Source organism: Modestobacter italicus (assembly GCF_019799965.1).
GTDB classification, from domain to species: domain Bacteria; phylum Actinomycetota; class Actinomycetes; order Mycobacteriales; family Geodermatophilaceae; genus Modestobacter; species Modestobacter italicus_A.
On sequence record NZ_JABGCJ010000003.1, the window covers coordinates 112,272 to 227,614 of the forward strand.

At 74.2% G+C, this 115,343-nt stretch carries 94 protein-coding genes (2 of these 94 cut by a window edge); 27 read left to right on the forward strand and 67 right to left on the reverse strand.

Annotated features, from left to right (window positions below):
• Together HLA93_RS08195 and cimA are read right to left on the reverse strand one after the other, a co-directional pair.
• Positions 1–669: the 5' portion of an FAD-dependent monooxygenase gene (locus HLA93_RS08195; protein ID WP_222193906.1), read on the reverse strand. The gene continues 540 nt to the left of window position 1, outside the view; 669 of the gene's 1,209 nt are visible here — the first part of the coding sequence; it begins with the start codon at positions 667–669; the stop codon falls past the left edge of the window.
• Complete coding sequence (gene cimA / locus HLA93_RS08200) at positions 666–2,297, reverse strand: citramalate synthase (protein ID WP_222193907.1); 1,632 nt, start codon at positions 2,295–2,297, stop codon at positions 666–668. The genes HLA93_RS08195 and cimA overlap by 4 nt, the downstream gene beginning before the upstream one ends.
• A gap of 253 nt (positions 2,298–2,550) precedes the next feature.
• Here cimA and HLA93_RS08205 point away from each other — a divergent pair, with 253 nt between their 5' ends.
• A complete protein-coding gene (locus HLA93_RS08205) occupies positions 2,551–2,952 on the forward strand; it encodes a hypothetical protein (RefSeq protein ID WP_222193908.1) in 402 nt (133 codons plus the stop codon).
• A gap of 13 nt (positions 2,953–2,965) precedes the next feature.
• Here HLA93_RS08205 and HLA93_RS08210 read toward each other — a convergent pair whose 3' ends face one another.
• The 4 genes from HLA93_RS08210 to serA all read right to left on the reverse strand — a co-directional run bounded on the left by HLA93_RS08210 (position 2,966) and on the right by serA (position 10,544).
• A complete protein-coding gene (locus tag HLA93_RS08210) occupies positions 2,966–3,940 on the reverse strand; it encodes an NAD(P)-dependent alcohol dehydrogenase (RefSeq protein WP_222193909.1) in 975 nt (324 codons plus the stop codon).
• Between the two features lie 67 nt (positions 3,941–4,007).
• Positions 4,008–5,027 (reverse strand): 3-isopropylmalate dehydrogenase, encoded by a 1,020-nt coding sequence (locus HLA93_RS08215; protein WP_222193910.1) that lies wholly within the window; start codon positions 5,025–5,027, stop codon positions 4,008–4,010.
• 153 nt (positions 5,028–5,180) lie between these two features.
• Positions 5,181–8,579 (reverse strand): S8 family peptidase, encoded by a 3,399-nt coding sequence (locus tag HLA93_RS08220; protein WP_222193911.1) that lies wholly within the window; start codon positions 8,577–8,579, stop codon positions 5,181–5,183.
• Positions 8,580–8,942: 363 nt separating this feature from the next.
• The gene (gene serA, locus HLA93_RS08225; RefSeq protein WP_222193912.1) at positions 8,943–10,544 is read right to left on the reverse strand and encodes a phosphoglycerate dehydrogenase; all 1,602 of its coding nucleotides are present in this window, start codon (positions 10,542–10,544) and stop codon (positions 8,943–8,945) included.
• A 161-nt stretch (positions 10,545–10,705) separates the two neighbouring features.
• On the opposite strand from serA, the gene HLA93_RS08230 reads away from it, so the two are divergent.
• Positions 10,706–11,755 carry a hypothetical protein gene (locus HLA93_RS08230; RefSeq protein WP_222193913.1) on the forward strand — a complete coding sequence of 350 codons (1,050 nt, stop codon included), beginning with the start codon at positions 10,706–10,708 and terminating at the stop codon, positions 11,753–11,755.
• A 95-nt stretch (positions 11,756–11,850) separates the two neighbouring features.
• Here HLA93_RS08230 and ilvC read toward each other — a convergent pair whose 3' ends face one another.
• The 7 genes from ilvC to HLA93_RS08265 all read right to left on the reverse strand — a co-directional run bounded on the left by ilvC (position 11,851) and on the right by HLA93_RS08265 (position 24,075).
• Positions 11,851–12,876 (reverse strand): ketol-acid reductoisomerase, encoded by a 1,026-nt coding sequence (ilvC, locus tag HLA93_RS08235; protein WP_222193914.1) that lies wholly within the window; start codon positions 12,874–12,876, stop codon positions 11,851–11,853.
• Between the two features lie 81 nt (positions 12,877–12,957).
• Positions 12,958–13,482, reverse strand: a complete 525-nt coding sequence (gene ilvN, locus HLA93_RS08240) for an acetolactate synthase small subunit (RefSeq protein WP_222193915.1) — start codon at positions 13,480–13,482, stop codon at positions 12,958–12,960.
• Positions 13,483–13,571: 89 nt separating this feature from the next.
• A complete protein-coding gene (locus HLA93_RS08245) occupies positions 13,572–15,518 on the reverse strand; it encodes an acetolactate synthase large subunit (RefSeq protein WP_246626137.1) in 1,947 nt (648 codons plus the stop codon).
• Between the two features lie 238 nt (positions 15,519–15,756).
• Positions 15,757–18,540, reverse strand: a complete 2,784-nt coding sequence (locus HLA93_RS08250; RefSeq protein WP_222193916.1) for a putative bifunctional diguanylate cyclase/phosphodiesterase — start codon at positions 18,538–18,540, stop codon at positions 15,757–15,759.
• The gene (locus tag HLA93_RS08255) at positions 18,537–21,239 is read right to left on the reverse strand and encodes a putative bifunctional diguanylate cyclase/phosphodiesterase (RefSeq protein ID WP_222193917.1); all 2,703 of its coding nucleotides are present in this window, start codon (positions 21,237–21,239) and stop codon (positions 18,537–18,539) included. The genes HLA93_RS08250 and HLA93_RS08255 overlap by 4 nt, the downstream gene beginning before the upstream one ends.
• Before the next feature lie 78 nt (positions 21,240–21,317).
• Positions 21,318–23,084 carry a dihydroxy-acid dehydratase gene (gene ilvD, locus HLA93_RS08260; RefSeq protein ID WP_246626138.1) on the reverse strand — a complete coding sequence of 589 codons (1,767 nt, stop codon included), beginning with the start codon at positions 23,082–23,084 and terminating at the stop codon, positions 21,318–21,320.
• A 13-nt stretch (positions 23,085–23,097) separates the two neighbouring features.
• A complete protein-coding gene (locus HLA93_RS08265; protein ID WP_222193918.1) occupies positions 23,098–24,075 on the reverse strand; it encodes a bile acid:sodium symporter family protein in 978 nt (325 codons plus the stop codon).
• 111 nt (positions 24,076–24,186) lie between these two features.
• Between HLA93_RS08265 and HLA93_RS08270 the strand changes: the two genes are divergently transcribed.
• Positions 24,187–25,014, forward strand: a complete 828-nt coding sequence (locus tag HLA93_RS08270; RefSeq protein ID WP_308128012.1) for a helix-turn-helix transcriptional regulator — start codon at positions 24,187–24,189, stop codon at positions 25,012–25,014.
• Positions 25,015–25,045: 31 nt separating this feature from the next.
• Positions 25,046–25,426, forward strand: a complete 381-nt coding sequence (locus tag HLA93_RS08275) for a PH domain-containing protein (RefSeq protein WP_308128013.1) — start codon at positions 25,046–25,048, stop codon at positions 25,424–25,426.
• A gap of 72 nt (positions 25,427–25,498) precedes the next feature.
• Here HLA93_RS08275 and HLA93_RS08280 read toward each other — a convergent pair whose 3' ends face one another.
• Complete coding sequence (locus tag HLA93_RS08280; RefSeq protein WP_222193920.1) at positions 25,499–26,461, reverse strand: 2-hydroxyacid dehydrogenase; 963 nt, start codon at positions 26,459–26,461, stop codon at positions 25,499–25,501.
• A gap of 117 nt (positions 26,462–26,578) precedes the next feature.
• Here HLA93_RS08280 and HLA93_RS08285 point away from each other — a divergent pair, with 117 nt between their 5' ends.
• The gene (locus HLA93_RS08285; protein ID WP_222193921.1) at positions 26,579–27,718 is read left to right on the forward strand and encodes a PQQ-dependent sugar dehydrogenase; all 1,140 of its coding nucleotides are present in this window, start codon (positions 26,579–26,581) and stop codon (positions 27,716–27,718) included.
• Between the two features lie 14 nt (positions 27,719–27,732).
• Here HLA93_RS08285 and HLA93_RS08290 read toward each other — a convergent pair whose 3' ends face one another.
• The 5 genes from HLA93_RS08290 to gatC are packed head-to-tail and all read right to left on the reverse strand — an operon-like array spanning position 27,733 to position 31,839.
• Positions 27,733–28,281 carry a GNAT family N-acetyltransferase gene (locus HLA93_RS08290; protein ID WP_222193922.1) on the reverse strand — a complete coding sequence of 183 codons (549 nt, stop codon included), beginning with the start codon at positions 28,279–28,281 and terminating at the stop codon, positions 27,733–27,735.
• Positions 28,282–28,290: 9 nt separating this feature from the next.
• Entirely contained in the window at positions 28,291–29,802 is a 1,512-nt protein-coding gene (gene gatB / locus HLA93_RS08295; RefSeq protein WP_439957967.1) for an Asp-tRNA(Asn)/Glu-tRNA(Gln) amidotransferase subunit GatB, read from the reverse strand.
• Complete coding sequence (locus HLA93_RS08300) at positions 29,799–30,014, reverse strand: hypothetical protein (RefSeq protein WP_222194340.1); 216 nt, start codon at positions 30,012–30,014, stop codon at positions 29,799–29,801. The genes gatB and HLA93_RS08300 overlap by 4 nt, the downstream gene beginning before the upstream one ends.
• Entirely contained in the window at positions 30,011–31,543 is a 1,533-nt protein-coding gene (gene gatA / locus HLA93_RS08305) for an Asp-tRNA(Asn)/Glu-tRNA(Gln) amidotransferase subunit GatA (RefSeq protein WP_222193923.1), read from the reverse strand. The genes HLA93_RS08300 and gatA overlap by 4 nt, the downstream gene beginning before the upstream one ends.
• Positions 31,540–31,839 carry an Asp-tRNA(Asn)/Glu-tRNA(Gln) amidotransferase subunit GatC gene (gene gatC, locus HLA93_RS08310; protein ID WP_222193924.1) on the reverse strand — a complete coding sequence of 100 codons (300 nt, stop codon included), beginning with the start codon at positions 31,837–31,839 and terminating at the stop codon, positions 31,540–31,542. Before gatC ends, gatA begins: the two co-directional genes overlap by 4 nt.
• A gap of 190 nt (positions 31,840–32,029) precedes the next feature.
• On the opposite strand from gatC, the gene HLA93_RS08315 reads away from it, so the two are divergent.
• Entirely contained in the window at positions 32,030–32,692 is a 663-nt protein-coding gene (locus HLA93_RS08315; protein WP_222193925.1) for an ACT domain-containing protein, read from the forward strand.
• Between the two features lie 46 nt (positions 32,693–32,738).
• Here HLA93_RS08315 and ligA read toward each other — a convergent pair whose 3' ends face one another.
• Positions 32,739–34,931, reverse strand: coding sequence for an NAD-dependent DNA ligase LigA (ligA, locus tag HLA93_RS08320; protein ID WP_222193926.1), 2,193 nt, complete (start codon positions 34,929–34,931; stop codon positions 32,739–32,741).
• Between the two features lie 251 nt (positions 34,932–35,182).
• Complete coding sequence (locus tag HLA93_RS08325; protein WP_222193927.1) at positions 35,183–36,385, reverse strand: HNH endonuclease signature motif containing protein; 1,203 nt, start codon at positions 36,383–36,385, stop codon at positions 35,183–35,185.
• A gap of 228 nt (positions 36,386–36,613) precedes the next feature.
• Between HLA93_RS08325 and HLA93_RS08330 the strand changes: the two genes are divergently transcribed.
• Entirely contained in the window at positions 36,614–36,757 is a 144-nt protein-coding gene (locus HLA93_RS08330; RefSeq protein ID WP_222193928.1) for a hypothetical protein, read from the forward strand.
• Between the two features lie 213 nt (positions 36,758–36,970).
• Here the strand turns inward: HLA93_RS08330 and HLA93_RS08335 are convergent, their stop codons facing one another.
• The 10 genes from HLA93_RS08335 to HLA93_RS08380 all read right to left on the reverse strand — a co-directional run bounded on the left by HLA93_RS08335 (position 36,971) and on the right by HLA93_RS08380 (position 48,101).
• Positions 36,971–38,029 carry a methionine synthase gene (locus HLA93_RS08335; protein WP_222193929.1) on the reverse strand — a complete coding sequence of 353 codons (1,059 nt, stop codon included), beginning with the start codon at positions 38,027–38,029 and terminating at the stop codon, positions 36,971–36,973.
• 59 nt (positions 38,030–38,088) lie between these two features.
• A complete protein-coding gene (locus HLA93_RS08340; RefSeq protein WP_222193930.1) occupies positions 38,089–40,374 on the reverse strand; it encodes a bifunctional metallophosphatase/5'-nucleotidase in 2,286 nt (761 codons plus the stop codon).
• 175 nt (positions 40,375–40,549) lie between these two features.
• On the reverse strand, positions 40,550–41,623 hold the full coding sequence (gene mnmA / locus HLA93_RS08345; protein WP_222193931.1) for a tRNA 2-thiouridine(34) synthase MnmA: 1,074 nt from the start codon (positions 41,621–41,623) through the stop codon (positions 40,550–40,552).
• A complete protein-coding gene (locus tag HLA93_RS08350) occupies positions 41,620–42,804 on the reverse strand; it encodes a cysteine desulfurase family protein (RefSeq protein WP_222193932.1) in 1,185 nt (394 codons plus the stop codon). The genes mnmA and HLA93_RS08350 overlap by 4 nt, the downstream gene beginning before the upstream one ends.
• Before the next feature lie 173 nt (positions 42,805–42,977).
• Positions 42,978–43,940, reverse strand: coding sequence for an electron transfer flavoprotein subunit alpha/FixB family protein (locus tag HLA93_RS08355; RefSeq protein WP_222193933.1), 963 nt, complete (start codon positions 43,938–43,940; stop codon positions 42,978–42,980).
• Positions 43,941–43,989: 49 nt separating this feature from the next.
• Positions 43,990–44,769, reverse strand: coding sequence for an electron transfer flavoprotein subunit beta/FixA family protein (locus tag HLA93_RS08360; RefSeq protein ID WP_222193934.1), 780 nt, complete (start codon positions 44,767–44,769; stop codon positions 43,990–43,992).
• Positions 44,770–44,884: 115 nt separating this feature from the next.
• Entirely contained in the window at positions 44,885–45,994 is a 1,110-nt protein-coding gene (locus HLA93_RS08365) for a PLP-dependent cysteine synthase family protein (protein WP_222193935.1), read from the reverse strand.
• A gap of 32 nt (positions 45,995–46,026) precedes the next feature.
• On the reverse strand, positions 46,027–46,440 hold the full coding sequence (locus HLA93_RS08370; protein ID WP_222193936.1) for a VOC family protein: 414 nt from the start codon (positions 46,438–46,440) through the stop codon (positions 46,027–46,029).
• Positions 46,437–47,222 (reverse strand): enoyl-CoA hydratase/isomerase family protein, encoded by a 786-nt coding sequence (locus tag HLA93_RS08375; protein ID WP_222193937.1) that lies wholly within the window; start codon positions 47,220–47,222, stop codon positions 46,437–46,439. The genes HLA93_RS08370 and HLA93_RS08375 overlap by 4 nt, the downstream gene beginning before the upstream one ends.
• A gap of 78 nt (positions 47,223–47,300) precedes the next feature.
• Positions 47,301–48,101 (reverse strand): ABC transporter ATP-binding protein, encoded by an 801-nt coding sequence (locus HLA93_RS08380; protein ID WP_222193938.1) that lies wholly within the window; start codon positions 48,099–48,101, stop codon positions 47,301–47,303.
• A 62-nt stretch (positions 48,102–48,163) separates the two neighbouring features.
• Between HLA93_RS08380 and glgX the strand changes: the two genes are divergently transcribed.
• Positions 48,164–50,317, forward strand: a complete 2,154-nt coding sequence (gene glgX / locus HLA93_RS08385) for a glycogen debranching protein GlgX (protein WP_439957968.1) — start codon at positions 48,164–48,166, stop codon at positions 50,315–50,317.
• 113 nt (positions 50,318–50,430) lie between these two features.
• Here glgX and HLA93_RS08390 read toward each other — a convergent pair whose 3' ends face one another.
• Together HLA93_RS08390 and glgP are read right to left on the reverse strand one after the other, a co-directional pair.
• A complete protein-coding gene (locus tag HLA93_RS08390) occupies positions 50,431–51,396 on the reverse strand; it encodes an FHA domain-containing protein (RefSeq protein ID WP_222193940.1) in 966 nt (321 codons plus the stop codon).
• 210 nt (positions 51,397–51,606) lie between these two features.
• Positions 51,607–54,156, reverse strand: a complete 2,550-nt coding sequence (gene glgP / locus HLA93_RS08395) for an alpha-glucan family phosphorylase (RefSeq protein WP_222193941.1) — start codon at positions 54,154–54,156, stop codon at positions 51,607–51,609.
• A gap of 180 nt (positions 54,157–54,336) precedes the next feature.
• Between glgP and HLA93_RS08400 the strand changes: the two genes are divergently transcribed.
• From HLA93_RS08400 to HLA93_RS08420, 5 genes are all read left to right on the forward strand, one after another.
• The gene (locus HLA93_RS08400) at positions 54,337–56,343 is read left to right on the forward strand and encodes an alpha-1,4-glucan--maltose-1-phosphate maltosyltransferase (RefSeq protein ID WP_222193942.1); all 2,007 of its coding nucleotides are present in this window, start codon (positions 54,337–54,339) and stop codon (positions 56,341–56,343) included.
• Positions 56,344–56,448: 105 nt separating this feature from the next.
• Entirely contained in the window at positions 56,449–58,320 is a 1,872-nt protein-coding gene (treS, locus tag HLA93_RS08405) for a maltose alpha-D-glucosyltransferase (protein WP_222193943.1), read from the forward strand.
• Complete coding sequence (locus HLA93_RS08410) at positions 58,320–59,687, forward strand: maltokinase N-terminal cap-like domain-containing protein (RefSeq protein ID WP_222193944.1); 1,368 nt, start codon at positions 58,320–58,322, stop codon at positions 59,685–59,687. Before treS ends, HLA93_RS08410 begins: the two co-directional genes overlap by 1 nt.
• Positions 59,688–59,783: 96 nt before the next feature.
• On the forward strand, positions 59,784–63,035 hold the full coding sequence (gene glgB / locus HLA93_RS08415; RefSeq protein ID WP_222193945.1) for a 1,4-alpha-glucan branching protein GlgB: 3,252 nt from the start codon (positions 59,784–59,786) through the stop codon (positions 63,033–63,035).
• A 163-nt stretch (positions 63,036–63,198) separates the two neighbouring features.
• Positions 63,199–64,632: a neutral zinc metallopeptidase gene (locus HLA93_RS08420; protein ID WP_222193946.1), complete on the forward strand. Its 1,434-nt coding sequence runs from the start codon at positions 63,199–63,201 to the stop codon at positions 64,630–64,632.
• 43 nt (positions 64,633–64,675) lie between these two features.
• Here HLA93_RS08420 and HLA93_RS08425 read toward each other — a convergent pair whose 3' ends face one another.
• The 3 genes from HLA93_RS08425 to HLA93_RS08435 are packed head-to-tail and all read right to left on the reverse strand — an operon-like array spanning position 64,676 to position 67,943.
• On the reverse strand, positions 64,676–65,647 hold the full coding sequence (locus HLA93_RS08425) for a tetratricopeptide repeat protein (protein WP_222193947.1): 972 nt from the start codon (positions 65,645–65,647) through the stop codon (positions 64,676–64,678).
• Between the two features lie 55 nt (positions 65,648–65,702).
• Positions 65,703–67,394, reverse strand: coding sequence for an acyl-CoA mutase large subunit family protein (locus tag HLA93_RS08430; protein ID WP_222193948.1), 1,692 nt, complete (start codon positions 67,392–67,394; stop codon positions 65,703–65,705).
• Positions 67,395–67,433: 39 nt separating this feature from the next.
• The gene (locus HLA93_RS08435; RefSeq protein WP_222193949.1) at positions 67,434–67,943 is read right to left on the reverse strand and encodes a MarR family winged helix-turn-helix transcriptional regulator; all 510 of its coding nucleotides are present in this window, start codon (positions 67,941–67,943) and stop codon (positions 67,434–67,436) included.
• A 171-nt stretch (positions 67,944–68,114) separates the two neighbouring features.
• Between HLA93_RS08435 and HLA93_RS08440 the strand changes: the two genes are divergently transcribed.
• Entirely contained in the window at positions 68,115–68,990 is an 876-nt protein-coding gene (locus HLA93_RS08440; RefSeq protein WP_308128014.1) for a hypothetical protein, read from the forward strand.
• A 77-nt stretch (positions 68,991–69,067) separates the two neighbouring features.
• Here the strand turns inward: HLA93_RS08440 and HLA93_RS08445 are convergent, their stop codons facing one another.
• From HLA93_RS08445 to HLA93_RS08455, 3 genes are read right to left on the reverse strand one after another with little or no spacing between them, the layout of a single operon-like run.
• Positions 69,068–70,549, reverse strand: a complete 1,482-nt coding sequence (locus HLA93_RS08445) for a phytoene desaturase family protein (protein ID WP_222193951.1) — start codon at positions 70,547–70,549, stop codon at positions 69,068–69,070.
• 15 nt (positions 70,550–70,564) lie between these two features.
• Positions 70,565–71,569, reverse strand: coding sequence for a methylmalonyl Co-A mutase-associated GTPase MeaB (gene meaB / locus HLA93_RS08450; protein WP_222193952.1), 1,005 nt, complete (start codon positions 71,567–71,569; stop codon positions 70,565–70,567).
• Positions 71,566–72,786, reverse strand: a complete 1,221-nt coding sequence (locus HLA93_RS08455) for an acetyl-CoA C-acetyltransferase (protein WP_222193953.1) — start codon at positions 72,784–72,786, stop codon at positions 71,566–71,568. Before HLA93_RS08455 ends, meaB begins: the two co-directional genes overlap by 4 nt.
• Positions 72,787–72,984: 198 nt before the next feature.
• Between HLA93_RS08455 and mce the strand changes: the two genes are divergently transcribed.
• The 6 genes from mce (at position 72,985) to HLA93_RS08485 (ending at position 80,457) form a co-directional block, all read left to right on the forward strand.
• The gene (mce, locus tag HLA93_RS08460) at positions 72,985–73,437 is read left to right on the forward strand and encodes a methylmalonyl-CoA epimerase (protein ID WP_308128015.1); all 453 of its coding nucleotides are present in this window, start codon (positions 72,985–72,987) and stop codon (positions 73,435–73,437) included.
• 101 nt (positions 73,438–73,538) lie between these two features.
• The gene (ccrA, locus tag HLA93_RS08465) at positions 73,539–74,870 is read left to right on the forward strand and encodes a crotonyl-CoA carboxylase/reductase (RefSeq protein WP_222193955.1); all 1,332 of its coding nucleotides are present in this window, start codon (positions 73,539–73,541) and stop codon (positions 74,868–74,870) included.
• Positions 74,871–75,007: 137 nt separating this feature from the next.
• Positions 75,008–76,528 carry a hypothetical protein gene (locus HLA93_RS08470; RefSeq protein ID WP_222193956.1) on the forward strand — a complete coding sequence of 507 codons (1,521 nt, stop codon included), beginning with the start codon at positions 75,008–75,010 and terminating at the stop codon, positions 76,526–76,528.
• Positions 76,529–76,790: 262 nt separating this feature from the next.
• The gene (locus HLA93_RS08475) at positions 76,791–78,821 is read left to right on the forward strand and encodes a hypothetical protein (protein WP_222193957.1); all 2,031 of its coding nucleotides are present in this window, start codon (positions 76,791–76,793) and stop codon (positions 78,819–78,821) included.
• Between the two features lie 60 nt (positions 78,822–78,881).
• Positions 78,882–79,760, forward strand: coding sequence for a DUF4397 domain-containing protein (locus HLA93_RS08480; protein ID WP_222193958.1), 879 nt, complete (start codon positions 78,882–78,884; stop codon positions 79,758–79,760).
• Between the two features lie 37 nt (positions 79,761–79,797).
• On the forward strand, positions 79,798–80,457 hold the full coding sequence (locus tag HLA93_RS08485; protein ID WP_222193959.1) for a class F sortase: 660 nt from the start codon (positions 79,798–79,800) through the stop codon (positions 80,455–80,457).
• 43 nt (positions 80,458–80,500) lie between these two features.
• Here HLA93_RS08485 and HLA93_RS08490 read toward each other — a convergent pair whose 3' ends face one another.
• The 3 genes from HLA93_RS08490 to nucS form a co-directional block, all read right to left on the reverse strand.
• Positions 80,501–80,806, reverse strand: a complete 306-nt coding sequence (locus tag HLA93_RS08490) for a hypothetical protein (RefSeq protein WP_222193960.1) — start codon at positions 80,804–80,806, stop codon at positions 80,501–80,503.
• A gap of 5 nt (positions 80,807–80,811) precedes the next feature.
• Positions 80,812–82,593, reverse strand: coding sequence for a 3-hydroxyacyl-CoA dehydrogenase family protein (locus tag HLA93_RS08495; protein ID WP_222193961.1), 1,782 nt, complete (start codon positions 82,591–82,593; stop codon positions 80,812–80,814).
• A gap of 87 nt (positions 82,594–82,680) precedes the next feature.
• Complete coding sequence (gene nucS, locus HLA93_RS08500; RefSeq protein WP_222193962.1) at positions 82,681–83,352, reverse strand: endonuclease NucS; 672 nt, start codon at positions 83,350–83,352, stop codon at positions 82,681–82,683.
• Positions 83,353–83,446: 94 nt separating this feature from the next.
• On the opposite strand from nucS, the gene HLA93_RS08505 reads away from it, so the two are divergent.
• Positions 83,447–84,316 (forward strand): hypothetical protein, encoded by an 870-nt coding sequence (locus tag HLA93_RS08505; protein WP_222193963.1) that lies wholly within the window; start codon positions 83,447–83,449, stop codon positions 84,314–84,316.
• 43 nt (positions 84,317–84,359) lie between these two features.
• Here HLA93_RS08505 and HLA93_RS08510 read toward each other — a convergent pair whose 3' ends face one another.
• Positions 84,360–85,757 (reverse strand): dicarboxylate/amino acid:cation symporter, encoded by a 1,398-nt coding sequence (locus HLA93_RS08510; protein ID WP_222193964.1) that lies wholly within the window; start codon positions 85,755–85,757, stop codon positions 84,360–84,362.
• A gap of 352 nt (positions 85,758–86,109) precedes the next feature.
• Between HLA93_RS08510 and HLA93_RS08515 the strand changes: the two genes are divergently transcribed.
• From HLA93_RS08515 to HLA93_RS08530, 4 genes are all read left to right on the forward strand, one after another.
• A complete protein-coding gene (locus HLA93_RS08515) occupies positions 86,110–86,763 on the forward strand; it encodes a DedA family protein (protein WP_222193965.1) in 654 nt (217 codons plus the stop codon).
• 4 nt (positions 86,764–86,767) lie between these two features.
• A complete protein-coding gene (locus HLA93_RS08520) occupies positions 86,768–87,499 on the forward strand; it encodes a YqjF family protein (protein ID WP_222193966.1) in 732 nt (243 codons plus the stop codon).
• A gap of 79 nt (positions 87,500–87,578) precedes the next feature.
• Positions 87,579–88,778 carry a sensor domain-containing phosphodiesterase gene (locus tag HLA93_RS08525; protein WP_222193967.1) on the forward strand — a complete coding sequence of 400 codons (1,200 nt, stop codon included), beginning with the start codon at positions 87,579–87,581 and terminating at the stop codon, positions 88,776–88,778.
• 68 nt (positions 88,779–88,846) lie between these two features.
• Positions 88,847–89,881 carry a Gfo/Idh/MocA family protein gene (locus HLA93_RS08530; protein ID WP_308128016.1) on the forward strand — a complete coding sequence of 345 codons (1,035 nt, stop codon included), beginning with the start codon at positions 88,847–88,849 and terminating at the stop codon, positions 89,879–89,881.
• Here HLA93_RS08530 and HLA93_RS08535 read toward each other — a convergent pair.
• The gene (locus HLA93_RS08535) at positions 89,878–91,902 is read right to left on the reverse strand and encodes a methylmalonyl-CoA mutase family protein (RefSeq protein WP_222193968.1); all 2,025 of its coding nucleotides are present in this window, start codon (positions 91,900–91,902) and stop codon (positions 89,878–89,880) included. The genes HLA93_RS08530 and HLA93_RS08535 overlap by 4 nt on opposite strands.
• A 113-nt stretch (positions 91,903–92,015) precedes the next feature.
• Between HLA93_RS08535 and HLA93_RS08540 the strand changes: the two genes are divergently transcribed.
• Positions 92,016–92,333, forward strand: coding sequence for a hypothetical protein (locus HLA93_RS08540; protein ID WP_222193969.1), 318 nt, complete (start codon positions 92,016–92,018; stop codon positions 92,331–92,333).
• Between the two features lie 50 nt (positions 92,334–92,383).
• Here the strand turns inward: HLA93_RS08540 and murA are convergent, their stop codons facing one another.
• Positions 92,384–93,679 carry a UDP-N-acetylglucosamine 1-carboxyvinyltransferase gene (gene murA / locus HLA93_RS08545; RefSeq protein ID WP_222193970.1) on the reverse strand — a complete coding sequence of 432 codons (1,296 nt, stop codon included), beginning with the start codon at positions 93,677–93,679 and terminating at the stop codon, positions 92,384–92,386.
• Between the two features lie 81 nt (positions 93,680–93,760).
• Between murA and HLA93_RS08550 the strand changes: the two genes are divergently transcribed.
• Positions 93,761–94,360 carry a cob(I)yrinic acid a,c-diamide adenosyltransferase gene (locus tag HLA93_RS08550; RefSeq protein WP_222193971.1) on the forward strand — a complete coding sequence of 200 codons (600 nt, stop codon included), beginning with the start codon at positions 93,761–93,763 and terminating at the stop codon, positions 94,358–94,360.
• Between the two features lie 71 nt (positions 94,361–94,431).
• Here HLA93_RS08550 and HLA93_RS08555 read toward each other — a convergent pair whose 3' ends face one another.
• From HLA93_RS08555 to HLA93_RS08660, 22 genes are all read right to left on the reverse strand, one after another.
• Positions 94,432–94,836 carry a DUF2550 domain-containing protein gene (locus HLA93_RS08555; RefSeq protein WP_222193972.1) on the reverse strand — a complete coding sequence of 135 codons (405 nt, stop codon included), beginning with the start codon at positions 94,834–94,836 and terminating at the stop codon, positions 94,432–94,434.
• Between the two features lie 54 nt (positions 94,837–94,890).
• Complete coding sequence (locus HLA93_RS08560; protein WP_222193973.1) at positions 94,891–95,280, reverse strand: F0F1 ATP synthase subunit epsilon; 390 nt, start codon at positions 95,278–95,280, stop codon at positions 94,891–94,893.
• A 277-nt stretch (positions 95,281–95,557) separates the two neighbouring features.
• Positions 95,558–95,806, reverse strand: a complete 249-nt coding sequence (locus tag HLA93_RS08565; protein WP_222193974.1) for a hypothetical protein — start codon at positions 95,804–95,806, stop codon at positions 95,558–95,560.
• A gap of 357 nt (positions 95,807–96,163) precedes the next feature.
• A complete protein-coding gene (gene atpD / locus HLA93_RS08570; protein WP_222193975.1) occupies positions 96,164–97,609 on the reverse strand; it encodes a F0F1 ATP synthase subunit beta in 1,446 nt (481 codons plus the stop codon).
• Positions 97,610–97,700: 91 nt separating this feature from the next.
• The gene (locus HLA93_RS08575) at positions 97,701–98,684 is read right to left on the reverse strand and encodes a F0F1 ATP synthase subunit gamma (RefSeq protein ID WP_222193976.1); all 984 of its coding nucleotides are present in this window, start codon (positions 98,682–98,684) and stop codon (positions 97,701–97,703) included.
• 1 nt (position 98,685) lies between these two features.
• Positions 98,686–100,323, reverse strand: a complete 1,638-nt coding sequence (atpA, locus tag HLA93_RS08580) for a F0F1 ATP synthase subunit alpha (RefSeq protein ID WP_222193977.1) — start codon at positions 100,321–100,323, stop codon at positions 98,686–98,688.
• A 58-nt stretch (positions 100,324–100,381) separates the two neighbouring features.
• Positions 100,382–101,212: a F0F1 ATP synthase subunit delta gene (locus HLA93_RS08585; RefSeq protein ID WP_222193978.1), complete on the reverse strand. Its 831-nt coding sequence runs from the start codon at positions 101,210–101,212 to the stop codon at positions 100,382–100,384.
• A complete protein-coding gene (locus HLA93_RS08590; protein WP_222193979.1) occupies positions 101,212–101,787 on the reverse strand; it encodes a F0F1 ATP synthase subunit B in 576 nt (191 codons plus the stop codon). Before HLA93_RS08590 ends, HLA93_RS08585 begins: the two co-directional genes overlap by 1 nt.
• 52 nt (positions 101,788–101,839) lie before the next feature.
• On the reverse strand, positions 101,840–102,067 hold the full coding sequence (gene atpE / locus HLA93_RS08595) for an ATP synthase F0 subunit C (RefSeq protein WP_439957969.1): 228 nt from the start codon (positions 102,065–102,067) through the stop codon (positions 101,840–101,842).
• Between the two features lie 115 nt (positions 102,068–102,182).
• Positions 102,183–103,010, reverse strand: coding sequence for a F0F1 ATP synthase subunit A (gene atpB, locus HLA93_RS08600; RefSeq protein ID WP_222193981.1), 828 nt, complete (start codon positions 103,008–103,010; stop codon positions 102,183–102,185).
• Complete coding sequence (locus HLA93_RS20875; RefSeq protein WP_246626140.1) at positions 103,007–103,213, reverse strand: AtpZ/AtpI family protein; 207 nt, start codon at positions 103,211–103,213, stop codon at positions 103,007–103,009. The genes atpB and HLA93_RS20875 overlap by 4 nt, the downstream gene beginning before the upstream one ends.
• Positions 103,214–103,347: 134 nt before the next feature.
• Positions 103,348–103,845, reverse strand: a complete 498-nt coding sequence (locus tag HLA93_RS08610) for a hypothetical protein (protein WP_222193983.1) — start codon at positions 103,843–103,845, stop codon at positions 103,348–103,350.
• The gene (locus HLA93_RS08615; protein WP_246626141.1) at positions 103,842–105,107 is read right to left on the reverse strand and encodes a glycosyltransferase family 4 protein; all 1,266 of its coding nucleotides are present in this window, start codon (positions 105,105–105,107) and stop codon (positions 103,842–103,844) included. Before HLA93_RS08615 ends, HLA93_RS08610 begins: the two co-directional genes overlap by 4 nt.
• A 4-nt stretch (positions 105,108–105,111) precedes the next feature.
• Positions 105,112–106,419, reverse strand: coding sequence for a serine hydroxymethyltransferase (glyA, locus tag HLA93_RS08620; RefSeq protein ID WP_222193984.1), 1,308 nt, complete (start codon positions 106,417–106,419; stop codon positions 105,112–105,114).
• Between the two features lie 132 nt (positions 106,420–106,551).
• Positions 106,552–107,193 (reverse strand): L-threonylcarbamoyladenylate synthase, encoded by a 642-nt coding sequence (locus HLA93_RS08625; protein WP_222193985.1) that lies wholly within the window; start codon positions 107,191–107,193, stop codon positions 106,552–106,554.
• Between the two features lie 14 nt (positions 107,194–107,207).
• Positions 107,208–108,074 (reverse strand): peptide chain release factor N(5)-glutamine methyltransferase, encoded by an 867-nt coding sequence (gene prmC / locus HLA93_RS08630; RefSeq protein WP_222194300.1) that lies wholly within the window; start codon positions 108,072–108,074, stop codon positions 107,208–107,210.
• Positions 108,071–109,162 carry a peptide chain release factor 1 gene (prfA, locus tag HLA93_RS08635; RefSeq protein ID WP_222193986.1) on the reverse strand — a complete coding sequence of 364 codons (1,092 nt, stop codon included), beginning with the start codon at positions 109,160–109,162 and terminating at the stop codon, positions 108,071–108,073. The genes prmC and prfA overlap by 4 nt, the downstream gene beginning before the upstream one ends.
• Before the next feature lie 156 nt (positions 109,163–109,318).
• On the reverse strand, positions 109,319–109,543 hold the full coding sequence (rpmE, locus tag HLA93_RS08640; protein ID WP_222193987.1) for a 50S ribosomal protein L31: 225 nt from the start codon (positions 109,541–109,543) through the stop codon (positions 109,319–109,321).
• Positions 109,544–109,710: 167 nt separating this feature from the next.
• Positions 109,711–111,936, reverse strand: coding sequence for a transcription termination factor Rho (rho, locus tag HLA93_RS08645; RefSeq protein ID WP_222193988.1), 2,226 nt, complete (start codon positions 111,934–111,936; stop codon positions 109,711–109,713).
• Between the two features lie 281 nt (positions 111,937–112,217).
• A complete protein-coding gene (thrB, locus tag HLA93_RS08650; protein WP_308128017.1) occupies positions 112,218–113,126 on the reverse strand; it encodes a homoserine kinase in 909 nt (302 codons plus the stop codon).
• A gap of 41 nt (positions 113,127–113,167) precedes the next feature.
• The gene (gene thrC / locus HLA93_RS08655; RefSeq protein WP_222193990.1) at positions 113,168–114,259 is read right to left on the reverse strand and encodes a threonine synthase; all 1,092 of its coding nucleotides are present in this window, start codon (positions 114,257–114,259) and stop codon (positions 113,168–113,170) included.
• Between the two features lie 37 nt (positions 114,260–114,296).
• Positions 114,297–115,343, reverse strand: partial view of a homoserine dehydrogenase gene (locus tag HLA93_RS08660; protein WP_222193991.1) — the 3' portion only. Its footprint extends 249 nt past the window's final position; the window shows 1,047 of its 1,296 coding nt (coding positions 250–1,296); the start codon falls outside the window, past its right edge; the stop codon is at positions 114,297–114,299.

The window sequence follows — 115,343 nt, forward strand, 5'->3', positions numbered from 1 at the left end:
GACCTGCGCGGCGCTGATCCGCACGGCGCCGAACTCCGCGTCCGGCCCCCAGCGGGCGGTGAAGCCCTCGTCGGGGGTGTGGTCGTCGTCCACCACGGCCCGCCAGCTGCTCCGGCCGCTGTACCGCAGCGCCGCGCGGCGGCCGGGGAACAGCCGGCTGCGCACCCCGCTGCGGATGCCGTCGGCGGCCACCACCAGGTCGGCGGGAACGGTGTGCTCGCCCGCGCCGTCCAGCCACGTGACGGCGGCCGGCGCACCGCCGGGCTCCCCCGGCTGCACCGCCACGACGCGGGCACCGGTGGTCAGGTCCGCTGCCCCCGCGGCCCCCAGCAGGGCGCCGTGCAGCCGCTGCCGGTGCACCCCCCAGGCGACGTCCACCGCTTCGGGGTCCCCGGGCCGTCCGGGGAGCCGCAGCAGCCAGCGGCCGTGCAGGTCCCGGACGCCGGCCGCGACGGTCCGGTGCCCGGCGGCGCGGACCCGCTCCCCCACCCCGAGGGCGTCCAGTGCGGCCATGCCGTTCCGGGTCACCGCGAGGCCGGCGCCGACCTCACCGGAGGTGGCGGCGCGCTCGAGCACCCGCACCGACCACCCGGCCTGCAGCAGTGACACCGCCGCGGCCAGGCCCGCGATCCCACCGCCGACCACCGTGGCCGATCGGGGTCCGGTCACCCGGCACCCCGCCCCGCCGAAGGGGCCCGGTGCCGGACGGCGTAGGTGAGCGCGTCGACCAGCGCGTGCCAGGAGGCCTCGACGATGTTGTCGTGCACCCCCACGGTGGTCCACTCCCCTGCCCCGTCGGTGCTGTCGACCAGCACCCGGGTGGTGGCGCTGGTGCCGCCGTTCCAGCCCAGGATGCGCACCTTGTAGTCGGCCAGCGAGACCCCGGCCAGGTGCGGGTGCCGGCTGACCAGGGCCTGGCGCAGCGCGTTGTCCAGCGCGTTGACCGGGCCGTTGCCCTCGCCGGTGCTGATCACGCGCTCCGTCGTCCCGTCGTCGTTGGGCAGGTGCACCTTCACCGTCGCCTCGCTGACCACCACGCCGTTGCCCCAGTGCTCCACCGAGGTGCGGTAGCTCTCCAGCTCGAACAGCGGGCCCGGGGCGCCGGGCAGCTGGCCGCGCAGCAGCAGCTCGAAGGAGGCGTCGGCGGCCTCGAACGACCAGCCGTCGGCCTCCAGCACCTTCACCTGGTCGACGACCCGGCCGATCGCGTCGCCCTGCCCGGCCAGGTCGACCCCCAGCTCGCGGCCCTTGAGCTCGACCGAGGCCCGGCCGGCCATCTCGGTGACCAGGATGCGCATGTCGTTGCCGACGACCGCCGGGTCCAGGTGGTTGTACAGCTCCGGACGGACCTTGATCGCGCTGGCGTGCAGCCCGGCCTTGTGGGCGAAGGCGGAGGCGCCGACGAAGGGCTGGTGGTCGTCGGGGGCGATGTTGGCCAGCTCGGCGATGGCGTGGCTGACCCGCTTCAGCTCCGGCAGGCACTCGGCCGGCACGACCGGCAGCCCCATCTTGGTCACCAGGTTGCCGATCAGCGCGAAGGTGTCGGCGTTGCCGGCCCGCTCGCCGTAGCCGTTGGCGGTGCCCTGCACGTGGGTGACGCCGGCCTCGACCGCGGCCAGGCTGTTGGCGACCGCGCACCCGGTGTCGTCCTGGCAGTGGATGCCCAGCCGGCCGTTGGTGCGGGACCGCACGTCGGCGACCACCCGGCCCACGCCCATCGGCAGCATGCCGCCGTTGGTGTCGCACAGCACCCCGACCTCGGCACCGGCCGCGAACGCGGCCTCGAGCACCTGCACGCCGTACCCGGGGTCGGCGGCGTACCCGTCGAAGAAGTGCTCGCAGTCGACGAACACCCGCCGTCCGTGCGACACCAGGAAGGCCACGGTGTCGGCGACCATGGCCAGGTTCTCCTCCAGCGTGGTGCGCAGCGCCTCGCGCACGTGCCGGACGTCGGACTTCGCGACCAGGCACACGACCGGGGTCTCCGCATCGAGCAGCGCGCGCACCTGGGCGTCGTCCTCGACCCGGACGCCGGCCTTGCGGGTGGCGCCGAAGGCGACCAGCTGGGCGTGCCGGAGCCGGAGCTCGGTGCGGGCGCGGGCGAAGAACTCCGTGTCCTTGGGCAGGGCGCCGGGCCAGCCGCCCTCGATGTAGCCGACCCCGATCTCGTCCAGCAGCCGGGCCACGGCCAGCTTGTCGGCGACGGACCAGCTCACGCCCTCGCGCTGCGCGCCGTCGCGCAGTGTCGTGTCGAAGACGTGGAACTGCGGATCGGTGGTGGCGGCGTCCTCGGCCACGGTGTCTCCCGGGTTGGCTCGGTACTGGGCCCAGACACGAAAAAACCTCCCGGGGTACGGGAGGTCGCGCGCAGTCCGGGGAGGTGACTGCGCGCTAGCCGATGATGATCGTGCGGGTGGCGTCCATCACCGCCAGTACAGCACGCCGGACCACGTTGGTGGAACGACCGTTCCACGCACTGGGACGGCGGGAATCCGCGTGACGGACTCGGGGGCAGCGGGCAGCATCGCAGCCCGACCCCGAGGAGGAACCGTGATCCCCAGCGCGTGGGAGGCCGTGCACCGCCCCGAGGACGGCGAGCTCGTCGGGTACCTGGCGCCGCACGACGACGGCCTCGTCGTGCCCACCACCCTGACCGGGACCCCGGCCGGTGCCCCTGACGAGCCGGAGGCGGCGGCCGGACTGCTGGTCGCCTCCGGGCTGGCCAGGCTGGCCCGCCGGTGGTGGTGCCGGCTGCCGGACACCCTGCCGCCGGGCCTGCTCGACGCCGGCGGACCGACCGCGCACTGGGACTGGCGTCCCGTGGTGCTGGTGGAGGTCTCCCCCGCCGGCTGCCGGGTGCGCCCGGAGGCCCCGACGCCCGAGGAGGGCGGCGCGCAGGCCTCCCTACCGGTGCCGGTGGGCACCCTGCTGCGGGAGCAGCCGCCCGGTTGAGGCGCCGGACGGGTCAGCCGACCTCGATGACCACGCTGCCGGTCTTCTGGCCGCTGTCGACGTACCGGTGGGCCTCCACGATCCGGGACAGCGGCCAGCGGTGCTCGTCGAGGACGGGCCGGAAGGTGCCCGCGGCCAGCATGTCGCGCAGCTGTGCGGGCAGCGACGGGTCCTGGACCGGTACCGGGAAGACGACCCGGGGCCCGGGCAGCAGCGGCGTGACCAGCGCGAGCAGGGGGTTCTGGGCGAGCCGCCCCAGATCGGTGGACACGTAGCGACCGCCCGGCCGCAGGAGCCGCCGGCAGCGGCGGAAGGAGCTCTTCCCCACCGCGTCCACGACGACGTCGTAGCGGTGCGGGTCGGCGTGGAAGTCCTCGGTGGCACGGTCGATGACCCGCTCGGCGCCCAGGCTGCGCACCAGGTCGGCGCGCGCACCGTCGCAGACGGCGGTGACGTGCGCGCCGAGGGCGTGCAGCAGCTGGACCACCGCCGAGCCGATCGCGCCCGTGGCACCGTGGACGAGCACGTCCTCGGCGGCGGCGACCCGCGCCCGGCGCAGCACGGCCACCGCGTAGTGGGCGCCCTCCGTGGCCGCCGCGGCCACGTCGTCCGGCACGCCGTCGGGCACCCGGGCCAGGAAGCCGTCGGCGCGGACCGTCAGGTGCTCCGCGTGCGCACCGAACCGTCCCTCGACGTAGCCGAAGAGCCGATCCCCGACCGCGTGGCCGTCGACAGCGCTGCCGACCGCGACGACCACGCCGGCGAACTCGGTGCCCAGCACGGTCGCGCGCGGCCGGCGCACCCCGGTGAACAACCGGGTGACACGGGGGACGCCCGCCCGGTAGGCGCAGTCGGTGCGGTTGACCGTGGTGCAGCGCACGCGGACCAGCAGCTCGCCGGGGCCCGGGACCGGGGTCGGCACCTCGGTGACCCGGACGACCTCCGGCGGGCCGTACCTCTCCCGCACCGCAGCCAGCACGGCGGTCACGCTAGCGCCGTGGCGTGCCGGGCGGGGCGTCCGCGAGCATCCGGCCGGCGGTCCGCCCGCCCGGGGGTCAGCCGGAGAGCGCAGCGAGCCGGTCGCCGACCTCCGCAGTGCGGATGGTGGCCTTCGGGTCGCGGGTGGAGAGGTCGAAGGCGACCGCGGCGTTGACCTTCTTGGCCAGTTCGGGACGGCCCAGGTGGTCCAGCAGGAGGCCCACGGAGAGCACCGTCGCCGTCGGGTCGGCGATGCCCTGGCCGGCGATGTCCGGCGCCGACCCGTGCACCGGCTCGAACATGCTCGGGTTGGTGCCCGAGACGTCCAGGTTGCCGCTGGCGGCCAGGCCGATGCCGCCGGTCACCGCGGCCGCGACGTCGGTGACGATGTCGCCGAACAGGTTGTCGGTGACGATCACGTCGTAGCGGCCCGGGTCGGTGATGAAGAACATCGCCGCGGCGTCGACGTGCTGGTAGGCCACGGTGACCTCGGGGAACTCCGCCGCGAGCTCCTCGACCGTGCGCGACCACAGCGAGCCGGCGTGGGTGAGCACGTTGGTCTTGTGGATCAGGGTCAGGTGCCGGCGGGGCCGGGCCAGCGCACGCTCGAACGCGTAGCGCACCACCCGCTCCACCCCGAAGGCGGTGTTCAGGCTGACCTCGGTGGCCACCTCGTGCGGGGTGTCCCGCCGGAGCACGCCGCCGTTGCCGACGTAAGGGCCCTCGGTGCCCTCGCGCACGCAGAGCATGTCGATCTCACCGGGGTCGGCCAGCGGGCTGCGGACGCCGTCGAACAGCCGGGCCGGGCGCAGGTTGACGTGGTGGTCGAGCTCGAAGCGCAGCTTGAGCAGCAGCCCGCGCTCCAGGATGCCGCTGGGCACCCCCGGGTCACCGACCGCGCCGAGCAGGATCGCGTCGTGCTGCCGCAGCTCCTCCAGCACCGAGTCCGGGAGCAGCTCGCCGGTGCGCTGCCAGCGCGCCGCCCCCAGGTCGTACTGGGTGCTCTCGACGTCCGGGGCGACCGCGCCCAGGACCTTGAGGCCCTCGGCCACCACCTCGGGACCGATGCCGTCTCCAGGGACCACTGCCAGCCGCATGAGGCCAGAGGTTAGTGGTCGTGGGGTCACCGACCCGCACCCGCACACGCCGACGCCCCCCACGAGGAGTGCTCGTGGGGGGCGTCAGCAGTGCGTGCGGGCGGTCGTGGACCGGGTGGTGGGGCCGGCGTCACCGCCGGCCCCACCCTCGGGTCACGGGAGGGCGGGCGCCCCCGGCTTCACCGAGATCGGCACGGTCAGCGTCCGACCGGTCCCGGTGTCGTTGTGCGACAGCACGACCATCGCGCCCTTGAACCCGCCGACGGAGCTGTCCTCGGCGTAGGACGCCGACTGCTGGACCGCGATCGTCGTGCCGTTCGCGGCCGGGACGAGCACCGCCGGGGCGCCGTCCACGGTGAACGACAGACCCGGGCGCAGCGGGTCGAAGCTCATCCGCTCCGCCGCGAGCTCGGCACCACCGGCCGGGCTGACCACGGTGCCCACGTTGTCGACCGTGCCGTAGGCGCTGGCCGACTGGACGCCGAAGGAGATCCGGCCCTGCACCAGCGGCATCACCGAGGTGGGCACGCCCATGAGCTGGACGTCGGAGTCGAACGCGTTGGTGTCGACCGTGCCGTCGGCCAGGTTCATGAAGCCCACGTACGGGTCCCCGGCCGGCAGCAGCTGGTACTCCCGGTCGGTGACGACGACCAGCGGCACGTCGTAGTCCGCGATCCGGGTGGTGGTCACCTGGTAGTCCCACGCGCCGTCACCGGTCGCGTCGACGTAGACGCCGTAGTTCACGGCCGTCTCCGGCGAGGTGTACTTCCCGTGCGCGGAGACCCCGAAGTACAGCCACGGGTCCTCCGGGGTGGCGGCCACGTCGGAGGCCACCCCGACCGTCGCCAGGTCCACCGAGCGCTCCAGCTCGGACTTGTAGCAGTCCGCGCTGGCCGCGTCGGTGCACTTGGGCATCTGCGGGCTGCGGCCCAGCCCCTCGAGGGCCGTGACCAGCGACGTGTAGGACGTCGGGCCGAACGCCGGGCCGTTGCTGACGCCCCGGCCGACCAGGGTGATCGAGGTGCCGGCCTTGCGGTCCTGGGCGATCAGGTTGGACGAGGGCTTGGCGTTGGCGTGCACCGGCACCCGGAGGGTCGGCGCGTCGCCCTTGCTCGGGGTCAGCACCACCCGGCCGCTGGCCTCACCCAGGAACTGCCGCCCGTCGTCGGTGACGACCGTCGGGTCGGCCACCTTGCGCAGCTGGTCCCGGGTGACGGTGAGGACGACGTTGACGACCGTCTTGGTGTTCGGCGCGACGTTGACCACCGACGGCTCGACCCGGTAGCTGACCCCGGGCTGCTCCGCCAGCGCCTCGTACGCCAGCCGGTAGCCCACCGTCTTGTCGCTCTTGTTCGACACGGTGATCTGCCGGTTCTGCACGGTCTTCGGGTCCTTGGCCTCGATGACCCCGAAGGACGCCGAGACGACGCCGCTGCCCGCGTTGGCGTAGGCCAGGACCTGGTTGTCCAGGGCGGCCTTCGCGTCGATCCGGCCGGCACCCTGCCGGTTCGGGCCGTAGACGACGCCCTCGGCGGTGTGCACGTCGTGGACGGCGGTGTTCATCAGGTCGGCCTTGACCTCCTCCGTCGTCCAGTCCGGGTGCGCCGCGCGGATGAGCGCGGTGACCCCGGAGGTGGTCGGCGCGGCCATCGAGGTGCCGGACTGGCTCACGCCCTCGCTGCCGGTGCCGACCGCGGCGGAGTACAGCGTCACGCCGGGCGCGGAGACGTCCGGCTTGAGGCCGTTGGCCTGCCGGCTGCTGCGCGAGGAGAACGACGCGAGCAGGTCGACCTGCGCCGGGTCGTCGACGATCGCGGCGTCCTTGAGGCTCGGCCCGAAGGTGACGGTGACCGGGCCGGCCTGGACGGCGGCGGCGAGCGCCGCTCCGTCGGTGGCGGTGACCAGGATGCCCGGGATCTGCGGGACGCCGGTGATGCCGGTCTCCAGCAGGTCGTCGTCACCGATGATCATGAAGCCGATCGCGCCGTGGTCGCGGGCGTTGCTGCCCTTGGCCACGGAACCGCAGGCGAAGCCGGCGGCCTCGATGAGCACGATCTCGCCGGTGTAGTCCCCGCTCCAGGGGGCACAGCCGGTCGGGTCGTCCCCGGCCTCGGGGAGCACCACCGGTCCGGTGACGTCGGGCTTGACGTTGCCGGCCTCGTCGAGGTCGCTGTAGGCGATCGACCGCAGCCCGGGGCGGATGCCGGTGGGGCCACCACCGGAGACGACCTGCCAGCCGTCGAAGACGCCGTAGCCGTCGTTGGAGGCGGCGACGCCGATCCCGCGCGGGGCGTTGCCCGGCGAGCCGCCGATGTCGTAGCTGTCGCCGGAGTTGCCGGCCGACATCACCACGAGCATGCCGCGCGCCATCGCCTCGTTGGCGACCATCGCGTCGGCGTCGTCGGCCAGGCCGTACTCCGAGCCCAGCGACAGGTTGACCACGTCGAGGTGGTCGTCGATGGCCCCGTCACCGTTGGGGTCCATGGCCCACTCGATGGCCTCGATGGTGACGTTGGTGGAGCCCTCGCAGCCGAAGACCTTCAGCGCGTAGAGCTCGGCGTCCGGCGCCATGCCGGGGCCGATGCGCAGGGCCGAGGGGTCGAAGGACTCGTCGTAGGCGCCGGTGTAGGTGGCGCCGTCCTCGGTCACGCCGAAGCCGGCCGCGGTGCCGGCGACGTGGGTGCCGTGCCCGTTGCAGTCCAGCGGGTTCTCGTCCGGCATGGCGACCGGCTGGTGGTCCGGGGACGCCGGGTCGGCGTTGTAGCTGTCGCCGACGAAGTCGTGCCCGCCGACGACCTTGGCGTTGGGGTACACGCCGGCCGGTGCGGGCTGCGCCTCGGCGGCCTGGATCGCGTTGAACTGGGCGACGTCGCCGCTGCCGCCGAAGTCGGCGTGGGTGTAGTCGATCCCGGTGTCGATGATGCCGACGGAGACGCCCTCACCGGTGTTGCCCAGCGCCTCCCAGGCCTCCACGGCCCGGACGACGCTGGCGGCGCCGGTGTTGCTGGTCTCCTTGGGGGTGATCGGCAGCACGGCGGTGACGCCGGGCAGCGTGGTGAGCGCCTCGTAGTCGGCGGCGTCGGCGGAGACCGCCACCCCGGAGACGACGGTCGAGGCGGTGTAGAGCACCTCGGCGTCGGCGACGGCACCGGGCAGCTCGGCGACGACCTCCTCGGCCGCGGCCTCCACCCCGGGCTGGGCGGCCCGGGCCGCGTCGGCGGCCTGGGCGGCGCTGCTGGTGGCCAGCGCGTCGGTGTAGACCTCCGAGGTCGCCGGCGTGTCGATCTGCAGGAAGAACGAGGCCGGGCCGCTCTCGGGCAGTCCGGCCGGTCGGCCGGAGTCGGCCCGGGCCGCCAGCTGGGAGCGGACCTGCTCCAGCTGGGCGGCGTCGAGAGCAGCCTGCGCCCGGTCGGTCACCGGAGCGGCGGGGGCGGCCAGCGCGCTGCCTGCCCCGCCGGTGGCGGCGAGGGTGGCCGCAACAGCGACGACCCCCGTCCGGACGAGGACGCGTCGGCGTCCTGCCCGGTGCGAATACGTACTTCTCGGACCCACGTGCACCCCTGTCAGCGAGTTCTGTGAAGGCCGTGTCGTCACCGCGTGTGCGGTGACGAGACGGAACAGTCACACCGTGGTCGTTGCCGTGACTAAGGGCCAATAGGCCGTTCGGAGCAGTGCGGGCCGTTGGGTCGAGCATCTGCCGCGGCTGGAACACGGCCGGGTTTCGGACCCGTGCCGACCGTTTGTCCTGCGGCGCGCCGTACGCCGAACGGGTGAACGTGAACGAGCGGTTGACACGATGCAACAGTCCTCAACCACCTCGGCCAACGGCAGATGCCGCAGCGTTCCGGCCCCGGACGCACGCGAGGCCGCGTCGTCCGGTGGGACGACGCGGCCTCGCGGTGGGGCGCGGGGGGCTCAGCTGGGGGTGAGGTCCGCGGCCTGGGCCTGCCGGGCACCGATCCGTCGCCCGATCTCGGACAGCAGCTCACCGCTGACCGGGCTGTCGACGGTGACCGCCATGAGCGCCTCGCCGCCCTGGGTGGTCCGGCTGACCTGGGCGCCGGCGATGTTGACCCCGGCCTCCCCCAGCGCGGCGCCCACGGCACCGACCACGCCGGGCCGGTCGCCGTAGACGAAGAACAGCAGGTAGCCGTCTGCGGTGAGGTCGAGGTCGAAGCCGCTCACCTCGGTCAGCTTGGGCACCTGGTTCTTTCCGTAGAGGGTGCCCGAGACGGTCACCTCGGTGCCGTCGGCCATCGCGCCGCGGACGCTGATCAGGTTGCGGTAGTCCGGGCTCTCGGTGTTGCTGGACAGGCTGACGTCCAGCCCGCGCTGGTCGGCCAGCAGCGGCGCGTTCACGTAGGTCACCGGCTCCTCGACCACGTCGGAGAAGACCCCGCGCAGCACCGCCAGCTGGACCACCGACACGTCGAACTCGGCGATCTTCCCCTGCACCTCCACGTGCACCGACTGGGCCAGCCCACCGGCCACGGCGGTGAACACCCGGCCCAGCTTCTCCGCCAGCGGCAGCCCCGGCCGCACGTCCTCGGCGACCACGCCGCCGGCCTGCACGTTGACCGCGTCGGGGACGAAGTCGCCCTGCAGCGCCAGCCGGACGCTGCGGGCCACGGCGGTGCCGGCCTTGTCCTGCGCCTCGGTCGTCGACGCGCCCAGGTGCGGGGTGACCACCACGTTGGGCAGCCCGAACAGCGGGCTGTCGGTGCACGGCTCCTTGGCGTAGACGTCGATGCCGGCAGCGCCGACCTGACCGGACTGCAGCGCCTCGGCCAGCGCCGCCTCGTCGACCAGGCCACCGCGGGCCGCGTTCACGATGATCACGCCGCGCTTGGTGGCCGCCAGCTGCTCGGCCCCGATCAGCCCGAGGGTCTCCGGCGTCTTGGGCAGGTGCACCGTGATGAAGTCCGACTCGCGCAGCAGCTCGTCCAGGCTCACCAGCCGCACCCCCAGCTGAGCCGCCCGGCCGGGCTGGATGTAGGGGTCGTAGGCCAGCAGCGTCACCCCGAAGGCGGCCAGCCGCTGCGCCACCAGGACGCCGATCCGGCCCAGGCCGACCACGCCGACGGTCTTCTCGGTCACCTCGACGCCGGTGAACCTCGACCGGGCCCACTTCCCCTCCCGCAGCGAGGCGTCGGCGGCCGGGATGTGCCGGGCCGCGGCCAGCAGCAGGGCGATGGCGTGCTCGGCGGCGCTGACGATGTTCGACGTCGGGGCGTTGACCACCAGCACACCGCGCTCGGTGGCAGCGGCGACGTCGACGTTGTCCAGGCCGATGCCGGCGCGGGCGACCACCTTCAGCTGCGGGGCGGCTGCAAGCGCCTCGGCGTCGATCTGGGTGGCCGACCGGATCAGCACCGCAGAGGCCTCGGCCAGGGCCGGCAGCAGCGCGGCCCGGTCGGCGCCGTCCACGTGACGGATCTCGACGTCACCTCCCAGGACCTCCAGCACACTGGGGGCGAGCTGCTCGGCGATCAGGACGACGGGCGTGGTCGTGGTCACGGGAGCACAGCGTAGGGAGGTCGGCGCGTCCACGGGGCGCCGGTGCCCGGCGGTCCCACTGGATGGACCGCGGCGGGCCGGGGGGCTGCTTGCCCGGCTCCCCCGGCCCGGCCATCCTGACGGCTCAGCGCCGGTGTCACCGGCCTCGTGCGGAGGAGATCATGGACAACCACCGGGACGACGCCCAGGGCCGTCAGGAGACGACCCCGTTCGGCCGGCCGCCTGCCGAGCCGGCCCCCGAACGCCCCGGACAGCCCGACCCCGCGCAGACCACCGGCTCGACCGCCCACGAACAGGCCTCGGACACAGCGGGCTGGGCAGGCGCCCATGTCGGCGAACACGGCCGCGAGACCGGGCCGGCTCCGCAGTACGGGCAGCCCCAGTACGGGCAGCCCCAATACGGGCAGCCCCAGTACGGCCAGGGTCAGTACGGCCAGGGTCAGTACGGCCAGGGTCAGTACGGCCAGGGTCAGTACGGCCAGGGTCAGTACGGCCAGGGTCAGTACGGCCAGGGTCAGTACGGCCAGGGTCAGTACGGCCAGCACGGGCCGGGTCAGCAAGGACAGGGCCAGTACGGGCAGTACGGGCAGGGCCAGTACGGGCAGGCCGCGTACGCGCAGGGCCAGTACGGGCAGCCGCAGTACGGGCAGGGCCAGTACGTGCCCTCGCCCTACGAGCAGCAGCCCGGACAGCTCTCCGGGCACGAGCGGCCGGCCCGCCCCGGCACGGTGATCACCGCGGCGGTGCTCGCGCTGCTGCACGCGGCCCTCGGGCTGCTGGTGACCGTGGGGCTGTTCGCCGGCGGCGCCCTCATCGACGACCTCGCCGACGTGCTGGAGAGCGACCCGAGCCTGGACACCGGGACGACGGCCGAGGTCGACGACGTGCGCGCCGTCCTGGTGGTCATCGCCCTGCTGGCGCTGGCCTGGACGGTGGTGATGGTGTGGGGCGCCGTGCTGGCGCTGCGTGGCCGCAGCCGGGTGCTGCTGCTGGTCGGCTCCTCGATCGCGGTCGCCTGCACCGGGCTCGTCCTGCTCTTCGGCCTCATCGGCATCGCGCTGGAACCCCAGCAGTCCGGTGACGTCGGCAGCGTCGTCCTGCTGGTGGCGCTGTTCGCCGCGGCCGTGGCGATGCTGGTGCTGCTGTGCCTGCGCTCCTCCGGGCAGTTCTTCGCCGCCCACCGCCGCCGGCGGGCGCTCACCCGGCAGTGACACCGTCCACCCGGCAGTGACACAGGGCCCCCGCAGCGATCGCTGCGGGGGCCCTGTGGTGTCCAGCCGGCCCCGCGTGCCCGCGGGGCCCTCGCTCAGCGAGCGGCGGTGCCGGTGTAGTCGTCGCTGGCGCTGACCCAGCTCATCAGGCCGCGCAGCTGGCGGCCGGTGGCCTCGATCGGGTGCGCCTCGGCGGCGGCCCGCTTGGCCGTGAAGTCCGGCGCACCGGCGTCCTGGTCGGCGATGAAGCCCGCGGCCCACGAACCGTCCTGGATCGCGGTGAGGACCTCCTTCATCGACTCCTTGACGCGGGCGTCGACGACCTTGGGCCCGGAGGTGTAGTCGCCGTACTCGGCGGTGTCGGAGACCGACCAGCGCTGCTTGGCGATGCCGCCCTCGTACATCAGGTCGACGATCAGCTTGAGCTCGTGCAGGCACTCGAAGTAGGCGATCTCGGGCTGGTAGCCGGCCTCGGTGAGCGTCTCGAAGCCGGCGGTGACCAGCGCGGACATGCCGCCGCAGAGCACGGCCTGCTCGCCGAACAGGTCGGTCTCGGTCTCCTCGGCGAACGTCGTCTTGATGACGCCGGCCCGGGTGCCACCGATCGCCTTGGCGTATGACAGCGCGAGCGCCTGGGCCGAGCCGGAGGCGTCCTGCTCCACGGCGATCAGGCAGGGCACGCCCTTGCCGTCGCTGAACTCGCGGCGGACCAGGTGACCGGGGCCCTTGGGCGCCACCATGGCGACGTCCACGCCGGCCGGGGGCTTGATGTAGCCGAAGCGGATGTTGAAGCCGTGGCCGAAGAACAGCGCGTCGCCGTCCTGCAGGTTCGGCTCGACCGACTCGGTGTACAGCTTCCGCTGCACGTGGTCCGGCGCCAGGATCATGATCAGGTCGGCTTCGGCGGACGCCTCGGCGGGGGTGACCACGCGCAGGCCCTCGGCCTCGGCCTTGGCCCGGCTCTTGGAGCCCTCGGGCAGGCCGACGCGGACGTCGACGCCGGAGTCACGCAGCGACAGCGCGTGGGCGTGGCCCTGGCTGCCGTAGCCCAGGACGGCGACGGTGCGCCCCTGGATGATCGAGAGGTCGGCGTCGTCGTCGTAGAAGATCTCGGCGGCCATGGGGCGGTTGGTTCCCTTCGGTCGGTGCTTTATCGCGATAAAGCGCGGGGGGGGGTGGGTGGAGCGGATCGGGGGTGGCGCTCAGGCGCTGCGCTCGACCGGGCGCAAGGTACCGGCGCCGCTCATCGACCGCGGACCGCGGCCCAGGGCGACGGTGCCGGACTGCGCCATCTCCTTGATGCCCAGCGGGGCGAGCACGGCGAGCAGTGCCTGCAGCTTGTCCGGCGTGCCGGTGGCCTCGAGGGTGACGGTGTCGGTGTTGACGTCGATGACCCGGGCGCGGAACAGCTCGGCGGTCTGCAGCACCTGGGCGCGGTCGGCCAGCGGCGCACGCACCTTGACCAGGAGCAGCTCGCGCTGCACGGCCACGGTGTCCAGCTCGACGATCTTGATCACCTCGACCAGCTTGTTCAGCTGCTTGGTGATCTGCTCCAGCGGCTGGGCCTCCGCGTCGGCCACGATCGTCATCCGGGACAGGTCGGGGTTCTCGGTGGGGCCGACCGCCAGGGACTCGATGTTGTAGCCGCGGCGGCTGAACAGCGCCGAGACCCGGGCCAGCACACCCGCCTTGTTCTCGACGAGCACCGACAGCGTGTGTCGTGGCATCAGACGGTTCCCTTCAGTGGTGCGTCCGGCCCCGCTTCAGGGGCCCGCCGCGAGCGGAGCGAGTGGTGGGGGGAAGCGGGGTCCTTCGGCTAGACCTGTCCGTCGCCGAAGACCGGGCGGACGTCGCGCGCGGCCAGGATCTCGTCGTTGCTGGCCCCGGCGGCGACCATCGGCCACACCTGGGCGTCGGAGCCGACGATGAAGTCGATCACCACGGGGGCGTCGTTGATCGACATCGCCTTCTCGATCACCGCGTCGACGTCGTCCTTGCTCTCGCAGCGCAGGCCGACGCAGCCCAGGGCCTCGGCGAGGGTGACGAAGTCGGGGATACGCACCTGCCGGGGCGCCCCCGGCTTGCCGCCGTGGGTGTTGAGGTGGGTGTTGGAGTAGCGCCCCTCGTAGAACAGGGTCTGCCACTGCCGGACCATGCCGAGGTTGCCGTTGTTGATGACGGCGACCTTGACCGGGATGCCCTCGATGGCGCAGGTGGCCAGCTCCTGGTTGGTCATCTGGAAGCAGCCGTCGCCGTCGATCGCCCACACGGTGGTGCCGGGCATGCCGAACTTGGCGCCCATCGCCGCGGGGACGGCGTAGCCCATCGTGCCGAGGCCACCGCTGTTGAGCCACGTGCCGGGCTTCTCGTACTTGACGAACTGCGCGGCCCACATCTGGTGCTGACCGACCCCGGAGGCGTAGATCGCGTCCGGCCCGGCGATGGCCCCGAGCCGCTCGATCACGTACTGCGGGGACAGCATGCCGTCCTCGGGCCAGTCGTATCCCAGCGGGTAGCGGGTGCGCCAGTCCTCCAGCTGCGCCCACCAGCCGGTCAGCTGCGGGGTGCGGCCGGCCTCGTGCTCGGCGCGCAGCGCGGTGACCAGCTCGGCGATGGTGGCCTTGGCGTCACCGACGATCGGCACGTCGGCCTTGCGGTTCTTGCCGATCTCGGCCGGGTCGATGTCGGCGTGCACCACCGCCGCGTGCGGCGCGAAGCTGGACAGCTCGCCGGTCACCCGGTCGTCGAAGCGGGCGCCCAGGGCGACGAGCAGGTCGGCCTTCTGCAGCGCGGTGACGGCGGTGACGTTGCCGTGCATGCCGGGCATGCCCAGGTTCTGCGGGTGGCTGTCGGGGAACGCCCCGCGGGCCATCAGCGTGGTGACCACCGGCGCGCCGGTCAGCTCGGCCAGCTCCGCCAGCTCGGCGGTGGCGCCGGCCTTGAGCACCCCTCCCCCGACGTAGAGCACCGGCTGGCTGGCGCCGGCGATCAGCGCGGCGGCCTCGCGGACCTGCTTGCCGTGTGGGCGGGTGGTCGGCTTGTAGCCGGGCAGGTCCATCCGGGGCGGCCAGCTGAAGTCGGTCGTGGCCTGCAGCGCGTCCTTGGAGATGTCGACCAGGACCGGGCCGGGGCGCCCGGTGCCGGCCAGGTGGAAGGCCTCGGCGATCCGCTGCGGGATCTCGTCGGCGTCGGTGACCAGGAAGTTGTGCTTGGTGATCGGCATGGTGATGCCGCGGATGTCCGCCTCCTGGAAGGCGTCGGTCCCGATCGCGGCGCTGGGCACCTGGCCGGTGATGGCGACGATCGGCACCGAGTCCATGTAGGCGTCGGCCAGCGGGGTGACGAGGTTGGTCGCACCCGGCCCCGAGGTGGCCATGCAGACCCCGACCCGCCCGGTGGCCTGGGCGTACCCGGTGGCCGCGTGCCCGGCGCCCTGCTCGTGGCGGACCAGCACGTGCCGCAGCGCGGAGTCGAACAGCGGGTCGTAGGCGGGCAGGATCGCCCCGCCCGGGATGCCGAACACCACCTCGACGCCGACCGCCTCCAGCGACCGCACCAGGCTCTGCGCGCCGGTGATCCCCGAGACCGGCTCGCTCGCGGCCTCGGCGATCGTGCGGGCGGTGGTCTCGACCCCGAGGGTGGCCTGCGCGGCGGCCTCGCTGGGCTGCATCGGCGTGGCCGGCGCGGCGCCGGCCCCCGGGGCGGGGCCGGTGGCGGGACGGGAGGGCGGTGCGGTGCGGCCGGAGCTGCTGGGGGTGCTCATCTGGTCGATCTCCCTGGGCGCGGGGTGGGGTGCTGCGGCGGGTCTCTCGGCGGTCCGGCCGAGCGGTGCCCGGCCAACAAAAAACCCCTCGTGCCGTGGCACGGAGGGGTGGCGCGTCGGTCGGGAGGGACCGGCGCGCTAGTGGATCGCTACGAGCAGACGAGTGCGGGGCACGGGAGACACTGTGCCCCCGCCCCGCGGCCCCGTCAACCAGACCGTCCCATGCAGTGGGACGACGTCACTCACCCAATGGGACGGCGACCGTGGCCGCGGTGCCGGGCCGCGCGTCGAGCAGGGCGGCGTCGAAGCCGTCGATCACCGCCGCGAGCTCCTCGGGCCGGGTGGGCCGGCCGAGCAGGAAGCCCTGCAGGAACCGGCAGCCCAGCTCGCGCAGCGCCGTCAGCTGCCCCGGCGTCTCCACGCCCTCGGCGACCACGTCGATGTCCAGCCGGCGGCCCAGCTCGATGACCGTGTGCACCAGGGCGGCGCTGCGCTCGTCGTCCTCGATGCCGGCCAGGAACTCGCGGTCCATCTTCAGCACGTCCACCGGCAGCCGGGTGAGGTAGGCGAAGGTCGAGTAGCCCCGGCCGAAGTCGTCCAGGGAGATGACGCAGCCCATGTCGTGCAGCGTCTGGAGGTCCCCGTCGGCGCGGTCGGGCTCCCCGATGAACAGCGACTCGGTGACCTCCAGCATCAGCCGGCTCGGCGGCAGCCCGGCCCGGGCCAGCGCGGCGGCCACGTCGGGCACCAGGCTGCCCGACTGCAGGTGCCGCACGCTGATGTTCACGCCCAGCCGCAGGTCCCGGCCCTGGTGCAGCAGCCCGGCCAGCTCCGCGGTCGACTGCTCCAGCACCCACCGCTGCAGCGGCACGATCAGCCCGTCGTCCTCGGCCAGGCCGACGAACTCGTCGGGTGAGATCTCCCCGAGCGCCGGGTGGTCCCAGCGCACCAGCGCCTCCAGGCCCAGCACCCGGCGCTCGACCGTGCCCACCACCGGTTGGTAGACCAGCCGCAGCTCGCCGCGGGAGAGCGCGTCGGGCAGGTCGCGGGCCAGCCGGGTGCGGCGCGCGGTGGCGCTGTCGGCCGTCTCGCCGTGCCGCCGGACCCGGCCCTTGCCGGCGGCCTTCGCCGCGCGCAGCGCCAGGTCCGCGTGGCGCACCGTCGTCGGCACGTCGTCGGCGGGGTCGACCTCGGTGACCCCGATGCTGCAGGAGACGTCGAAGACCAGGTCCGGGTCGGCCCCGGGGGTGGGCACCGACCGGTGCACCCCGGCCAGCTCGCCGATGATCCGCTCGGCCAGCGCGGTGGCCTCGTCCAGACCGGCCCGCACCAGGACGGCGAACTCGTCGCCACCTAGCCGGCCGACCAGGTCCCGGTCGCGCACCGTGGCGCGCAGCCGGTCGGCCACCTCCACCAGCAGGAGGTCACCGGCCTCGTGCCCGGCCACGTCGTTGACCGCCTTGAACCCGTCCAGGTCCAGCAGCAGCACGCAGGAGGTCTCCCCCTCCGCGGCCCGGCTGCGCGCACCGGTGAGCCCGGCCATCAACCGGGCACGGTTGGGCAGCCCGGTGAGGTAGTCGGTGTAGGCCATCCGCTGCAGCTCGAGCTCGCTCTCGCGCCGGTCGTCGACGTCCCGCAGGTGCAGCACGAGCCCGTCACCGGCCCGGCCGGGAGCCCGCCCGGGCAGCTCGGACGGCGCGGCCTGCAGGTCGGCGCTGGCGACCACCCGCACGGTCTCCAGGTGCCGCCACCCGCCGTCCCGGGTGCGCAGCCGGAACGACCGGTCCCGCGTCGCGTCGGGTCCTGGGGCCGGGTGCAGGACGGTGAGCAGCTCGGTCCGGTCCTCCGGGTGGACGAACTCCTCCAGCCGGTGCCCCTCCAGGTCCCGCGCCGGCCAGGCCTCCGGACCCCGCCCGGCGCCGGAGGCCCAGGTGATCCGGCCGTGGCGGTCCAGCACGATGGTGATGTCGGCGGCGCTGTGCACCAGGGTGCGGAAGTAGGACTCGGTCCGGAGCACCTGCCGGGTCAACCGCGCACCGTCGGCCGCCCACACCAGGGTGCGGGCGAAGGTCAGCACCAGCAGCAGCGAGGCCGCCGCCGCCTCGAGCGGGTCGATGGACCGGCCGGCCACCCTGCCGCCCAGCAGCACGAGCACGACACCGAAGGCGGCGCAGTAGCTGACCACCACACCGAGCAACGGCACCCCCGCCGCGACGTCGTCGGGCTCGGTGGCCTGACCGGGGTCGACGGCCATGGCCATCGTGCCGAAGGCCAGCATCGCCAGCCAGGCGGTGCCGGTGAGCAGGTCGGTGGTCGCCGACGGGCTCACCGCGGAGATCGAGCCGCTCACGGTGACCACCGCGACCGAGGCGAAGCAGCCCAGCAACCACCCGGCGGCCGCACGGCGGGGCTCGCTCACCCCGGCGAAGGTGATCAGGCCGACCGTGCAGAGCACCACGCCGACCGCGGGGTAGCCCCACGTCATCAGGCCGTCGACCGCCCCCGCGGTCCGCCCCAGTGCCGTGGTGAGCACCGCCTCCAGCAGCGCCGACAGCGCCACCAGCGCCACGGCGGCGTCCAGCACGACCCGCGCGCCGATGCCGGTGGCGGCCGAGCGCACCAGCCGGGCGCAGCCGAGCAGGGCGAACGGGACGGCGGCCACCAGCGCGACGTCCTGCAGGCCGGCCTCGCTGGCGTTGACCCCCACCCCGCGGGCCGCGGCGATCGCCTGACCGACGCAGAGCAACGCGGCCAGGACCGCGAAGGCCCGCCACGGCCCGGCGGACGTGCGGTCCAGCCGGCGCGCGTGCCGGACCACCAGGACGCCGATGGCCAGCGAGGCGGCGCTGAGCACCGCCGGACCGGCGTGGGCCGACGCCGCCGGCCAGACGAACTCCACGACGCCCAGCCCGACGGCGACGGTGCCCAGCAGCGAGAGCACCGCCGCGCGTGGCCAGTGCACGGGCAGGGGCACGGACGGGACGGCGGGCAGCGCCCGACCCCGCAGCGAGGAGGCCGTCACGCTGCACCCACCTGGTCGGACAGGCCCGGCACGAGCCGCCCGCCGTCGGCCTCCAGCAGCTGCACCAGGCGCGGCAGGCTCACCGGCCGGGAGATCAGGTGCCCCTGCGCGAAGCCGCAGCCCAGGCCGTGCAGCACCGAGAGCTGGCTGGTGGTCTCCACGCCCTCGGCGACCACGTCGACCTGCAGTGCCCGCCCGAGGGCGACCACCGCCTCGCAGACCGCCCGGGAGTGGACGTCGCGGTCCACCCGGGAGAGCAGGGTGCGGTCGAGCTTGATGATGTCCAGCGGCAACCGGCCAAGCGCCGGCAGCGAGGAGCTCGCCCGGCCGAAGTCGTCGAGGGCGAGGTGGACGCCCAGCAGCCGCAGGGCGGTGACGTCGTCGGTGACGTCGGCCCCGGTCAGCGCCGACTCGCTCACCTCCAGGACCAGCTGGTCCGGTGCCATGCCGCTGGCCCGCAGCGCGGCCGTCACGTCGCCGACCAGCGTGCCCCCGGCCAGGTGCTGGGCCGACACGTTGACGCCCAGCTTCAGCGGCACCTCCCGACGGGGCAGCGTGACCGCGGCAGCGGTGGCCTCCTGCAGCACCCAGCGCTGCAGGTGCCCCACCACGCCGCCGCGCTCGGCGACCGGCAGGAACTCCTCGGGCGGCACGTCGCCGAGCACCGGGTGCCGCCACCGCAGCAGTGCCTCGACGCCGGTGACCCGGTGGTCGTCCAGCGCGATGAGCGGCTGCCACGCCAGGGTCAGCTCGCCGCGCTCGCGGGCTCCCACCAGGTCGGCGCGCAGCAGCTCGCGCCGGTCCCGGGCGGCCGTCAGCTCGTCCCGGTGACGGCGGACCGACCCCGCGCCGGCGCTGCGGGCGTCGGCGACGGCCAGCTCGGCGCGGTCGACCACCTCCCGCTCGGTGAGCCCGCCGGCCAGCGGGACCAGCCCGGCGACCGCGGTGAGGTCGACGATGCCCAGCTCGGTCGGGATCGGGGCGTCGATCACCGACAGGCAGCGGGCGGCCAGCCGATCGGCCTCGGCCACCGTCCCGGCCGCGAGCACGCTGAAGAGCTCGGCCCCGATCCGGGCCACCTGGTCCTCGGCGCGCACCACCGCGCGCAACCGGCGGGCCACCTCGGCCAGGGCGACGTCGACGACGTCCCGGCCGGCGTTCTCGTGCGCCTCACGGAGCCCCTGCACCTCGATCAGCAGCAGCGCCGCCGACCCGGCAGCGTCCCCGTCCTCCGGCACCCCGCCCTCCGGCACCCCGCCCTCCGGCACCCCGCCCGGAGCAGCCACGGACGGCGCCCCGGCGGACGGGAGCCGGCCGAGCAGCTCGGTCAGGGCGACCAGCTGGGCGGCGCGGTTGGGCAGCCCGGTGAGCGGGTCGGTGAAGGCCAGCGAGCTGAGCTCGCGTTCGCGGTGGCGCCGGGCGGTCACGTCCCGGCAGTGCAGCACCAGCGCCCGGACGTCGGCGTCGGCGCGCAGGTCGCTGGCGCCGGCCTCCAGGACCCGCCAGCTCCCGGCGCCGTCGGGCAGCCGGAAGCTGCACAGCCCCACCGGGCCCTCGTCGTCGCTGAGCCAGGAGCGCACCTCGGCGGCGTCCTCGGAGTGCACGACCTCCACCAGCGACCGGCCCAGCAGGACCGGGCCGGCGTCCGCCCGTACCGGCGTCAGCGAGGGCGCCGCCCAGGTGACCCGCAGGTCGCTGCCGAGGATGACCACGGCGTCACTGCTGGACCGGACCAGTGAGCGGAAGTAGGCCTCGCTGCTGCGCAGCCGGGCCGCGACCCGCGCCTCGTCCCGGGCGGTGACCGCCCGGTGCAGCAGGGTCAGGGTCAGGCAGCAGACCAGCGCCACCCCGGCGGCGAGCGGCGGCTCGGCGCCCAGCAGCGGTGCGACCAGGTAGGCCAGCACCGCGGCGACCATGACCAGGTGCGGCACGAGCTGACCGGCCTGGCCCAGCCGCGAGCTGCGCCGGCTGGGCGGGGCGACCACCGCGGCCCCGGGGTCGCGCCACGCCGCCAGGCAGAGCAGCAGCAGGCTGGCCAGCTGAGCCGCCGGCACGCCGGCGGTGAGCACGGCCGGGTGCAGCTCCGGTCCGGCCAGGGTGAGCCCCTGCGCGGTCGCCCAGGTGGCCACGGCCAGCAGCATGAGCGCACCGGTCACCCGGCGCGGTCCGGCGGAGGCCGCGATCAGCACGAGGCCGGCCGAGAGCACCGACGCGGTCGCCAGGCAGGCCAGTTCGAGGACCAGCCGGGAGGAGCCCACCGGCCCTCCGTCCAGCGCGGGGCCGACGACCAGCACCTGCGCCAGGACCATCGACGCACTGAAGAACAACAGGGTCTCGGTGAGCAGCCGGGCACCGCCCTGGCGCAGCTGCCCGGGGGTCAGCAGCCGGAGCACCGCGACCAGCGCGATCAGCACGGCCGGCAGCCCCACCGCCTGACCGGCCCCCGCGAACAACTCGGCACCCCACAGCCCGGCCCCGAGGTCGCCGAGCAGCCCGAGCAGCACGGCGACCGCCAGGAGCCGCCAGCCGCCCAGCCGTGCGCCGCGCCGGGAACCGCTGCGCCACAGCACCGCGGCGGTGCCGAGCGAGGCGGCCAGCAGCAGCAGGTCGGCAGCCAGCGGCACGGCTCCACCCGCCGCCCCGGTCAGCACCGGGACGGCGAGCAGCCACCCCGGGGACGCCCGTCGCCTCTGCTCCACCCGAGGACTGTCGACGGGTGGGCACCGCGACAACAGGTCAGCGGCGGTGAGTTCACCCGTTCGAGCAGTGCCCCGAGGTCAGCTGGTGATGGCGCCCTGCGCGGCCGAGCCGACGAGCTTGGCGTACTTGCCGAGGACGCCCCGGGTGTAGCGGGGAGCCGGCGGCGCCCAGCCCTCCCGGCGGCGGGCCAGCTCCTCGTCGTCCACCAGCAGCTCGAGGGTCCGGGCAGCCAGGTCCAGGCGGATGCGGTCACCGTCGCGGACGAAGGCGATCGGACCACCGTCGGCCGCCTCCGGCGCGATGTGGCCGACGCACAGCCCGGTGGTGCCGCCGGAGAACCGGCCGTCGGTGAGCAGCAGCACGTCCTTGCCCAGCCCGGCGCCCTTGATCGCCCCGGTGACGGCGAGCATCTCGCGCATGCCGGGGCCGCCGCGGGGCCCCTCGTAGCGGATCACCACGACGTCGTCCTTCTTCAGCGTGCCCTCGGTGACGGCGTCCATCGCGCCCTGCTCACCGTCGAAGACGCGGGCGGTGCCGTCGAAGACGTCGGCGTCGAAGCCGGCGGACTTGACCACCGCGCCCTCCGGCGCCAGCGAGCCGCGCAGGACCGTCAGCCCGCCGGTCTTGTGGATGGGGTCGGCCATCGCGCGGATGATCGCGCCGTCGGGGTCCGGCGGGCTGATCTCGGCCAGGTTCTCCGCCAGCGTCCGGCCGGTCACGGTGAGCACGTCGCCGTGCAGCAGACCGGCGTCCAGCAGCGCCCGCATGACCACCGGCACGCCACCGATCCGGTCGACGTCGGTCATCACGTACCGGCCGAAGGGCTTGACGTCGGCCAGGTGCGGCGTCCGGTCACCGATCCGGTTGAAGTCGTCGAGGGTGAGGTCGACGTCGGCCTCGTGGGCGATCGCCATCAGGTGCAGGACGGCGTTGGTCGAGCCACCCAGCGCCATGGCCACGGTGATGGCGTTCTCGAAGGCCTCCTTGGTCATGATCTGCCGCGCGGTGATCCCCTTGCGCAGCAGCTCCACGACGGCCTCGCCGGAGGCGACCGCGATGGCGTCCCGGCGGGCGTCCGGCGCCGGCGGGGCGGCGCTGCCGGGCAGGGCCATGCCCAGCGCCTCCGCGACGCTGGCCATCGTGTTGGCGGTGTACATCCCGCCGCACGAGCCCATCCCGGGGCAGGCGGCCTTCTCGATGGCGGTCAGCTCGTCGCGGGTGATCTTCCCGGCGGCGCAGGCGCCGACGCCCTCGAAGACGTCGATCAGGGTGAGGTCCTTGTCGCCCAGCTTCCCCGGCAGGGTGGAGCCGGAGTAGACGAAGACGCTGGCCAGGTCGAGCCGGGCGGCGGCCATCAGCATGCCGGGCAGCGACTTGTCGCAGCCGGCGAGCAGCACCGTGCCGTCCAGCCGCTCGGCGAACACGACGGTCTCGACCGAGTCGGCGATCACCTCGCGGGAGACCAGCGAGGCGCGCATGCCCTCGTGGCCCATCGAGATGCCGTCGGAGACGGAGATGGTGCCGAACTCCAGCGGGTAGCCACCGGCGGCGTGCACGCCCTCCTTGGCCCGCTTGGCCAGCCGGTCCAGCGACAGGTTGCACGGGGTGATCTCGTTCCAGGACGAGGCCACGCCGACCTGCGGCTTGGCGAAGTCGTCGTCGCCCATGCCGACGGCACGGAGCATGGCGCGGGCCGGGGCCTTGGCGTCCCCGTCGGTCACCTCGCGGCTGCGGGGCTTGACGTCGACGGTGCGGTCGCTGGCGGGGCGGTCTTCGACGGTCGTCACGACCGGCGATGGTAGGCCGGTCGCTGCCGGCCCGGCGGTGGGCTGGGTGGTCGTCATGGCGTGCTCCTGATCAGTTGCGGGAGCCGGGGGCACCGGCGGGGAGGGTGGGGTCGGCGTCGGCCGCGGCGCTGCGACGGGCCCAGTGGCCGGCCAGCAGGGAGCCCGAGACGTTGTGCCAGACGGAGAACAGCGCCGCCGGCAGCGCGGCGGCGGCGGAGAAGTGCGCGGTGGCCAGTGCGGCGGCCAGGCCGGAGTTCTGCATGCCAACCTCGATGCTGACCGCCCGCCTGCCCTGCTCGTCGAACCCGCAGGCGCGGGCCACCGCGTAGCCCAGCGCCAGGCCCAGCAGGTTGTGCGCGACGACGGCCACGACGAGCAGCAGGCCGACCGAGAGCAGGGTGTCCGCGCTGGCCGCGACGACGATGGTCACCACCACGGCGATCCCGGCGACCGAGACCAGGGGCAGCAGGTCCAGGAGCCGCTCGATCAGCCGCGGGACGAGCCGGCGCAGCAGCAGCCCGAGCAGGACCGGCACCAGCACGATCTGCACGATCGAGGTGAACAGCCCGGCGCCGTCGACCGGGAGGTACTCACCGGCCAGCCAGAGCACCAGCAGCGGGGTGAGCAGGGGGGCCAACAGGGTGGAGACCGACGTCATCGCCACCGACAGGGCGGTGTCCCCGCGGGCCAGGTAGACGATCACGTTGGAGGCGGTGCCACCCGGGGCGGAGCCGACCAGCACCATGCCGGCCGACAGCGCCGGGGACAGGTCGAGCACCTCGGCGATCCCGAACGCCAGCCCGGGCATGACGACGAACTGCGCGGCCACGCCGGCCACCAGCGCCCACGGCCGGCGCGCGACGATGGCGAAGTCGACCGGCCGCAGGGTCATGCCCATGCCGAGCATGATCAGCGCGAGCAGCCAGGGCACGGCCGCCGTCCCGCCGGCGAAGGCGCCGGGCACCAGCAGCGCCAGCGCCCCGGCCAGCACGACGATCACCGCGAACCACCGCCCGGCGAAGCCGCTGACCCGTCTGACCGTCTCCACGCCGTCTCCTCCCCCGTGCCTGTCGGTCCAGGGTGCGGTCGATCGGCGGGGTGGACAAGGACAGCGATGATGCTGGTACCAGTACCACCACCGACAGGAGGGCATCGACCCGTGGACCGGTCATCCAGGACCGAGCTCGCCGCGTTCCTGCGTTCGCGGCGCCGGCAGGTCGACCCCAGCGGCCTGGGCGTCCCGGTCAGCGGCCAGCGCCGCACCCCCGGGCTGCGCCGGGAGGAGGTCGCGCTGCTGTCCGGCGTGAGCCACACCTGGTACACGTGGCTGGAGCAGGGCCGGGACATCCGGCCGTCCCGTCAGGTGGTGGACGCCGTCGCCCGCACCCTGCAGATGTCCCCGGCCGAGCACCAGTACGTGCTGCGGCTGGCCGGCCACGCCGCCTCCGCTCCCGCCGAGCCCGGCCGGGCGCAGGTGCCGGCGCACGCCCAGCGGCTGCTGGACGCGCTCGGCGACTCCCCCGCCTACGTGATCACCCGCAGCTGGTCGATCGTCGGCTGGAACGCCGCCTACGCCCGCTTCTACCCGGGGGTCGCGACCGCCCCGGCCGCCGACCGCAACCTGCTGTGGGTGGTGTTCACCGACCCCTACGTGCGGGAGCTGCTCGGCGACTGGACCACCGACAGCCGGCGGTTCCTCACCCAGTTCCGGGCCGAGGTCGGCGCCCGGCTGCACGACGCCGACGTCGTCGACCTGCTCACCCGGCTGCAGGAGGCCAGCTTGCACTTCCGGGCCGGCTGGGCCAGCCACGACGTGGACTCGTTCAGCTCCAGCGAGCGGCGCTTCGAGCACCCGACGGTCGGCACCCTGCTGCTGGAGCACCACCAGCTGACCCTGGCCGACTCCCCCGACCTGCAGCTGGTCGTCTACACCGCGGCCGCGGGGTCCGACAGCGCCGCCCGGCTGGCCCGGCTCAGCGCCGACTGAGCCCGGCCGGTGCGTCTGGGACGATGCGGGGGTGGCAGTCGCTCGCATGCGGATGAGCCGGACCGCGCTCCTCCCGGTCGTGTTCCTGGCGTTCTGCGTCCTCCCGCTGGCCGCCGCCTCACCGTGGCTGCTGGTGCTGTTCGCCGTCCCCGCCGCGCTGGCCGCCTGGGTGCTCCGGGTCGGGGTGGACGTCGGCGACGCCGGGGTGACGGCGCGCTCGCTGGTGGGCGCGCGCACCGTGGGCTGGCCCGACCTGGCCGGGATCCGGGTCGGCGAGCGCGGTGACCTGTGGCTGGTCACTGGCGCCGGCACCCAGGTGCGCCTGCCGGTGCTGCGCGCCCGCGACCTGCCCCGGCTCGCCGCCCTCTCCGGCGGCCGCATCCCCGACCCCGAGGCACCCACGCACCCCTGACACCCCCGCGTCCGGCCCCCTTGCAGGGTCCCGCGGCGTGCGGAGCGCGTCGTAGGGGGCAAGGGGGCCCTTCTAGTACTCGTCGACCACGTTCTGCAGCGGCTCCCCCGCCAGCACCCGCCGGAGCTGGTCGGTGACCGCCGCGGCGGCCCGGGCGTTGGTCTCCGGCACCGCCCCGCCCACGTGCGGGGTGAGCAGCAGTCCCGGGGCCGACCAGAGCGGGTGCCCCTCGGGCAGCGGCTCGGGCTCGGTCACGTCCAGGGCGGCCCGCAGCCGGCCCGAGGCCAGCTCGGCCAGCAGCGCGTCGGTGTCGACGACCACGCCGCGGGCGGCGTTGACCAGCAGTGCGTCGTCCTTCATCGCGGCCAGGAACGCGGCGTCGACCAGGCCGGTGGTCTGCGGGGTCACCGGGACGATGAGCACCACCACGTCGGCCTCGGGCAGCAGCTCGGGCAGCTCGTCGATGCCGTGCACGCCGTCCCGGGCGGTGCGGGCGACGTAGGTGAGCTCGACGTCGAAGCCGGCCATCATCCGGCCGATGGTGCGGCCGATGTCCCCGGCGCCGACCATCAGCACCTTGGCGCCGACCAGCGAGTGCTCGGTGCGGAAGTCCCAGCGGCCGGCGTCCTGCGCGCGGGTGAAGTGCGGGATCCCGCGCTGCGCGGCCAGCGTCGCCGCGACCGCCCACTCCGCCGTCGAAGGGGTGTGCGCGCCGCGGGCGTTGCACAGGGTGACCCGCTCGGGCAGCCGGCCGACGAACTTCTCCGCCCCGGCGCTCATCAGCTGGACCAGCCGCAGCCCGGGCAGCGCGTCGAGCACGTCGGCGTCGACGTCCCCGCCACCGCGCGGCACCATCACCTGGGCCTGCGCCGCCTCGCCGGTCGGCACCCCCTCGGCAGGGTCGAAGCGGTGGGCGCGGACCCGCGGCGACACCGCCTCGACCGCCTCGACGAGAGCGCGGGAGGGCACGAGGACGTGCAGCGTCTCCTCGGGACCCAGCGGCAGGACGGGGGCGGGGGCGGTCGCGTCGGGCACGGTCCCCGACCCTAGGCGGCAGCCCGCCGGGCGGCGCGCGGGGCCGGATGCACCGACCGGCGCCGCCGTACTGTTGCGGGGGTGGGACGGCGGACGACGGCGCGCGGCGCCCGGCGGATGACCACACCCGTGGCCCGGGCGATCAGCGCGGCCACGCTGGGCTGCCTGCTGCTGGCCGGCTGCGGCGGCGGCTACGAGCCCGCCGGCCCGTTCCGCGAGCAGGCCGAGGGGCCGCCGCCGCAGGTCGGCCCGCCGGTGGAGAGCAGCCCCGCCCCGGTCCCCGGCGAGCCCTCCACCCCCGGCTCCCAGGACGAGCAGGACGGCGACCCGGCGGTCGTGGCCACCGGCCTCGCCGTCCCCACCGGCATCGCGCTGCTGCCCGACGGCACCGCCGTGGTCGGCGAGCGGGACACCGGACGGCTGCTGCAGGTCTTCCCCGACCGTTCGCCGGCGCAGGAGCTGATGACCCTCCCCGGCGTCGACGGCACCGGGGACGGCGGGCTGCTCGGCCTGGCGGTCTCCCCCACCTTCGCCGAGGACGGGCTGCTCTACGCCTACGTCTCGACCCCCACCGACAACCGCGTCGTCCGCTTCCCGCTGGGCGGCACCCCCAACCCGGTGGTCACCGGCATCCCACGCGGCGAGGTGCACAACGGCGGTGGCCTGCTGTTCGGGCTGGACGGCACGCTGTTCGTCGGCACCGGCGACGTCGGCAACCCGGCGTTGGCCGCGGACCCGGCGTCGCTGGCCGGGAAGGTGCTGGCCGTCGACGTCTTCGGCCAGCCGGTCGGGACCGGGCCGGTGTACACCAGCGGCCATCAGGACGTGACCGCGATCTGCACCGGCGACGGCGAGCAGCTCTACGCCACCGACGACTCGCTCACCGGCCCCGACGAGCTGAACGCCCTGCAGGCCGGCGGTGCCTACGGCAGCGATGGCACCGCCCCGGTGCTGACCGTGCCGGCCGAGGACGGCGGGCTGGGTGGCTGCGCGGTCGCCGGCCCCTACGTCCTGCTCGGAGCCCTGGACGGGCAGCGGGTGCACGTGGTCGAGCTCGACGGCACCGGGGTCCCGGTGGAGGAGCCCGAGCCGTTCCTCGCCGACGAGTACGGCCGGCTGCGCAGCCTGGCCCTCGACGCGCAGGGTGCGCTGTGGATCACCACGTCCAACCGGGACGGGGTGGGCACCCCGGTCGAGGACGACGACCGCGTGCTCCGGGTGCAGCCGCCCGCGGCCGGAGGCGGCTCCCCGCTGTAGCCGCCGGCTCGGCGTCAGGTCGGCCGGGTGAAGCGGTGGACGACGTGGGCCGGCGGGTCGACCGGGTTGTCCGGGACCAGGTCTCCGGCCGCGTACCGGGCGGCGCCGGCCCGCTCCAGCGCCCGCCAGGAGGCGACGTTGCCCAGCGCCACCGGGACGAGCACGTCCTCGGCGTCCGGGTGGTCGGCGAAGCCGCGGGCGACCGCGGCGGCGATCATCGCCGCGCCCAGCCCCCGGCGGCGCGCCGACGGCTCACCGACCAGGTAGTCGATGCTGAGCGCCCCGGCGGGCACCGGGCAGACCGCCGACAGCTCGGACAGCGACTCGGGCTCGTCGGCGAACGCGTACACCTGGACGAGCCCGAACGGCTCCCCCTCGTGCACCCCGAGGTACACCGCGGTCGGGTCCGTGCCCTCGATGCTGGGCCCGAACCGCTGCTCGACCGCCGCGGGGCTCGGGTCGTCGTCCCACCACCGGGCGACCAGCGGCTCGGCCAGCCAGCGGCTGAGCAGCGGGAGGTCTGCCCGGGTGAGCGGGCGCAGCTCGACGGTGGGCAGCTCCACCGGGCCAGGCTAGGAGCCCAGCACCCGCTCCTCCAGCATCCGCTTCACGGTGGGCGCATCGGCCTTGCCGCGGGTGGTCTTCATGACCGCCCCGACCAGGGCGCCCAGCGCCTGCACCTTGCCCGCCTTGACCTTGGCGATGACGTCGGGGGCCCCGGCGATCGCGGCCTCGACGGCGGCGACGAGCTCGTCGGACTCCCCCATCACCGCCAGCCCCTGCGCCTCCACGACGGCGGCCGGGTCGCCCTCGCCGGCGAGCACCCGGTCGAGCACCTGCCGGGCCAGCCCGTCGTTGATGGTGCCGTCGTTGACCAGTCCGACCAGCTCGGCGACCTGCGTGGGGGTGACCGCCAGCTCGGCCAGCTCTACGCCGGCGTCGTTGGCCCGCCGGGCCAGGTCACCCAGCCACCACTTGCGGGCATCACCCGGCGCGGCCCCGGCGGCGACGGTCTCCTCGACCAGGCCGAGGGCGCCGGCGTTGGCCAGCCAGGTCATCTCGGTGGCCGAGATGCCCCACTCCTGCTGCAGCCGCGCCCGGCGGGCAGCCGGCAGCTCGGGCAGCGACGCCCGCAACGACTCGATCCAGTCGGCGTCCGGGGCGAGCGGGACCAGGTCGGGCTCGGGGAAGTACCGGTAGTCGGTCGCCTCCTCCTTGCTGCGCCCGGAGGAGGTGCTGCCGGTGTCCTCGTGGAAGTGCCGGGTCTCCTGCACCACCCGGCCACCGTCGTCCAGCACGGCCGCCTGCCGGCGCATCTCGAAGCGGACGGCGCGCTCCACCGACCGCAGCGAGTTCACGTTCTTGGTCTCGGTGCGCGTCCCCCACTCCAGGGCGCCGACCGGGTTGAGCGAGATGTTGACGTCGCAGCGCAGGCTGCCCTGCTCCATCCGCACGTCGGAGGCGCCGAGGGCCTGCACGATCTCGCGCAGCTCGGTGACGTAGGCGCGGGCCACCTCAGGGGCCTTCGCCCCGGCCCCGGGCACCGGGCGGGTGACGATCTCCACGAGCGGGATGCCGGCCCGGTTGAAGTCGATCAGCGAGTGGTCGGCGCCGTGGATGCGCCCGGTGGCGCCACCGACGTGCAGGTTCTTGCCGGTGTCCTCCTCCAGGTGCACCCGCTCGATCTCCACGCGGTACGTCTCGCCGTCGACCTCGACGTCCAGGTGCCCGGCGGTGCACAGCGGCTCGTCGTACTGGCTGGTCTGGAAGCCCTTGGGGATGTCCGGGTAGAAGTAGTTCTTCCGGGCGAAGCGGGACCAGCTGGCGATCCGGCAGCCCAGCGCGAGGCCGATCCGGATGGTCGCCTCGATCGCGGCGGCGTTGGCCACCGGGAGCGAGCCGGGCATGCCGAGGCAGACCGGGCAGGTCTGGGTGTTCGGCTCGGCACCGAAGGTGGTGGCACAGCCGCAGAACATCTTCGAGGCGGTGCCCAGCTCGACGTGGGTCTCCAGGCCGATCACCGGCTCGTACCGGGTCAGCAGCTCGTCGTAGTCCACCAGCCGGTCGCCCATGGTGCTGGTCACTGCTCGTCCTCCAGGTGCGTGCGCTCGCCGGCTGGCCGGGTCTGCTGGGTGGGTGCTGCCGCGCGTCCGGTGAACCAGGCGCCGACCGCGGTGAGCAGGCCCAGGACGATGAAGACCGCGAAGATCGCGCGGTCGGTCACCACCCAGAGCACGATGCCGGCGACGATGACGAAGGCGGTCAGCCCCCAGGCGGCCTTCAGCGGGCCGTTCACGCCGCGGCTCCCCGGCCCGGCAGCTCGTCCAGCAGCCGGTGGCCGCGGGCGGCGTCCTGTGCGGCCTCCAGCGCGGCTGCCACCCGGTAGCAGCGGTCGTCGGCCAGCGCCGGGGCCATCACCTGCAGGCCGACCGGCAGCCCGTCGGACAGGCCGCTGGGCACCGAGATCGCCGGCAGGCCGGCCAGGCTCGCCGGCAGGGTGCACAGGTCGGCGGCGTACATCGCGATCGGGTCCTCGACCCGGGCGCCGATCGGGAAGGCGACGGTCGGGGTGGTGGGGCTGACCAGCACGTCCACGTCGGCGAAGGCCGCGGTGAAGTCGCGGGTGATCAGCGTGCGCACCTTCTGCGCCTGGCCGTAGTAGGCCTCGTAGTAGCCGCTGGACAGCGCGTAGGTGCCCAGGATGATCCGGCGCTTGACCTCGGGGCCGAAGCCGGCCTCGCGGGTCAGCGCCATCACCTCGTCGAGGTCGTGGCTGCCGTCGTCGCCGACCCGCAGGCCGAACCGCACGCCCTCGTAGCGCGCCAGGTTGCTCGACGCCTCGCTCGGCGCGATCAGGTAGTAGGCGGGCAGCGCCAGGTCGAAGGAGGGGCAGGAGACCTCGGTGACCTCCGCGCCCAGCCCGGCCAGCACCTCGATCGCCTCCCGCGTGCGGGCCAGCACGCCGGGCTCGTAGCCGTCGGTGTGCCCCTCGCCGCCGAGCTCCCGGACGACGCCGATCCGGACGCCGCGCAGGTCACCGGCGGCGCCGGCCCGGGCGGCGTCGGCCAGACCGGTGAGCGGGGAGTCGATGCTGGTGGAGTCCCGCGGGTCGTGCCCGCCGATGACCTCGTGCATGAGCGCGGCGTCGAGCACGGTGCGCGCCATCGGGCCGGCCTGGTCCAGGCTGGAGGAGAAGGCGATCAACCCGTACCGGGAGACCGAGCCGTAGGTGGGCTTGTGGCCGACCAGTCCGGTGACCGCGGCCGGCTGGCGGATCGAGCCGCCGGTGTCGGTGCCGATGGACCACGGCGCGAGGTCGCCGGCCACGGCCGCACTGGAGCCACCGGAGGAGCCACCCGGGATGCGGTCGGTGTCCCAGGGGTTGCGGGTCACCTGGTACGCGGAGTTCTCCGTGGAGGAGCCCATCGCGAACTCGTCCATGTTGGTCTTGCCCAGCAGCACGGTGCCGGCCTCGGCCAGCCGGGTGGCGATCGTGGCGCTGTAGGGCGGGAGCCAGCCCTCGAGGATCTTCGAGCCACTGGTCGTCGGCACGCCCTCGGTGACCACCAGGTCCTTGAGCGCGACGGGGACGCCGGCCAGCGGACCGAGCTCGTCGCCCGCGGCACGGGCCTCGTCGACGGCGGCGGCGGCGGCGAGCGCGGCGTCGGTCTCCACGTGCAGGTAGGCGCCGAGCCGGCCGTCCTCGGCGGTGATCCGGTCCAGGTGCGCGCGGGTCACCTCGACGGCGCTCACCTCACCGGTGGACAGCAGCCGGGACAGCTCGGCGACGTCGGCCGAGGTCAGGTCGTTGCGGGTGCTGGTCACTCGGCGTCCCCCAGGATGCGCGGCACGCGGATGCGGTCGTCCTCGGCGGCGGGCGCCCCGGCCAGCACCACGTCGCGCGGCAGGCTGGGGGTCACCACGTCGGCGCGCAGCACGTTGGTCAGCGGCACGGCGTGGGACATCGGCGGGACGTCGGCCACGGCGGCCTCACCGACCCGGGCGACGGCGCTGAGCACCTGGTCCAGCTGGCCGGCGAAGCGGTCGAGCTCGTCGTCGGTCACCGCCAGGCGCGCCAGGCGCGCCAGGTGCTCGACGTCCTCTCGGGAGATGCTGCTCATGCTGCCGGGGAACCCCATTCGTCGACTTGCCCGATGCCACGACCTGCGTCATACGTCGTGTCAACTGTACGTGGGCGGCCCCTCGCCCCCGATCGCGAGCCGGGCTGGATACCGGGCGCCCGATGGGGGAGGCTGCCCCTGTCCACGATCGACGTCGATCGGCCCGCGGCGCGCGGCACCGGAGGGATCCGTGTCCTATCTCTTGCGGCTGGTCGTCCCCGACCGGCCCGGCATCCTGGGCGCCGTCGCGACCGCGCTCGGCGACGCCGGGATCGACATCGTCTCCGTCGACGTCCTCGAGCGGGGCAACGGCGTGGCCGTCGACGACGTCGTGGTCGAGCTGCCGGCCGACCGGGTCGCCGACAGCCTGATCACCGCGGCGACCGCCGTGCCCGGCGTGCAGGTCGAGTCGCTGCGGCCGTTCGCCGGCCCGATGGACACCCACCGCGAGCTGGACCTGCTGGAGGCGCTCGCCCCGGCCGGCGAGGGCACCGCGAAGGTGCTGGCCACCGAGCTGCCCCGGGTGTTCCGCAGCGGCTGGGCGGTGGTGCTGGCCGGCTTGGCGGAGCGCCCGACCGTGCTCGCCGCCTCGGACGCCGCGCCGTCCCTGGAGGGCATCCGGCCGCCCTGGCTGCCACTGACCTCTCCCCTGCTGCTGCCCAGCGACGCGGAGTGGGTGCCGGTGCGCTGGCAGGAGATGGCCGTGGAGATGATGGCCGCCCCGCTCGGCGCCGAGGGCACGGCGGTGCTGCTCGGCCGGTCCGGCGGCCCGGCGTTCCGGCGGTCAGAGCTGCTGCGGCTGGCCCACCTCACCGGGCTGGCCGCCACCGTCGCCCGGCTGCCCCCGCCCTAGCGGCGGCCGTCCACCTCAGCTCGCACCGGCGCGGCCGGGGACGACCTCAGCCGGCGTCCCCGGACGCGGGCTCGGCAGCTGCCGTCCCGTCGCCGATGGTGGCGACCTCGCGGGCGGCGTCCGGGCCCTGCTCGAGCAGGACGGCGAACCCGTCGTCGTCCAGGATCGGTGCCTTCACCGCGACTGCCTTGTCGTACTTGCTGCCCGGGTCGGCGCCGACCACGACGAACCCGGTCTTCTTCGACACCGAGCCGGTGACCTTGCCGCCGCGCTCCTGGATCGCCGCGATCGCCTGGTCGCGGCTGAGGTCCCGCAGCGAGCCGGTGACGACCACGGTGACCCCGGTGAGCGGACCGGGGGCGTCGTCGGACTCGGCGTCGGCCATCCGCACCCCGGCGGCCCGCCACTTCTCCACCACGTCGCGGTGCCAGTCGACGGTGAACCAGTCGCGCACGGCAGCGGCGATCGTGGGCCCGACGCCCTCGGCGGCGGCGAGCTCCTCCTCGGTGGCGGCCATCAGCCGGTCGATGGAGCGGAACTCGCGGGCCAGTGCCTGGGCGGCGGTGGGGCCGACGTGCCGGATGGACAGCGCCACCAGGACCCGCCAGAGCGGCACGTCCTTGCGGGTCTGCAGGTTGGTCAGCAGCCGCGTGCCGTTGGCCGAGAGGGTGCCGTCCTTCCTGGTGAAGAAGTCGGTGCGGCGGAGCGCCTCCTCGTCGAGGGCGAAGACGTCGCCCTCGTCGGCGAGCAGGTGGCTCTCCAGCAGCGCGGTGGCCGCCTCGTAGCCGAGCACCTCGATGTCGAAGGCACCGCGGCCGGCGACGTGGAAGACCCGCTCCCGCAGCTGCGCCGGGCACGACCGGGCGTTCGGGCAGCGGATGTCGGCGTCGCCCTCCTTCTCCGGCCGCAGCTCGGTGCCGCACTCGGGGCAGTGCGTGGGCATGACGAACTCGCGCTCGTCGCCGGTGCGCGCGGCGACCACCGGGCCGAGCACCTCGGGGATCACGTCGCCTGCCTTGCGGATGACGACGGTGTCGCCGATCAGCACGCCCTTGCGCTTGACCTCGCTGGCGTTGTGCAGCGTGGCCAGCTGGACCGTGGAGCCGGCGACCTTGACCGGCTCCATGAAGGCGAAGGGGGTGACCCGGCCGGTGCGCCCGACGTTGACCCGGATGTCGTGCAGGGTCGTGGTCGCCTCCTCCGGCGGGTACTTGAAGGCGATCGCCCAGCGCGGGGCGCGGCTGGTGGAGCCCAGCCGCCGCTGCAGCGCCACCTGGTCGATCTTCACGACGACGCCGTCGATCTCGTGCTCGACGGCGTGCCGCTGTTCCCGGTAGCGCTCGATGTAGGCCCACACGCCCTCGAGGCCGTCGACCACCTCGTAGCGCTCGCTGGTCGGCAGGCCCCAGGCCCGCAGCTGGTCGTAGGCGCCTGACTGCCGGTCGGGCTCGAAGCCACGGCGGGCGCCGATGCCGTGCACCACCATGCTGAGCGGGCGCTTGGCGGTCTCCCGGGCGTCCTTCTGCCGCAGCGAGCCTGCGGCGGCGTTGCGCGGGTTGGCGAACGGCGGCTTGCCGGCCTCGACCAGCCCAGCGTTGACCTCGGCGAACGCGGCCACCGGGAAGTAGACCTCGCCCCGCACCTCGAGGAACTCCGGCACGTCCTCGCCGGTGAGCTCCTGCGGGACGACGGCCAGGGTGCGCACGTTGGCGGTGACGTCCTCACCGGTGACGCCGTCGCCGCGGGTCGCGGCGCGGACCAGCCGGCCACGCTCGTAGACCAGGTCGACGGCCAGCCCGTCGACCTTCAGCTCGCAGAGGTACCCGGCGCCGGCGGCGCCGTCGCGCTCGGCGCGGGCGGCCCAGGCGGAGAGCTCGTTGGAGGAGAACGCGTTGTCCAGGCTCTGCATCCGCTCCGGGTGGGTGACCGGGGCGAAGGTGGCGCCGAAGCCGCCGTTGACCTTCTGGCTGGGCGAGTCGGGGGTGACCAGCGCCGGGTGGGCGGCCTCGATCGCCTTGAGCTCACCCAACAGCTCGTCGTACTGGCCGTCGCTGACCAGCGGCGCGTCCTGCACGTAGTAGGCGAAGGCGTACCGGTCGAGCTCCTCGGAGAGGTCGCGGTGCCGGGTGCGCGCCTCGTCGGGGACCTCGGTGACGTCCTGCCGGTCGACGGCGGCCTCGACCGCCGGCTGGTCGGCTCCGGCCACGCTGTCCCGCTCGACGCCTGCCTCAGTGGTCACGCAGGAAACCGTAACCGGCGGGTCGGACGGGAAACGGCGTCCGCCGCCGCGTCACCCGCACGAGTCCACCGCCGCGGCAGCGGCCCGACGATGACCCCACACCCCACCCGCCGCCCCTCGCGCGGCCACGACCAGGCCCGGTGGACGAGGAGCGCGTGCGACACGGGACGTGGGACATGGACATGGGACGTGCGCACCCGTGGCCGGCCACGGTGGGGACGTGGCCGGCTACGGGTGCGGGTGCGGGCGGATCAGGACACCAACGGTCCGATGAGGATCTCGGTGCCGTCGGGTCGCCAGGTGCGCCATCGGCCGTCCGGTTGTCGCTCGACCCGGAACCCGTGGTGGACCTTGGTGTGGTGCCGTTCGCACAGGAGGGCCGAGTTCTCCAGCGACGTCTCGCCGCCGTGCAGCCAGTGCACGAGGTGGTGGACGTCGCACCAGTGGGTCGGGGCGCCGCAGCCGGCGAACACGCAGAACCCGTCCCGCCGTTCGACTGCCTTACGGAGCCCGGGGGTGACCACCCGATGGTCCCGGCCGAGATCGAGCGGAGTGCCGTCGGGGCCCATCACGATCCGGGAGATGCTCCCGTCGCAGGCCAGGTAACGGGCCCGGGCCGCGGAGATCGTCGCCCCGAAGCCCAGGTCCGCCGCACCCGCGTTCGTGGCAGAGTCGACGAGGTCGTCGAGGTCGACGCCGACGATCACGTGCGGCTTGACGGTACGGAGCATCGGCAGCTGCCCTGAAGCGAGCTGGTTGTCGCAGAGCTGGACCAGCGCGTCGGCGTTTTGCTGCGCGCGGGTCCGGGTGTCGCCCTTGGGCCGGTTGGCCTGCACGATCGACTCGATCGCCGCCTGCACCTTCTCCCCACCCACCGCATCCAGGTCGAACCGGCCGGTCACGCTCCCATCGGCGTGCCTGGCGATCGTCAGACGCCGCCCCTCGGTCGGGTCCGGCTCCGGGCCATCCGGGTCCAGCGCGTCCTCGAACGCCCGCACCGCCACCGTGAGCTTCTGGTGCGGTGACTCCACCGCCACCTGCGCCCACACCTGATCGAAGGCACCCAGGTCCACGCCCTGCTCGGCCGCCCGAGCCCGCTCGGACTCCCCCACCGCAGCAGCCACCACGTCCATCTGCGCCGCGGTCACCGCACCCTCGGCGAACCCGGCTGCCAGCACCGGGAAGTGCTCCAGCGCCCGACCCGACCGCACCACCCGCGACGCCTCGGCCGCCGACAACCGGGAGTGCCCGATCAACCACGACCGCATCGACGTCAACCCGTCGTTCTCCGCGGCCTGGGTGACATCCCCGTGCCGCACCGTGCGCGTCAGCTCCGCCTGCGCCCGGTTCACCACCGCCACCAGCAACGCCGTCCGATCCAGCACCGCACCAGCACTCAGACCGTGCAGATAATCGGTCGCCAGGGCGTCGAGAGCCGACATCAACTCGCTCACGACACCTCCCGACCGGTTCGAACGTGTGTGCGAAGTCTACCGCTGCGGATGCGTCCAGACAACGCGAAACCGCAGGTCAAAGACCTGTCCACAGATCTTGAGACCCTCTTGACCTGAGCCGGCTCGCGCGCAGGGTGGGCATGATGACCCCGCGCACCCCGCCCTGGAACGCGCGCTGCAGCCGGTCCTGACCGACCTGCGGCTCACGGGGGGGCGCTCCCCCGCCGGGTGACGCCGGCCCGGCCCGGCCGGGCCATGCTCTGGGGCCAGGACGGCGGGCAGGGAATCTGGGTGGAGCTGAGCCTGCCGCTGCCCGAGCAGGTGGCCCAGGTGGCGGACGGGATCCAGGACTGGGCGTTCGAGGAGCTCTGAGGTCGGGCGCCCACCGACTGGCCCCGCTGCCCCCGACACACCCGGCACCCACCCGTGCAGGCGCGGGTGGGCGACGCCGCCGCATGGTGGGTGTGCCCGCGTGACGACGTCCCGGTCGGCGAGGTCGGGCACCTCAGCTGACCGGACCCGGTCACTCCGGCAGCGGGTCCTCCGCCACCTCCACGTAGGTGCGTCCTCGCCGTCCCGACCGGGTCACTCCGGCAGGAGGTACCTCGCTGCCTCGCGGACGTGCGTCATCGCGCTGCGGGCGTAGGCCGGGCTCGCACCGGCCAGGCCGCAGGCCGGGGTGAGCGTGACGGCGGAGTGCAGCTGCTCGGCCGGGAAGCCCAGCTCGCGCCACCAGGCCTGCACCCGGGTGGCGGTGGTCTTCGGCGACGGCAGGGTGGCGTCGGTGCCCGGCACGACGCCGATCAGCAGGTGGGTGCCGGCCTCGACGGCGGAACCGACCGAGTCCAGGTCCTGCACCATGCCCAGGTCGAAGGACAGCCCCTGCGCACCGGCCGCCCGGAAGAGGTCCAGCGGCGCCCGGTTGGCGCAGCAGTGCAGCACCGCCGGGGCAGGCAGCCGGTCGAGGAGCGCGGTCAGCTCCTCCTCGACGACGGTGGTCTCGACCGCGGCGAGCTTGCCGTACCCGCTCACCGTGGGCAGTCCGCCCTGCAGCACGGCCGGCACCGACGGCTCGTCCAGCTGGACCACGACCGTGGCCCCGGGCACCCGCGCGGAGACGGCGGCCACGTGGGCGGCGACCCCCTCGGCGAGTGACTGCGCCAGGTCGCGCCGTGCCCCGGCGTCGACGACGGCCCGGTCGCCCCGGGAGCGCTCCAACCCGGCGGCCAGCGTCCACGGGCCGGTCACCTGCACCTTGAACGCGCCGGTGTAGCGCTCGGCCACCTCGTGCAGGGCGTCCAGGTCGCGGGCCATCAGCTCGCGGGCCCGCCGCAGGTCGGCCCCCGGGCGCGGGACCAGTCGCCACCCGGCCGGGGTGAGGTCGACGGCCAGGTCGACCAGCAGGGCCGCCGTTCGGCCGATCATGTCCGCGCCAGGGCCCCGGGCGGGCAGCTCGGGCAGGTGCGGCAGCTCGGGCAGCTCCCCGACCACCAGGCGCATCGCCTCCAGCGGGTCGGTGCCCGGCAGCGACCCGACGCCAGAGGCCGGCCCCCACGGGATGGGGACCGGCCTCTGGTCGTCGCTGCCGGCAGGGTCGCCGGCCGGGGTGGTGACGTCGTCGGGGAGGTCGTTCGGCGTGGCCACGGTGTCGACCGTAGCCCGCCGTCACGACCTCATCGGCGACGGTCAGGCCCCGCGGTGGCTCACCGGCCGAACAGCAGCTTCAGCCGCTTGACCAGCTCCAGCCAGTACGGGTCCAGGGTGAACGTGTCGCTCGCCGTCTCCCCCGACGCACCGGTCAGGGTGACCGTGTGCTCGCCGGCCGGGAGCAGCAGCGGCACCCGCCCGGTGGCGGTGACGTTGCCGTTGCGGTCGGCCTTCACGGTGCCCAGCTTGGCACCGTTCGACAGCCTGACGGTGACCTTCTCCCCGGGGGCGAACGCGGTGCCGGTGACGGTCACCCGGTCGCCGCGGAAGGGGGTGTCGTCGCTGATCGACGCGGTGGCGTCGCAGCCCGGCCCCACCTGGCCCGGCCCGTTCAGGCCGGAGGTGCCGTCCACGGTGGTCGCCGGGGTCGGCTCCACCGTGCTGCCACCGAGGCCGGCCGCCGGCTCCGGCGCCGGGAACGTGGCCGCCTGGCCGTGGTCGGCGGCCGGCGGGGCCACCGGGGAGTTCGCCTCGAAGTAGGCGACCGCGGTGTCGACGTCGACCGGGCCGGTGGCCGGGTCGGTGCCGTTGGTGAACGCGGTGAAGGCGTCACCCCCACCGATCAGGAAGGAGTTGGCCACCACGCGGTAGGACGCCGCCGGGTCGACGACCTCGCCGTCGAGGGTGATCGATGCCGGGTCGACCCGCTGCCCGTAGGGGTGGCTCAGGTCGTACCGGTAGGAGAAGCCCTCCGAGGTGCCCAGCCGCAGGGTGTTGCCGCGCGGCCCGCCGTTGGCCTGGAACTGCTGCTCGAGCACCGCCCGGATGTCGGCCCCGGTCAGGGTCACGACGTTCACCGTGTTGCCGAAGGGCTGCACGTTGAACAGCTCGGCGTAGGTGGTCTCACCGGCCAGGATGTCGGTGCGCAGCCCGCCCGGGTTCATGAAGGCGACCACCGGGGCCCCGAAGCTGGGGTCGGCCTGGATCGCGGCCAGCTGCATCTCGGCGACCAGGTTGCCCAGGGCCGACTCGCCGTCCCGGACGGGGACGAAGACGCCGTCGGGACCGAGGGTGCCGGCCCGGCGGATGTCGGCCGCGGCCTCGCCGACCACCCGGTCGCCGGCCTCGGCGGCCTGGGCGGTCCAGTAGTCGACGATCCGGTCGATCTCCGGGTCCTCGGCGTTGCGGACGTTGAGCACGTTGCCTGCCCGGTAGTCCGCGCAGAGCCGGTCGACGTCGCCGGTCCGCCCGTCGAGGACCAGGCGGATGTCGGTGAACATCCGGCCGTAGTACTCGGCCTGGGTGACCAGCCGGGGCTGGCCGTCGGGGTCGCTGAGCATGCAGTTGTAGCCCTGGTGGCTGTGCGCGCTGACGATCAGGTCGACGGCCGAGACGGTCTCGGCGTTGATGTCGACGATCGGCCCGGTGAGCTGGTCACAGCCGTTGGGGTCGGTGGCGTCCGTGCCGGGGTTCTCCCCGCCTTCGTGCACCAGGGCGACGATCGCCTCGACGCCCTGCGCCTGCAGCTCGGGCACGTAGCGGTTGATCGCCTCCGCCTCGTCGACGAACTCCACGTCGGCGATGCCGGACGGCGAGACGATGGTCGGGGTGGTGTCGGTGACCACGCCGATGAAGCCGAGCTTCTTGCCGCCGCCGACCTCGACCACCGAGTACGCCGGCAGCATCGGCTCACCGGTCTCCCGGGAGACCACGTTCGCGGCCAGGTAGGGGAACTCGGCGCCGGCGAACGGCTCGCCGGTGCTGTCGGTGAAGCAGCCGGTCACACCGGGCTCCACGCCCTCGCAGGCGGTCACGTCGTCGGTGGCGGTGCCGTCGGTGGCGCCGGAGACGCGGCGCAGCTCGTCGGTCCCGCGGTCGAACTCGTGGTTGCCGACGACGGAGACGTCCATGCCCAGGGCGTTGGCGACCTCGAGGGTCGACTCGTCCCGGAAGACGCTGGACTCGAACGGCGAGGCACCGATCACGTCGCCCAGGCCGATCAGCAGCGAGTCGTCCGCGGCGCCGCCGTCGGCGACGAAGTCCGCGGTGGCCTGGTCGATGGTCGCGTCGAGGCTCGCAGCGCCGCCGACCGCGACGACGGCGTCGTCGGCCGTGCCGTACAGCCCGTCGGCGCCGGGCGCGGTGGCCTCGCCGTCGTCCCCGGTGGGCTGGTTGATCCGGCCGTGGAAGTCGTTGACGGTGAGCAGCTGGACCGGGACGTCGGCGGCCGGGGCCACCGGCTTGGACGGACCGTGCGGGGTGGCAGAGGCCACCGTGGGCAGGCCGACGACGGCGATCGTCGCCGCCGTCAGGGCTGCCAGGGAGAGGCGCGTTCGGCGCAAGGAGGGTCCTCCTGGACAGGCGTCACCAGGCCGACCTCAGGGACGGCCAGCAGCGACACGATCGACCCCGCCCGGGCGAGCGGGACACGGCGGACCGGCCGGAACCGATCCGTCACGGCACGCTAGCTCCCCCGTTCGGGTGAGCCAAGAGGCAGCTGTGAAACGTCGGGTGCGGTTAACCCGCGCGACAGACAGCGGCCTGGCCGAGCACCCGGTCACCCCGGACGGCGTCGGGCGCGTACAGCACCGCCGACTGCCCCGGCGCGACCCCGCGCTGCCGCTCGAGCAGCTCGATGCGCAGGCCGCCGTCCTCGGCGACCGAGACGGCGCACGGCACCGGGGAGCCGTGCGCGCGCAGCTGGACCTGCGCGGTGCACGGCAGGTCGGGCACCGGCCCCGTCCAGCTGGGGGCTCCGGTGACCACCTCGCCGACCTCGGCCTGCTCGGCGGTGCCGATGGTCACCGTGCGGCTGACCGGCTCGATGCCCAGCACGTAGCGGGGCCGCTGGTCCCCGGCGCTGATCCCCAGGCCGCGGCGCTGCCCGACGGTGAAGCCGTAGGCGCCGGCGTGCGTGCCGACGGTCGCGCCGGTGGCGGCGTCGACCACCGGGCCGGGCTGCTCGCCCAGCCGGCGGGTCAGGAAGCCCCGGGTGTCGCCGTCGGAGATGAAGCAGATGTCGTGCGAGTCGGGCTTGGTCGCGACCGCGTAACCCCGCTCGGCGGCGAGCTCGCGCACCCGCTCCTTGGTCATCGACCCGAGCGGGAAGACGGCGCCGGCGAGCTGGTCGGCGGTGAGCACGCCCAGCACGTAGGACTGGTCCTTGGCCGCGTCCACCGACCGCCGCAGCTCGCCGTCCGCCAGCCGGGCGTGGTGGCCGGTCACCACGGCGTCGAAGCCGAGCGCCCGGGCCCGGTCCAGCACCGCGGAGAACTTGATCTTCTCGTTGCAGCGCAGACAGGGGTTCGGCGTCCGGCCGGCGGCGTACTCGGCGACGAAGTCGTCGACGACGTCCTCACGGAACCGGTCGGCCAGGTCCCAGACGTAGAACGGGATGCCCAGGGAGTCGGCGACCCGCCGGGCATCGTGGGCGTCCTCGACGCTGCAGCAGCCCCGGGCACCGCTGCGCAGCGTCTGGCGGTCCGGGGAGAGCGCCAGGTGCACCCCGGTGACGTCGTGGCCGGCCTCAACGGCCAGCGCGGCCGCGACCGCGGAGTCCACTCCCCCGCTCATGGCGGCGATGACCCTCATCGGCTGCCCGCCCGGCGAGCGCGCTCCACCACCGGGCCGATCACCTCGAGCAGGGCGTCCACGTCGGCGTCGGTCGAGGTGTGCCCGAGGCTGAACCGCAACGAGCTGCGGGCGCGGGCGGCGTCGGCCCCAGCGGCGAGCAGCACGTGGCTGGGCCGGGCGACCCCGGCGCTGCAGGCCGACCCGGTCGAGCACTCGATGCCGCGGGCATCCAGCAGCATGAGCAGGGCGTCGCCCTCGGCGCCGGGGAAGGAAAGGTGCGCGTTGCCCGGCAGCCGGCCGGCGCCACCGGCGACGACGTCGTCCAGGGCCGGGCCGTTCAGCTGCGCGTCGGGCACCTGCGCGACGACGCCGGCGACCAGCCGGTCACGCAGCGCGCCCACCCGTGCGGTGCGGTCCGCTCGGTCGGCGACGGCGGCCTGCACGGCGGTGGCCAGCCCGACGATCGCGGCGACGTCCAGCGTGCCCGAGCGCACGTCGCGCTCCTGCCCGCCGCCGTGCAGCAGCGGGGTGCACTCGGCGTCCCGGCGCAGCAGCAGCGCACCGGCGCCCATCGGCCCGCCCAGCTTGTGGCCGGTCATCGTGAGCGCGTCGACCCCGCTGCCGGTGAAGTCCACCGGGAGCTGACCGACCGCCTGCACCGCGTCGGTGTGCAACGGCACCCCGACCCCGTGGGCGACCTCGGCCAGTGCGGCGAGGTCGCTGACCGCACCGATCTCGTTGTTGGCCCACATGACGCTGGCCACGGCGACGTCCCGCCCGTCGCCGAGCGCGTCGGCCAGCGACTCGGGCGTCACCCGACCTGAGGGCTCGACCCGCAGCCAGGTGACCTCGGCCCCCTCGTGCTTCTCCAGCCACTCGACGCTGTCCAGGACGGCGTGGTGCTCGGCGGGGCTGGCCACGATGCGACGGCGGCGCTGATCGGCGGTGCGCCGGGCCCAGTAGAGGCCCTTGACGGCGAGGTTGTCGCCCTCGGTGCCACCGCCGGTGAACAGCACCTCCGACGGCCGGGCACCCAGCGCCGCGGCGAGCTGCTCGCGCGACTGCTCGGCGACCCGGCGGGCCTCCCGGCCGCTGGCGTGCAGCGAGGACGCGTTGCCGACCCGGCCCAGCTGCTCGGCCATCGCCGCCAGCGCGGCCGGGAGCATCGGCGTGGTCGCCGCGTGGTCGAGGTAGGTCATGGCACGGCCAGCGTAGGCGTCGCCCACCGGGGCGCGCCCGGCTGCGTCCGGCTGGTGGAAGTGGGCACGGCCTGTCGTCTCCTCGACGGTGGTCCCGACGTGCGTCGGGCGCCGACCCGGAGGCCGGCGCCCGACACGACGAGCTGGACTGCCCTCCCCGGGAGGGCAGCTGACTACTTGCGGGCGGTGATCTGCTCGGTGGCGGCCGGGACGACGGTGTTCAGGTCACCGACAACGCCGAAGTCGGCCAGCTCGAAGATCGGCGCCTCAGGGTCCTTGTTGACCGCGACGATCGTCTTCGAGGTCTGCATGCCCGCCCGGTGCTGGATCGCGCCGGAGATGCCGACGGCGATGTAGAGCTGCGGCGACACCGTCTTGCCGGTCTGCCCGACCTGGAAGGAGTGCGGGTAGAAGCCGGAGTCGACGGCGGCCCGGGAGGCACCGACCGCGGCACCCAGGGAGTCGGCGAGGCCCTCGATGACGGAGAAGTTCTCCGCGCTGGCCACCCCGCGCCCACCGGAGACGACGATCGACGCCTCGGTCAGCTCGGGCCGGTTGGACTTCTGCTCGACCACCCGGTCGACCACCCGGGTCTGCTTGGCGGCCTCGGAGATCGCGACCGGCACGGTCTCCTCGGCAGCGGCGGCCGGAGCCGGCTCGGGGGTGACCGAGTTGCCGCGCAGCGTGTAGATCGGGGTGCCGACGGTGACCTGCGAGTGCACGATCGTCGCCCCGGCGAAGGCCACCTGGGTGGCGGTGCCGTCGGCGGCGATCTCGGTGACGTCGGTCAGGAAGCCGCTGCCGGTCTTGATGGCCAGCCGGCCGGCGATCTCCTTCCCCTCCGGGGAGGAGGGGATGACCACCGCGGCGGGCTGCTTGTCGGCGACCAGCTGGGCCAGCACCTCGGCCTTGGGCGCGACCAGGTAGGCGTCGACGTCCTCGGACTCGGCGACGTAGACCTTGGCCGCGCCGTACTCGGCCAGCGTGTCCTTGATGCCGGCGGCGGTGCCGGGGGCACCGATGACGACGGCGGAGGGCTCACCGAGGGCACGCGCCGCGGTCAGCGCCTCCAGGGTGGTCTTGCGGGGCCCGCCGGCGGCGGGGTTGAGCTCGGCCAGGACCAGGACCTCAGCCATGGGGATCGTCTCCTCTTCGAGTACGGGTGGTCGGGGCTCGGTGGCCGGGTCAGACGATCTTCTGGGCGGCCAGGTAGCCCACGAGCTTCTCGGCCCCGTCGCCCTCGTCGACGACCTTCACGCCCTCGCCCTTGGGCGGGCGGCCGGCGAACTCCAGCACCTTGCTGGTGGCGGTGGCCAGGCCGACGGTGCCCGGGTCGATGCCCAGGTCGGCCAGCGTCTTGGTCTCCACCGGCTTCTTCTTGGCGGCCATGATCCCCTTGAAGGAGGGGTAGCGCGGCTCGTTGATCGTGTCCCAGGTGGAGACGATCGCCGGCAGCTGGGCCTCGATCGCCCAGAACCCGCCGTCGGTCTGCCGCTCGACCTTCGCCGTGGTGCCCTCGACGGTGAGCTTGCGGGCACCGGACAGGTGCGGGACGCCCAGCCGCTCGGACAGCAGCGCCGGCATCACCGACACCTGCCCGTCGGTGGACTCGGCGCCGCACAGCACCAGGTCGTAGTCCAGCTGCGACAGCGCGGCGGCGATGATCGCGCTGGTCTGCGGCGCGCAGGCGCCGTGGATGGCCGGGTCGGAGACGTGCACCGCCTTGTCCGCGCCCATCGACAGGGCCTTGCGGATGGCGTCGGTGGCGGTGTCGGGGCCGACGGTCAGCACGGTGACCTCGCCGCCCTGCGCCTCCTTGACCGTCAGCGCCTCCTCGATGGCGTACTCGTCCATCTCGTTGATGACGTTGTCGGCGGTCGCCCGCGCGACGGTGTTGTCCGACGGGTCCAGCTTCCGCTCGCTGCCGGAGTCGGGGACCTGCTTGACCAGAACGACGATGTTCATCGTCAGACCAACCTCCGTGTCGTCTCGTGGCACGGGCGGTGCCCGCCTCGCTGCCGATCATCGAGGCTACTTGCGGGTAACACCCGCCGGGCAGGGAGGGGGCAGCTGACCCGGGTCACCTGACGGGCGCCCACTCCCCCGTGCGGGCGAAGTGCTCCAGGACGGCGGTGTGCGGGGCCAGGTCCAGGCCCTGGTCACGCACCCAGTCGTCGGAGTGGTAGGTGCAGGCGTACCGCTCCCCGCCGTCGCACAGCAGGGTGACGACGCTGCCGGTGCGACCCGCGGCGAGCATCTCGGCGATCAGCGCGAACGCGCCCCACAGGTTGGTTCCGGTCGATCCGCCGGCCCGCCGGCCGGTCACCCGCTCCAGGTGCCGCATGGCCGCCAGCGACGCCGCGTCGGGCACGCAGACCATCCGGTCGACGATGGTCGGCACGAACGAGGGCTCCACCCGGGGACGGCCGATGCCCTCGATCCGCGAGCCCCGCCCGGTGGTGGCCGGGTCGCCGTCGCGCCAACCGGGGAAGAACGCCGAGCCCTCCGGGTCGACGACGGCCAGCCGGGTGGGCAGCCGGCGGTAGCGCAGGTACCGGCCGATGGTCGCGCTGGTGCCGCCGGTGCCGGCCCCGACCACCACCCACTCCGGCACCGGGTGGCGCTCCCGGGACAGCTGCTCGAACACCGACTCGGCGATGTTGTTGTTGCCCCGCCAGTCGGTGGCCCGCTCGGCGTTGGTGAACTGGTCCAGGTAGTGCCCGCCGGTCTCGGCGGCGATCCGGCGGGCCTCGTCGTAGACGCTGCCGGCGTCGGCGACCAGGTGGCACCGGCCGCCGTGGAACTCGATCAGCGCGATCTTCTCCGCGCTCGTCGTCGCGGGCATGACCGCGACGAACGGCAGCCCCAGCATCCGGGCGAAGTAGGCCTCGCTGACCGCCGTCGAGCCGCTGGAGGCCTCCACCACGGTGCTGCCCTCGTGCAGCTGCCCGGAGCAGAGCGCGTACAGGAACAGCGAGCGGGCCAGCCGGTGCTTGAGGCTGCCGGTGGGGTGGGTCGACTCGTCCTTGAGGTAGAGGTCGATGCCCCACTCCGGGGGCAGCGGGTAGACCAGCAGGTGGGTGTCGGCGCTGCGGTGCGCGTCGGCCTCGACCAGCGACACCGCCCACTCGACCCAGGCGCGGTCGGCGCGGTCGGAGCGGTCGACGTCGGCGGGGCCCGGAGCGGTCACCCCGGCATGATCCCGCACCGCCGCCGCCCGGCTCAGTCCTCCAGCAGGCCTGGCAGCCAGGCGAGCTCCCACCGGGTGCCCTCGGGGTCGGCGACGTAGCCGCTGTACCCGCCCCACCCACGAGCCGTCGGCGGCGCCACCGCGGCGGCCCCGGCGGCGAGCGCAGCGGAGAACGCCGCGTCGACCTCGGCGCGGGCGGCCACGTTGACCGCCAGCGTCACCCCGTTCCAGCTGCCCGGCTCCGGCGGCGCCGCGTCGGGCGCCGCCTCCGCGTGCAGCTGGGCCAGCGGGAACAGCGCCAGCCGCACCCCGCCGAGGTCGAACTGGGCGAAGCCGTCGCTGCCGCCGTCCCGCTCGCGCCAGCCCCAGGCGGCGTAGAAGGCGCGCAGCCGGCCGACGTCGCGGGCGCCGACCGTGACGAACGACAGCCGCTGCGGAACGGTCACCGGCCGGTGAAGGTCGCCTTGCCCGGCCCCTGCTCCAGGAACGAGCGCATGCCGGTCGCCTGGTCCTCGGTGTCGAACAGCTCGGCGAACAGCCGGCTCTCCAGCGCCAGGCCGGTGTCCAGGTCGCCGTCCAGCCCCTCGTCGATCGCGCGCTTGGCCGCGGCCAGCGCCAGGGGCGGCCCGGCGGCGAACTTGCGGGCCATCGCCACGGAGGTCGGGTAGACCTCCTCGTCCGGGACGACGGCGTCGGCCAGGCCCATCTCCAGGGCCTCCGCCGCACCCACGTGCCGGCCGGTGAACACCAGGTCCTTGGCCTTGGCCGGGCCGACCAGCCGGGCCAGCCGCTGGGTGCCGCCCGCGCCGGGGATGACCCCCAGCTGGATCTCCGGCTGGCCCACCTTGGCGCTGGTGCCCAGCACCCGGAAGTCCGCGCACAGTGCCAGCTCGTAGCCACCGCCCAGGGCGTAGCCGGTGACGGCGGCGATGACCGGCTTCGGGATGCGGGCGACCGCGGTGAACGACGCGGTGAGCTCCCGGCCCCAGGCGACCATGCTCGCCCCGGTCAGCTGGGACATCGCCTTGATGTCGGCCCCCGCGGCGAACACCCGCTCCCCGCCGTAGAGGACGACGGCCCGCACGTCCGCGCGCTCACCGGCCTGCATCGCCGCCGCCCGCACCTCCCGGTGCAGCTGCTCGTCGATCGCGTTCATCTTCGGCCGGTCCAGCCGGATCGTGCCGACGCCGTCCTCGACCTGCAGGGTGACGAACTCTCCCTCGCTCATGGTCCGACACTAGCCGCGGCCCCCCTCGCAGGGTCCCGCCGCGAGCCTCCGAGGGGTGGCGGGCGAGGGGGGCCGTCCTCAGGCCGCGCGGCGGGCGGAGAACCGCCCGTTCTCGCGCTGCACCGCCAGCGGCAGCCCGAAGGCGTCGGACAGCAGCGGCGCGGTGAGCACCTCGTCGACCGGGCCGGCCGAGACCACCTCTCCACCGCGCAGCAGCAGAGCGTGCGTGTAGCCCGGCGGGATCTCCTCGACGTGGTGGGTGACCAGCACCTGCGCCGGGGCGTTCGGGTCCTTCGCGAGCGCGGACAGCCGGGTGACCAGGTCCTCCCGGCCGCCCAGGTCGAGCCCGGCGCCGGGCTCGTCGAGCAGCAGCAGCTCCGGGTCGGTCATCAGCGCCCGGGCGATCTGGGCGCGCTTGCGCTCCCCCTCCGACAGGGTGCCGAAGGGCCGGTGCGCCATCCGGGCGACGCCCCACTGCTGCATCAGCACCGCGGCCCGGGTCAGGTCGGCGACGTCGTAGCGCTCCCGCCACCGCCCGACGACGGCGTACCCGGCGCTGACCACCACGTCGCCGACGCGTTCGCTCGGGTCGATCCGCTGGGCGAGTGCCGCACTGGTCAGCCCGATCCGGGGGCGCAGCTCGAAGACGTCGACCGCGCCGAGGGTCTCGCCGAGGATGCCGACCTCCCCGCGGGTGGGGTGCAGCTGGGCGCCGACCAGCTGCAGCAGCGTGGTCTTCCCCGCCCCGTTGGGGCCCAGCAGGACCCAGCGTTCCTCGGGCCGGACGGTCCAGTCGACCCCGCGCAACAGGTGCGCCTGGCCTCGGACGACGTCCACACCCCGGATCTCGACGACCGGCTCAGTCCACACGCCTGCCATCCAACCAACCCGGCCCGCGTCGCGGGCACCGGGCTCGGGGTGAGTCGGGCACGATGCTGGACGTGACCGATCTGAGCGCGTCGACGGCCGGCCGGCAGCTGGAGGTGTGGCCCGGCGTCCCGGCGCCGCTGGGGGCCCACTGGGACGGCACCGGCACCAACTTCGCCCTCTGGTCGGCGGGGGCCTCGGCCGTGGACCTGTGCCTGTTCGACCCCGACGGCAGCGAACACCGCCAGCGCCTGCAGGAGACCACCCACCAGGTCTGGCACGGCCGGCTGCCCGGCGTCGGGCCGGGCCAGCGCTACGGCTACCGGGTGCACGGGCACCACGACCCGGCCTCCGGGGCCCGGTACAACCCGGCCAAGCTGCTGCTGGACCCCTACGCCCGGGCCGTGGACGGCGAACTCCGGCTCGACGACGCGCTCTTCGGCTGGGACCGCACCGACCCCACCCGCCCCGACCCGACCGACTCCGCGCCCTTCGTGCCCCGGGGCGTGGTCATCCACGACTCCTTCCCGTGGGAGGGCGACACGGTGCTGCGCACGCCGTGGTCGGACACCGTCGTCTACGAGGTGCACGTCAAGGGCGCGACCATGCGGCACCCCGACGTCCCGCCGGCGCTGCGCGGCACCTACGCCGGCATCGCCCACCCGGCGTTCGTCGAGCACCTCGTCTCCCTCGGGGTGACCGCGGTCGAGCTCCTGCCGGTGCACCACTTCGTCAGCGAACCGCACCTGCTGCGCCGCGACCTCACCAACTACTGGGGCTACAACACCCTGGGCTACTTCGCCCCGCACGCCGCCTACAGCTCGGTCGGCTCGGGCGGGGCGCAGGTGACCGAGTTCAAGGCGATGGTCAAGGCACTGCACGCCGCGGGCATCGAGGTCATCCTCGACGTCGTCTACAACCACACCGCCGAGGGCGACCACACCGGCCCGACGCTGTCCTTCCGCGGCATCGACAACGGCGGCTACTACCGGCTCGGCGGCGAGGACCCCTCCCGCTACACCGACTACACCGGCTGCGGGAACACCCTCGACGTCCGCCGTCCCCCGGTGCTGGCGCTGCTGATGGACTCGCTGCGCTACTGGGTCACCGAGATGCACGTCGACGGGTTCCGCTTCGACCTGGCCTCGGCGCTGGCTCGCTCGATGCACGACGTCGACCGGCTGTCCGCCTTCTTCGACGTCGTCCACCAGGACCCGGTGGTGAGCACGGTGAAGCTGATCGCCGAGCCCTGGGACGTCGGCGAGGGTGGCTACCAGGTGGGCAACTTCCCGCCGCCGTGGACCGAGTGGAACGGCAAGTACCGGGACACCGTGCGCGACGTGTGGTCCGACGCCCGCGTGGGCGTGCGCGACCTCGCCTACCGGCTGACCGGCTCCTCGGACCTGTACCGCTCCGACGGCCGGCGTCCGTTCGCCTCGGTCAACTTCGTCACCGCGCACGACGGCTTCACCATGGCCGACCTGGTGACCTACGAGCAGAAGCGGAACGAGGCCAACGGCGAGGAGAACCGGGACGGCGAGAGCCACAACCGGAACTGGAACTGCGGCGTCGAGGGCCCCACCGACGACCCCGCGGTCATCGAGCTGCGGGCCCGCCAGGTGCGCAACCACCTGGCCACGCTGCTGCTGTCCACCGGGGTGCCGATGCTGACGGCCGGCGACGAGCTGGGCCGCACCCAGGGCGGCAACAACAACGCCTACTGCCAGGACAACGAGGTCTCCTGGCTCGACTGGGGCGCCATCGACGCCGACCTGTGGAGCTTCGTCTCCCACGCGGTCGCGCTGCGCCGCAGCTCCCCCGTGCTGCGTCAGGAGGCCTTCTTCGAGGGCAGCGAGGTGCCCGGCACCGGCGGCACCCGCGACCTGGCCTGGTTCGCCCCCGGCGGGGAGCAGCTGACCAGCAGCGACTGGTTCGACACCGGCCTGCAGACGATCGGCATGTACCTCGACGGCCGGGGACTGCGGCTGCGGGACCAGCGCGGCCGCCCGGTCATCGACGACTCCTGGCTGATCTGGCTGCACGCCGGCGCCGACCCGGTCGACGTCGTCCTGCCCGGGGCACCGTGGGGCGACGGCTACGAGCTGGTGCTGGCCACCGAGTACGCCACCGGCACCCCGCCGCAGCCGACCGCGCTGGCACCGGGCCGGACCCAGCTGCCCGGCCGGTCGGTGTGGGCACTGCGCGTGCTGCGTACACCGCGACCCTGACGGGCCGCACCGCAGCCAGCGGCCGTCCCCGGCGGGGCCGAGCCGGCTTCGTCGCTCGAACGCGAGAGGCCCCGTTCCCGGGTGGGAACGGGGCCTCTCGGCGTGGGACCGAGTTACTCGGCGGCCTGCTCGAAGGTGATGACGGTCCAGCCGAGCAGCAGCCGGTCGCCGTCGGCGAGGGGGTGCGGCACACCCGGCTCGAGCTGGGTCCACTCGGTGGCCTCCGGGCCGGCGACGTGGGTGCCGTTGAGCGACCCCAGGTCGGTCAGCGACACCTCGCGGCCGGAGCGCTGGATCGCGGCGTGGGCCGAGGAGAGCACGTTCTGGGTGTCGGCGATCGGGACCGGGCGGGCCGTGCCGCCGGTGACCAGGTCGTGGCCGTCGGGACGGCGGCCGAGCACCAGGTCCTCGTCGACGGTGACGACCAGGCCGTCGTCGAAGCGCAGCACCGGCGCGGCCGGCGGCTCGGGCCGCCAGAACGCGGTCTGCTCACCGCCCTGGCCGACCGGCTGGCTGGCGATCCGGCCGGAGTTGCCGAAGCCGGCGTCGGAGCCCGCGCTGAACGACTCGCCACTGGGCAGCGCGGTGGCCGGCGGGACGACCGAGGACGACGCGGGAGCGGCCAGCTGCAGCAGCGCGCCGGAGCCCGGCACGGTGCCCTCCACCAGGTCGAGGGCGACGCCCGGCGGCATGGCGGCGGCCGGCTGCCCCGGGCCGACGTAGAGGGTCTGGCCGAGGGAGAAACCGGCGGCGAGCGTGCAGCCGTCGACCGCGGAACCGGACACCGGCACGCCGTCCACGGCCGGCTGGCCCTTGCCCGACCACAGCGCCACACCCGTGCCGGTGCCGCCGGTGGTGTCGGCGAGCACGAGGGCGAAGGAGGCAGGTCCGTCGGCCAGCCGGGTCATCTGGCCGGCCACCGCCGCCAGCACCCGGTCGGCGCCGGGACCGGCGACCCCCAGGCAGGCGTGCAGCGCCGCCACCAGGGCCGGCGACCCGGGGGCGTCGACCCACAGCAGGCCACCGCCACGTCGGGCGACGACAGAGTCTCCGGGGAGCACCTCACAGCGGTCGGGCATGACGGCCAGCCTAATGACCGTCCGGGGCTCTGGTGACCGCGCGGCGCCGTGGCACGCCGAGTCATCGGCCCGTTGTGCACTACCAGTACCAGCGGTCACACCCGTCGCAGCACGGTGGACACCCAGCGGGGTCGGATGACCACCCAACGTGTCGTCCGCGTGCCCGGGGGACGACGTCCCGGTGGCGTCCGGGGGTGCTGCGGTCCTCCGTCAGGCGTTGACCACGAGCCCCAGTTCGGCCGGCACCACGAGGGCCGCCGAGTGCGGCAGCACCCGCACCGTGTACCCGAAGGCGCCGGTCCGGGTGAGCGGCACCGTGCCGGTGAACCAGTGCCGCGACCCCTCGGTGTGCTCGTGCCGCAGCGGCACCGTGGTCACCGCGTGCAGCCGGTCGGCGTCGTCCACCCGCCCGTAGGCCGCCTCGACCAGGACGTCGGACGGGGCGAGCCCGGGCAGCTCGACCTCGGCCCGCAGGTCGATGCCGCCACCGATCTCCGGGGTCTCCCCGACCCCGGTGGCCTCCACGTGCGCCACCCGCACGCCCGGCCAGTTCTCCAGCAGGTGCGCCCGCCAGACCGCCTCGGCCCGGGCCGCCTCGTACCCGTCGCGGGCCATCGCCCGGGCGGACCCGGCCGCGGGCACGTACAGCCGCTGCACGTAGTCGCGCACCATCCGGGTGGCCAGCACCTTCGGGCCGGTCTCCCGGAGGGTGTGGCGCACCATCTCCACCCAGCGGGTCGGGATGCCGTCGCCGTCCACCTCGTAGAAGCGCGGCAGCACCTGCCGGTCGAGCAGCTCGTAGATCGCCTGGGCCTCCACCTCGTCCCGCCGGTCGGGGTCGGCGACCCCGTCGGCGGTGGGGATCGCCCAGCCGTTCTGCCCGTCGAACCACTCGTCCCACCAGCCGTCGCGGATGGAGAGGTTCAGCCCACCGTTGAGCGCGGACTTCATGCCCGAGGTGCCGCACGCCTCCAGCGGGCGCAGCGGGTTGTTCAGCCAGACGTCGCAGCCCCAGTACAGGTAGCGGGCCATGCCGATGTCGTAGTTGGGCAGGAAGGCGATCCGGTGCCGGATGTCCGGGTCGTCGGCGAACTTCACCATCTGCTGGATCAGCTGCTTCCCACCGTCGTCGGCCGGGTGGCTCTTGCCGGCGATGACCAGCTGGATCGGCCGCTCGTCGTCCAGCAGCAGCGCCTTGAGCCGCGCCGGGTCCCGGAGCATCAGGGTCAGCCGCTTGTAGGACGGCACCCGCCGGGCGAACCCGACGGTGAGCACGTCGGGGTCGAAGGCGGTCTCGGTCCAGCCCAGCTCCGCCTCGGCCGCGCCGCGGGACAGCGCGGTCGCCCGCACCCGGCGTCGCACCTCCTCCACCAGCCGGCCACGCAGCAGCCGCCGGGTGGCCCACAGCTCGCCCGAGGAGATCCGGTCGACCCCGTCGAAGTGCACGTCGCCGTCGACCTCCAGCGGGTCGCCCTGGCTGGTGGTCTGGGTGCCCAGCTCGACCAGCTCCCGCGCCGTCCAGGTCGGGGCGTGCACCCCGTTGGTGATCGACCCGATCGGGACGTCGTCGGGGTCGAAGCCCGGCCACAGCGCACCGAACATGTCCCGGCTGACGTGCCCGTGCAGCTCGCTGACCCCGTTGGCCCGCTGCCCCAGCCGCAGGCCCATGTGCGCCATGTTGAACTTGCTGGGGTCCTCCTCGGCGCCCAGCGGCAGCAGCTGGTCGACCGGGACGCCGAAGCCGGCGAAGTACCGCTCGATCAGCGCCCGCGGGAACCGGTCGATGCCGGCGGGGACCGGCGTGTGCGTGGTGAACACCGTCCCGCCGCGCACCGCCTGCAGCGCCTCGGCGAAGGACAGCCCGTGCGACTCGGTGAGCTCGCGGATGCGCTCGACGCCCTGGAAGCCGGCGTGGCCCTCGTTGGCGTGGAAGACCTCCGGCTGTGGGGTGCCGGTCAGCGAGCAGAAGGCGCGCACCGCCCGGACGCCGCCGATGCCCAGCAGCATCTCCTGGCGGAGCCGGTGGTCCTCGCCGCCGCCGTAGAGCCGGTCGGTGACCCCGCGCTCGGCCGGGGCGTTCTCCTCGATGTCGCTGTCCAGCAGCAGCAGCGAGACCCGGCCGACCTGCGCCCGGTACACGTGGGCGTGCAGCACCCGCCCCTCGGGCAGCGGGACGGTGATCAGCACCGCGTTCCGGTCGGCGTCGCGCAGCAGCTTCAGCGGCAGGCCGTGCGGGTCCAGCGCCGGGTAGTGCTCCAGCTGCCAGCCGTCGGCGGACAGCCCCTGGGAGAAGTAGCCCGACCGGTAGAGCAGCCCCACCCCGATCAGCGGGACGCCGAGGTCGGAGGCGGCCTTGAGGTGGTCGCCGGCGAGGATGCCCAGCCCGCCGGAGTACTGCGGGAGCACCTCGGTGATGCCGAACTCCGCGGAGAAATAGGCGATCGAGGCCGGCGCCCCGGCACCGATGGACTGGTACCAGTGCGGCGCCTGCAGGTAGTCGCGGAGGTCGTCGGCGACGGCCTGCAGCCGGCCGAGGAACTCGCGGTCGTCGGCCAGCGCCGCCAGCCGCTCGGCGGACACCTCGCCGAGCACCCGGACCGGGTCACCACCGCAGCTGCCCCACAGCTCGGGGTCCAGTGCCTCGAACAGGTCCCGGGTCTCCGGGTGCCACGACCAGCGCAGGTTCGTGACCAGCTGGGACAGCGGCAGCAGCGCCTCGGGGAGGGAGGCCCGGACGGTCAGTCTGCGGAGGGCTCGCACCGGGCCGACCCTAGCGGCCGGAGCCGTCCCTCACCGGCTCAGCAGCGACCTGGGTCACATCCAGCCCCGGACCGGCCCGGACCGGCCCCGACGCGCCGCCGGTGCGCGGCCTCCCCCTCCTGGCTGACCGCGCAGGCCGCCGAGGTGCCCACTGGCTTCGATCTAGATAGCGTGGCGGCGATGACTGGCCGCGCTGACCTCCGCCTCGGCATCTCCGATGTCGCCCCCGTCGTGTCCTGCGGGTCGTTCTCGACCCGTGCCGTGGTCGGTGAGCACCTGCCGATCACCGCCACCGTCTTCCGCGAGGGCCATGACGCCGTCGCGGCCGACGTCGTCCTCACACCGCCCGGCGGGGACGCCGCGGCCCAGCCGCTGGTGCGGATGACGAAGTTCGGCCCCGAGCCCGACCGGTGGGTCGCCACCGTGGTCCCCGACCGCGAGGGGCTGTGGACCTACCACGTCGAGGCGTGGGACGACCCGTTGAGCACGTGGCACCACGACGTCGAGGTGAAGGTCGAGGCCGGGCAGGGCGCCGACGAGCTGGCCAACGACCTCGAGTCCGGCGCCCGGCTGATGGAGGAGGTCGCCGCGCACGCCCCCGAGGAGCACCGCGACGCCCTCCTCGGCGCGGCCGCCGCGCTGCGTGACGGGTCGCAGGGGCTCACCGCCCGGATCGCCCCGGCCCTCTCCCCCGCCCTGCAGCGCGTGCTGCACGCGCACCCGGTGCGCCGGCTGGTCACCCCCTCCCAGCGGATCGAGCTGTGGGTCGACCGCCCGCGCGCGCTCTACGGCTCCTGGTACGAGTTCTTCCCCCGCTCGGAGGGCCCGGTGGTGGGCGGCACCCCGACCCACGGCACCTTCGCCCAGGCCGCCGAGCGGCTCCCGGCCATCGCCGAGATGGCCTTCGACGTGGTGTACCTGCCGCCGATCCACCCCATCGGCAAGGTCAACCGCAAGGGCAAGAACAACACCCTGGTGGCCGAGCCGGACGACGTCGGCTCACCGTGGGCGATCGGCAGCGACGAGGGCGGGCACGACGCCGTCCACCCGCAGCTGGGCACCCTGGACGACTTCAAGGCCTTCGTCGCCCGCACCCGCGAGCTGGGCATGGAGGTCGCGCTCGACCTCGCCCTGCAGGCCGCGCCGGACCACCCCTGGGTGCAGGCGCACCCCGAGTGGTTCACCACCAAGCCCGACGGCACGATCGCCTACGCGGAGAACCCGCCGAAGAAGTACCAGGACATCTACCCGATCAACTTCGACAACGACCCCGAGGGCATCTACGCCGAGGTGCTCCGGGTCGTGCGGCACTGGATGGACGCCGGCGTGCGGGTGTTCCGGGTCGACAACCCGCACACCAAGCCGCTGAACTTCTGGCACTGGCTGATCTGGGAGGTCAAGAAGACCGATCCGGACGTGCTCTTCCTCGCCGAGGCCTTCACCCGGCCGGCGATGATGCACCAGCTCGCCCGGATCGGTTTCACCCAGAGCTACACCTACTTCACCTGGCGCACCGAGAAGTGGGAGCTGGAGGAGTACGGCCGCGAGCTGGCCGCCAACGCGCACTACATGCGGCCGAACTTCTTCGTGAACACCCCGGACATCCTGCACGAGACGCTGCAGGTCGGCGGCCCGCCGATGTTCAAGATCCGCGCGGTGCTGGCCGCGATGATGAGCCCCACCTGGGGCGTCTACTCCGGCTACGAGCTCTTCGAGCACGTCGGCCTGCGGCCGGGCAGCGAGGAGTACCTGGACACCGAGAAGTTCCAGCTCCGCCCGCGGGACTGGGCCGCCGCCGAGGCGTCGGGCCGCACGCTGGCGCCCTACCTGCGCCGGCTCAACGAGATCCGCCGCGCACACCCGGCGCTGCAGCAGCTGCGCACGCTGCGCTTCCACGCGGTCGACAACGAGAACCTCCTCTGCTTCTCCAAGACCGACCCGGGCTCGGACGACGCAGTGCTGGTGGTGGTGTCGCTGAACAGCACCTACACCCAGATCGGCACCACGGCCCTGGACATGCCCGCGCTCGGGCTCGACTGGTCGGACCGGTTCGCCGTCACCGACGAGATCACCGGTGCGCGCTACGACTGGGGGCAGGCCAACTACGTGGAGCTCGACCCCTACCGCGAGCCGGCCCACGTGTTCACCGTGCACCGCAGCCTGCCCATGCCGATCCCGCCGCAGTGACCTCCTGACCCCGTCCTCACCCGCCGTCGTGGCGCCGGCCGAGCCGCCGGCCGGCGCCCTCGTCGCCCAGATCCACCTCCCCAGCAACGAACGAGGACCGAGTTCATGACCCTCCCCGTCCCCGCACAGTCGACCCCCGGCGCGGGCGAGCAGTCGGCCGAGTCAGCGCTCCCCCCGCCGGGGAGCGACCCCGAGTGGTTCAAGCGCGCCGTCTTCTACGAGGTGCTCGTCCGCGGCTTCGCCGACAGCAACGCCGATGGCATCGGTGACCTGCGCGGCATGCTCGGCAAGCTGGACTACCTGCAGTGGCTCGGCGTCGACTGCCTCTGGCTGCCGCCGTTCTTCGCCTCCCCGCTGCGCGACGGCGGCTACGACGTCAGCGACTACACCGCGGTGCTGCCGGAGTTCGGCGACATCGAGGACTTCAAGGAGCTGATCGAGGCCGCCCACTCCCGTGGCATGCGGATGATCATCGACTTCGTCATGAACCACACCTCGGACCAGCACCCCTGGTTCCAGGCCAGCCGCAGCGACCCCGAGGGCCCCTACGGCGACTTCTACGTGTGGGCCGACGACGACACCGGCTACGCCGACGCCCGGATCATCTTCGTGGACACCGAGAGCTCGAACTGGACGTTCGACCCGGTCCGCAAGCAGTACTTCTGGCACCGCTTCTTCAGCCACCAGCCCGACCTGAACTTCGAGAACCCGAAGGTGCAGGAGGCGATCATCGACGCCCTGCGCTTCTGGCTGGACCTGGGCATCGACGGCTTCCGCCTCGACGCCGTCCCCTACCTCTTCGAGGAGGAGGGGACCAACTGCGAGAACCTCCCGCGCACCCACGAGTTCCTCAAGAAGGTGCGCAAGGTCGTCGACGCCGAGTACCCCGACCGGGTGCTGCTGTGCGAGGCGAACCAGTGGCCGGCCGACGTCGTCGAGTACTTCGGCGAGGACGGCGACGAGTGCCAGATGGCCTTCCACTTCCCGGTGATGCCGCGCCTGTTCATGGCCGTCCGCCGGGAGCAGCGGTTCCCGATCTCGGAGATCATGGCGCAGACGCCGGACATCCCGGAGAACTGCCAGTGGGGCGTCTTCCTCCGCAACCACGACGAGCTGACCCTGGAGATGGTCACCGACGAGGAGCGGGACTACATGTGGGGGGAGTACGCCAAGGACCCCCGGATGAAGGCCAACATCGGCATCCGCCGGCGGTTGGCCCCGCTGCTGGACAACGACCTGGACACCCTCGAGCTGTTCACCGCCCTGCTGCTGTCGCTGCCCGGCTCGCCGGTCATGTACTACGGCGACGAGATCGGCATGGGCGACAACATCTGGCTCGGTGACCGGGACGGCGTCCGCACCCCGATGCAGTGGACGCCGGACCGCAACGGCGGCTTCTCCACCGCCGACCCGCAGCGCATGCACCTGCCGCTGATCGCCGACCCGGTCTACGGGTTCCAGGTGACCAACGTGGAGGCGCAGCTGCGCAACAGCAACTCGCTGCTGCACTGGACCCGGACGATGATCTCCGTCCGCAAGCAGCACCCGACGTTCGGCGTCGGCAGCTTCACCGAGATCGGCTCACGCAACCCGACCGTGCTGTCGTTCGTCCGGGAGTTCGGCGACGACATCGTGCTCTGCGTGAACAACCTGTCGCGCTTCCCGCAGCCGGTGGAGCTCGACCTGCGCCGCTTCGAGGGCTACACCCCGGTCGAGCTGACCGGGCGCGTGCAGTTCCCCCAGATCGGGGTGCTGCCGTACATGCTCACCCTCGGTGGCCACGGCTTCTACTGGTTCGAGCTCTCCAAGCCCGCCGCGCCGGCGGCCGAGGAGGAGGAGAACTGGGAGACCACGGTGAGCAGCAGCGTGGCGCAGTCCCTGCTCGACGCCGGGGTCGTCGGCGCGACCGACGCCCCGGCCGGGAGCGGTGGTCTCGGTGCCGAGGCCCCCACCACCACGACCCACGGAGAAGCCTGATGAGCGCTCTGACCGACATGCTGGCGGACTGGATGCCCGGGCAGCGCTGGTTCGGTGGGAAGGGCCGGGAGTGGGCCGGGGTGGCCGAGGAGGGCTTCTTCCTCGACCAGTCCGACCCCGCCCTGTCGGTGCACCGCGTCCGGGTCAGCTACACCGACGGGGCGTCGGAGACCTACCTGGTCCCGCTGTCCTGGCGGAACGCACCCGCCGAGGAGCTGTCCACGGCGTTCGTCGGTGCGGTGCCCGGCTCGCAGGGTGAGAACTACGCCTACGACGCGATGCGCGACCGGGACGCCACAGTGCCGTGGCTGACCCACCTGGTGGCCGCCTCGACCGTCGGTCCGATGCGCTTCCACCCCGCCGGGGTGTCCTACATCCCCGAGGGCGTGCCCGGCGACATCATCTCCACCGAGCAGAGCAACACCTCGCTGGTCTACGGCGAGAGCGCGATCCTGAAGCTCTTCCGCCGGCTGGAGCCGGGGCTGAACCCGGACGTGGAGATCCACGACGCGCTCCGCCAGGCCGACAACGAGCACATCGCCCCGTTGCTCGGCCACATCGAGATCGACGACCCCGACGGCCTGGAGCCGGCGACCGTCGCGATGCTGCAGACCTTCGTGCCCAACGCCAGCGACGGCTGGCGGCTGGCCACCTCCAGCGTGCGCGACCTGTACGCCGAGGCCGACCTGCACGCCGACGAGGTGGGCGGGGACTTCGCCGGGGAGAGCGAGCGGCTGGGTGAGGCCACCGCCTCCGTCCACGCCGACCTCGCCCGGGTGCTGCCCTCCGAGCCCGCGGACCGCGCCTGGTACGCCACCGTCGCCGAGCAGATGACCGCGCGGCTGGAGGCGGCGCTGGCCGTCGTCCCCGACCTGGCCGAGCACGGGGACGCACTGCGTGCGCTCTACGCGGCCGTCGCCGAGACCGACGAGCCGGTGGTCCGCCAGCGGGTGCACGGTGACCTGCACCTGGGCCAGGTGCTCCGGACGACGACCGGCTGGATCGTGCTCGACTTCGAGGGCGAGCCGGCGCGGCCGCTGGCCTCCCGCCGGGAGCTGGACACCCCGCTGCGCGACGTCGCCGGGATGCTCCGCTCCTTCGACTACGCCGCCCGGCACATGCTGGTCGAGCAGCCGGGTGACCCGCAGCGGGCCTACCGCGCGCAGGAGTGGGCCGAGCGCAACCGCGCCGCCTTCTGCGCCGGCTACTCCGCCGGCGGCGGTGTCCCCCTTTCCGGCGACTCGGCGCTGCTGCGCGCTTTCGAGGCCGACAAGGCGGTGTACGAGTGCGTCTACGAGGCGCGCAACCGCCCGCACTGGTTGATGATCCCGCTCAGCTCGCTGTCCCGGTTGACCTCCGGCGACTGATGAAGGACCCCTCTGCCCCCCACCACTCGCAAGCTCGCGGCGGGCCCCTGCAGAGGGGCCTGACGGCCCGGACGACCCAGAAGACGTGAGGACCCCATGACGATCGACGACACGCAGCCTCCCGGGCGCGACACCCCCGACTCCCCCGCCGACCGGGACGAGCTCATGCGCCGGGTCGAGGCGAAGACCGAAGCGGTGCGCGAGGCCGGCCAGGGCGGCGACGACACGCCCCCGGCCAAGAAGGCGACCCGCAAGGCCGCCGCCAAGCGGGCTCCGGCGAAGAAGGCCGCCGGCGACGCCCCGGCCGAGCAGGCTGACGCCCCGGTCAAGAAGGCCGCGGCCCGGAAGGCCCCCGCCAGGAAGGCCGCCGCCGCGGATGCCGGTGCCGGCGACCAGACGACCATGGCCGTCGAGGGCACCGAGGCAGCACCCGTCGCGAAGAAGACGACGAAGCGGGCGGCCAAGAAGGCGACCCCGGCCGCCGGGGACGCCCCCGCACCGGCCAAGCGGGCCCCGCGCAAGGCCGCCAAGCAGGTGACCGCCTCGCCGGTGGTCGCCCCCGCGCCGATCGCAGCGCCCGGCAACCCCGCCGCCCCCTCCGCCCCGCAGCCCGAGCCGCCGGACCCGGACCCCGCCGAGCCCAGCACCCCGCAGGCACCGGAGAGCGGCGAGCACGCCGGCACCGGCGGCACCTCGCCGGCCGAGACCGCCTCCGAGCCCGGCGACGAGCTGGCCCCGGACACGGTGCCGGCGGAGACCGGCACCGACACCGACACCGGGGCCGCGGCGACCGCCGACACCCCGGCGGCCGCGGGGTCGAGCGAGCCGGCAGCTGCTGAGCCGACCCCGGCCGAGCCCCCCGTCGAGGGCGGGGGCGCCGACGTCACCACCGCCGACCTGACCGCCGGTGAGGTCACCGACCTCCCGCCGGCACCCGACCAGGCCCCCGAGCCCGCCGCCGCGCAGCTGGTCGACGCCCTGCCCGAGGGCGAGGCCCCGGTCAGCACGTCGGTGCCGGCCGACGCCGTCCCGGCCGGCGGCCAGGTCAGCGAGGAGCAGCTGGCCGCCGTCGTCGACGGCTGGTCCTTCGACCCGCACGGCGTGCTCGGTGCCCACCGGATCGACGACGGCTGGGTGGTGCGCACCCTGCGTCCGGACGCCGTCGCCGTCGTCGTGGTCGACCAGGACGGCAGCCGGTACGAGGCCCGCCAGGTCTTCCGCGGCGGGGTCTTCGAGGCGCAGCTCCCCCAGCAGCCCGGTGACTACCGGATCGAGGTCGTCTACCCCAACGGGCAGGGCGGCACCGACACCTTCACCGTCGACGACCCCTACCGCTGGCTGCCCACCCTCGGCCAGCTCGACCAGCACCTGCTGCGCGAGGGCCGGCACGAGAAGCTGTGGACCGTCCTGGGCGCGCACGTGCGCAGCTACGAGACCCCCGGTGGCCTCGTCGAGGGCGTGTCCTTCGCCGTCTGGGCGCCCAACGCGCGCGGGGTCAAGGTCACCGGCGACTTCGACTACTGGGAGGCCCGCGCCTACCCGATGCGGTCGCTGGGCTCCTCCGGCGTGTGGGAGATCTTCGTCCCCGGCGCCCAGGTCGGCACCCGGTACCGCTACCACGTGCTCGGCGCGGACGGTCAGTGGCGGGTCAAGAGCGACCCGATGGCCTTCGCCACCGAGGTGCCGCCGGCCAACGCCTCCGTCGTCACCGCCAGCACCCACCAGTGGGGCGACGACGAGTGGCTGGCCCAGCGCGCCGAGGGCAACTGGCACCAGCGGCCGATGAGCGTCTACGAGGTGCACGCCGCCTCGTGGCGCCAGGGCCTGTCCTACCGCGAGATGGCCGACGAGCTGGTGGCCTACGTCAAGGACGCCGGGTTCACCCACCTGGAGTTCATGCCGCTGGCCGAGCACCCCTTCGGCGGGTCGTGGGGCTACCAGGTCACCTCGTACTACGCGCCGACGTCGCGCTTCGGCTCCCCCGACGACCTGCGGTACCTCATCGACGCCGCCCACCAGGCCGGCATCGGCGTCATCGTGGACTGGGTGCCGGCGCACTTCCCGAAGGACGAGTGGGCGCTGGCCCGCTTCGACGGGACGCCGCTGTACGAGCACGCGGACCCGCGCCGCGGCGAGCAGCCGGACTGGGGCACCTACGTGTTCGACTTCGGCCGGCCCGAGGTGCGCAACTTCCTGGTCGCCAACGCCCTGTTCTGGGCGCAGGAGTTCCACGTCGACGGCATCCGGGTCGACGCGGTCGCCTCGATGCTCTACCTGGACTACTCGCGCAACGACGGTGAGTGGACGCCGAACCAGTACGGCGGCCGGGAGAACCTGGACGCGGTGGCGTTCCTGCAGGAGATGAACGCCACCGTGTACCGCGAGGTGCCCGGCGTGATCACCATCGCCGAGGAGTCGACCGCCTGGCCGGGCGTCACCCGCCCGACCTACCTCGGCGGCCTCGGCTTCGGCTTCAAGTGGAACATGGGCTGGATGCACGACTCGCTGGGCTACATGGCCAACCAGCCGGTCTACCGCAGCTACCACCACGGCCAGCTCACGTTCTCCCTGGTCTACGCCTTCTCCGAGAACTACGTCCTGCCGATCAGCCACGACGAGGTGGTCTACGGCAAGGGCTCGCTGATCCGGAAGATGCCGGGTGACCGCTGGCAGCAGCTGGCCAACCTGCGCGCCTACCTGGGCTACATGTGGGCGCACCCGGGCAAGCAGCTGCTGTTCATGGGCTCGGAGTTCGGCCAGCTCTCGGAGTGGGCGGAGAGCCGCTCGCTGGACTGGTGGCACCTCGACGACCCGGCGCACCGCGGCGTGCTCGACCTCGTCCGCGACCTCAACACGGTCTACAAGGACACCGAGGCGCTCTGGTCGCAGGACGTCGACCCGGCCGGCTTCCAGTGGATCGACGCCAACGACGCCGGGGGCAACACGCTGACCTTCCTCCGCTACGGCAAGGACGGTCAGGTACTGGCCTGCGTCGCGAACTTCTCCGGTGGGCCGCACCACGACTACCGGGTGGGGCTGCCCCGGGGCGGGCGCTGGCGGGAGCTGCTCAACACCGACTCGGAGGGCTACGGCGGCTCCGGGGTCGGCAACCTGGGCGGTGTCGACGCGGTGGCCGAGGCATGGCACGGGCAGCCGTGGTCGGCGACGCTGACCGTCCCCCCGCTGGGCACCGTCTGGTTCGTGCACGAGGGCCCCGAGCCCGAGCTGCCCGACGACGGTGAGCCGGCCGACCCCGCCCAGGTCGCCGCCGCCGAGGCGTCGGGCGTGGCCGAGGCGGCCGGCGAGGTCGCCGCCCCGGACAGCGAGCCGGTCCCCGACCGCAGCTGATCGCCGGCGACGACGGGGCGGGTGTCCTCCGGGACCCCGCCCCGTCGTCGTCCGCCGGTGGCCCGGCGCACCCAGGCGTCACCGGCGCCCGCCGGGGTACCGCGGCTGCAGCACGACGCCCACCTGGCTGCCGGCTCCGGCAGCACCGACCGATCGAGAGCCCATGTCCTCCTCGCCCCGCCGGTTGCGCACCGGGGCCGTGCTGGGCGCCCTGCTGGCCTCCACCGCGCTCACCGGCTGCTCGGTGACCCTCATCGAGGGCACCGGGACGCCGCTGTCCGGGGCCTCCGGGGACGCCACCCCCGAGGAGTTCCCGATCATCGGGGCGACCGACGGCGAGATCGACCGGATCGCCCGCAACGCGCTCACCGACCTCAACCTCTACTGGTCAGCGGAGTTCCCGCCCACCTTCGGCCAGGACTTCACCCCGCTGACCGGCGGCTACTACTCGGTCGACCCCGGCGCACTCGACCCCGCGGCCTACCCCGGCGGGCAAATCGGCTGCGGCGAGCCCCCCGAGGCGGTCGAGGACAACGCCTTCTACTGCGGGCCCGGCGGTGAGTACCCGAACGGCGACGCCATCCAGTACGACCGGGCCTTCCTCGAGGAGCTCGCCCTGGGCACCGTCACCAGCGAGGGCTACGGCCGGTTCATCCCGGCGCTGGTGATGGCGCACGAGTTCGGCCACGCCGTCCAGGGCCGGGTCGGGTACCCGCTCCAGGCGTCCATCGCGATCGAGACCCAGGCCGACTGCTTCGCCGGCGCCTGGACGGCGTGGGTCGCCGAGGGCAGCGCCCCGCACAGCTCGATCCGCCCGGCCGAACTGGACGACGTGCTGCGCGGCTACCTGCTGCTGCGCGACCCGGTGGGCACCGGCCTGACCGAGGACGCGGCGCACGGCTCGTACTTCGACCGGGTGTCGGCCTTCCAGGAGGGCTTCGACGACGGCCCGACCGCCTGCCGCGACGACTTCGGTGCCGAGCGCCAGTACACCCAGGGCGAGTTCCAGACCGACCAGGACCTCGCCACCGGCGGTGACGCCCCCTACGACACGACGGTGACCACCTTCGCCCCCGAAGGGCTCGCGGAGTTCTGGGGAGCCGCGTTCGCCGACCGCGGTGCCGACTTCACCCCGCCGACGATCGAGGCGTTCTCCCGGCGGACCGACTGCGACGGGTCCGACGCCGACGTGGACCTGCTCTACTGCCCGGACGACGACACGGTGCGCCACGACCAGGTCGACCTGACCCAGCCGCTCTACGCCGCCGAGCAGGGCGGGGACTACGCCGTGCTCACCGCGCTGGCGATCCCCTACGCGCTGGCCGCCCTCCACCAGCTGGGCGAGCCCGCCGACGGCCAGGACGCGCTGCGCTCGGCCGTCTGTTCGGCCGGGGCCTTCACCGCCTCGGTGCTGAGCGGGGAGAGCACGGTGCTGTCCATCTCCCCCGGCGACGCCGACGAGAGCGTGTCGTTCCTGCTGGAGTACGCCACCGAGCCCACCGTCCTGCCCGACGCGCAGCTCACCGGCTTCCAGCTGGTCGACGTCTTCCGCGGCGGTGTGCTCGACGGCCTGGAGGCCTGCGACCTCGGCGCCTGACGAAGGGCCCCCTCGCCCGCCTGCGAGGGGGCCGGACGACTGGTCAGAACAGGGCGGTCATGAGGGCGCGGCGGGCCGGGCCGACCCGCGGGTCCTCGTCGCCGACGATGCCGAACAGCTCGACCAGGTGGGTGCGGGCCCGGTCCCGGTCCTCGCCGGCGGTGCGCCGGACGACGTCCAGCAGCCGGGCGAAGGCACCGTCGACGTCCCCGGTGCCCAGCAGGAAGTCGGCGGCCCGGGTCTGCGCGGCGACGTCGTCGGGGGCGGCCTCGGCCGCCGCGAGCGCGTCGGGTCCGGCCTCCTCCGCGCGGCGGAACAGCTTCACCTGGCGCAGCGCGAGCCCGGCGACGGGGTGGTCGGGCTCGGCGTCCAGGATCGCCTGGTAGGCCGCCTCGGCGCCGGCCAGGTCACCGGCGTCCAGCGCCGCCTCGGCCTGGTCCAGCCGGGGGTCCTCCGCCTCGGCGGGCTCCTCGCCCTCCGCGGCGCCCGGCACGGCCCCGCCACTGGTGGCGGCGACCAGCTCGGTGACGAACTGCCGGGCCTGCTCCTCGGGGATGGCGCCGGTGAACTCGGCGACCAGCTGGCCCTGCCAGACGGCCTTGACCGCCGGGATGCCCTGCACGCGCAGCCCCTGGGCCAGGGCCGGGTTGGCGTCGACGTCGACCTTGGCCAGCACCCACGAGCCGGCACCCTCGGTGGCCAGCCGCTCCAGCACCGGGGAGAGCTGCTTGCACGGGCCGCACCACTCGGCCCAGAGGTCCAGCACGACCGGCACCTGGAACGACCGGTCCAGCACCTCGGACTGGAACGTCGCCTCGGTGACGTCGACGACGGCGCTGCCCGGTGCACCGGCCGGCGCCGCGGCACTCGGCGGCGGGGCGGCCGCGGCGCGAGCTGCCGCCTCGTTGCGTGCCTGGACCGCGGCCAGGTCGACCGCACCGGCCAGCGACGCCGCCATCTTGGCCTGCTGGGCAGCGGCCCGGGGATCGGTTCGAGCGGGGCGATTGGGCTGCATGACCTCGATCATCCCACTCCGCCGCTGGGCGTGTCGGCCCTGTCCCGGGGTCCGCTCAGAAGCGGGCGGGCTCGGTGTAGGTGCCCCACTCGGCGCGCAGCGCGTCGCAGATCTCGCCCAGGGTCGCCTCGGCCCGGGCCGCGTCCAGCATCGCCGGCACCATGTTGGCCCCGGTCCGGGACACCTCGACCATCCGGGCCACCGCGCTCCGGGCCGCCGCGTCGTCCCGGGTCTGCCGGCGGGCGGTCAGGTCGGCCCGCTGGTCGGTCTCGACCTGGTGGCTCACCCGGAGGATCTCCAGCTGGTCGTCGCCGGCCACCGAGCCGGTCAGCGTGTTCACCCCGACGACCTTCTTCTCCCCCTTCTCCAGCGCCCGCTGGTAGGTGAAGGCCGCCTCGGCGATCTCGCCGGTGAACCAGCCGTCCTCGATGCCGCGGAGGATGCCGCTGGTCATGGTGCCGTCGGAGCCCATCTCCCGGATCCGGGTGAACACCTCCTCCGCCTGGCGTTCGAGCTCGTCGGTCAGCGCCTCGACGTACCAGGAGCCGCCCAGCGGGTCGGCCACGTTGAGCACCCCGGTCTCCTCGGCGATCACCTGCTGGGTGCGCAGCGCGATCTGCGCGGCCTTGGCACTGGGCAGCGCGAGCACCTCGTCCAGGGCGTTGGTGTGCAGTGAGTTGGTGCCGCCGAGCACCGCGGCCAGCGCCTCCACCGCCGTCCGGACGACGTTGTTGTCCGGCTGCTGGGCGGTCAGCGACACCCCGGCGGTCTGGGTGTGGAAGCGCAGCTGCTGGGCCTTCTCGGTGCGCGCGCCGTAGACGTCGCGCAGCCAGCGGGCCCAGATCCGCCGGGCGGCGCGGAACTTGGCGATCTCCTCGAAGAAGTCGATGTGCGCGTCGAAGAAGAAGCTCAGCCCGGGGGCGAAGACGTCGACGTCCAGGCCGCGGGAGAGGCCCAGCTCGACGTAGCCGAAGCCGTCGGCCAGCGTGTAGGCCAGCTCCTGCGCGGCGGTCGAGCCGGCCTCCCGGATGTGGTAGCCGGAGACCGAGATCGGCTTGTACGCCGGGACCTCGGCGGCGCACCACTCCATCAGGTCACCGATCAGGCGCAGGTGCGGCTCGGGAGCGAACAGCCACTCCTTCTGCGCGGTGTACTCCTTGAAGATGTCGGTCTGCAGGGTGCCGTTGAGCTTCGAGGTGTCCGCGCCCTGCCGTTCGGCGGCGACCAGGTACATGCAGAACAACGGGACGGCCGGGCCGCTGATCGTCATCGACGTCGTCGTCTGATCGAGCGGGATGCCCTCGAAGAGCACGTCCATGTCGGCCGCGGAGTCGATCGCCACCCCGCAGTGCCCCACCTCGCCGAGCGCGCGCGGGTCGTCGGAGTCCCGGCCCATCAGGGTGGGCATGTCGAAGGCGACCGACAGGCCTCCCCCGCCCTCGGCCAGCAGCGAGCGGAACCGCTCGTTGGTCTGCCGGGCGTTGCCGAAGCCGGCGAACTGGCGGATGGTCCAGGCCCGGCCGCGGTAGCCGGTGGCGTGCAGGCCGCGGGTGAACGGGAACTCCCCCGGCCAGCCGATCCGCTCGAAGCCGGGCACCGCGTTCTCGTCGGCCGGCCCGTAGGCGGGTTCGACCTCCAGCCCGGACAGGGTGGTGAAGTCCGCGTCCCGCACCCGCCCGGCGGCCAGCGCCGCGTCGTAGCGCTGCTGCCACCGGCTGCGGGCCTCGTTGCCCGGCTGCTCCGTCATGCCCAGATGCTAGGACGTCCAACTACTTTGCGGCCAGCATCAGTCGACGGCGACGTCCCCCGCGCCCAGGCGCACCTTCTTGAGCACCTCGAACAGGACGTCCAGCTCGGCCTCGGGCAGGTCGGCCAGCCCGAAGTCCTGGCCGGTCAGCGCCTCGGTGGCCGCCGGGACGACGTCCCGGCCGGCGTCGGTGATCGCCGCGAGCACCCCGCGACCGTCGGCCGGGTTGGGCCGCCGCTCCACGTACCCGGCCGCCACCAGCCGCTCGATGGCGTTGGTGACGCTGGTCGGGTGCACCATCAGCCGACTGCCGATCACCTTCAGCGGCAGCTGCCCGGTGCGGGAGAAGGTCAGCAGCACCAGCACCTCGTAGCGGGCGAAGGTGAGCCGGTGAGGCTTGAGCGCCTCGTCGAAGCGGGCCAGCAGGATCTGCTGCACCCGGAACACGCTGGTCGCCGCCCGCATCGAGGCGGCCGGGCCGAAGTGCTGCTCCCAGCTCTGCGCGGCGCGCTCGATCGGGTCGAAGGGCAGGCCCAGCGGTCGCACCATGGCCCCAGAGGCTAGTTCGCCCCCTCCGCACCCCCGGCCCAGCCGCCGAATGCCGAGCTGCCGACCCCTGTCGATGCGGCGACATGTCGACAACTCGACACTCGGCGCCGGCCGGCGCACGCCTGTGGACGACGAGGGCGGTGTGAGCGCGGGATGGGCCAGGCTCGCCCGGTGGTCGTCCCCGCGCACCGCCCGCCGGCGCTGCGGGGACGCGTCTTCCGTGGCACCGCAGCGGTCGGGGCGGGGCTGCTCACCCGCCGGCAACTGGACAGCGCTGCCTGGCACCGGCTCTTCCGCGACGTGTACGCGTGTGCCGACCTGACCGTCACGCACGAGCTGCGGGCGGTGGCCGCAGCGTCGGTCCTCCTTCCTGGCTCAGTCGTCACCGGGGCCAGCGCCGCTGTCCTGTGGCGGGTGGACGCGGCGGGACCCGGGGATGACGTCGAGCTGACCGTGCCGCCGGGCACCCGGTCCAGCGCGGTTGCCGGAGTGCGCGTCCGGCGCGCCCTGCTGCGGCCCGGGGACGTCGCCCGCCGGCGCGGTGTCCCGGTCACCACTCCCGAGCGGACCGCGGTGTCGCTGGGCGCCGACCGGCCCCTCGACGAGGCCGTCGTGCTCATCGACCAGCTGGCCGCCGCCGGCCTGGTGGACGTCGGCGACGTCCGGGCGCTGGCCGCGGCGACCACCGGCCGGGGGTGCCGGCGAGCTCGCGCCGCCGCCACGCTGGCCGACGGGCTGGCCGGCTCACCTCAGGAGACCCGACTGCGGCTGCTGCTGCACCGCGCCGAGCTACCGCCCCCGATCGCGCAGCACTCGGTGTACGACGGGCGGGTGTTCGTCGCCCGGGTGGACTTCGCCTGGCCCGCGCAGCGCCTGGCCCTCGAGTACGACGGGCTCTGGCACGCCGAACCCGGCCAGTTCGCCGCCGACCGCCGTCGCCTCAACCGGCTGCTCGCCGCCGGCTGGCGGGTCCTCTTCGTGACGGCGGCCGACCTCCACCGCCCCGAGCAGCTGATCGCCCGGATCAGCGCCGAGCTCGCTCGCTGAGTGCCGGACTGTCGACGCCTCGACCCGAGCCCAGACGTCGATGTCCCGACACTCGGCGAGGCAGCGAGGCGTCGACGTCAGGCGGGTGGGGCGGGGCGCAGGGGCGGGGCGTGCCGGATGCCGAACACCTCGCGCAGCGCCACGCGGGCGGCGTTGTCACCGCAGTGGCCGTGCACCGCCGGCCCCGGCGGGGTGGCCGAGGACGCCAGGTAGGTGCCGCGGACCGGGGTCTTGTAGGTGTTCCACCGCGGCACCGGCCGGGCCAGCATCTGCCGCAGCGACGCCTCGCCGTTGGAGATGTCCCCGCCCACGTCGTTGGGGTTCCACTGCTCCATCTCCCCGGCGTGCATGGTGTGCCGGGCCAGGATCGTGTCGCGGAAGCCGGGGGCGAACCGCTCGACCTGCGCCTCGATGGCGTCGGTCATGTTCACGGGCGAACCGTGCGGCACGTGCACGTAGGCCCAGAACACGTGCCCGCCCTCCGGCGCCCGGGACGGGTCGACGACGGTGGGCTGGACGGCGAGCACGTAGGGCTTCTCCGACGCCCGCCCGGCCGCCGGCGCGGCCTCCCCGGCGATCGTCTCCTCCATCGTCCCGGCGACGTGGATGGTGCCCGCCCGGCGGACGTCGGGGTTGGTCCACGGCACCGGCTCGGACAGCGCCCAGTCGACCTTGAACACCCCCGGGCCGTGCTTGTACCGCCGCACCCAGCGCCGATAGCCCTCGGTGCCCTGGTCGCCGGCCATCGCGACGAACGCACCGGGCGAGGTGTCCAGCAGCACGGCCGGGACGCCGTCGAACTCGCGCAGGTCGGTGACCTCGTGCCCGGTGACGACCTCGCCGCCCTGCTGCTCCAGGGCGGTGACCATGGCATCGGCCAGCTGCTGCGAGCCGCCCTCGATCAGCGGCCAGCCGTTGTGGTGGCTCATCATCCCCAGGAACATGCCCAGCGCCGCGGTCAGCGGCCGGCTGAGGTCGAGCATCCCGTGCGCGGCGGCACCGGCGATCAGCGCCCGCGCCGCGTCGTCGTCGAAGTACCGGCGGGCCAGCCACGCCACGTTGGGCAGGCCCTGCAGCCCGAAGCCGGCCACCCCGGCGAACCCCCGGGTCGGGAGCCGGCGGAACGCCGAGGTCAGGAAGAAGTCGGTGATCTCGTCGGCCTGGCGCAGCAGCGGCCCGAACAGCTTGCGGTAGCCGGCGCCGTCCCGGCCCAGCCCGTCCGCGGTCTGCTCCAGGGAGTGGTGCGAGAGCGCCGCCCGGCCGCCGTCCAGCGGGTGGGCGAAGTTGATCTCCGGCTGCAGCAGCCGCACGCCGCGGGAGGCGAGGTCGAACTCCTGGAAGAACGGGGCGGTCGCGGCCATCGGGTGCACCGAGGCGCAGATGTCGTGCCGGTAGCCCGGCAGCGTGACCTCCTCGGTGCGCAGACCGCCACCGGCCCGGTCGCCGCGCTCCACCACCCGCACCGCCAGCCCGGCCGCGGCCAGGCGCAACGCGGCCGCCAGCCCGTTCGGGCCGGCTCCGACGACGACGGCGTCCGGGGTCCCGTTCACCCGCGCCATCCTGCCCGTCGCGTCCTAGAGCTGCGCGATGAGCTGGTCGGCGGCGCGGTAGGGGTCGGTCTCCCCGGCCACCACCTGCTCGGCGAGCGCGCCCAGCGCCGCGGAACCGGCGACGTCGCCCATCCGCTCCCGCAACCCGGCCAGCGCGATCGCCTCGACCTCCCGGGCGGCCCGCTCGACCCGGCGGCGGCGCCCCTCGCCGGAGGAGGCCAGCCAGTCACCGTGCTCCGTGATGCGGGCCACGACGTCCTCGACCCCGTTGTCGGTGTCGCGGGAGGCGACGGTCTTGACGATCGGCGGCCGCCAGGCGCCGGCCTCGGTGTGCCGGCCGCCCAGGGAGAGCATCGCCCGCAGGTCGCGCACGGTCTGGTCGGCGCCGTCGCGGTCGGCCTTGTTGACCACGAAGACGTCGGCGACCTCGAGGATGCCGGCCTTGGCGGCCTGGATGCCGTCGCCCATCCCGGGAGCGAGCAGCACCAGCGTGGTGTCGGCCAGCGAGGCGACCTCCAGCTCGGACTGCCCCACCCCGACGGTCTCGACCAGGACGACGTCGCAGCCGGCCGCGTCGAGCACCCGCAGCGCCTGGGGCGTGGCCCAGGCAAGCCCGCCCAGGTGCCCGCGGGAGGCCATCGAGCGGATGTAGACGCCGCCGTCGCCGGCGTGGTCCTGCATCCGCACCCGGTCGCCGAGCAGCGCGCCCCCGGAGAACGGCGACGAGGGGTCGACCGCGAGCACGCCGACCCGCTGCCCGGCCTGCCGGAACGCGCGCACCAGCGCGGTGGTCGTCGTCGACTTGCCGACCCCCGGCGGCCCGGTGAGACCGAGCACCCGGGCCCGCCCGGTGTGCGGGGCCAGCGCGGCGGCGACGTCGCGCAGCAGCGGGCTGGCGTCCTCGACCAGCGAGATCAGCCGGGCGACCGCGCGGGCCTCACCCGCGCGGGCGCCCTCGACCAGCGCGGGGACGTCGGCCGCCCGCCGGCCCCGCCGTCCGGGGGGCGACGACGGGACCGCGGAGGTCACGCCTGGGCGGACAGCGGCCGGGCGGGCACGTGCAGGAGCAGCGCGTCGCCCTGGCCTCCGCCGCCGCACAGCGCCGCGGCACCCACGCCACCGCCGCGGCGGCCCAGCTCGAGCACCAGGTCCAGCACGATCCGGGCGCCGCTCATCCCGACCGGGTGGCCCAGCGCGATCGCCCCGCCGTTGGGGTTGACCTTCGCCGGGTCGATCCCGAGCTCGCGGGTGGAGACGATGGCGACGGCGGCGAAGGCCTCGTTGAGCTCGACCAGGTCGAGGTCCTTCGGGTCGATCCCCTCCCGCGCGCACGCCTTCTGGACGGCGCGGGACGGCTGGGTCTGCAGGGTGGCGTCCGGGCCGGCGACGACGCCGTGCGCACCGATCTCGGCGAGCACGGTCAGCCCCAGCTCCGATGCCTTCGCCGCGGACATCACCACGACCGCGCAGGCGCCGTCGGAGATCTGCGAGGCCGACGCCGCGGTGATCGTGCCGTCCTTCGCGAACGCCGGCTTGAGCTTGGCCAGGCTCTCCGCGGTGGTGTCGGGGCGGATGCCCTCGTCCTCGCGGAACTCGATCGGGTCGCCCTTGCGCTGCGGGATGAGCACCGGGGTGATCTCGGCGTCGAAGATCCCGTCCTTGGCCGCCCGGGCGGCGCGCTGGTGGCTCTCCGCGGCGTAGGCGTCCTGCTCCTCACGGGTCAGCCCGTAGCGGCTGTTGGAGTCCTCGGTGAGCTTGCCCATCGCGACCTGGTCGAAGGTGTCGGTGAGCCCGTCGTGCGCCATCGCGTCGACCAGCGCCACGTCGCCGAACTTGGTGCCGGTGCGGGAGCCGGGCAGCAGGTGCGGGGCCTGGGTCATCGACTCCATGCCGCCGGCCACGACGACGTCGAACTCGCCGGCGCGGATGAGCTGGTCGGCCAGCGCGATCGCGTCCAGGCCGGAGAGGCAGACCTTGTTCAGGGTGAAGGAGGGCACCGACATCGGGATGCCACCGGCGACCGCGGCGGGCCGGGCGGGGTTCTGTCCGGCGCCGGCCTGGATGACGTGGCCCATGATCACGTAGTCGACCTGCTCGCCGGTGATCCCGGCGCGCTCGAGGGCTGCCTTGATCGCGATGCCGCCCAGGTCGGCCGCGGAGAAGTCCTTCAGCGAGCCGAGCAGGCGGCCCATCGGCGTCCGGGCGCCGCCGACGATGACGGAACGGGTGGGTGCGGGCTTGCTCATCGAGGCTCCAGTGGCTCCCGGTCGCCGCCGTTGGCGACCGTCTCGGCAGGGCAGCGCGCAGGCCCTCGGGGCACCACGGGCTGCCGCCAGGATAGGGCGCGGGCCGATCCCGGCAGCCCGGACGGTGACCGACGTCACTGTCCGGTCCGCGCCGGGCGGGCCTCCCCGTCGCGCGCGGGCGGCGGCAGGATGCGGGAGGTGACCGACGACGCGCACCCCGGCCTGACCGGCGACCTGTTCACCACCATCGACCACGTCGGCATCGCCGTCCCCGACCTGGACGAGGCGATCGCGTTCTACGCGGCGACCTTCGGCATCTCTTCGGTGCACGAGGAGACCAACGAGGAGCAGGGCGTCCGCGAGGCGATGCTCACCGTGGGCTCGGGCGAGACGCGGGTCCAGCTGCTCGCGCCGCTGACGCCGGAGTCGACGATCGCCAAGTTCATCGGCCGCTCCGGCCCGGGGCTGCAGCAGCTGGCCTTCCGGGTGACCGACCTCGATGCGGTCAGCGCCACGCTGCGCGAGCGCGGGCTGCGACTGCTCTACGGCGCCCCCCGCCGCGGCACGTCGGGCAGCCGGGTCAACTTCGTGCACCCCAAGGACGCCGGCGGCGTGCTCGTGGAGCTCGTCGAGCCCGCCGCGCACGGATGAGTCGCCTGCGTCACACGACCTGGTCAGCCCGAGCTACCCGCCAGTAACCTCCGCCCACCGCACTGCACCCTCCGAGCCAACGACGACCCGGGAGCGCACGCATGGACCAGATCAGGGACGCCATCCTCGCCGACGACCTCGACGCGATCGGAGGGCTCCCGACACCGGGGTCCTACCGCGCGGTGCTGGTCCGCAAGGACGAGCAGGAGGTGTTCGAGGGCCTGGCGACGAGGGACAAGGACCCCCGCCGCTCCCTGCACGTCGAGGAGGTGCCGACCCCGGAGCTGGGCCCGGGCGAGGCACTGGTGGCGGTGATGGCCTCGTCGGTCAACTACAACACCGTCTGGACGTCGATCTTCGAGCCGGTGTCGACCTTCGGCTTCCTCGCCCGCTACGGCCGGCTCAACGACCTGACGAAGAAGCACGACCTGCCCTACCACGTGGTCGGCTCGGACCTCTCCGGCGTGGTGGTCCGGGTCGGCCCCGGGGTGAACAAGTGGAAGCCCGGCGACGAGGTGGTCGCGCACTGCCTGTCGGTCGAGCTGGAGGACCCGGCCGGCCACGACGACACGATGATGGACCCGCAGCAGCGCATCTGGGGGTTCGAGACCAACTTCGGCGGCCTGGCCGAGCTCTCCCTGGTCAAGAGCAACCAGCTGATGCCCAAGCCGGCCCACCTCACCTGGGAGGAGGCCGCCTGCCCCGGGCTGGTCAACTCCACCGCCTACCGGCAGCTGGTCAGCCGCAACGGCGCGGCCATGAAGCAGGGTGACGTCGTCCTGATCTGGGGCGCCTCCGGTGGCCTGGGCTCCTACGCCACGCAGATGGCGCTCAACGGCGGCGCGATCCCGGTCTGCGTGGTCGGCAGCCCGGAGAAGGCCGAGATCGTCCGCTCCATGGGCGCCGAGCTGGTGATCGACCGCTCGGCCGAGCAGTACCGGTTCTGGAAGGACGAGGACACCCAGGACCCCGACGAGTGGAAGCGGCTGGGCGCCAGGATCCGCGAGCTCACCGGCGGGGACGACGCGGACATCGTGTTCGAGCACCCGGGCCGGGAGACCTTCGGCGCCAGCGTCTACGTCGCCCGCCGCGGCGGGACGATCGTCACCTGCGCCTCGACCAGCGGGTACCTGCACTCCTACGACAACCGCTACCTCTGGATGAACCTGAAGCGGATCGTCGGCTCGCACTTCGCCAACTACCGCGAGGCGTGGGAGGCCAACCGCCTGATCCAGCGGGGGCTGATCCACCCGACGCTGTCGAAGACCTACGCCATGGAGGACGTCGGCCAGGCCGCCTACGACGTCCACCGCAACCTGCACCAGGGCAAGGTCGGGGTGCTCACCCTCGCCCCCGAGCAGGGCCTGGGCGTGCGGGACACGGCGCTGCGCGAGCAGCACCTGACGGCGATCAACCGGTTCCGGGACCAGTGACCGCACGGGCCCCCGCCGGGCCCGTGCACGGCGCCCTGCCGGTCCCGGCGAGGACCGGCGGGGCGGGGTCTGGGAGTTCGCTGGGAGCGGTCCACGACACGCTGACCGCACCCCCGGATCAATGCGAGGATGACGGCATGAGCGACCCCCGCGACGAACTGATCGACTACCGCGACAGTGGGCCGACCTTCGACGTCGTCCGCAAGGGGTACGACCGCGAGCAGGTGGCCGAGACGCTGGCCGGCCTGGACGCCGACCTGCGCGTCGCGCTCGCCGACCGCGACGCCGCCGTCGCCCGCTCCGCCGACCTGGCCCGCCAGCTGCAGGCGCTGCACGGTGAGGTCGAGTCGCTGCGCCGCCGCGCGGCCACCGCCAGCGCGCCCACGTTCGAGAACATGGGCGAGCGGATCTCCAACATGCTGCGGCTGGCCGAGGAGGAGGCCGCGGAGATCCGGCGCGCGGCCGAGGAGCAGGCGGCCCAGCTCCAGGCGGCCGTGGCCGCCGAGGCCGAGGCGATCCGCGAGCGGGTGGCCGGCGAGGAGCGCGCGCTGGGCGAGCGGTCGGCCGCCAGCCGGGCGGAGGCCGAGCGGCTGGTCGTCGAGGCCCGGCAGCACGCCGAGCAGATCGCCGCCGTCGCGCAGGCGCGCGCCGACGACCTGGTGGCCAAGGCCCAGGAGCGGGTGGCCCGGCTGGACGCCGACTCGCAGGCCCGCCGCGCCAAGGCCGAGCAGGACTTCGAGATCGCCCAGCGCGCCCGCCGCACGGAGGCGGCCCGGCTGGAGGAGGAGCGGGAGCGCACCTCGATCGCGACCGCTCAGCAGCGGGTGGCCGAGGCCGACGAGCGGGCCCGCCGCACCGTCGCCGAGGCAGAGGCGTCCGCCGCCGCGATCCGGGGTGTCCGCGACGAGCTGGTCGGCCGGCTGACCGACGTCCGTTCGCTGCTCGGCCGGCTGCCGGACCTGTCCGACCGTCCGCAGCGGGGCGACGACAGCCCGGTCCAGCCCGCCGCCGCTCAGCGGCAGCAGGCCCCGGCGCAGGCTCCGCAGGCGCAGGCCGAGGCCCCACAGGCGCGGGCCGAGCAGCCGGCAGCCCCGCAGGCGGACGAGGCCCCCGCGGCCCAGGCTCCCCAGCGCGAGCGGGCACCGCAGCGCGACCAGGCGCCGCAGCGCGAGCAGGCACCGGCTCAGCAGGCACCGGCTCAGCAGGCACCGGCCGGCAGCTCGGCGGCAGGGACCCAGCCGGCTGCGGCTGCCCCGGCGAGGGCGGCACAGACCCAGGAGGTGCGGCTGCCCGCCCCGGCCGGGTCCGGCGCGGCACCGGCTCCCGAGCAGGCCGGGGCTCCGGCCGCCGCACAGCGTCAGGTCGTCCGGACGCCGCCCCCGGCCCACCCGACACAGCAGGTGGCAGCACAGCGGCCGGAGACGGCGCCGGTCGCGGCTCAGCCGGCAGGTGACGAGGGCGACGACACCCAGCCCGGCACCGCGGAGCAGCCGGCCGTGGAGCGTCCGGCTGCCGAGCGGGCCACCCAGCAGCGGCCTCAGCCGACGCCGCGGCAGACGCCGCCGGTCCCGGCCCGTGGCCCGGCCACCCGGGTGCAGCCGAACCCCGCGGTGAGCGCCGGCCAGGGCGGCGGTCCGGCCGCCCCCGGCCGGAGCTGACCTCCGCCCCCACCACCCGACGGACCCGTCCGGCGCCCCAGGCGCCGGCGGGTCCGTCGTCGTCTCCCCCGCTGGCCGCTCCCGGAGGGCCGTGTCAGCGTCGGGCACGGCCCTCCTGCTGAGCCCGGCCCGGCGGTCGTGGGCCCTCCACCGCGGCGCGGCACGGCGCTGGGCCGACGGCGAGGGCACGATGGGACCCGGACCGGCCCCGGTCGGTCACCACCGCCGGGACCGCAGCGAACGCGGGGGGAGGACGACGGCCGTGGCCGAGTCGACGACACGGCCGGACGGCGCCCACCCGTCCGGCTCCGGCACGACCGCACGACCACCGGCCCCGGCCCACCACCGCCACGACCAGCCGGTCGCACCGGTCGGCGGACCGGGGACCGAGCCCGCAGCGGCAGGTCCGGCGGACGGTGCACCAGCTCCCGACGTCGTCCCCGGCCGTGCCGCGCAGCCCCGCACCGGCGGCACGCGACGGGCCCGGCACCGGGCGGCACGCCCGCCGTTGCCGGCCCGCGCCCGGGCCGGCCTGCTGTGGCCGCTGGCGGCGCTGGTCGTGGTCGGCCTGGTCGCCGGCCGCACGCTGCGCGGCGGGCCGCTGCCCGGCGACGGCGCCCTGATGGCCCCGGCCTTCCTGCTCGGCCGGGGCGAGGGAACGCTGGCCGCGTTGTCCCCCGAGGGGCTGGGGGCCGCCCATGCGGCGGTGTACGCGACGGTGACCCGGGCCGTGGAACGGCACGCCACCCTCGCCGGCGCCGAGCGCGAACTGCTGCTCGTCGTCCTCCTGGTCAGCGCCGTGCTGCTCTGGCGCACCGCCCGGCGGATCGGGGTCCCGGACGCCGCCTGCGCGCTGAGCGTGCTGGTGCTGGGCGCCGTGCCCGCGCTGGCGCCGCTGCACGCGGTCGCCACCCCCGCGGTGTTCGCGAGCGCCTGGTCACTCCTGGCGGCGTGGCTGCTCGCCGGGGTGCTGACCGGTGACCGCGCCCCCGGCGCCCGCCCGCCGGTCGCCGCCGCCGTGCTCGCCGGGGTCGCCGTCGTCCTGGCCGTGCTGCTGGCGCCCGACGTGCTGCTGCTCCTCGTCGCCGGAGCCGCCGCCGCGGGCACCCTGACCGGCCCGGTCGGGCGGCGTGCAGCGGCCGCCGGGCTGGGCCTGCTGCTGCTGGCTGGCACCCGGGTGCTGGTCGGCCGCTGGCACTCCGACGCCGGCGACCCGGCCCGCTGGGGTGCCGAGCGCCTGGACCTGTGGCTGCTCAGCGCCGCGCTCGTGGCCGTGGGCCTGGTCGCCGCCTGGTCGCTGCCGGCAGTGCGTGCCCTGGGGGTCGCGCTGGTCGCCGTCACCGTGGTCGCCGTGGCCCCACCGCTGGGCCGGCTGTCGGGGCTGGTGCTCGTCCTGCCGCTCGCCGCGCTGCTGCTGGGCGCGGTGGCCACCGTCGCGGCGTCCCGGGTCGCCCGCCCGGTGCTCGCCCGGCGTCCGCGAGCCCTGCTGGCCGCCGGGCTGGCCGCCGCCGTCGTCCTGGCCGGGGCCGGAGCGGCTGCCACCGTGGCCCTGGCCGGCACGCCGCGACGGGACCTCGGTGCGGGCGCGTACGCGCAGCTGGCCCGGTGGGCGGGCGACCAGCTCCGGGACGACGCCGTGCTCGTCGCCGGCCCGAGGACGGCGGCCGAGCTGCTGCACGCCGGCGTCGACGAGGCGCGCCTGGCCCGCCGCGGGGAGGTGCCGGTGCCGGCGTCGGCGCCCGCTCCGGACGAGCCGGCGCTGCGGGTGACCACGGACCGGCCGGCGGAGGGCAGCGCGGTGCTGGCCCGCTTCGGCGACGCGGCCGACGGTCCGGTGCTCACCGTGACCACCCCCCGCCCGACGCCGCCGACCGAGGAGCAGCTGGCGGCCCGCCGCGACCTGGCCGCCGCGCTGCTGGCCAACCCCACGATCGAGGTCCCCGCCGACGACGCCGCACTGCTCGCCGCCGGCCGGGTGGACCCGCGGCTGCTGTCGCTGCTGGCCGGCCTCGGTGCGCGGTACGGCGTGGGGGTCGGGTCGCTGCTGCCGGTGCCCGGCGAGCCGGCCGAGGCGCCCGTCCGCCAGGCGGTGATCAGCAGCCTCGGCGGCACGTCGCTCGCCGGGGACGACGCCGCGGCCCGGGCTGCCGAGGACCGGCTGCGTGCACTGCTGGACGCCCAGCGGCCGCCCTACGCGCCGAGCCGGGTCACCGAGGTCGAGGGCGGGCTGCTGGTCGGCTACCCGCTGGTGCGGGACCCCGACACGCTGGTCAGCATCACCGGGGGACGATGAGCGTGCGCCGCCACACCCTGGGTAGTGACGCACCGACCACCACCCCGAGGAGGAGCCCTCATGCCCCGGCTGACCCGAGCACCGCTGCTCGCCCTGCTCTGCGCCGGGCTCATCGCCCTGGGGCTCCCCGTCGCCACCGGGGCGGCCGCCGCGCCGGCAGTCTCCGGTGAGGAGGGGCTGCTGCGCATGATGCACCTGTCCCCCGACACCCCCTCGGTGGACGCCTACATCGACTCGGTGTCCGATCCCGACGTCGGTGTGGTCCTCCCCGCGGTCACCTACGGAGACGTCTCCCCGTACCAGGTCGTCCCGGCCGGCACCTACACGGTGAGCGCCCGCGCCGCCGGCGCCGACCCGGCCAGCCCGCCGGTGCTCGCCAGCACCGTCACCGTGGCCCCCGGTACCGCGACCACCATCGCCGGCGTCGGGTTCTTCGCCGACCTGGGCTTCGCCGTGCTGTCCGACGACCTCACCCTGCCGACCGCCGGTCAGGCGCGCGCCCGGCTGGTCAACGCCGCCAGCACCGGCGCGCCGCTGGACCTGACGCTGACCGGCGGCACGGTGCTGGCCGGCGACCTGCCCTTCGCCGAGTCGACCGACTACGTCGACGTGCCCGGCGGCGCCGGGACCCTGACGGTCACCCCCAGCGCCGGCGAGCCGAGCGAGCTGCCGGTCGAGCTGGCCGCCGGGTCGGTCTACACCGTGTTGGTGCTCGACCGCAGCGACGGCGGCCTGACGGTGACCAGCGTGCTGGATGCCGCCAGCCCGGGCGTCGTCCCGGTCGGTGGCGTCGAGGCCGGCGCCGGTGGCACGGCGCTGGACGAGGGTCTGCCGGTCGGCCGGTCCGCCCTCGCCGTCCTCGCGCTGACCGCCCTGGCCCTCGCCGTGGGGGTGCGCCTGCCCCGCCGCGGGCGCGCGCCGCGGCACCTCGCCTCCTGACCGTCCGGTGGGCCCCCTGCCCCGCCCGGCGGAGCCGGTGACCCGGCCGAGCAGCCAGGAGCGGTCCGGCCGGCACCGCCGGCCGGACCGCTCGTGGCTGACCGCGGTACGCGGTGGGCTGCTCGCCGTGGCCGTCGTGGCCGGCACCGTCGCCCTGGTGGACCGCCCGGACGACGCCGTGCGTGCCACGGCGTCGGCGAGCCCGCCGGCGCCGGTGGTGCTCGGCTCCCCCACCGCGGTGCCCGCGGCCCGCGCCGTCGCGACCCCCGCCGGGCTGCGGATCGACGCCATCGGCCTGGACACCGACCTGACCCGGATCGGCGTGGACGACGCAGGGGCCCTCGTGCCCCCGGCGGACTTCGAGCAGGCCGGCTGGTTCGCCGCGGGCCCGGCGCCGGGCGAGGTCGGGCCGGCGGTGCTGGCCGGTCACGTCGACGACCGGCGCGGCCCCGGGGTGTTCTCCCGGCTGGAGGAGCTCGAGCCCGGTGACCGGGTGCAGGTCACCCGCAGCGACGGCCAGGTGCTCCAGTTCGCGGTCACCCGGGTGGCCGCCTACCCCAAGGACGACTTCGCCACCGCCGAGGTCTACGGCCCGACGACCGGCGCGGAGCTGCGGCTGATCACCTGCGGCGGCTCCTTCGACCGCACCCGCCGCAGCTACACCGACAACGTCGTCGTCTACGCCCGGCTCACCTGACGGCCCCCGGCCCGCCGCAGGAGGGAGCAGCGTGTTCCGCCCGCTAGCGACGGCGGTCGCGGGCCCGCCAGCAGGCGGTGTGCCAGTGCCGGCGCCAGTCCGCGGCGGACTCGGTGTCCCAGGGCTCCAGGTCGGAGTCGCGGGCGTAGGCCGGCCAGGTGACCACGTGCGGGGTGCCCGGCCGGATCTCCTGGTCGCACCCCGGGCAGCGGTAGGTCTTGTCGCTGCCCGCCCCGGTCAGCGGGCGGACCACCCAGTCGCCGTCCCCGGCCTCCTCGATCGGCTGGACCGGACGACGGCCCGGTGGCGGCCCGGTCCGGCCACGGCGGTTGCCGCCCCGGCGCCCCACGCCGGCTACCGGCCCGAGTGGTCGCGGAAGCCGCGGCCGGCCTTGCGGCCCAGGTAGCCGGCGGTGACCAGGTGCTCCAGCAGCGGCGCCGGGGCGAAGCCGGGCTCGCGGAACTCGGTGTACAGCTCGCGCTCGATCGCCAGGGCGACGTCCAGGCCGACGACGTCCAGCAGCTCAAAGGGGCCCATCGGGTAGCCACAGCCGACCTTCATCGCGGCGTCGATGTCGTCGGCGGTGGCGTAGTGGGCCTCGAGCATCTTGACCGCGTCGTTGAGGTAGGGGAACAGCAGCGCGTTGACGATGAACCCGGCCCGGTCGGTGCAGGAGACGGCGTGCTTGCCCAGCTGCGCGCAGAGGGCGCGCGCGGTCGCGGCGGCGTCCGGCGCGGTGGCGATGGTGGAGACCACCTCGACCAGCTCCATCACCGGCGCCGGGTTGAAGAAGTGCAGGCCGACGACGTCACCGGGGCGCTCGCTTGCCTTGGCGCACTCGATCACCGGCAGGCTGGAGGTCGTGGTGGCCAGCACCGCGCCGGGCTTGGCGATCTCGCCCAGCGCGGCGAACAGCGCCTGCTTGGTGGCCAGGTGCTCGACGACGGCCTCGATGACCAGGTCGGCGTCAGCGAGGTCGTCGAGCCGGGCGCTGCCGGTGACCCGGGCGAGGGCGGCGTCCCGGTCGGCCTGCTCCAGCCGGCCGCGGACGACCTGCTTGTCCAGCGCCCGGGTCAGCGCGGCCTGCACCGCCTCGACCTTGTCGGGGGTCCGGGCGACGAAGGTGACGTCGTAGCCGCCCTTGGCGACCACCTCGATGATCCCGGTGGCCATCGTCCCGGACCCGACGACCCCGATCCGGCGCAGCGGGCGGGCCTCGGCGGCGGCGTCCCGGGCGGGCGGGGTCTGGGCGTCCGGCACGACCTCGGCGGAGTCGCGGCCGGCGTAGGTGTAGAAGCCGCGGCCGGTCTTCCGGCCGAGCAGGCCCGCGGTCATCATCTGCTTGATCACCGGCGACGGGGCGTGCAGCCGGTTGCGCGACTGCTGGTACATCGTCACGAGGATCTCGTAGGCGGTGTCGATGCCGATGAGGTCCATCAGCGCCAGCGGGCCCATCGGCAGGCCGCAGCCCAGCCGCATGGCGGCGTCGATGTCCTCCCGGCTGGCGTAGCGGTTCTCGAACATCTCGACGGCGTGGTTGAGGTAGCCGAACAGCAGCGCATTGGCGATGAAGCCGGCCTTGTCGCCGATGGTGACGTCGATCTTCCCGAGCCGGGCGGCGAGCGCCTCGACGTCCTCGACCACCGAGGGCTCGGTGACGACGGTGCGCACGACCTCGACCAGCTTCATCACCGGCGCCGGGTTGAAGAAGTGCATCCCGATGACCTTGCCGGGGCGCCCGGTGGTCACCGACAGCTCGGTGACCGACAGGCTGGAGGTGTTGGTGGCCAGGATCGTGTCCGGCGGGCAGATGCCGTCCAGCCGGGCGAACAGCTGGGCCTTGAGCTCCATCCGCTCCGGGATCGCCTCGACCACCAGCTCGGCGACGGCGAGGTCCTCCATCGCGGTGGTGAACCGGATCCGGGACAGGATCGCGTCGCGCGCAGCGGGCTCGAGCTTCCCTCGGGCGACGGCCTTGCCGGTAGACTGCTCGACGTGCGCGCGGCCGCGCTGCAGCGCCTCGTCGGTCACCTCGACCGCCGTCACCGACAGCCCGGCCCGGGCCAGCACCTCGGCGATGCCGGCGCCCATGGTGCCCAGCCCCACCACGCCGACCTCGGTCAGTTCTCTGGCCACGCTGCCGTCCCTCCGCCGTCCGGTGATCGCCAGCAGTTTCGCACTCCGGGCACCCTGACTACCGGCCGGTAGGTACGGGGGCCCTTCTCAGAACAGGCGCTGCGAGGGGTCGTCGGTGCCCTTCAGGACGGCGTAGTCGACGGTCAGGCAGTCGATGCCCCGGTCGGCGGCCAGCACCCGGGCCTGCGGCTTGATCTCCTGCGCGGCGAAGACGCCCTTCACCGGGGCCAGCAGCGGGTCGCGGTTGAGCAGCTCCAGGTAGCGGGTGAGCTGCTCGACGCCGTCGATCTCCCCGCGGCGCTTGATCTCCACCGCCACCGTCGTGCCACCGGCGTCGCGGCAGAGCAGGTCCACCGGGCCGATCGCGGTCGGGTACTCGCGGCGGACCAGCGACCAGCCCTCGCCGAAGGTCTCCACGTGCAGCGCCAGCAGCCGCTGCAGGTCGGCCTCCACGCCGTCCTTCTGCAGTCCGGGGTCGATGCCCAGGTCGTGGCGGGAGTCGTGCTCGACCGACTCGATGGTGATGATCAGCTGCTCGCCGGCCTTGTTGGTGACCGTCCAGGTACCGGTGCCGTCGGTGAGCTCCTCCTTGAGCGAGCACGGCGGGCTCATCCAGTTCAGCGGCTTGTAGGCCCGGTCGTCGGCGTGGATGGACACCGAGCCGTCGGCCTTGACCAGCAGCAGCCGGGTCGCGGGCGGGAGGTGGGCGGTGAGCCGCCCGATGTAGTCCACGGAGCAGCGGGCAATGACCAGACGCACGGACGGCGACGCTACCGGCTGCCCACGCCTCCCCCGCCACCGGCGCGTCGGCCCCGCCGCGGAACCCGGGGACGTCGGTGGCCGTGTACTCCCTGTGCGCCCTGCCATCGCTCTGCGTCCTGCCGGCCTCGTGCTGGCCCTGCTGCTGACCGCCTGCGCCGAGGGTGGCGGCACGGGCACGACACCGGCACCCGTGCCCGAGGCCGTCGCGCTGCCCGAGGCCGAGGACGCGCTGGTGCTCCAGGTGGAGCAGACCGGTGGGTTCGTGACCCCGGAGATGCTGGCCGGCCGGCTGCCGATCGTGAGCGTGTACGGCGACGGGCGGGTGGTCACCCAGGGCCCGGTCATCGCGATCTACCCGGCCCCGGCCTGGCCGAACGTGCAGGTGCAGCAGGCCGACCGGTCGACGGTGCAGGAGCTCGCCGAGCGGGCGCTGGCAGCGGGGGTCGACGAGACGGCCGACCTCGGGTCGCCGCCGCTCGCCGACGCCCCCTCCACCCGGTTCACGCTCGTGACCGAGGACGGCCCGATCACCCGGGAGGTCTACGCGCTGCAGGAGGGCGTGGGAGCGGGCGGGCTCACCGCGGAGCAGGAGGCCGCCCGGGCCGAGCTGCGGGAGCTCCTCGACGAGCTGACCGACCTGTCGACCACCCTCGGCCGCGACGACGCACCGACGTCCTACCAGCCCGCAGCGGTGGCCGCGCTGGCCCGCCCGTGGTCCGCGCCGGCCGACGGGACGGCGCAGCCGGAGCTGGCCTGGCCCGGGCCGGCGCTGCCGGGCGAGCCGATCGCGCCGGGGGTGACCTGCGTGACCGCCAGCGGCGAGCAGGCCCGGGCCCTGGCCGATGCGGCTCAGGATGCGACGACGCTGACCCCGTGGGTGGGGGCCGACGGGGCCCGGTGGTCGATCACCTTCCGCCCCCTGCTGCCGGAGGAGTCCGGCTGCGCCGACCTGACCGGCTGACCCGGCGAGCTCCCCGGGTGGTCACCCGGGGAGCTCGTGCGGATCAGGCCTGTGCGGCCACCGGCGGCTGCGGGGTGCGCAGGTCCGTGTCGACACCCGCGGTCGGACCGTCGTCCTCGACCGGGGCCAGCGGGTCGGCGGTGCGGGTGGCGTTGTAGCGGGCCAGGTCGAGCAGCCCCTCGCGCTTGGCGACGATCGTGGGCACCAGCGCCTGGCCGGTGACGTTGGTGGCGGTGCGCCCCATGTCCAGGATCGGGTCGACCGCGAGCAGCAGGCCGACGCCGGCCAGCGGCAGGCCCAGGGTGGACAGCGTCAGCGTGAGCATCACGACCGCGCCGGTGACCCCGGCGGTCGCCGCGGAGCCGACCACCGACACCAGCGCGATGAGCAGGTAGTCGGTCAGCGACAGCGGGACGTCGAAGAACTCGGCCACGAAGATCGCCGCCAACGCCGGGTAGATCGCGGCGCAACCGTCCATCTTCGTGGTGGCGCCCAGCGGCACGGCGAAGGAGGCGTAGCTGCGCGGGACGCCGAGGTCGGCCTCGGTGACCCGCTGGGTCACCGGCAGGGTGCCGATCGAGCTGCGCGAGACGAAGGCCAGCTGGATCGCCGGCCAGGCACCGGCGTAGAAGCGCAGCGGCGAGAGGCCGTGCAGCTTGAGCAGCACCGGGTAGACGACCAGCAGCACGATCGCCAGGCCGCCGTACACCGCGCCGACGAAGACGCCCAGCGCGCCGAGGGACTCCCAGCCGTAGCTGGCCACCGCCTTGCCGATCAGGCCGACGGTGCCGATCGGGGCCAGCAGGATGACCCACCAGAGCACCTTCTGCACGATCGCCAGCACCGAGCGGGTGACCGACAGGAACGGGTCGGCGGCCGAGCCGACCTTGAGCGCGGCGATGCCGATGGCCACCGAGACGACGATCAGCTGCAGGATGTTGAAGCTGACGCCGTCCGCGTCACCCTCCAGGCCGAGGAAGTTGGCCGGGACGAGGCCGGTCAGGAAGTCCCACCAGGAGCCGGACGTGCCCTCGTAGGTGGCCAGGCCGGCGTCGACCGAGCTGCGGTCGCCGGGCCGGGTGAGCAGGCCCAGCCCGATGCCGATGGAGACGGCGATCAGCGACGTGATGGCGAACCACAGCAGGGTCTGGCCGGCCAGCCGCGCGGCGTTGGACACCTGCTTGAGGTTGGCGATGCTGACGATGATCGCGGTGACGATCAGCGGGACGACGATCGCCCGCAGCAGCCCGACGAAGGTGCTGCCGATGGTGGTCAGGGTGCTGGTCAGCCAGTTGGCGTCGGTGCCCGGCACCAGGACGCCGTCGACGAAGGAGCCGGAGACCGGGCCCATCGCGCGGGCGACCAGGCCGAGGGCGACGCCGACGACCAGGCCGAGCAGGACCTGGACGGCGAACGGGACGTGACGGAGACGTGCGAGCACGGGGTGGGTGCCTCTCAGAGCAGGATGGGGGTGGGCCGGCAGCGGGCACCCGGACAGCGCTCGGTCGTCACCCGACCGTGGTCGACGACGCGGCGGCGCGTCAGCCCCCAGAGATCACTCACGTCGGGACGAAGGCGCGGCAGGTGGCCGGTCATTCCGCCTGGTGACCGGGATCATCATCGTCGACTGCCCGGTTCACCAGGGTCCTTCGGCGGGGCGGCCGGTGCGCCGACGTCCGCCAGGAGTCGCAGCCGGGTGGTCCCCCCGGTGGACCGCGACCGCGACCTCAGGTGGATGTGCCCGGCGTCCCGGCCCAGCAGGCTCGGGGCATGCCGTTCCCGGGGAGCCGATCGTGACCGACGCCGTCCTCACCTGGGTGCACGACCTGATGGCCTCGCCGTGGGTGCTGGTCGCCCTCTTCGCGCTCTCCGCCGTCGACGGCTTCCTGCCGGTGGTGCCGAGCGAGAGCGTGGTGATCACCGCCGGGGTGTTCGCCGCGACCGGGCAGCCGGACCTGCCCGCGGTGGTCGCGGTGTCCGCGTTGGGCGCCTTCGCCGGCGACCACGTCTCCTACCTGCTCGGCTCGCGGCTCGGTCCGCGACTGCGCGCCCGGGCGCGGCCGGGCAGCCGCCGGCACGCCGCCTTCACCCGGGCCGACCGGCTGCTCACCCAGCGCGGCGGCGTCCTGCTGGTGACCGCCCGCTACGTGCCGGGCCTGCGGACGACCGTGACGTTGACCGCCGGCGCGGTCGGCTGGCCGCTGCGCCGGTTCACCCCGTTCGCCGCGCTGGCCGCCCTCACCTGGGCCGGCTGGTCGGCCGGGATCGGCTACGTCGGCGGGCTGGCCTTCGAGCGGGACCCGCTGCGCGGGCTCCTGCTCGGGCTGGGCCTGGCGCTCGCCCTCGCCGCACTGGGCGAGGGGGTGCGCTCCCTGGTGCACCGGCGCCGCCGTCCCGCGCCGGAGGCACCTGCCGAGCCCACCCCGGCGGAGGTACCGGCAGGCTGAGCCGGTGAGCTCCCCCGAACCCGTGAGCCGGACGACGCTGCGGCCGGTGCACCGGACGGTCTCCACCCAGGGCTGGCGCGACGTCACCTTCCTGCACTGGGCGGTCGACCCGGCCCTGGTGGCCCCGCTGCTGCCGGCCGGGACCGTGCCCGACGAGCTGGACGGCGCCACGTACGTCGGCCTCGTCCCCTTCCGGATGCGGCGGATCGGTCTGCTCGGCGCCCCCGGCCTGCCCTACCTCGGCTCCTTCGCCGAGACCAACGTGCGGCTCTACTCGGTCGACGCGCAGGGACGGCGCGGCGTCGTCTTCCGCTCGCTGGAGGCCGAACGGCTGCTGCCGGTCCTCGCGGCCCGCTGGGTGGCCCGGCTGCCGTACCAGTGGTCCCGGATGCGGATCGAACGGGACGGTGACCGGCTCACCTATCGCTGCGCCCGCCGCTGGCCCGGACCCCGCGGCGCGGGCGGCACGATCGCCGTCCGGGTCGGTGCGGAGCTGCCCGAGCCGAGCCCGCTGGCGGAGTTCCTCACCGGGCGCTGGGGGCTGCACCAGGTCACCGCCGGGCGGCTGGCGTACTGGCCCAACGAGCACCCGGCCTGGCCGCTGCACGACGCCGAGCTGCTGGACCTGGACGACGACCTGGTCGCCACGGCCGGCCTGCCCGGGGTCGGCGGCGGCCCCGACAGCGTGCTGTTCTCCCCCGGTGTCGACGTCCGGTTCGGCCCGCGGCTGCGCTGACCACGACCGATCGACGGACCCACCGACCAATCGAGACGGGGGCGTTCCGTCCAGGCCGGTGCTGCGACACACTGCGGGGGTGAACGGGAGCCGACCGTCGCCGTCCCCGCCGACCCCCTCGTCCGCACCGGCGGTCGCCCTGTCCCCCGCCTGGCTGCACCGGGTCCTCGAGGCGGCCCGCACCCGGCTGGGCATGGACGTCGCCTGGATGTCGACGTTCACCGAGAGCGCGCAGCAGATCCGGGCGGCCACCGGTGCGCTGGACGAGATGAACGTGCACGAGGGGATGGAGCCCTCGCTGGAGGGCTCGTTCTGCGTCCGGGTGCTCAACGGGCAGCTGCCCCCGGTGGTGACCGGCGCCCGCCGCCACCCCGGCACCCGCGACCTGGCCGTCACCGCCGAGCTGGGCATCGGCTCCTACGTGGGCGCGCCGGTCCGCAGCCCGGACGGCCGCCCGGTCGGGATGCTCTGCTGCGTGAGCCGGGACGACGGCGCCCACCTGGACGGGGCGGCCGCCCGGACCCTCGAGCTGCTGGCCGACGTCATCGCCGACCGGCTGGCCGAGCCGCTGCCCGCGCCGCCGGCCGACCCGGCCGGGCAAGTGCGCGAGGTGCTCCGCGAGGGAGCGGTCGTCACCCACGTCCAGCCGATCGCCGACCTCACGACCGGCGAGGCGGTGGCCTACGAGGCGCTGGCCCGGTTCCCCGACGTGGCCGACGGGCCCGCGCAGCTGTTCAGCGCCGCCGCGGCCGCCGGGCTCGGTGTCGAGCTGGAGGAGCTGGCCGCCCGCGCCGCGCTCGCCGTCGCCCCGCGGCTGCCGGCGGGACGACCGCTGGGCGTCAACCTCTCCCCGGAGGCACTGCTGGCCCCGTCGGTGACCGGCCTGCTGCTGGACCACCGGCACCTGGACCTCTCGGTCGAGGTCACCGAACACCGGCCGGTGGACGACTACGACGCCCTGGACCGGGCCCTGTGCCGCCTGCGCGAGGGCGGCATCGGGCTCACCGTCGACGACGCCGGCGCCGGGTACGCCAGCCTGCGGCACGTGCTGCGGCTGCGGCCGGACGTCATCAAGCTCGACATCGCGCTGGTCACCGGGCTGCACACCGACCCCGCCAAGCGCGCGATGGTGACCGCGATGGTGAGCTTCGCCGCCGCGACCGGGGCCGGGCTGGTGGCCGAGGGCGTCGAGGAGAGCGCCGAGGCGGAGACCCTGCGGTCGCTGGGCGTGCACCAGGGTCAGGGGCACCTGTTCGGCCGTCCGACGCCCCTGCTCTGAGGCGCCCGGCGCCGCCGACGACCGGCAGGGGATGATCCGCAGCACGCGTCGTCGAGGTGGGGAGCACCGTGGTGGAGCCCGTTCGGTTCGGACTGGTGGGGTACGGCTTCGGCGGGCGGTACTTCCACGCCCCGCTGCTGGCCGCCGCGGCGGAGTGCGACCTCGTCGCCGTGGTGACGTCCTCGACCGAGCGCCGTGAGCTGATCGGCCGGGAGCACCCCGGCGTGGCCGCCGTCGGCTCACTGGCCGAGCTGGCCGCGGCCGGCGTCGAGGCAGTGGCGATCTCCACTCCGGCCGGCACCCACTCCGCCCTCACCGACGAGGCCCTCGACCTCGGGCTGGCCGTGGTCTGCGACAAGCCGTTCGCACTCGACGCCGCCGCCGCGCGGGCCAGCGTCGAACGGGCCGAACGGCTGGGCCTGCCGCTCGCGCCGTACCAGAACCGCCGCTGGGACTCCGACTTCCGCACCGTCCGGGCGCTGGCCGAGGCCGGCACACTGGGCACGATCACCCGCTTCGAGTCCCGCTTCGAGCGGTTCACCCCCGAGCCGGGGCCCGCTCCGTCCGGTGGCGGCACCCTGCTGGACTTCGGCAGCCACCTGGTCGACCAGGCACTGGTGCTGCTCGGCCCGGTCACCTCGGTGTACGCCGAGTGGCGGGTGCGGGAGAGCGGGCTGGACGACGACGTCTTCGTCGCCCTCACCCACGCCGGCGGCGCCCGCTCGCACCTGGCCGGCAGCTGGAGCGAGGGTGCCCCCGGCAACCGGTTCCGGGTCACCGGCACCGCCGGCAGCTACGTCGTCGGCGGCCCGATGGACGGCCAGGAGGACGCACTGATCGCCGGGGAGTCCCCCGCCACGCTGGGTCCGGACTGGGGCGCCGAGCCGGAGTCCCGCTGGGGCCGGGTGCGCCGCGGCGACCACGAGGACCGGGTGCCGACGCTGCCCGGCGCCTGGGACACCTTCTACCCCGCCTTCGCCGCCGCGGTGCGCGGCCAGGGCCTGGTGCCGGTCGACCCGCGGGACGCCGTCGCCTCGCTCACCGTGCTCGACGCCGCGCGGCGCAGCGCCACCGAGGGCGTCGTCGTCCGACTCCAGCCCTAGCGCGGGAGGGCGGCCTCCCGGCGGTCCGGGTCGAGGTGGTTCGCCGCGCGGACGACGGCGACCACCTCGGCCATGATGTCGGTGATCCCGAAGTCCTTCGGGGTGAACACCCGGGCCACCCCGAACTCGCGCAGCCGGCGGGCGTCGCCGTCGGGGACGATCCCGCCGACCACCACCGGGACGTCGTCCAGCCCGGCCGCCCGCAGCCCGTCGAGCACCGCCGGGACGACCTGCAGGTGCGACCCGGAGAGCACCGACAGCCCGACGACGTGCACGTCCTCCTCGACCGCGGCGGAGACGATCTGCGCCGGGGTGAGCCGGATGCCCTGGTAGACGACCTCGAAGCCGGCGTCCCGGGCCCGGACGGCGATCTGCTCGGCGCCGTTGGAGTGCCCGTCCAGGCCGGGCTTGCCGACCAGGAAGCGCAGCCGGCCGCCCAGCTCCTCCCCGGTCGTGCGCACCCGCTCGCGCACCTCGGCCAGCGTGGCGTCGCCCTCGCCGGTGCCCGCCGCCCCGACCCCGGTCGGCGCCCGGTACTCGCCGAACACCTCGCGCAGCACCCCGGCCCACTCCCCCGTCGTCACCCCGGCCCGGGCGCAGCGCAGCGTCGCCGGCATCAGGTTCTCCGCCGTGCCGGCGGCGGCGCGCAGCGCGTCCAGGGCCTCGGCGACCGGCCCGGGCTCCCGGGTGGCCCGCCACTCCTGCACCGCCATCTGGGCCGCGGCCTCCACCGCCGGGTCGACGGTCTGGACCGCCGTCCCCAGGTCGGCCAGCAACGGGTTCGGCTCGGTGGTGGTGAACCGGTTGACCCCGACCACGACGTCGGCACCGCTCTCCATCCGGCGCCGTCGCTCGGCCAGCGAGGCGACCAGCTGGCCCTTCATGTAGCCGGACTCGACGGCGGCCACCGCACCGCCCAGCTCCTGCACCCGGGCGATCTCGGCCCGGGCCCCCTCGACCAGCTCGGCCACCTTGGTCTCCACGACCACCGACCCGGTGAACAGGTCGTCGTACTCCAGCAGGTCGGTCTCGTACGCCAGCACCTGCTGCAGCCGCAGCGACCACTGCTGGTCCCAGGGCCGGGGCAGGCCCAGCGCCTCGTTCCAGGCCGGCAGCTGGACGGCCCGGGCACGGGCGTCCCGGGAGAGGGTGACGGCCAGCATCTCCAGCACGATCCGCTGCACGTTGTTCTCCGGCTGCGCCTCGGTCAGCCCGAGGGAGTTGACCTGCACCCCGTACCGGAACCGCCGCTGGCCCGGGTCCTGGACGCCGTAGCGCTCCCGGGTCAGCTCGTCCCAGAGCCGGCCGAAGGCGCGCATCTTGCACATCTCCTCGACGAACCGGACACCGGCGTTGACGAAGAAGGAGATCCGGGCGACGACGTCCCCGAAGCGCTCGGGCGGCACCTGGCCGGAGTCGCGGACGGAGTCCAGCACCGCGATCGCGGTGCTCATCGCGTAGGCGATCTCCTGCACCGGCGTCGCCCCGGCCTCCTGCAGGTGGTAGCTGCAGATGTTGACCGGGTTCCACCGCGGCAGCTCGGTGACCGTGTAGGCGACCACGTCGGTGATCAGCCGCATGCTCTGTGCCGGCGGGAACACGTAGGTCCCCCGGGACAGGTACTCCTTGATGATGTCGTTCTGCGTCGTCCCGGCGAGCCGGGCGACGTCGTGGCCGTGCTCCTCGGCCACCGCCTGGTACAGCGCCAGCAGCCACATCGCCGGGGCGTTGATCGTCATCGACGTGTTCATCTCGTCCAGCGGGATGCCGTCGAAGAGCGCCCGCATGTCACCCAGGTGGCTCACCGGGACGCCGACCTTGCCCACCTCCCCCACGGCCAGCTCGTGGTCGGGGTCGTAGCCGGTCTGGGTGGGCAGGTCGAACGCGACCGACAGCCCGGTCTGGCCCTTGGCCAGGTTGCGGCGGTAGAGGGCGTTGGACTCGGCGGGTGAGGAGTGGCCGGCGTAGGTGCGCATCACCCAGGGCCGGTCGCGGTCCTTCGACGCTGAAGGGAACGGCATGCCCGCGGAGTGTAGGGCGGTTACCGGCCAGTAGCCACGGGTCGACCGGGGCGGTGGCACACTCGGCAGCGGGTCCGTGGCCGACCGGTCGCACCCGCTCCCGGGAGGTCAGCGTGCCGATCGACGCGGGCAGTCTGCACTTCCTGGTGGGGCCGGCCATCGCCCTGATGGTGATCGGCCTGCTGTTGCTCTTCCTCCGCTGGGCCTTCGCCTCCGGGAGCTCCTCGGGCAAGCCGGTGCGGCGCGAGGAGCTGCTCACGCCGGTGGCCACGCTCACCCGCCGGGAGTCCGCGCTGGCGCTGCGCGCGGTCCTCTCCGACGCCGGCATCCGGTCGACCATCCGCGAGCCCGCGGCCCACCGCGCCGACGTCCTGGTCTTCCCCGAGGACCTCGCCCGGGCCCGGGCACTGGCCCTCTCCTTCGGCGACTGACCCTCGCCCCTCAGCCCTCGCCCCGCACTACTGCGAGAGGGGCCGATCCGTCAGCTGGGGCGCTGGGTGCGCTCGATCTGCACGCCGACGCCGCGCAGCTGCTCGGTGAAGTCGGGGTAACCCCGGTCGACGTGGTGCACGTCCTGCACCTCGGTCACCCCGTCGGTGAGCAGCCCGGCCAGCACCAGGCCCGCACCGGCCCGGATGTCGGTGGCCAGCACCGGGGCGCTGGAGAGCCGCTCCCGGCCACGCACCACCGCGTGGTGGCCGTCGATGCGCACGTCGGCGCCCAGCCGGACGAGCTCGTTGACGAACATGAACCGGCCCTCGAACACGTTCTCGGTGATCAGCGCGGTACCGGTCGACACCGCCGCGAGCGCCACCGCCATCGGCTGCAGGTCGGTGGGGAACCCCGGGAAGGGCAGCGTGACGACGTCGACGCCCTTGGGCCGGTCGTCCATCGCCACCCGGACGCCGTCCGGCCCCGGCTCCACGGTGGCCCCGGCGCTGACGAGCTTGTCCAGCGGCACGGTCAGGTGCTCGGCGACCGCCCGCTCGATGACCAGGTCCCCGCGGGTCATCACCGCACCGATGGCCCAGGTGCCGGCGACGATCCGGTCCGGCACCACCGAGCAGGCCACCGGGTGCAGGCCGTCGACGCCCTCCACGGTGATGGTGGAGGTGCCGGCGCCCTCGATCCGGGCCCCCATCGCGACCAGCATCGAGCACAGGTCGACGATCTCCGGCTCGCGCGCGGCGTTGTCCACGATGGTCGTGCCCTCGGCCAGGACGGCGGCCATCACCAGGTTCTCGGTGGCCCCGACCGACGGGAAGTCCAGCCAGATCGAGGTGCCGACGAGCTTGGGCGCGGTGGCGATCAGGAAGCCGTGCTCGCTCACGATGCTGGCGCCCAGCCGCTCCAGGCCGGCGATGTGCATGTCCAGGCCGCGGGAGCCGATCGCGTCACCGCCGGGCAGGGCCACCTTGGCGGTGCCCAGCCGGGCGACCAGCGGACCGAGCACGCTGATCGAGGCGCGCATCCGGCGGACCAGGTCGTAGTCGGTCTCGCTGGAGGGCCGCTCCGGGACGTCGATCAGCACCCGTCCGCCGCCGCTCGGGCTGCCGCCTGGCTCCAGCGGGTAGCGCTCGAAGACCACGCCGCAGCCCAGGCGCCGCAGCACCTCGCTCATGATCGTGACGTCGAGGATGTCGGGCACCTCCTCCAGCGTCGTCCGCCCCGGGGCCAGCAACGCGGCCGCCATGAGCTTCAGGGCGCTGTTCTTGGCACCGGTGACACGGACCCGGCCGCGCAGCGACGCCCCGCCGGTCACCTCGAAGCACTCCACGAGTCCAGCCTAGTTGCGCCCGCCGGGGAGCCGGCCGCACCGACCGGGCTGCCACCGTGCGCCCGCCCTAGGCTCGGCGGCATGACCGTCCGGCTGACCCGCATCTACACCCGCACCGGCGACGCCGGGCAGACCCACTTGGGCGACATGTCCCGGGTCAGCAAGACCGACCCGCGACTGGTCGCCTACGCCGACGTCGACGAGGCCAACAGCTGCCTGGGCGTCGCGATCGCGCTCGGCAGCCCCTCCGCGGAGCTGACGGAGCTGCTGCGCAGCATCCAGAACGACCTGTTCGACGTCGGCGCGGACCTGTCCACACCGGTGCACCCCGACCCCGAGCACCCGCCGCTGCGGGTCACCCCTGCCTACACCGAGCGGCTCGAGGCGGCCTGCGACGCCGCCAACGAGGAGCTGCCGGCGCTGACGTCGTTCGTGCTGCCCGGCGGCACCCCGTTGGCCGCGCTGCTGCACACCGCGCGGACGGTCGCCCGCCGGGCCGAGCGCAGCGTGTGGGCGCTGCTGGAGGCCGACGGCGAGCGCACCAACCCCGAGACCGCGAAGTACCTCAACCGCCTGTCGGACCTGCTGTTCATCCTGGCCCGGGCAGCCAACCCCGACGGCGACGTGCTCTGGGAGCCCGGCGCGCACAGCGGCGTGCACGCCCAGCGCGCCGCTCGCTGACGGGGCCAGCTGGCACGGCTCCGCGGCAGGGGCCCCGCCGAGCCCGCGCGGCCGGGCGCTGGGGCGCTCCGTCAGCGGTCGACGGGCGGAGCCGACTCGATCCAGGACAGGAAGCCGGTCACCGTCGAGCTGTCCATCGCCAGCTCCTGGGGCCCGGCACCGGTGCGGCAGGTCAGGATCACGCTCTCGTCCGGCAGCGACAGGTCGTCCGCGGTGGGCCGCCGCCGGGCGTCCACCCGGAACTGGGAGCGGCACAGCCGCCGGTTGGGACGCACCGAGAGCGACAGGGCCCGGTACCAGAGCAGCGTCTCCCCGGAGTACCAGGCGACGCCGACCGACCAGCGCGGCGCACCGGGGGCCCGCAGCCACATGGTGACCGCGCCGAGGCCGGAGAGCAGGAACCGCCGACGCAGCAGGAAGGCAGCCACCAGGCCGACCAGCAACACCCCGAGGAGGACCAGGACGAGGGTGGTCACCGGGCGGGTGCTGGGGGGCCGCGAGCGGATCGGGAGGAGGCTGAGCCGGTGCGGTCAGGCGTCCTGGCCGGCGGCGCGGAGCCGGGACTGGGCCCGGCGGGCGGCGGCGAGCGCCTCCGGGTCGTCGCCGGCCTGCTCGGCCCGGCGGAGGGCCTCCCGGGCTCGCTCGACGTCGATGTCGGTGGAGATCTCGGCGGTCTCGGCCAGGATCGACACGCCCCGCTCGGTCACCGACAGGAAACCGCCGTGCGCCGCGACGACGAGGTCGTCGCCGGACTCCGGCCGGATGCGGACCACACCGCCGGGGGCCAGCTCGCCCAGCAGCGGCGCATGGCCGGGCAGGACACCGAGCTCACCCTCGGTCGTGCGGGCGATGACCATGCTGGCCTCACCGGACCAGATCATCTTCTCCACGGCCACGAGCTCGACCTGCAGGGTCGCCACGTCAGTCCTCCAGGGTCATCGACCGGCCGGGTCAGGCCTGTGATGCGGGCCGCCGGTCCGGTCGGACGCGACAGCGGGTCCCTGCCACTGTACCGGCGCGCCGGGGACGGTTCCGCCACAGCCCAGCCGCAGGGCACCGCCACAGCGGCGCAGTGCCGGGCACGGGGTTGCCGGAGGCGGCTCGCCGGGCCGGGCCCGGGCCGCGGCACGGACCGGTGAGCAGGGCCCGCCGGGCCGGCCGGCCCCGACCGCGGGCTGAGACCGAGGTGGTGCTGTGTCAGGCCGCGCGACGGTAGACCACGGTCCACCGGCCGACCCGGACCTGCGGGTGCCAGACGACCGAGCGGGGTGCCCACTCGGCCACGTCGAACGGCTCCGCGGCCGACTCGACCGGCGCGTAGGGCGGCCAGCTCCAGTCCAGTGCGTCCTCGGGCAGCGGCCCGGGGTCGGCCTGGTCGTGCGGGTCCGGCCCGAGCGTCGCCGTCCCACTGCGCCGCAGCACCGCTGCGAGACCTGTCCTGTGCACCGTCGTACTCCTGAGCTGGCGCCCGCCGACCGGACGCACCGGTCCCCATGATCGACAGGAGTGAGGAGGTGCTTGAACACCGTCGGACACGACCACCCGATCGGATGGTGACCGACCGCCGCGCCACCACGCCGGGTGACGGCCCGGCGCCACGGTGCACCTCGTGCCCCGCCCGTCACCGGCCGCGTGACGCGGTTCCTCGCCGGGCGCGGCTCGTGGACCGGCACGGCCCGGCCTCCGGGGACGGCTCCGGGTGGCCCGGGAACGGCGACGGCCGGGCCCCCACGCAGGGGACCCGGCCGTCGACCGAGGAGGTGCAGCCACGGCCACGAGGGGCGCGGCGGGCAGGACCTCCGACTAGCTCTTCTTCAGCTTGTCGTAGTTCCGCTCGAGGTCCTCGAGGCCACCGCACATGAAGAAGGCCTGCTCGGGCACGTGGTCGTACTCACCCTGGGCGAGCGCCTTGAACGCCTGGAGGGTCTCCGACAGCGGCACGTAGGAACCCGGCTGACCGGTGAAGGCCTCCGCGACGAACATGTTCTGGGAGAGGAACCGCTCGATCCGCCGTGCGCGGTTGACGGTGACCTTGTCCTCCTCGCCCAGCTCGTCGATGCCGAGGATCGCGATGATGTCCTGCAGCTCCTGGTAACGCTGCAGGATCCGCTTCACCTCGCTGGCGATGTCGTAGTGCTCCTGCCCGACGTACTGCGCGTCGAGGATCCGGCTGGTGGAGTCCAGCGGGTCGACGGCCGGGTAGATGCCCTTCTCCGAGATCGGCCGCGACAGGTTCGTCGTGGCGTCCAGGTGGGCGAAGGTGGTGTGCGGCGCCGGGTCGGTGATGTCGTCGGCGGGCACGTAGATCGCCTGCAGCGAGGTGATGGACCGGCCTCGGGTCGAGGTGATCCGCTCCTGCAGCTCGCCCATCTCGTCGGCCAGGGTCGGCTGGTAGCCCACCGCCGAGGGCATGCGGCCCAGCAGCGTGGAGACCTCGGACCCGGCCTGGGTGAACCGGAAGATGTTGTCGATGAAGAGCAGCACGTCCTGGTCGGCCTCGTCGCGGAAGTACTCCGCCATGGTCAGCGCCGAGAGCGCGACCCGGAGCCGGGTGCCCGGCGGCTCGTCCATCTGACCGAACACCAGCGCGGTCGAGTTGATGACGCCGGACTCGGTCATCTCGGTGATGAGGTCGTTGCCCTCGCGGGTCCGCTCACCCACACCGGCGAAGACCGAGACGCCACCGAACTCCTGGGCGACGCGACGGATCATCTCCTGGATGAGCACCGTCTTGCCGACGCCGGCGCCGCCGAACAGACCGATCTTCCCGCCCTTGATGTACGGGGTCAGCAGGTCGATGACCTTGATGCCGGTCTCGAGCAGCTCGGTGCGGCCCTCGAGCTGGTCGAACTTCGGCGCGTGGCGGTGGATCGTCCAGCGCAGGCCGTCCTCGCCGTAGCCGGGGGTGTCCAGGCACTCGCCGAGCGCGTTGAACACGTGCCCGGTGACCTGGTCGCCGACGGGCACCGAGATCGCCGACCCGGTGTCGGTCACCTCGGCCCCACGGACCAGACCGTCGGTCGGCTGCATGGCGATGGTGCGGACCACGTTGTCGCCCAGGTGCTGGGCGACCTCCAGGGTCAGCGTCTTGCCCAGGTCGGCGAGGGTGACCTCGACCTTGAGTGCGTTGAAGATCTCGGGCATCGCGTCGCGGGGGAACTCGACGTCGACGACCGGGCCGGTGACCCGGACGACCCGGCCCGCGCCGGTGGTCCCCTGGGTGCTCGGGCGGTCCTCGGTGACGGTCATCTGTACTGCTCTCCTGCCCTCGGGCTCGGTGGTCTCGCGTCTTCGGTGTCCCCGGTCGTGGCGGCGGGTGCCGCCACGACCGAGGCCGTGCTCAGTAGTCGGAGCTGCTGGACACCAGCGCGTCGGCACCGCCGACGATCTCGCTGATCTCCTGGGTGATGCCGGCCTGGCGGGCCTGGTTGGCCTGCCGCGAGAGGTTCTTGGCCAGCTCCTCGGCGTTGTCCGAGGCCGACTTCATCGCCCGCCGGCGGGACGCCGACTCCGATGCAGCCGACTCCAGCAGCGCCGCGTAGATCCGGGTGGTGACGTACTTCGGCAGGAGCGCGTCCAGCAGCGCCTCGGCCGACGGCTCGAACTCGTAGGAGGTCGGGACCTCGCTGGAGCGCCCCGACTGGTCCTGGCCGGACGCTGCACCGTCGCCATCGCCGTCGCCGAGTTCGTCGACCTCCTCGACCACGAGGGGGGCCATCCGCTTCGCCACCGGCACCTGGGCCAGCAGCGAGCGGAACTCCGTGTAGACGATGTGCAGCTCGTCGACGCCGAGGATGCCGTCGGCACCGCCGTCGCCGTCCGCGTCGTCCTCGCCCGCGGTGAAGGCGTCGATCAGCGTGCGACCGACCTCCTGGGCGTTCTCGTAGGACGGCTGCTCGGAGAAGCCCGTCCAGGAGTCCTCGATCGGCCGGTCACGGAACCGGTAGTACGTCTCGCCCTTGCGGCCGATGACGTAGACCAGCGGCTCCTTGCCCTCGTTCCGCAGCAGGCCGAGGAGCTCCTCGGTGCGGCGCAGCACGTTGACGTTGTACGAGCCCGCGAAGCCCCGGTCGGAGGTGATGACCAGGACGGCGACCCGCTTGGGCTCAGGCCGCTCGCTCAGCAGCGGGTGGTCCAGGCTGGCCGAACCGGCCAGCGCGGACAGCACCCGGGTGATCTCCCGGGCGTAGGGCTGGGAGGCCTCCACCCGGGCCTGTGCCCGCACGATGCGGGCGCCGGCGATCAGCTCCTGGGCCGAGAAGATCTTCTTCGTCGACCGCGTGGAGCGGATCCGGCGCCGCAGCGCGCGCAGGGACGCGGCCATGTCAGGAGCTCCGCTTGACCCGGACGGTCTCCTGGCCACGCTGGCTGGCGTCCATGGCCTCGACCTCGGGCTCCTTGACCTGCAGGGACTCGCCCTCGGAGGTGGTGAACTGGCCGTAGAAGGTCTCCACCGCCGCCTCGAGGCTGCTCACCACGTCGTCCTCCAGCTTCTTGGAGGTCCGGATGGTGTCGAAGATGACGTTGTCGCCGCGGCCGATGAAGTCGAGGAACTCCAGCTCGAAGCGACGGACGTCGGGGACCGGCACGCGGTCCAGCTTGCCGGTGGTGCCCAGCCACAGGGAGACGACCTCGCGCTCGACCGGGAACGGCGAGTACTGCCCCTGCTTGAGCAGCTCGACCAGGCGCTGCCCGCGGTCCAGGGTCGCGCGGCTGGAGGCGTCCAGGTCGGAGGAGAAGGAGGAGAAGGCCTCCAGCTCGCGGAACTGGGCCAGGTCCAGGCGGAGGCGACCGGCGACCGACTTCATCGCCTTGATCTGCGCCGAGCCACCCACACGGGACACCGAGATGCCCACGTTGATGGCCGGGCGGACACCGGAGTTGAACAGACCCGTCTCGAGGAAGATCTGCCCGTCGGTGATCGAGATGACGTTGGTCGGGATGTACGCCGAGACGTCGTTGCCCTTGGTCTCGATGAGCGGCAGGCCGGTCATCGAGCCCGCGCCCAGCTCGTCGGAGAGCTTCGCGCAGCGCTCCAGCAGGCGGGAGTGCAAGTAGAAGACGTCGCCCGGGTAGGCCTCGCGGCCCGGCGGGCGGCGGAGCAGCAGCGACACCGCGCGGTAGGCCTCGGCCTGCTTGGACAGGTCGTCGAAGACGATCAGGACGTGCTTGCCCTCGTACATCCAGTGCTGGCCGATGGCCGAGCCGGTGTAGGGGGCGATGTACTTGAAGCCCGCGGCCTCCGACGCCGGAGCGGCGACGATGGTCGTGTACTCCATCGCGCCGGCGTCCTCGAGGGCGGCGCGGGTGGCGGCGATGGTCGAGCCCTTCTGACCGACCGCCACGTAGATGCAGCGCACCTGCTGCGCCGGGTCACCGGTCGCCCAGGCCTGCTTCTGGTTGATGATCGTGTCCAGGGCGATCGCCGACTTGCCGGTCTGCCGGTCGCCGATGATCAGCTGACGCTGACCGCGGCCGATCGGGGTCATGGCGTCGATCGCCTTGATCCCGGTCTGCATCGGCTCGTGCACCGACTGCCGCTGCACCACCGAGGGGGCCTGCAGCTCCAGAGCGCGGCGGGTGGTGGTCTCGATCGGCCCGGCACCGTCGATCGCGTTGCCGAGCGGGTCGACCACGCGGCCGAGGAAGCCGTCGCCGACGGGGACCGAGAGGACCTCGCCGGTGCGGCGGACCGTCTGGCCCTCCTCGATGCCGGCGAAGTCACCGAGGATGACGACACCGACCTCGCGGACGTCGAGGTTCAGGGCCAGGCCTCGCACGCCGCCCTCGAACTCGAGGAGCTCGTTGGTCATGACCGAGGGCAGGCCCTCGACCCGGGCGATGCCGTCGCCGGCCTCGGTGACGACCCCGACCTCCTCGCGGGAGACGTCCGGGGTGTAGTCGGAGACGTAGTTCTGGATGGCACTGCGGATCTCGTCCGCGGAGATCGTCAGCTCGGCCATGGCTCTCGCGTCCTCTTCTGCTGGTGTCTGTGGTGGTGCGGTGGAGCGGTCGGTTCCGTCAGCCGGCCAGTCGGCGGCCGGCGTCCTCGAGCCGATGGGCGATGCTGCCGTCGATGACCTCGTCGCCGACCCGGACCACGAGGCCACCGAGCACGTCGGGGTCGACCTGGACCTGGAGGCCCATGGTGCGCCCGTAGATGCGCTCGAGCACACCCACCAGGCGCTGTTCCTGAGCCGCCGTCAGCGGGACGGCGCTGATCACCGAGGCGACCGACCGACCACGCCGGCGGGCCGCCATGGCAGAGAGCCGCTCGACCTCGTTCTCCGCGTTGTGCACGTGCGAGCTGGTCAGCGAGTTCCGGACCAGCCGCTCGGTGACCGGGCTGACCTTCCCGGACAGCAGGCGGTCCAGCAGCGCGGTCTTGCCCTCGCGGGGCGCCGACCGGTTGCCCAGGATCCGGGCGAGGTCGGCGTCGCCGGCCACGATCCGGCCGAACCGGAAGAGCTCGTCCTCGACGCCCTCGAGCTCGCCGCGGGCGTCGGCGGCGTCCAGCGCTGCCTCGGTGGCCAGCGTCTCGGTGGCCTCGACCAGGTCGAGGGGCCGGGACCAGCGCTGCTGGGCGACGGTCTCGACCACGGCGAGGGTGCCCTCCGAGACCTGCGCCGCGAGCAGCCGCCGGGCCAGGCCCGCCCGGTCCTCCGGCCGCACGGAGGCGTCCGACAGGGCGCGGCGCAGCGATGGCTGGCCATCGAGCAGGTGCGCCACGGCGAACATCTCGTCGGCCAGGGTCAGCAGCGCCTCACCGCGGTTGCGGCTGCGGGCGCCACCGGTCTGCTCGAGGAGGCTCGCCCGCGAGGCCTCCATCGCTGCCCGGCTGGAGGCGTGCATCAGCGGGCGTCCTGCGGGACGAACGCCGAGCTGCCGCCCCGACCGTCACCGGCGGCGGACATGCCGTCCAGCTGGTCCAGGAACCGGTCGACGGTGCCGCTGCGCCGGGCGTCGTCGGCCAGCGACTCGCCGACCAGCCGGCCGGCGAGGTCGACGGCGAGCGTGCCGATCTGGCCGCGCAGCTCGTTGATCACCTGCTGGCGGGAGGCAGCGAGCTGCTCCTCGCCGCGGGCGACGATCCGAGCGGACTCCTCCTGCGCCTGGGCGCGGAGCTCCTCGATGATCTGCTGCCCCTCCGCACGCGCGGCGTCGCGGATCTGCGCCGCCTCGGTGCGCGCCTCGGCGAGCTGAGCGCGGTACTGCTCCAGCGCGGCCTTGGCCTCGGCCTGCATGGCCTCGGCCCGCTCGATGCCGCCCTCGATCGCCGCACGACGGGCCTGGAAGACCTGCTCGAAGCGCGGTGCGACGAACTTCCACACCACGAAGAGCAGGACCAGGAACGCGATCAGGCCGACGATGATCTCGCCGAAGGGCGGGATGAGCGGGTTCGCGCTCTCCGCAGCCAAGATGCTCATGCTGTCAACGTCCTCGTCTGGATGTCAGTGACCGAACTCGTCAGCGAGCGGATCAGGTGCCGTAGACGAGGGGGGCGACGAAGCCGATCAGCGCCAGCGCCTCGGCCAGGGCGAAGCCCAGGAAGGCGTAGGTGCGGGTGAGGCCGGCCGACTCGGGCTGACGGGCGGTGGCCTGGATGTAGGCGGCCCAGACCAGACCGACACCGATGCCGGGGCCGATCGTGGCGATGCCGTAGCCGACCGAACCGATGCTGCCTTCGAGCTCTGCGAGAACGTCCATCATCGCGGGGTGTTCCTCCTGTGTCGTCGCCCGGCGGTGAGCCGGGCGGCTGGCGGGGTCGTGCGGGTGGTGCAGTTCAGGTGACCGCCCGGCTTGGCCGGGTCGGAGCCGTGGGTCAGTGTGCAGCCTCGACGGAACCGTTGAGGTACGTGCCCATCAGCATGGTGAAGACGTAGGCCTGCAGGAAGATGACCAGCAGCTCGAAGAACGTCATCACGATCGCCATCAGCGCCGAGACCGGGCCGAAGATGACAGAGAAGTTGTCGACGGAGAGCAGGTAGGTCGCGCCGAGCGCGAACGTCACCAGCAGCATGTGGCCGGCGAACATGTTCGCGAAGAGCCGGATCGCCAGCGTGAACGGCCGCACGATGAAGTTCTGCAGCAGCTCGAGCGGGGTGATCAGGATGTACATCGGCTTCGGCACGCCTGGCAGGAACATGATGTCCCGGAAGTAGGGCCACAAGCCCTGGTTCTTGATCCCGACCGCGATGTAGACGACCCAGCAGATCAGCGCCAGCACCAGCGGGAAGGCGAACTTCGACATCGGCGAGATCTGGGCGAGCGGGATGATCGCCATCAGGTTGTTCGCCAGGATGAAGAAGAACAGCGACGCCAGGAAAGGCGCGAAAGGCAGGCCCTTGGGGCCCACGACGTCGCGGGCGATGCCGTCCCGGACGAACGAGTAGCCGGTCTCGCCGATGAACTGGAGCTTCCCCGGGACGATCTGCGGCTTGCGCACCGCGGCGACCAGCAGGGCGATCATCGCGGCCGTTGCGACCCACGCGATGAGCGTGATGCGGGTGATCTCGAAGTCGACGCCCAGCAGGGAGAAGCTGGTGAGCGCCTCGGGGTAGAACTCTCCGATGCCCGGGGGCGTGAAACCGCCGCCGGGGTCGCTCTCCACAGCGAGCACGTCGCCGAGCGCGTGGGCGCTGGAGGTCACCGTTGTCCCTTCTGCGTCCTGGGCGGGCCCTGTCGGCCGCCCGGGGGCTGTGCGGCGGCCTGGTCGGGCCCGCCGTAACGCTTGATGACCACGTAGATGGCCACCGCCACGCCGAGGATGATCCCGACCGGGAAGAACACTCGCGTGTCCAGCCACTGGTCGACCAACCACCCGGCCCCGCCCCAGACGGCCATCCCGGACATGAGCGTTCCGGTGACCCCCCAGCCCATGTCGGCCCCACTGGGCTGACGAGCAGGCTGTCCAGGGTCAGGCTGATCGAGGCGTGGTCGAGTGGCCCCGGTTTCGGGACTGTCCTCGGCCATCGGGTCGGACACTATCAGCCGCGTGTCGGGCTGATCCCCGGGTCGTCCTGCCCGGGGGCCCGGGCGGCTGCCGGCGCACTCGGCGGGGGCACGTAGTACAGCTGCCGGGTCCACACCCAGCGCAGCTGTACCACGCTCCACAGCAGGGCCCCGGCGATGACCGTCCAGGCCAGCACCCGGCGGTCCAGCCAGCCGTCCTCCGGCAGGCCGGTGAGCAGCGGGAACAGCAGGAAGGCCTTCAGCCCGAAGGTGCCCAGGGCGGCAGGCATCGTCCAGGTGTCGTCCACCTTCCCGGCCCAGGCGATGACCAGGCCGGAGACGCAGAAGAAGGCGGTCACGACCGCTGCTCCGACCACGACCCCGAGCGCTTCGGTCCAGCCGGCCACCAGCCCGACGACCGGGGCGGCGACGACGGTCGCGGCCAGGGCGACCAGGGCACCCACCCGGAGGAAGGACAGGTCCCAGGGGGCGTCGCTGCGCGGCCCGGGCCGCGCACCGGACGGGCCGCTCACCGGGGCACCCCCGCCGCGGTGGACGACGAACGTGCAGCAGCACCGGCCGGCACCGATCCGGCGCCCGGTCCACCGCCGTCCCGCAGGACCCGACTGGCCGGGTGGGCGGCACGGCTGCGTTCCTTCATGGCCGCCAACTCTGCCTCGCGGGCGGCGATGGCCGCCCGCCGGGCCCTGGGGCTGAGCACGACGACGACGCCGACGACCAGCAACGCACCGATGATGACCAGCACCTCGACGGTGCCGCCGGTGATGGACAGGGCGACCGCGCCGAAGCTGAGCAGCGCGGCCCAGAAGTACATGATCAGCACCGCGCGGCGGTGGGAGTGCCCGATGGACAGCAGCCGGTGGTGCAGGTGCATCTTGTCCGGGCTGAACGGCGACTGGCCCTTCCGGGTACGGCGCACGACCGCCATCAGCAGGTCGATGAAGGGGATGAAGAGCACCGCGACCGGCACGAGCAGCGGCAGGGTCAGCGGCAGCAGGCTCGCGGCCGAGCCCAGCGTCTGTGAGTCGGTCTGCCCGGTCGCCGACACCGCCGCCGCGGAGAGCATCAGGCCCACGAGCATCGAGCCGGAGTCGCCCATGAAGATCCGGGCGGGGTTGAAGTTGTGCGGCAGGAAGCCCAGACAGGCGCCGGCCAGCACGGCGGTGATCACCGCCGGGGCGCTCGCCACGTCGTCGTAGCCCACCGCCCCCAGGTGGTAGCTGTAGGCGAAGAAGGCCAGCGCGGCGATCGCCGAGACACCGGCCGCCAGGCCGTCCAGCCCGTCGATGAAGTTCAGCGCGTTCACGGTCAGGACGGTGAGCAGGATCGTCGCCGGCACCCCGACGTCCGAGCCGAGGGACAGCGTGCCGATGTCGGCGACCGGCAGGAACACGTAGGCCAGCTGCACGCCGAGCAGCACCATCACGCCAGCCGCGGCGATCTGGCCGGTGAGCTTGGTGAGTGCGTCCAGGCCGAACCGGTCGTCGAGGACGCCGAGCAGGCAGATCAGCCCACCGGCGACCAGGACGGCGATGGTCTGGCTGTTGAACTCGAAGCTGCGCTGCAGCGAGGGCAGCTGGGAGGCCACCAGCACGCCGGCGGCCACCCCCAGGTACATCGCCACTCCCCCGCCCCGCGGGGTGGGTATGACGTGCACGTCCCGGTCCCGGACGGCGGCCATCACCCGCAGCCGGACCGCCGCCACCCGCACCACCGGGGTGGCCAGGAAGGTGACCAGGCCGGCGGCGAGGAGGACGACGGCGTACTCGCGCATGGGCTCAGACGGCCCGGGCGGGCTCGGGGTAGGCAGGGTGCGCGCTCACCAGCTCACGCACGCCCGCCGCCACCTCCGCCGTCCGGGAGCCGTCGGCGTCCCGGATCGCGGTGCCGATCAGCGAGGCGATCGCCCGCATGTCCGTCTCGACCATGCCCTGGGTGGTCACCGAGGGGCTGCCGACGCGGATGCCGGAGGCGATCGACGCCGGCTGCGGGTCGAAGGGGATGGCGTTCTTGTTCAGCACGATGCCGGCGGCGTCGCAGCGGGCCTCGGCCACCTTGCCGGTGACCAGCTCGCCGGCGGTGTCGGTGACCTCGCGCAGGTCCAGCAGCGCCAGGTGGGTGTCGGTGCCGCCGGCGACCGGGCGCAGCCCCTCGGCGGCCAGGCCCTCGGTCAGCGCCTGGGCGTTGGTGATCACCTGGCGGGCGTAGGCCTGGTACGCAGGCGCGAGGCACTCCTTGAGGTTCACCGCCTTGGCCGCGATGGCGTGCATCAGCGGGCCGCCCTGCATCATCGGGAACGCCGACTTGTCGATGGCCTTGGCGTGCTCGGCCTTGCAGACGATGGCGCCCCCGCGCGGGCCGCGCAGCACCTTGTGCGTGGTGAAGGTGACGACGTCGGCGTAGGGCACCGGCGAGGGGATCGCCTTGCCGGCGACCAGGCCGATGAAGTGCGCCGCGTCGACCATGAAGACCGCGCCGACCTCGTCGGCGATCTCCCGGAAGGCGGCGAAGTCGATCAGCCGCGGGATCGCCGACCCGCCGGCGACGATCAGCTTGGGCCGGTGCTCGCGGGCCAGGTCGCGGACCTGGTCGTAGTCGATGTGCTCGGTCTTCTCGTCGACCCCGTACTGGACGGCGTTGAACCACTTCCCGGAGAACGAGACCTTGGTGCCGTGGGTCAGGTGGCCGCCGTGCGGCAGCGCCATGCCCAGCAGGGTGTCCCCCGGCTGCAGGAACGCCCCGTACGCGGCGAGGTTCGCGCTGGCCCCCGAGTGCGGCTGCAGGTTGGCGTGCTCGGCACCGAAGAGCTCCTTGGCCCGCTCGATGCCCAGCGACTCGGCCCGGTCGACGACCTCGCAGCCGCCGTAGTAGCGGCGACCGGGGTAGCCCTCGGCGTACTTGTTGGACAGCGTGCTGCCCAGCGCGGCGAGGACGGCGGGGCTGGTGAAGTTCTCGCTGGCGATCAGCTGGAGGCCGCCGCGGAGCCGGTCGAGCTCGTCGGTGACGACGCCGGAGATCTCCGGGTCGAACGCCGCCAGGGCGTCGAAGTCGGGCCCCCAGTAGGGGGTCGCGGCCGGGGTGCTCATCGCGGGTGCACTCCTGCGGGTCGGTGCGCGGGCCCGCGTGCACCGGGACGAGGGCACGCGGCTGTCGGCCCACGGTAACGCTGCGACGGGAGGATGCACCGCACCGCACCGCGGCCGGGGCCGCCGCCCGCGTCAGTCGGTGATCTCGGGGACCACCTCGCGCAGCCGGTCGAGGTCGATCGCGCCGATCCGGAGCACCCGGGGGGCCGGGACGGTGCAGTCGATGATCGTGCTGGCGGCCGAGCCGGTGCGGGGGCCGCCGTCCAGCACCACCGCGGCGTGCTCGCCGAGCTGGTCGGCCGCCTCCTGCGCGGTGGTCGCCGCGGGACGGCCGGAGCGGTTCGCGCTGGACACCGCCAGTGGCCCGGTGCCCCGGAGCAGGTCGCGGGCGACGTCGTCGTCCGGCAGCCGGACGGCGACGGTCCCGTCGGCGTCCCCGAGGTCCCAGGCCAGGGTGGAGGCGTGCTCGACCACCAGGGTGAGCCCGCCCGGCCAGAAGGCCTCGGCCAGCTCGTGCGCCACCGGCGGGACGGCGTCGACCAGCCCGGCCAGCGTGGAGGCCTCACCGATCAGCACGGGCACCGGCATGCTGCGGCCGCGGTTCTTCGCGGCCAGCAGCCGGGTGACGGCGGCGGGGGTGAAGGCGTCGGCCGCCACCCCGTAGACGGTGTCGGTCGGGAGGAGGACCAGCTCGCCGCGGGCCAGCGCCCGGGTGGCGGCGGTCAGGCCCGCCTCGCGCTGGTCGGGGTCACTGCAGTCGAAGACGTCGGCCACGAGGCAGCAGTCTGTCACTGGCCGCCGGACAGCCGCGCAGTCGTGTACCTCGGTCGGCCGGCGAGGTCCCGGTGGTCGGCCACGTCGGCCCACCGGCCGTGCCTCCGGACCAGCTCCGGCAACGAGCTGCCCTGCTGGTCGGCGTGCTCGATGCCCAGCCAGCCGCCCGGGCGCAGCAGCCTCGCCGCGGTGCCGAGCAGGCCACGGACGACGTCCAGCCCGTCCGGGCCGCCCCACAGGGCCAGCGGCGGGTCGTGGTCGGCGACCTCCTGCGGCAGCCGGGCGCCGTCGGGCACGTAGGGCGGGTTGGAGACGACCACGTCGACGGTGCCATCCAGCGCGGTGAGCAGCCGCGGGTCGGTCATGTCCCCGGCCAGCACCTCGACCGGGGTGTCGCCGGCCGCGGCCCGGGTGGCGGCGTTGTGCCGGGTCCACTCGATCGCGCCGGCGTCCCGCTCGACGGCGGCCACGCGGGCACCGGGGTGCTCGTTCGCCACCGCCAGCGCGATCGCCCCCGACCCGGTGCCCAGGTCGACCACGGTGGGCGCCGTGAGCCCGGCGATCCGGTCGAGCACCCACCCCGCGATCAGCTCGGTCTCCGGCCGGGGCACGAAGACACCCGGTCCGACGGCCAGCTCGACGTGCCGGAACGGCGCCGTCCCGGTGAGGTGCTGCAGCGGGACCCGGGCGGCGCGCTCCTCGACCAGGGCGGCGAACCGGGCAGCCGGCCCGGGCGGCACCTCACCGAGGGTCAGCAGCGCCGTGCGGGTGGTGCCCAGGACGGCGCAGAGCAGCAGCTCGGCGTCCACCCGAGGCGACTCCACGCCGGCCGCGGCCAGCCGGCGGGCGGCCTCGGTCAGCAGCCCCCGGGGCGCGCTCAGGACCCGGCCGCCAGCAGCTCGGCGGTGGCGGCCGCGCTGAGCGCGTCCAGCACCGGGTCCAGGTCGCCGTCCAGCACCTGGTCCAGGTTGTGCGCCTTGAAGCCCACCCGGTGGTCGGACAGGCGGCTCTCCGGGAAGTTGTAGGTGCGCACCCGCTCGCTGCGGTCGACCGTGCGGACCTGACTGCGCCGCTGGTCCGAGGCGGTCGCCGCCGCCTCCTCCCGGGCCGCGGCCAGCAGCCGGGAGCGCAGCACCCGCAGCGCGGACTCCCGGTTCTGCAGCTGGCTCTTCTCGTTCTGAGAGCTGACCACGATGCCGGTGGGCAGGTGGGTGATCCGGACGGCGGAGTCGGTGGTGTTGACGCTCTGTCCCCCGGGCCCCGACGAGCGGAACACGTCGATCCGCAGGTCGTTCGGGTCGACGCTGACGTCGACGTCCTCGGCCTCGGGCAGCACCAGGACGCCGACCGCCGAGGTGTGGATGCGGCCCTGGGACTCGGTCACCGGGACCCGCTGGACGCGGTGCACCCCGGCCTCGAACTTCAGCCGGGCGAACACGCCCGCTCCGTCGTCCCCGCCAGGGAGTCGGGACTTGATCGCCACCGCGACGTCCTTGTACCCGCCCAGCTCGGCGGGGACGGCGTCGAGGACCTCGGTGGCCCAGCCGCGCCGCTCGGCGTACCGCAGGTACATCCGCAGCAGGTCGCCGGCGAACAGCGCCGACTCCGCCCCGCCCTCCCCCGCCTTGATCTCGAGGATGACGTCCTTGTCGTCGTCGGGGTCCTTGGGCAGCAGCAGCTCGGTCAGCCGGGCGGTCAGCTCGGTGACGGTGGCCTGCAGGTGCTCGGCCTCCCGGGCGAACGACGGGTCTTCGGCCCCGAGCTCGCGGGCCGTGGCCAGGTCGTCGGTCGCGGCGTCCAGGGCCCGGGAGGTCTCCACGACCGGGGCGAGCTGGGCGTAGCGCCGGCCCAGCCGCCGGGCGCGAGCGGCGTCGGCGTGCACCGCCGGGTCGGCCAGCTCGGCCTCCAGCTCGCGGTGCTCGGCGAGCAGGCCGGCGAGCCGGTCACTGCCGGCGTCGGTGCTGCTCACTCGGGCTCCTCGAGTACTCGGCCGCGCGAAACCGCGCGTGCTTGATCGCGCGAAACCGCGCGTGCTTGATCGCGCGCGGGGTCGGCAGGGGGTGCGGACATGCCGACGGCGCCCGCCCCGCCCCGGGAAGGGGCGGCGCGGGCGCCGTCGAGGGTGCTACTTGTCGGCGCCGGTGTTGCGCTTGCCGAACCGCTTCTCGAAGCGGGCGACGCGGCCACCGGTGTCCAGGATGCGCTGCTTGCCCGTGTAGAAGGGGTGGCAGGCCGAGCAGGTCTCGACGGTCATCGTGCCGCCGGGCGCCGTGCTCTTGGTCTGGAACGTGTTGCCGCAACCGCAGGTCACCGTGGTGACGTGGTAGTCCGGGTGGATGTCGGCCTTCATGCCGGTACACCCTCTCTCTGGTCTCGGGATCTGGTCGTTCGGACGCCGCCGGTGACAGCGGCGGAGGCTCGACGGGCCAGTGTACGGCCCCGGCGAGGTACTGGAGTGGCCCCCTCGCAGGGTCCCACCACGAGCGTGCGCGTGGTGGGGGGCGAGGGGGCCCTTCCTCAGTCCTTCTCGTTGACGCCGAGCGTCGTCTTCTGCACCTGCATGAGGAACTCGATGTTGTTGCGCGTCTTGCGCATCCGGTCGAGCAGAAGCTCCAGCGCCTGCTGGGGCTCCAGGGCCGACATCACCCGGCGCAGCTTGATCACGATGGCCAGCTCGTCGGGCGAGAGGAGGATCTCCTCCTTGCGGGTGCCCGAGGCGTTCACGTCGACGGCGGGGAAGACCCGCTTGTCGGCCAGCCGCCGGTCCAGCTTGATCTCGGCGTTCCCGGTGCCCTTGAACTCCTCGAAGATGACCGTGTCCATGGTTGAACCGGTCTCGACCAGCGCCGAGGCGATGATCGTCAGCGAGCCGCCGTTCTCGATGTTGCGGGCGGCACCGAGGAAGCGCTTGGGCGGGTAGAGCGCCGTGGAGTCGACACCACCGGACAGGATGCGCCCGCTGGCGGGGGCCGCGAGGTTGTAGGCGCGACCCAGCCGGGTGATCGAGTCCAGCAGGACGACGACGTCGTGGCCCATCTCGACCAGGCGCTTGGCCCGCTCGATGGACAGCTCCGCGACCGTGGTGTGGTCGGCCGGCGGCCGGTCGAAGGTCGAGGCGATGACCTCGCCCTTCACCGAGCGCTGCATGTCGGTGACCTCTTCGGGCCGCTCGTCGACCAGCACCACCATGAGGTGGACCTCGGGGTTGTTGGTCGTGATCGCGTTGGCGATCGACTGCAGCACCATCGTCTTGCCGGCCTTCGGCGGGCTGACGATCAGGGCCCGCTGGCCCTTGCCGATCGGCATGACCAGGTCGATGAGCCGGGTGGTCATCAGGTGCGACTCGGTCTCCAACCGCAGGCGGTCCTGCGGGTAGAGCGGGGTCAGCTTGGTGAACTCGGGCCGGTTGCGGGCCTGCTCGGGGTCCAGCCCGTTGACCGAGTCCAGCCGCACCAGCGCGTTGTACTTGTCCTTGCGCTCGCCCTCACGGGGCTGGCGGACGGCGCCGGTGATGGCGTCGCCGCGGCGCAGGCCGTAGCGGCGCACCTGGGACAGCGAGACGTAGACGTCGTTCGGCCCGGTCAGGTAGCCCGAGGTGCGGACGAACGCGTAGCTGTCGAGCACGTCCAGGATGCCGGCGACCGGCAGCAGGACGTCGTCCTCGCTGACCGTGGGCTCGCCCTGGTCGAAGCGCTCGCGCCCGCCGGCGGCGTTGCCGCCGCGGCGGTTGCGGTCGCGGTACCGCCGACCGCGACGACCGCGGCCACCGCCCTCGAAGTCGTCGTCGTCCTCGTCGTTCCGGGCGTCGTTGCGGGTGTCGTTCCGGGCGGCGCCACCGTCGTTGCGGTTGCCGTCCCGCCCACCGTCGCTGCGGTTGCCGTCGCGGGCACCGTCGTTGCGGTTCCGGCCGTTGCGGCCCTCGCCCTCGGCGCGGTTCCGCCCCTCGCCGTCGGCCCGGTTCCGGCCCTCGCCCTCAGCCCGGTTCCGGCCCTCGCCCTCCGCGCGGTTCCGGCCCTCACCCTCAGCCCGGTTCCGCGCCTCGCCGTCGGCCCGATTCCGGCCGCCGCGCTCCTCAGCGTCGCGGGCAGAGCCGTCGCGGGCAGAGCCGTCGCGGCTGGTGCGGTCCTCGCGGTCGCCTCCGTCCCGGGGAGCACGGTCTCCGCGCTCCCGCCGGCTGCGCTGCGGACGCTCGCCCTCGCCGGCCGTGGCCGGGGACTCGGTGCCGGCGGTGGTCTCGACGGCGGGGGCGTCGTCGGTCGCGGTGCGCTCCGCGGCGGGGGCCTCGGCGGTCGGGGCGCCGGCCGGGCGACTCGCGCCACGACGCCGACGGCCGGTGGTGGCGCCGTCGGTCGGGGTCTCGTCGCTGCGCGGCGCCGGGCTGGCGGTGATCGGGCCACCGTTGCCGCCGCCGCTGATCGGCGCCTCGAGCGGAGCGGCCGAGGTGGCCACACCACCGGTGCCGGCGTCCTCGGTGCGCGGCGCCGGGGCGGTCGCGGCCGGGGCGGAGCCCGCGTCGCCGCGGACCTGCCGCTCGGAGATGGCGGCGACCAGGTCGCTCTTGCGCATCTTGCCGGTGCCCGGGATGCCCAGCTCGGCGGCCAGGCGCTGCAGCTCGGGCAGCAGCATGCCGGACAGCCCGCTGCCACGGCGACGGGAACGGGGGGCCGTTCCGCTGCCGGCAGCTGCCTCGTCGGACGGGGCGGCGTCGGGCGCGCCGTCGATGAGGTCGGTGGTCTCGCTCACGTACAGGTCCTTCCCTGCGGTGACCTGCGCCTACCAGCGCAGGAGGGGACCCGGTCCCAGACGGCGGAGCCCGCTCTTGGACTCGATGCGTCGATCGGGAGAGCACGGGTCTGTGGATGCGGGGCGAGGATCAGCGGCGACGGATCGACCGTCTGCAACGCTCCCGCGTGGAGCAACGCCCGGAGGCGGCTACGTCGTCAGCCTAGACACAGGCCGACATCGCCCACAACACAGTCCGTCACCGGTGTGTTCCAGACGGCCGGAACGATACCGCACCGTGATCAGCTGCCCGGCGGGAGCACGACCGCCCCCGCCGCGTCGACCTGCAGCGGGCGGCACTCCCACCCCGGCGGCGTGGCGGCCCGCAGCCGGGTGACCTCCGCTGCCGCGGCCGGGTCGCCGGCGTCCTCACCGTCGCCGAGGACGGCCAGCGCGAGCACGCACGGACCCGCCCCGGAGACCACCGCGGCATGACCGTCGGCCCGCAGCCGGGTCAGCAGCGCCGCGCTGTCCGGCATCGCCGGAGCCCGCTGGGCCTGGTGCAGCCGGTCCTCGGTGGCCTCGGCCAGCAGGCCGGGGTCGGTGGTCAGGGCGTGCACCAGCAACGCCGCCCGGCCGGCCGCATGGGCGGCGTCGGCGTGCGGCACCTCGGCCGGCAGCAGCCCCCGGGCCAGGTGGGTGGAGAGGGTCGTCCCCGGCACGAACAGGACCGGGACGATCCGCGGGTCGACGTCCAGCCGCACGGCGCGGGCGCCGGTGGGCGTCGTCCAGGACAGCGTGGCCCCGCCGAGCAGGCAGGGGGCCACGTTGTCGGGGTGCCCCTCGAGCGCGGAGCACAGCGCCAGCACCGCGGCCTGGTCGACGTCGGTCACGTCGGGGCACAGCGCCCAGGCGGCGAGGACGCCGGCGGTCACCGCGGCGGCGGAGGAGCCCATCCCCCGCCCCTGCGGGATGCCGTTGCGCGCGGTGAGGCGCAGGCCCGGCGGCGTCCAGCCCAGCTCCGCGCACGCTGCCCGGAACGCCTGGACCACCAGGTGCGTCTCGTCGGCGGGCAGCTCGCCGGCGCCCTCACCGGTCACCTCGACGACGAGCCCGCCGTCGGTGACGACGACCTCCAGCTCGTCCCAGCAGGTCAGCGCCAGGCCCGCGCAGTCGAACGCCGGCCCCAGGTTGGCACTCGTCGCGGGCACGCGGACGCGCACGGCGGTCGGGCGGCCGCTCACCAGGGCCGTCAGAGCCCGAGCTGCGCGGCAGCGGCGGCGGCGTCGACCGGGATGGTGACCGGCGCGGGCGCACCGGAGATGGCCCACTCCGGGTCCTTGAGGCCGTTGCCGGTGACCGTGCAGACCACCCGCTGGCCGGGCTCGAGGCCACCGGCCTCGGCGACCTGCAGCAGGCCGGCGACCGAGGCGGCCGACGCGGGCTCGACGAAGACGGCCTCGCTGCGGGCCAGCAGCCGGTAGGCGGCCAGGATCGCCCGGTCGGTCACCGCGTCGATCCGGCCACCGGAGTCGTCGCGGGCGGTCAGCGCCTTGGTCCAGGACGCCGGGTTGCCGATCCGGATGGCGGTGGCGATGGTGCTGGGCTGCTCGACGACCTTGCCGGTGACGATCGGCGCCGCGCCGGCGGCCTGGAAGCCCCACATCCGCGGGGTCCGGGTGGCCGGACCGTCGGCGGCGTACTCCCGGTAGCCCTGCCAGTAGGCGGTGATGTTGCCTGCGTTGCCGACCGGCAGGCAGTGCACGTCCGGGGCGTCACCGAGCACGTCGACGATCTCGAACGAGGCGGTCTTCTGCCCCTCGATCCGGTACTGGTTGACGCTGTTGACCAGGCTGACCGGGTAGTCGATCGCCAGCTTGCTGGCCAGCGCCAGGCAGTCGTCGAAGTTGCCCTCGACCTGCAGCAGCTTGGCCCCGTGCACCAGCGCCTGGGCGAGCTTGCCGGTGGCGATCTTGCCCTGCGGCACCAGCACGGCGCAGACCAGCCCGGCCCGCGCGGCGTAGGCGGCGGCGCTGGCGCTGGTGTTGCCGGTGGAGGCACAGATGACCGCCTTGGCCCCCTCCTCCACCGCCTTGGTGATCGCCATGGTCATCCCGCGGTCCTTGAACGACCCGGTCGGGTTGGCGCCCTCGACCTTCAGCCACACCTCGCAACCGGTGCGCCGGGAGAGCTCCGCGGCGTGCACCAGCGGGGTGGCGCCCTCCTGCAGCGTCACCACCGGCGTCGACGCCGTCACCGGCAGCCGGTGGCGGTAGGCCTCGATGAGGCCGGGCCAGTACGGCGAGATGGCACCCCGCAGGCCGGTCGGCAGCTCCGTGCTCATGACAGCGTCACCCATCCACTCGCGCCGATCGCCCGGCTCACAGCCCCTCCACCCGCAGCACGCTGGTCACGCCCCGGACGGCGGACATCTCCCGCAGCCGGGTCACCGTCGCCGCCAGCGCCGAGTCCGGCGCCCGGTGGGTGACGATGACCAGCGTGGCCGCGTCGCCGTGCCCGTCCTGGCGGACGGTGGCGATGCTGACCCCGTGCGCGGCGAACTCCTGCGCCACGGTCGCCAGCACACCGGGCACGTCGGCCACGTCGAGGCTCACGTGGTAACGGGTGGGGGTGTCGGCCATCGGCCGCACGGTCAGCCCGGCGTAGCCCGTCGTCCCCGGCCCGGCGGCACCGGCCAGCCGGTTGCGGGCGACGGCGACCAGGTCACCGAGGACGGCGCTGGCGGTCGGCTGCCCCCCGGCGCCCTGCCCGTAGAACATCAGCTCCCCGGCGGCCTCGGCCTCGACGAAGACGGCGTTGAACGCGCCACCGACGGCGGCCAGCGGGTGCGTGGTCGGGATCATCGCCGGGTGCACGCGCACCGCGACCGCGTCGTCCGCGCCGTCGGCCCCGGGCACCCGCTCGCAGATGGCCAGCAGCTTGACGGTGCAGCCGATCTCGGCGGCCCGGGCGACGTCGGTGGCCGAGACCGCGGAGATGCCCTCGCGGTGCACGTCGCCGGCGGTGACCGGGGAGTGGAAGGCCAGCGAGGCGAGGATGGCGGCCTTGGCGGCGGCGTCGAAACCGTCGACGTCGGCGGTCGGGTCGGCCTCGGCGTAGCCCGCCTCGGTGGCCTCGGCCAGCGCCTCGCCGAACCCGGCGCCGGTCTCGGCCATCCGGGACAGGATGTAGTTCGTCGTCCCGTTGACGATGCCGACGACCCGGCGCAGCTGGTCACCGGCGAGGGACTCGCGCAGCGGGCGCAGCAGCGGGATCGCCCCGGCGACGGCGGCCTCGTAGTAGAGGTCGACACCGGCCTCGGCCGCGGCGGCGTGCAGCGCGACGCCGTCCTCGGCCAGCAGTGCCTTGTTGGCGCTGACCACCGACTTGCCCGCGCCGATCGCGGCCAGGATCAGCGTCCGGGCCGG

Bases quoted from the DNA above. Each gene is read 5' to 3' on its own strand.
- HLA93_RS08215 (WP_222193910.1), bottom strand. From the start codon at position 5,027: ATGCGGCTGGCAGTGGTCCCTGGAGACGGCATCGGTCCCGAGGTGGTG.
- HLA93_RS08230 (WP_222193913.1), top strand. From the start codon at position 10,706: ATGGACAACCACCGGGACGACGCCCAGGGCCGTCAGGAGACGACCCCG.
- ilvC (WP_222193914.1), bottom strand. From the start codon at position 12,876: ATGGCCGCCGAGATCTTCTACGACGACGACGCCGACCTCTCGATCATC.
- ilvN (WP_222193915.1), bottom strand. From the start codon at position 13,482: ATGCCACGACACACGCTGTCGGTGCTCGTCGAGAACAAGGCGGGTGTG.
- HLA93_RS08245 (WP_246626137.1), bottom strand. From the start codon at position 15,518: ATGAGCACCCCCAGCAGCTCCGGCCGCACCGCACCGCCCTCCCGTCCC.
- ilvD (WP_246626138.1), bottom strand. From the start codon at position 23,084: ATGACGACCACCCAGCCCACCGCCGGGCCGGCAGCGACCGGCCTACCA.
- HLA93_RS08285 (WP_222193921.1), top strand. From the start codon at position 26,579: ATGACCACACCCGTGGCCCGGGCGATCAGCGCGGCCACGCTGGGCTGC.
- gatC (WP_222193924.1), bottom strand. From the start codon at position 31,839: ATGAGCAGCATCTCCCGAGAGGACGTCGAGCACCTGGCGCGCCTGGCG.
- mnmA (WP_222193931.1), bottom strand. From the start codon at position 41,623: ATGAGGGTCATCGCCGCCATGAGCGGGGGAGTGGACTCCGCGGTCGCG.
- HLA93_RS08350 (WP_222193932.1), bottom strand. From the start codon at position 42,804: ATGACCTACCTCGACCACGCGGCGACCACGCCGATGCTCCCGGCCGCG.
- HLA93_RS08355 (WP_222193933.1), bottom strand. From the start codon at position 43,940: ATGGCTGAGGTCCTGGTCCTGGCCGAGCTCAACCCCGCCGCCGGCGGG.
- HLA93_RS08360 (WP_222193934.1), bottom strand. From the start codon at position 44,769: ATGAACATCGTCGTTCTGGTCAAGCAGGTCCCCGACTCCGGCAGCGAG.
- HLA93_RS08375 (WP_222193937.1), bottom strand. From the start codon at position 47,222: ATGAGCGAGGGAGAGTTCGTCACCCTGCAGGTCGAGGACGGCGTCGGC.
- HLA93_RS08380 (WP_222193938.1), bottom strand. From the start codon at position 48,101: ATGGCAGGCGTGTGGACTGAGCCGGTCGTCGAGATCCGGGGTGTGGAC.
- HLA93_RS08390 (WP_222193940.1), bottom strand. From the start codon at position 51,396: ATGCCCGACCGCTGTGAGGTGCTCCCCGGAGACTCTGTCGTCGCCCGA.
- HLA93_RS08400 (WP_222193942.1), top strand. From the start codon at position 54,337: ATGACTGGCCGCGCTGACCTCCGCCTCGGCATCTCCGATGTCGCCCCC.
- treS (WP_222193943.1), top strand. From the start codon at position 56,449: ATGACCCTCCCCGTCCCCGCACAGTCGACCCCCGGCGCGGGCGAGCAG.
- HLA93_RS08410 (WP_222193944.1), top strand. From the start codon at position 58,320: ATGAGCGCTCTGACCGACATGCTGGCGGACTGGATGCCCGGGCAGCGC.
- glgB (WP_222193945.1), top strand. From the start codon at position 59,784: ATGACGATCGACGACACGCAGCCTCCCGGGCGCGACACCCCCGACTCC.
- HLA93_RS08420 (WP_222193946.1), top strand. From the start codon at position 63,199: ATGTCCTCCTCGCCCCGCCGGTTGCGCACCGGGGCCGTGCTGGGCGCC.
- HLA93_RS08425 (WP_222193947.1), bottom strand. From the start codon at position 65,647: ATGCAGCCCAATCGCCCCGCTCGAACCGATCCCCGGGCCGCTGCCCAG.
- HLA93_RS08430 (WP_222193948.1), bottom strand. From the start codon at position 67,394: ATGACGGAGCAGCCGGGCAACGAGGCCCGCAGCCGGTGGCAGCAGCGC.
- HLA93_RS08435 (WP_222193949.1), bottom strand. From the start codon at position 67,943: ATGGTGCGACCGCTGGGCCTGCCCTTCGACCCGATCGAGCGCGCCGCG.
- HLA93_RS08445 (WP_222193951.1), bottom strand. From the start codon at position 70,549: ATGGCGCGGGTGAACGGGACCCCGGACGCCGTCGTCGTCGGAGCCGGC.
- HLA93_RS08455 (WP_222193953.1), bottom strand. From the start codon at position 72,786: ATGAGCAAGCCCGCACCCACCCGTTCCGTCATCGTCGGCGGCGCCCGG.
- ccrA (WP_222193955.1), top strand. From the start codon at position 73,539: ATGGACCAGATCAGGGACGCCATCCTCGCCGACGACCTCGACGCGATC.
- HLA93_RS08470 (WP_222193956.1), top strand. From the start codon at position 75,008: ATGAGCGACCCCCGCGACGAACTGATCGACTACCGCGACAGTGGGCCG.
- HLA93_RS08480 (WP_222193958.1), top strand. From the start codon at position 78,882: ATGCCCCGGCTGACCCGAGCACCGCTGCTCGCCCTGCTCTGCGCCGGG.
- HLA93_RS08535 (WP_222193968.1), bottom strand. From the start codon at position 91,902: ATGCCGTTCCCTTCAGCGTCGAAGGACCGCGACCGGCCCTGGGTGATG.
- HLA93_RS08550 (WP_222193971.1), top strand. From the start codon at position 93,761: ATGACCGTCCGGCTGACCCGCATCTACACCCGCACCGGCGACGCCGGG.
- atpD (WP_222193975.1), bottom strand. From the start codon at position 97,609: ATGACCGTCACCGAGGACCGCCCGAGCACCCAGGGGACCACCGGCGCG.
- HLA93_RS08575 (WP_222193976.1), bottom strand. From the start codon at position 98,684: ATGGCCGCGTCCCTGCGCGCGCTGCGGCGCCGGATCCGCTCCACGCGG.
- atpA (WP_222193977.1), bottom strand. From the start codon at position 100,323: ATGGCCGAGCTGACGATCTCCGCGGACGAGATCCGCAGTGCCATCCAG.
- HLA93_RS08585 (WP_222193978.1), bottom strand. From the start codon at position 101,212: ATGCACGCCTCCAGCCGGGCAGCGATGGAGGCCTCGCGGGCGAGCCTC.
- HLA93_RS08590 (WP_222193979.1), bottom strand. From the start codon at position 101,787: ATGAGCATCTTGGCTGCGGAGAGCGCGAACCCGCTCATCCCGCCCTTC.
- atpE (WP_439957969.1), bottom strand. From the start codon at position 102,067: ATGGACGTTCTCGCAGAGCTCGAAGGCAGCATCGGTTCGGTCGGCTAC.
- HLA93_RS20875 (WP_246626140.1), bottom strand. From the start codon at position 103,213: ATGTCCGGGATGGCCGTCTGGGGCGGGGCCGGGTGGTTGGTCGACCAG.
- HLA93_RS08615 (WP_246626141.1), bottom strand. From the start codon at position 105,107: ATGCGCGAGTACGCCGTCGTCCTCCTCGCCGCCGGCCTGGTCACCTTC.
- glyA (WP_222193984.1), bottom strand. From the start codon at position 106,419: ATGAGCACCCCGGCCGCGACCCCCTACTGGGGGCCCGACTTCGACGCC.
- rpmE (WP_222193987.1), bottom strand. From the start codon at position 109,543: ATGAAGGCCGACATCCACCCGGACTACCACGTCACCACGGTGACCTGC.
- thrC (WP_222193990.1), bottom strand. From the start codon at position 114,259: ATGAGCACGGAGCTGCCGACCGGCCTGCGGGGTGCCATCTCGCCGTAC.